The 93,448-nt window shown below is 63.8% G+C and carries 91 protein-coding genes (1 of these 91 only partly in view); 38 read left to right on the forward strand and 53 right to left on the reverse strand.

What is annotated here, in order from left to right:
• Window positions 1–369: the 5' portion of a LysR family transcriptional regulator gene (locus RA24_RS07390; RefSeq protein ID WP_039148721.1), read on the reverse strand. The gene continues 522 nt to the left of window position 1, outside the view; the window shows 369 of its 891 coding nt (coding positions 1–369); it begins with the start codon at window positions 367–369; its stop codon lies beyond the left edge, outside the window.
• A gap of 108 nt (window positions 370–477) precedes the next feature.
• On the opposite strand from RA24_RS07390, the gene RA24_RS07395 reads away from it, so the two are divergent.
• The 3 genes from RA24_RS07395 (at window position 478) to RA24_RS07405 (ending at window position 2,549) form a co-directional block, all read left to right on the forward strand.
• The gene (locus tag RA24_RS07395) at window positions 478–1,236 is read left to right on the forward strand and encodes a class II aldolase and adducin N-terminal domain-containing protein (protein ID WP_019295555.1); all 759 of its coding nucleotides are present in this window, start codon (window positions 478–480) and stop codon (window positions 1,234–1,236) included.
• Window positions 1,237–1,259: 23 nt separating this feature from the next.
• Window positions 1,260–2,264 (forward strand): sterol desaturase family protein, encoded by a 1,005-nt coding sequence (locus tag RA24_RS07400; protein WP_039190754.1) that lies wholly within the window; start codon window positions 1,260–1,262, stop codon window positions 2,262–2,264.
• 96 nt (window positions 2,265–2,360) lie between these two features.
• A complete protein-coding gene (locus tag RA24_RS07405) occupies window positions 2,361–2,549 on the forward strand; it encodes a hypothetical protein (protein ID WP_039148715.1) in 189 nt (62 codons plus the stop codon).
• 6 nt (window positions 2,550–2,555) lie between these two features.
• Here the strand turns inward: RA24_RS07405 and RA24_RS07410 are convergent, their stop codons facing one another.
• Entirely contained in the window at window positions 2,556–3,356 is an 801-nt protein-coding gene (locus RA24_RS07410) for an alpha/beta fold hydrolase (RefSeq protein ID WP_039148712.1), read from the reverse strand.
• A gap of 61 nt (window positions 3,357–3,417) precedes the next feature.
• Here RA24_RS07410 and RA24_RS07415 point away from each other — a divergent pair, with 61 nt between their 5' ends.
• The 4 genes from RA24_RS07415 (at window position 3,418) to RA24_RS07430 (ending at window position 5,568) form a co-directional block, all read left to right on the forward strand.
• Entirely contained in the window at window positions 3,418–3,783 is a 366-nt protein-coding gene (locus tag RA24_RS07415) for a hypothetical protein (protein ID WP_039169684.1), read from the forward strand.
• A 65-nt stretch (window positions 3,784–3,848) separates the two neighbouring features.
• On the forward strand, window positions 3,849–4,445 hold the full coding sequence (locus tag RA24_RS07420; protein ID WP_039190756.1) for a TetR/AcrR family transcriptional regulator: 597 nt from the start codon (window positions 3,849–3,851) through the stop codon (window positions 4,443–4,445).
• A 93-nt stretch (window positions 4,446–4,538) separates the two neighbouring features.
• The gene (locus RA24_RS07425) at window positions 4,539–5,216 is read left to right on the forward strand and encodes a PspA/IM30 family protein (RefSeq protein ID WP_039190854.1); all 678 of its coding nucleotides are present in this window, start codon (window positions 4,539–4,541) and stop codon (window positions 5,214–5,216) included.
• A 64-nt stretch (window positions 5,217–5,280) separates the two neighbouring features.
• Complete coding sequence (locus RA24_RS07430) at window positions 5,281–5,568, forward strand: hypothetical protein (RefSeq protein ID WP_039190759.1); 288 nt, start codon at window positions 5,281–5,283, stop codon at window positions 5,566–5,568.
• 119 nt (window positions 5,569–5,687) lie between these two features.
• Here RA24_RS07430 and glyA read toward each other — a convergent pair whose 3' ends face one another.
• Window positions 5,688–6,983 carry a serine hydroxymethyltransferase gene (glyA, locus tag RA24_RS07435; RefSeq protein WP_039190761.1) on the reverse strand — a complete coding sequence of 432 codons (1,296 nt, stop codon included), beginning with the start codon at window positions 6,981–6,983 and terminating at the stop codon, window positions 5,688–5,690.
• 169 nt (window positions 6,984–7,152) lie between these two features.
• Between glyA and RA24_RS07440 the strand changes: the two genes are divergently transcribed.
• Window positions 7,153–7,914, forward strand: a complete 762-nt coding sequence (locus RA24_RS07440; RefSeq protein WP_019295774.1) for an NAD kinase — start codon at window positions 7,153–7,155, stop codon at window positions 7,912–7,914.
• Between the two features lie 348 nt (window positions 7,915–8,262).
• Here RA24_RS07440 and RA24_RS07445 read toward each other — a convergent pair whose 3' ends face one another.
• The 4 genes from RA24_RS07445 to RA24_RS07460 all read right to left on the reverse strand — a co-directional run bounded on the left by RA24_RS07445 (window position 8,263) and on the right by RA24_RS07460 (window position 14,715).
• A complete protein-coding gene (locus RA24_RS07445) occupies window positions 8,263–9,702 on the reverse strand; it encodes an amidase family protein (protein ID WP_039190762.1) in 1,440 nt (479 codons plus the stop codon).
• 145 nt (window positions 9,703–9,847) lie between these two features.
• The gene (gene prpE, locus RA24_RS07450; protein WP_039170292.1) at window positions 9,848–11,737 is read right to left on the reverse strand and encodes a propionate-CoA ligase PrpE; all 1,890 of its coding nucleotides are present in this window, start codon (window positions 11,735–11,737) and stop codon (window positions 9,848–9,850) included.
• Between the two features lie 263 nt (window positions 11,738–12,000).
• On the reverse strand, window positions 12,001–12,393 hold the full coding sequence (locus RA24_RS07455; protein WP_039190764.1) for a GFA family protein: 393 nt from the start codon (window positions 12,391–12,393) through the stop codon (window positions 12,001–12,003).
• Between the two features lie 48 nt (window positions 12,394–12,441).
• Window positions 12,442–14,715, reverse strand: a complete 2,274-nt coding sequence (locus RA24_RS07460) for an NADP-dependent malic enzyme (protein WP_019295778.1) — start codon at window positions 14,713–14,715, stop codon at window positions 12,442–12,444.
• A 163-nt stretch (window positions 14,716–14,878) separates the two neighbouring features.
• On the opposite strand from RA24_RS07460, the gene RA24_RS07465 reads away from it, so the two are divergent.
• The 6 genes from RA24_RS07465 to RA24_RS07490 all read left to right on the forward strand — a co-directional run bounded on the left by RA24_RS07465 (window position 14,879) and on the right by RA24_RS07490 (window position 21,211).
• Window positions 14,879–15,964, forward strand: a complete 1,086-nt coding sequence (locus RA24_RS07465) for a cupin domain-containing protein (protein WP_039190767.1) — start codon at window positions 14,879–14,881, stop codon at window positions 15,962–15,964.
• A 62-nt stretch (window positions 15,965–16,026) separates the two neighbouring features.
• A complete protein-coding gene (locus tag RA24_RS07470) occupies window positions 16,027–16,461 on the forward strand; it encodes a cytidine deaminase (RefSeq protein ID WP_275041213.1) in 435 nt (144 codons plus the stop codon).
• Window positions 16,461–17,762 (forward strand): thymidine phosphorylase, encoded by a 1,302-nt coding sequence (locus tag RA24_RS07475; RefSeq protein WP_039169710.1) that lies wholly within the window; start codon window positions 16,461–16,463, stop codon window positions 17,760–17,762. The genes RA24_RS07470 and RA24_RS07475 overlap by 1 nt, the downstream gene beginning before the upstream one ends.
• The gene (locus RA24_RS07480) at window positions 17,762–18,973 is read left to right on the forward strand and encodes a phosphopentomutase (RefSeq protein ID WP_039190769.1); all 1,212 of its coding nucleotides are present in this window, start codon (window positions 17,762–17,764) and stop codon (window positions 18,971–18,973) included. Before RA24_RS07475 ends, RA24_RS07480 begins: the two co-directional genes overlap by 1 nt.
• A gap of 76 nt (window positions 18,974–19,049) precedes the next feature.
• Window positions 19,050–19,682, forward strand: a complete 633-nt coding sequence (gene upp, locus RA24_RS07485) for a uracil phosphoribosyltransferase (protein WP_039151983.1) — start codon at window positions 19,050–19,052, stop codon at window positions 19,680–19,682.
• A gap of 164 nt (window positions 19,683–19,846) precedes the next feature.
• On the forward strand, window positions 19,847–21,211 hold the full coding sequence (locus RA24_RS07490) for an SPOR domain-containing protein (RefSeq protein ID WP_039190770.1): 1,365 nt from the start codon (window positions 19,847–19,849) through the stop codon (window positions 21,209–21,211).
• Between the two features lie 82 nt (window positions 21,212–21,293).
• On the opposite strand, the gene RA24_RS07495 is transcribed toward RA24_RS07490, so the two are convergent.
• From RA24_RS07495 to RA24_RS07505, 3 genes are all read right to left on the reverse strand, one after another.
• Window positions 21,294–22,106 (reverse strand): class I SAM-dependent methyltransferase, encoded by an 813-nt coding sequence (locus RA24_RS07495; protein WP_039190772.1) that lies wholly within the window; start codon window positions 22,104–22,106, stop codon window positions 21,294–21,296.
• Between the two features lie 102 nt (window positions 22,107–22,208).
• Window positions 22,209–23,219: a hypothetical protein gene (locus tag RA24_RS07500; protein ID WP_019295786.1), complete on the reverse strand. Its 1,011-nt coding sequence runs from the start codon at window positions 23,217–23,219 to the stop codon at window positions 22,209–22,211.
• A gap of 105 nt (window positions 23,220–23,324) precedes the next feature.
• On the reverse strand, window positions 23,325–24,953 hold the full coding sequence (locus RA24_RS07505; protein ID WP_039190774.1) for an AMP-binding protein: 1,629 nt from the start codon (window positions 24,951–24,953) through the stop codon (window positions 23,325–23,327).
• 76 nt (window positions 24,954–25,029) lie between these two features.
• On the opposite strand from RA24_RS07505, the gene RA24_RS07510 reads away from it, so the two are divergent.
• The 3 genes from RA24_RS07510 (at window position 25,030) to RA24_RS07520 (ending at window position 27,622) form a co-directional block, all read left to right on the forward strand.
• Window positions 25,030–25,953, forward strand: coding sequence for a DMT family transporter (locus RA24_RS07510; protein ID WP_039190776.1), 924 nt, complete (start codon window positions 25,030–25,032; stop codon window positions 25,951–25,953).
• 145 nt (window positions 25,954–26,098) lie between these two features.
• Entirely contained in the window at window positions 26,099–26,764 is a 666-nt protein-coding gene (locus RA24_RS07515; protein WP_039190778.1) for a sulfotransferase family 2 domain-containing protein, read from the forward strand.
• Window positions 26,765–26,947: 183 nt separating this feature from the next.
• On the forward strand, window positions 26,948–27,622 hold the full coding sequence (locus tag RA24_RS07520; protein WP_039151993.1) for a Hint domain-containing protein: 675 nt from the start codon (window positions 26,948–26,950) through the stop codon (window positions 27,620–27,622).
• 85 nt (window positions 27,623–27,707) lie between these two features.
• On the opposite strand, the gene RA24_RS07525 is transcribed toward RA24_RS07520, so the two are convergent.
• The 9 genes from RA24_RS07525 to RA24_RS07565 all read right to left on the reverse strand — a co-directional run bounded on the left by RA24_RS07525 (window position 27,708) and on the right by RA24_RS07565 (window position 36,892).
• Window positions 27,708–29,909, reverse strand: coding sequence for a 3-hydroxyacyl-CoA dehydrogenase NAD-binding domain-containing protein (locus RA24_RS07525; protein WP_039190780.1), 2,202 nt, complete (start codon window positions 29,907–29,909; stop codon window positions 27,708–27,710).
• Window positions 29,906–30,391, reverse strand: a complete 486-nt coding sequence (locus tag RA24_RS07530) for a cupin domain-containing protein (RefSeq protein ID WP_019295792.1) — start codon at window positions 30,389–30,391, stop codon at window positions 29,906–29,908. Before RA24_RS07530 ends, RA24_RS07525 begins: the two co-directional genes overlap by 4 nt.
• A complete protein-coding gene (locus tag RA24_RS07535) occupies window positions 30,391–31,602 on the reverse strand; it encodes an acetyl-CoA C-acetyltransferase (protein WP_039190782.1) in 1,212 nt (403 codons plus the stop codon). Before RA24_RS07535 ends, RA24_RS07530 begins: the two co-directional genes overlap by 1 nt.
• 10 nt (window positions 31,603–31,612) lie before the next feature.
• Window positions 31,613–32,245, reverse strand: coding sequence for a glutathione S-transferase family protein (locus RA24_RS07540; RefSeq protein WP_039190784.1), 633 nt, complete (start codon window positions 32,243–32,245; stop codon window positions 31,613–31,615).
• A gap of 278 nt (window positions 32,246–32,523) precedes the next feature.
• Window positions 32,524–33,672, reverse strand: coding sequence for an acyl-CoA dehydrogenase family protein (locus tag RA24_RS07545; protein ID WP_039152005.1), 1,149 nt, complete (start codon window positions 33,670–33,672; stop codon window positions 32,524–32,526).
• Window positions 33,673–33,695: 23 nt separating this feature from the next.
• On the reverse strand, window positions 33,696–33,908 hold the full coding sequence (locus tag RA24_RS07550; RefSeq protein WP_019295796.1) for a hypothetical protein: 213 nt from the start codon (window positions 33,906–33,908) through the stop codon (window positions 33,696–33,698).
• Between the two features lie 73 nt (window positions 33,909–33,981).
• Window positions 33,982–35,763 (reverse strand): acyl-CoA dehydrogenase C-terminal domain-containing protein, encoded by a 1,782-nt coding sequence (locus tag RA24_RS07555; RefSeq protein ID WP_039190786.1) that lies wholly within the window; start codon window positions 35,761–35,763, stop codon window positions 33,982–33,984.
• Window positions 35,764–35,836: 73 nt separating this feature from the next.
• Entirely contained in the window at window positions 35,837–36,238 is a 402-nt protein-coding gene (locus tag RA24_RS07560) for a MerR family transcriptional regulator (RefSeq protein WP_029204772.1), read from the reverse strand.
• Between the two features lie 285 nt (window positions 36,239–36,523).
• On the reverse strand, window positions 36,524–36,892 hold the full coding sequence (locus RA24_RS07565) for a MerR family transcriptional regulator (protein ID WP_019295799.1): 369 nt from the start codon (window positions 36,890–36,892) through the stop codon (window positions 36,524–36,526).
• A gap of 123 nt (window positions 36,893–37,015) precedes the next feature.
• On the opposite strand from RA24_RS07565, the gene RA24_RS07570 reads away from it, so the two are divergent.
• From RA24_RS07570 to RA24_RS07580, 3 genes are read left to right on the forward strand one after another with little or no spacing between them, the layout of a single operon-like run.
• Window positions 37,016–37,438, forward strand: a complete 423-nt coding sequence (locus tag RA24_RS07570; RefSeq protein ID WP_019295800.1) for a PaaI family thioesterase — start codon at window positions 37,016–37,018, stop codon at window positions 37,436–37,438.
• Window positions 37,435–37,953, forward strand: coding sequence for a PaaI family thioesterase (locus RA24_RS07575; protein WP_019295801.1), 519 nt, complete (start codon window positions 37,435–37,437; stop codon window positions 37,951–37,953). The genes RA24_RS07570 and RA24_RS07575 overlap by 4 nt, the downstream gene beginning before the upstream one ends.
• A gap of 4 nt (window positions 37,954–37,957) precedes the next feature.
• Complete coding sequence (locus tag RA24_RS07580) at window positions 37,958–39,277, forward strand: MATE family efflux transporter (RefSeq protein ID WP_039190788.1); 1,320 nt, start codon at window positions 37,958–37,960, stop codon at window positions 39,275–39,277.
• Between the two features lie 113 nt (window positions 39,278–39,390).
• On the opposite strand, the gene arsC is transcribed toward RA24_RS07580, so the two are convergent.
• The 3 genes from arsC to RA24_RS07595 are packed head-to-tail and all read right to left on the reverse strand — an operon-like array spanning window position 39,391 to window position 41,122.
• Window positions 39,391–39,732 carry an arsenate reductase (glutaredoxin) gene (gene arsC, locus RA24_RS07585; RefSeq protein WP_039152050.1) on the reverse strand — a complete coding sequence of 114 codons (342 nt, stop codon included), beginning with the start codon at window positions 39,730–39,732 and terminating at the stop codon, window positions 39,391–39,393.
• Window positions 39,729–40,787, reverse strand: a complete 1,059-nt coding sequence (locus RA24_RS07590; RefSeq protein WP_039190790.1) for a quinone-dependent dihydroorotate dehydrogenase — start codon at window positions 40,785–40,787, stop codon at window positions 39,729–39,731. Before RA24_RS07590 ends, arsC begins: the two co-directional genes overlap by 4 nt.
• A complete protein-coding gene (locus tag RA24_RS07595) occupies window positions 40,784–41,122 on the reverse strand; it encodes a DUF952 domain-containing protein (protein WP_039169755.1) in 339 nt (112 codons plus the stop codon). Before RA24_RS07595 ends, RA24_RS07590 begins: the two co-directional genes overlap by 4 nt.
• 161 nt (window positions 41,123–41,283) lie before the next feature.
• Here RA24_RS07595 and RA24_RS07600 point away from each other — a divergent pair, with 161 nt between their 5' ends.
• Window positions 41,284–42,864: a bifunctional metallophosphatase/5'-nucleotidase gene (locus tag RA24_RS07600; protein ID WP_039190792.1), complete on the forward strand. Its 1,581-nt coding sequence runs from the start codon at window positions 41,284–41,286 to the stop codon at window positions 42,862–42,864.
• A 162-nt stretch (window positions 42,865–43,026) separates the two neighbouring features.
• Window positions 43,027–43,335 (forward strand): DnaJ family domain-containing protein, encoded by a 309-nt coding sequence (locus RA24_RS07605; RefSeq protein WP_039190794.1) that lies wholly within the window; start codon window positions 43,027–43,029, stop codon window positions 43,333–43,335.
• Between the two features lie 6 nt (window positions 43,336–43,341).
• On the opposite strand, the gene RA24_RS07610 is transcribed toward RA24_RS07605, so the two are convergent.
• Window positions 43,342–45,090, reverse strand: coding sequence for a tetratricopeptide repeat-containing sulfotransferase family protein (locus RA24_RS07610; protein WP_039190795.1), 1,749 nt, complete (start codon window positions 45,088–45,090; stop codon window positions 43,342–43,344).
• A 90-nt stretch (window positions 45,091–45,180) separates the two neighbouring features.
• Here RA24_RS07610 and RA24_RS07615 point away from each other — a divergent pair, with 90 nt between their 5' ends.
• A complete protein-coding gene (locus RA24_RS07615) occupies window positions 45,181–45,870 on the forward strand; it encodes an SOS response-associated peptidase (RefSeq protein WP_036761922.1) in 690 nt (229 codons plus the stop codon).
• A gap of 3 nt (window positions 45,871–45,873) precedes the next feature.
• Here the strand turns inward: RA24_RS07615 and RA24_RS07620 are convergent, their stop codons facing one another.
• A complete protein-coding gene (locus RA24_RS07620; RefSeq protein WP_019295810.1) occupies window positions 45,874–46,365 on the reverse strand; it encodes a MarR family winged helix-turn-helix transcriptional regulator in 492 nt (163 codons plus the stop codon).
• Between the two features lie 161 nt (window positions 46,366–46,526).
• Here RA24_RS07620 and mnmH point away from each other — a divergent pair, with 161 nt between their 5' ends.
• Window positions 46,527–47,579, forward strand: coding sequence for a tRNA 2-selenouridine(34) synthase MnmH (gene mnmH, locus RA24_RS07625; protein ID WP_039190797.1), 1,053 nt, complete (start codon window positions 46,527–46,529; stop codon window positions 47,577–47,579).
• Window positions 47,580–47,774: 195 nt separating this feature from the next.
• Here the strand turns inward: mnmH and selD are convergent, their stop codons facing one another.
• Genes selD through RA24_RS07660 form a run of 7 tightly spaced genes read right to left on the reverse strand, consistent with a single transcriptional unit; the run spans window position 47,775 to window position 55,891 of the window.
• On the reverse strand, window positions 47,775–49,937 hold the full coding sequence (selD, locus tag RA24_RS07630) for a selenide, water dikinase SelD (RefSeq protein WP_039190856.1): 2,163 nt from the start codon (window positions 49,935–49,937) through the stop codon (window positions 47,775–47,777).
• A 31-nt stretch (window positions 49,938–49,968) separates the two neighbouring features.
• Window positions 49,969–50,370 (reverse strand): Na+/H+ antiporter subunit G, encoded by a 402-nt coding sequence (locus tag RA24_RS07635; protein ID WP_039152027.1) that lies wholly within the window; start codon window positions 50,368–50,370, stop codon window positions 49,969–49,971.
• Between the two features lie 11 nt (window positions 50,371–50,381).
• Window positions 50,382–50,651, reverse strand: coding sequence for a K+/H+ antiporter subunit F (locus RA24_RS07640; protein WP_019295814.1), 270 nt, complete (start codon window positions 50,649–50,651; stop codon window positions 50,382–50,384).
• Entirely contained in the window at window positions 50,648–51,145 is a 498-nt protein-coding gene (locus RA24_RS07645) for a Na+/H+ antiporter subunit E (protein WP_019295815.1), read from the reverse strand. Before RA24_RS07645 ends, RA24_RS07640 begins: the two co-directional genes overlap by 4 nt.
• Complete coding sequence (locus RA24_RS07650) at window positions 51,142–52,674, reverse strand: monovalent cation/H+ antiporter subunit D (protein ID WP_039169769.1); 1,533 nt, start codon at window positions 52,672–52,674, stop codon at window positions 51,142–51,144. The genes RA24_RS07645 and RA24_RS07650 overlap by 4 nt, the downstream gene beginning before the upstream one ends.
• Window positions 52,674–53,027, reverse strand: a complete 354-nt coding sequence (locus tag RA24_RS07655; RefSeq protein WP_019295817.1) for a Na+/H+ antiporter subunit C — start codon at window positions 53,025–53,027, stop codon at window positions 52,674–52,676. The genes RA24_RS07650 and RA24_RS07655 overlap by 1 nt, the downstream gene beginning before the upstream one ends.
• 2 nt (window positions 53,028–53,029) lie before the next feature.
• Window positions 53,030–55,891 (reverse strand): monovalent cation/H+ antiporter subunit A, encoded by a 2,862-nt coding sequence (locus RA24_RS07660; protein ID WP_039190799.1) that lies wholly within the window; start codon window positions 55,889–55,891, stop codon window positions 53,030–53,032.
• Between the two features lie 255 nt (window positions 55,892–56,146).
• On the opposite strand from RA24_RS07660, the gene RA24_RS07665 reads away from it, so the two are divergent.
• Entirely contained in the window at window positions 56,147–56,620 is a 474-nt protein-coding gene (locus RA24_RS07665; protein WP_052254138.1) for a rhodanese-like domain-containing protein, read from the forward strand.
• A complete protein-coding gene (locus RA24_RS07670; protein WP_052269556.1) occupies window positions 56,617–57,462 on the forward strand; it encodes an alpha/beta hydrolase family esterase in 846 nt (281 codons plus the stop codon). Before RA24_RS07665 ends, RA24_RS07670 begins: the two co-directional genes overlap by 4 nt.
• A gap of 248 nt (window positions 57,463–57,710) precedes the next feature.
• On the opposite strand, the gene mdoH is transcribed toward RA24_RS07670, so the two are convergent.
• The 10 genes from mdoH to RA24_RS07720 form a co-directional block, all read right to left on the reverse strand.
• Window positions 57,711–59,588: a glucans biosynthesis glucosyltransferase MdoH gene (gene mdoH, locus RA24_RS07675; protein WP_039190860.1), complete on the reverse strand. Its 1,878-nt coding sequence runs from the start codon at window positions 59,586–59,588 to the stop codon at window positions 57,711–57,713.
• Window positions 59,585–61,093: a glucan biosynthesis protein gene (locus RA24_RS07680; protein ID WP_019295822.1), complete on the reverse strand. Its 1,509-nt coding sequence runs from the start codon at window positions 61,091–61,093 to the stop codon at window positions 59,585–59,587. Before RA24_RS07680 ends, mdoH begins: the two co-directional genes overlap by 4 nt.
• Complete coding sequence (locus RA24_RS07685) at window positions 61,090–62,352, reverse strand: OpgC family protein (protein WP_039190801.1); 1,263 nt, start codon at window positions 62,350–62,352, stop codon at window positions 61,090–61,092. Before RA24_RS07685 ends, RA24_RS07680 begins: the two co-directional genes overlap by 4 nt.
• 25 nt (window positions 62,353–62,377) lie before the next feature.
• Window positions 62,378–63,739, reverse strand: a complete 1,362-nt coding sequence (locus tag RA24_RS07690; protein ID WP_039190803.1) for a tetratricopeptide repeat protein — start codon at window positions 63,737–63,739, stop codon at window positions 62,378–62,380.
• Window positions 63,740–64,005: 266 nt separating this feature from the next.
• The gene (locus RA24_RS07695; RefSeq protein WP_039190804.1) at window positions 64,006–65,205 is read right to left on the reverse strand and encodes a CaiB/BaiF CoA transferase family protein; all 1,200 of its coding nucleotides are present in this window, start codon (window positions 65,203–65,205) and stop codon (window positions 64,006–64,008) included.
• Window positions 65,192–66,805, reverse strand: coding sequence for a thiamine pyrophosphate-binding protein (locus RA24_RS07700; protein ID WP_039190806.1), 1,614 nt, complete (start codon window positions 66,803–66,805; stop codon window positions 65,192–65,194). Before RA24_RS07700 ends, RA24_RS07695 begins: the two co-directional genes overlap by 14 nt.
• A 146-nt stretch (window positions 66,806–66,951) precedes the next feature.
• A complete protein-coding gene (locus tag RA24_RS07705; RefSeq protein WP_039190808.1) occupies window positions 66,952–67,422 on the reverse strand; it encodes a DUF302 domain-containing protein in 471 nt (156 codons plus the stop codon).
• Window positions 67,423–67,506: 84 nt separating this feature from the next.
• Window positions 67,507–69,540, reverse strand: coding sequence for a PhoX family protein (locus tag RA24_RS07710; protein ID WP_039190862.1), 2,034 nt, complete (start codon window positions 69,538–69,540; stop codon window positions 67,507–67,509).
• 83 nt (window positions 69,541–69,623) lie between these two features.
• Window positions 69,624–69,962, reverse strand: a complete 339-nt coding sequence (locus RA24_RS07715) for an ArsR/SmtB family transcription factor (protein WP_019295829.1) — start codon at window positions 69,960–69,962, stop codon at window positions 69,624–69,626.
• A gap of 229 nt (window positions 69,963–70,191) precedes the next feature.
• Window positions 70,192–71,199 carry a GlxA family transcriptional regulator gene (locus RA24_RS07720; protein WP_039151854.1) on the reverse strand — a complete coding sequence of 336 codons (1,008 nt, stop codon included), beginning with the start codon at window positions 71,197–71,199 and terminating at the stop codon, window positions 70,192–70,194.
• Between the two features lie 252 nt (window positions 71,200–71,451).
• On the opposite strand from RA24_RS07720, the gene RA24_RS07725 reads away from it, so the two are divergent.
• The 6 genes from RA24_RS07725 (at window position 71,452) to RA24_RS07750 (ending at window position 75,295) form a co-directional block, all read left to right on the forward strand.
• Complete coding sequence (locus RA24_RS07725) at window positions 71,452–72,084, forward strand: ATP-dependent Clp protease proteolytic subunit (protein WP_019295831.1); 633 nt, start codon at window positions 71,452–71,454, stop codon at window positions 72,082–72,084.
• 149 nt (window positions 72,085–72,233) lie between these two features.
• The gene (clpX, locus tag RA24_RS07730; RefSeq protein WP_019295832.1) at window positions 72,234–73,502 is read left to right on the forward strand and encodes an ATP-dependent Clp protease ATP-binding subunit ClpX; all 1,269 of its coding nucleotides are present in this window, start codon (window positions 72,234–72,236) and stop codon (window positions 73,500–73,502) included.
• A 66-nt stretch (window positions 73,503–73,568) separates the two neighbouring features.
• The gene (locus RA24_RS07735; RefSeq protein ID WP_039151852.1) at window positions 73,569–73,934 is read left to right on the forward strand and encodes a RidA family protein; all 366 of its coding nucleotides are present in this window, start codon (window positions 73,569–73,571) and stop codon (window positions 73,932–73,934) included.
• 134 nt (window positions 73,935–74,068) lie between these two features.
• Entirely contained in the window at window positions 74,069–74,455 is a 387-nt protein-coding gene (locus tag RA24_RS07740) for an NADH:ubiquinone oxidoreductase subunit NDUFA12 (protein ID WP_019295834.1), read from the forward strand.
• Window positions 74,456–74,480: 25 nt separating this feature from the next.
• Window positions 74,481–74,936, forward strand: coding sequence for an outer membrane lipid asymmetry maintenance protein MlaD (gene mlaD, locus RA24_RS07745; protein WP_019295835.1), 456 nt, complete (start codon window positions 74,481–74,483; stop codon window positions 74,934–74,936).
• Window positions 74,933–75,295, forward strand: coding sequence for a DUF2155 domain-containing protein (locus RA24_RS07750; protein WP_019295836.1), 363 nt, complete (start codon window positions 74,933–74,935; stop codon window positions 75,293–75,295). The genes mlaD and RA24_RS07750 overlap by 4 nt, the downstream gene beginning before the upstream one ends.
• Here the strand turns inward: RA24_RS07750 and aat are convergent.
• From aat to RA24_RS07770, 4 genes are all read right to left on the reverse strand, one after another.
• On the reverse strand, window positions 75,259–75,891 hold the full coding sequence (aat, locus tag RA24_RS07755; protein ID WP_039190810.1) for a leucyl/phenylalanyl-tRNA--protein transferase: 633 nt from the start codon (window positions 75,889–75,891) through the stop codon (window positions 75,259–75,261). The genes RA24_RS07750 and aat overlap by 37 nt on opposite strands.
• A gap of 75 nt (window positions 75,892–75,966) precedes the next feature.
• Window positions 75,967–77,316, reverse strand: coding sequence for an acetyl-CoA carboxylase biotin carboxylase subunit (accC, locus tag RA24_RS07760; protein ID WP_039151847.1), 1,350 nt, complete (start codon window positions 77,314–77,316; stop codon window positions 75,967–75,969).
• A gap of 9 nt (window positions 77,317–77,325) precedes the next feature.
• Window positions 77,326–77,829: an acetyl-CoA carboxylase biotin carboxyl carrier protein gene (gene accB / locus RA24_RS07765; protein ID WP_039190812.1), complete on the reverse strand. Its 504-nt coding sequence runs from the start codon at window positions 77,827–77,829 to the stop codon at window positions 77,326–77,328.
• A 156-nt stretch (window positions 77,830–77,985) separates the two neighbouring features.
• A complete protein-coding gene (locus tag RA24_RS07770) occupies window positions 77,986–78,522 on the reverse strand; it encodes a PAS and helix-turn-helix domain-containing protein (RefSeq protein ID WP_019295840.1) in 537 nt (178 codons plus the stop codon).
• A 95-nt stretch (window positions 78,523–78,617) separates the two neighbouring features.
• Between RA24_RS07770 and RA24_RS07775 the strand changes: the two genes are divergently transcribed.
• On the forward strand, window positions 78,618–80,114 hold the full coding sequence (locus tag RA24_RS07775; protein WP_039190813.1) for a class I adenylate-forming enzyme family protein: 1,497 nt from the start codon (window positions 78,618–78,620) through the stop codon (window positions 80,112–80,114).
• Window positions 80,115–80,121: 7 nt separating this feature from the next.
• Here RA24_RS07775 and RA24_RS07780 read toward each other — a convergent pair whose 3' ends face one another.
• From RA24_RS07780 to RA24_RS07815, 8 genes are all read right to left on the reverse strand, one after another.
• Window positions 80,122–80,670, reverse strand: a complete 549-nt coding sequence (locus tag RA24_RS07780; RefSeq protein ID WP_039190815.1) for a helix-turn-helix transcriptional regulator — start codon at window positions 80,668–80,670, stop codon at window positions 80,122–80,124.
• Window positions 80,628–81,209, reverse strand: coding sequence for a cytochrome b/b6 domain-containing protein (locus RA24_RS07785; RefSeq protein WP_052269557.1), 582 nt, complete (start codon window positions 81,207–81,209; stop codon window positions 80,628–80,630). Before RA24_RS07785 ends, RA24_RS07780 begins: the two co-directional genes overlap by 43 nt.
• A 61-nt stretch (window positions 81,210–81,270) precedes the next feature.
• Window positions 81,271–81,522 carry a PepSY domain-containing protein gene (locus RA24_RS07790; RefSeq protein WP_039190817.1) on the reverse strand — a complete coding sequence of 84 codons (252 nt, stop codon included), beginning with the start codon at window positions 81,520–81,522 and terminating at the stop codon, window positions 81,271–81,273.
• A gap of 283 nt (window positions 81,523–81,805) precedes the next feature.
• Window positions 81,806–82,561 (reverse strand): ABC transporter ATP-binding protein, encoded by a 756-nt coding sequence (locus RA24_RS07795; protein ID WP_019295845.1) that lies wholly within the window; start codon window positions 82,559–82,561, stop codon window positions 81,806–81,808.
• A gap of 12 nt (window positions 82,562–82,573) precedes the next feature.
• Complete coding sequence (locus tag RA24_RS07800) at window positions 82,574–83,329, reverse strand: ABC transporter ATP-binding protein (RefSeq protein ID WP_019295846.1); 756 nt, start codon at window positions 83,327–83,329, stop codon at window positions 82,574–82,576.
• A gap of 12 nt (window positions 83,330–83,341) precedes the next feature.
• Window positions 83,342–84,547, reverse strand: coding sequence for a branched-chain amino acid ABC transporter permease (locus RA24_RS07805; protein ID WP_039190818.1), 1,206 nt, complete (start codon window positions 84,545–84,547; stop codon window positions 83,342–83,344).
• A gap of 3 nt (window positions 84,548–84,550) precedes the next feature.
• Complete coding sequence (locus RA24_RS07810; RefSeq protein WP_019295848.1) at window positions 84,551–85,573, reverse strand: branched-chain amino acid ABC transporter permease; 1,023 nt, start codon at window positions 85,571–85,573, stop codon at window positions 84,551–84,553.
• A gap of 132 nt (window positions 85,574–85,705) precedes the next feature.
• Entirely contained in the window at window positions 85,706–87,052 is a 1,347-nt protein-coding gene (locus tag RA24_RS07815) for a substrate-binding protein (RefSeq protein WP_019295849.1), read from the reverse strand.
• Between the two features lie 231 nt (window positions 87,053–87,283).
• Here RA24_RS07815 and RA24_RS07820 point away from each other — a divergent pair, with 231 nt between their 5' ends.
• The 5 genes from RA24_RS07820 to RA24_RS07840 form a co-directional block, all read left to right on the forward strand.
• Window positions 87,284–88,582, forward strand: coding sequence for a helix-turn-helix domain-containing protein (locus RA24_RS07820; RefSeq protein ID WP_039169798.1), 1,299 nt, complete (start codon window positions 87,284–87,286; stop codon window positions 88,580–88,582).
• 92 nt (window positions 88,583–88,674) lie between these two features.
• Window positions 88,675–89,055 carry a response regulator transcription factor gene (locus RA24_RS07825; RefSeq protein ID WP_019295851.1) on the forward strand — a complete coding sequence of 127 codons (381 nt, stop codon included), beginning with the start codon at window positions 88,675–88,677 and terminating at the stop codon, window positions 89,053–89,055.
• Between the two features lie 7 nt (window positions 89,056–89,062).
• Window positions 89,063–89,404, forward strand: a complete 342-nt coding sequence (locus RA24_RS07830; RefSeq protein WP_052269558.1) for a hypothetical protein — start codon at window positions 89,063–89,065, stop codon at window positions 89,402–89,404.
• Entirely contained in the window at window positions 89,404–92,082 is a 2,679-nt protein-coding gene (locus RA24_RS07835) for an ATP-binding protein (RefSeq protein WP_019295853.1), read from the forward strand. The genes RA24_RS07830 and RA24_RS07835 overlap by 1 nt, the downstream gene beginning before the upstream one ends.
• A gap of 84 nt (window positions 92,083–92,166) precedes the next feature.
• On the forward strand, window positions 92,167–93,448 hold a 1,282-nt coding region (locus tag RA24_RS07840), incomplete at its 3' end, for a FliM/FliN family flagellar motor C-terminal domain-containing protein (protein ID WP_039190820.1).

Genomic DNA, 93,448 nt, shown 5'->3' on the forward strand with positions numbered 1-93,448 from the left:
GTAAAGCCGCGGCAGCCGCGGCGACAGCCAGAAGACTGAGAACGCCATGTTGCACTGCAAGACCAGATGCCGCCCCTGATCGCCGCCGGTGAAGGCCTGGGTGCCCGCAGCAATGAGGTCAAAGGCTTCGCGCACAATCGGCATGTAATTCGCCCCGGCCTCACTGAGTTCCAGCGCCCGGGTTTTGCGGATGAACAGCTCCCGGCCCAGGAAGTTCTCCAGGCTGCGCACATGCTGGCTGATCGCCGATTGCGTCAGGTTCAGCTCCGCCGCGGCGCGGGTGAACGACAGGTGCCGGGCGCTGGCCTCAAAGGCGCGCAGCCAGGTGAGAGGGGGCAGGGAGGAGGAGGGGGACCCGGATGACGGCATGATGTATGACCTATGCATTAGTTCAATTAATGCATAGCGGCTGAATCAATCGTTTGTCAGCAGGAATTGCGGCTGGCACCACTAGGGAAAGCGGATTTGGAGACCAGAATGAACAAACAAGCGGACCTCAGCCCGAACCTCACCCATTGGCAGGAGCGCGTGGATATGGCCGCGGCCTTCCGCTGGACCGAGCGTCTGGACATGCACGAAGGCGTGGCGAACCACTTCAGCCTGGCAGTCAATGACGATGGCACCCAGTTCCTGATGAACCCCAACCAGGCGCATTTCCGGCGCATTAAAGCCTCGGACCTGCTGCTGCTGGATGCCAATGACCCCAAGACCATGGACCGCCCCGACGCGCCGGACCCGACCGCCTGGGGCCTGCACGGCTCTATCCACCGCCTGTGCCCGCATGCGCGCTGCGTGATGCATGTGCATTCGATCCACGCCACCGTTCTGGCCTGTCTCGCCGACAGCACCCTGCCGCCGATCGACCAGAACACAGCCACCTTCTACAACCGCTATGTGGTGGATGGCGATTTCGGCGGGCTGGCGTTTGAGGACGAGGGCGCCCGCTGCGCTTCGATGCTGACCGACCCGAAGGTCAAGGTGATGATCATGGGCAACCACGGGGTGCTGGTGATCGGCGACAGCGTCGCAGACACCTTCAACCGGCTCTACTATTTCGAACGCGCCGCGGAGACCTATATCCGCGCCCTGCAAACCGGCCAGAAGCTGCGGGTGCTGAGCGACGAGATTGCCGAGAAAACCGCGCAGGAGCTGGAGGATTACCCGGATCAGGCCGAGCGCCATCTGGTGGAGCTGAAGGCGATTCTCGACGACGAAGGCTCCAACTACGCAAGCTGAGCGCCAGCAAGGGAGGCGGCACAATGGACGGAACTTTGCACACCGCGGAACGCGACCGGGAGGCCGAGCGCTGGCACTACCACCCCAAGGGACCGGTGCCGCTCAACCCGCTGTTCAGCTGGCCGCCGCGCCCGGCCGCGGTTCTGCGCTGGTACCGCGGCGCCTGGATGGAGATCACTTCGCTGACGCTCTGCTTCCTGCTGGCGCTGGCGGTCTATGCCTGGATGCTGCCGCCGCTGGCGGAGATGGGTGAATTCCGCCCCGGCTGGATGCTACGGGTCTGGCTCGCCAACCTGCTGCCGCAGGCCGCGGTGGCCGGGGGCCTGCACTGGTGGCTCTACATGCGCAAGGGCCAGGGCATGCAAAAGAAGTTCGACAAGCGCGACCTCTCACGCGGCAACGGCACCTTCACCTTCAAGAACCAGGTTCTGGACAACATCTGGTGGACGCTCGGCAGCGCCATCACCGTGGCCACCGTCTATCAATGGGGCATCTACTGGCTGATGGCCAACGGCTGGGTGCCGGTGGTGACTTTCGCCGAAGCCCCGGTCTGGTGCGTGGTCTGGATGCTGTTCATCCCGATGTGGTCCGGCCTGCATTTCTACTGGGTGCACCGGCTGGAGCACCACCCAAAACTCTACAAACACGTGCACGCGGTGCACCACCGCAACGTCAACATCGGCCCGTGGTCGGGGATTTCAAACCACTGGTATGAAAACCTGCTCTATTTCACCACCTATTTCATTCACCTGATCGTGCCGTCGCACCCGCTGCACCTGGCCTTCCATGCGATGTTCCAGCAGATCAGCCCGGTTCTGTCCCATTCCGGCTTCGAGCGGGTGATCGCCAAGGAAACCGAGGCCGCCAAGGCTGGGGATTTCTTCCACCAGCTGCACCACCGCTATTTCGAGTGCAACTACGGCACCTCTGAGATCCCCTTTGACAAGTGGTTCGGCACCTACCACGACGGCTCCGCCGCAGCGACAGAGCGGACGCGGGCCTTTAAGAAGCAGATGTACACTCGCTAGAATTGAGGGTTTCGGAAACTGATCAGGATCAAGGCGTATATATTCGCGAATCCCTATGCCTGACCGCAGAACAGTCAAAGGCATAGGAGAAAGCCCATGTTGCGCCTTGCATCCATTCTCTATTCGCTGATCGGCAGCAGCCTGGCAGGGGCGGCGGTGATTGTGGTTCTGGCGGCCGGGCTTGTCACAACACAGGCCATCATAGGCGCCGCTGCAGCGGGGGCGGTGCTGGCACTGCCAGTGGCCTGGCTGGTGGCGAAACAGCTTTACGCCCGCGGCGCCTGAGGCGCGTCAGGCGTTCAGGAACACCCGCGCGGCGGCTTCAAATTCCCGCGGCTTCTCTGCGTGCAGCCAATGGCCCGCGCCGGGCAGCTTGGCGAAACGGGCATTGGGGAAACGCGCGCGGATCTCCTCGCGGTGTTCCGGCAGCACGTAATCCGACTCCGACCCGGACAGAAACAGCGCAGGGCCGTCCCAAACAGCGTCCGTCTGGGGAAACGACATGATGTTCGGCATCTGACCGGCCAGCGCGTCCAGGTTCAGCTTCCAGCGCTTGTTCGCCAGATCCAGCGACTGGGTGAAGAAACTCTGCAGCGCAGGCTCCACCCCGGCTTCGGCCAGTTTTGCGGCAGCCTCGGGGCGGCGCTCGATGGTCTCCAGATCCAGCGATTTCATGGCGTGGATATACTGGATCTGCGTGTGGCCATAGGCGACCGGCGCGATGTCGGCGACCACCAGTTTGCGCACCGCCTCGGGGTGGTTCAGCGCCAGCATCATCGCGGCCTTGCCGCCCATTGAATGGCCAATCACATCCATCTGGCCGCCATGGGCCGCGATCACCCCGGCCAGATCCTCCGCCAGCTCCGGATAGGTGTGGCTGTCCGCGCGCGGGCTGTCACCGTGGTTGCGCATGTCCACCGCAACCACCTGCCTCTCATCCGACAGGCGCTTGGCGATGACGCCCCAGTTGCGGGCGGAGCCATAAAGGCCGTGAGCAATCAGGAGCGGGGTGTTTGCAGTGGCAGAGCCATGAATGATCGTGTTCAGCATGAGCACTTGATAGCGGCGCAGGCGGAGGCTTGCCACCCCCATTGAGGCAGCCGCAGCTGCAGGCTAGGGTAGTCCCGCACCGCAGCAAGGGGAGAGTGCCGCAATGGCCGCCAGCCTGGACCAGGATATCGAAGACATCCGCACCCTCCTGAAGGAGCGCGAGCACGCCTCCGGCGACCTGGCCGCTGCGCTGAAGCTCGTCCGCCGCCGCATCCCCCGCCGGATCTACAAACAGGGCATGAAGCTCGCCGCTGCGCTGCCGCTGCTGGAGCACCCGAAGCTGCGGATGACGGTGGACGAAAAGCCGCTGCAGGGCGCCGCCCGCGAGGTGAAGGCGCATCTGCACAAGATCGACCTCGCCGACCGCCGCAAGGGCTTCTGGCTCGGCGTCCTTGGCAGCATGGCGTTTTCCATCCTCTGCGTGCTGATCCTGCTGGTGGTGGTGTTGCGCTGGCGCGGCCTGATCTGATTTCCCGCTTTACCCCGTGTCTGCCGACTGTATTTTGAACGCAGTTCAAGAAAAGGCAGGGTGCCATGGCAGGCAAGGTGGAAGCGCGCAAGGCCGCGCTGCGGCAGAAACTGGTGGAAGCGGCGGAGATCCGCATCGCGCGCGACGGGGCAGGGGCGCTGCGGGCCCGCGACCTGGCGCATGATGCGGGCTGTGCGGTTGGGGCGATCTACAACGCTTTCGACGATCTGACCGCCATCATCATGGCGGTGAACGGGCGCACCTTCCAGCAACTCGGCGCTGCGGTTGAGGCCTCGGTCGCGGGCGCAGAGGCGGAACCGCCGACCCGCCGCCTGATCCTGATGAGCAACGCTTACCTGCATTTCGCGGTGCAAAACACCAACCTGTGGCGGGCGATGTTCGACCTGCGGATGGCCGCGGGAGACGCGGTGCCGGGGTGGTACCTGACCGCGCTGGACAGCCTCTTTGCCAATATCGCCCGCCCGGTGGGGGAACTGTTCCCGGACAAGGACGCAGGCGAGGCGGCTCTGATGGTGCGGGCGCTGTTCTCTGCCGTCCACGGCATCGTGCTCCTGGGGCTGGAGCAGCGCATCTCCGGCGTTCCGCCGGAACGCATTGAGCAGATGATCGCCCAGGTGCTGGAGCAAATCGGCGGCAGATAGTTTTTGAACGCCGTTCATGATTTTTCTTGAACGGCGTTCAGATTGTTGCTACATGATTCTTCGTGAACGATGTTCATGTTTGCGGAGGAAGCGATGTTCAATACTCTGAAGACCCTGATCACCGGCGCCAACGCCCGGGCAGAAGAGCAGCTGCGCGAGACCTACTCGATTGAGCTGATCACCCAGAAGATCCGCGAGGCGGACGCCAACCTGAAGGCGGCCAAGCTGACGCTGGCCAGTCTGATCCAGCGTCAGCGGGCAGAGCAGCGTCAGGTGGAAACCCTGGAGGAGCGCGTCCGCGACCTGATGGCCCGGGCAGGCGAGGCGCTGGAGGCGGGGCGCGAGGATCTCGCGCAAAGCGCCGCCCAGGCGGGGGCGGATATGGAAAACGAGCTGGCGGTGCGCCGCCAGACCCTGGACCGGCTCGACACCCGCATCCTTCAGCTGCGCCAGTCGGTGGAAACTGCCAGCCGCCGCATCACCGACCTCAAGCAAGGCGCGATTGCCGCCCGCGCCACCCGGCGCGAGCAGGACATCCAGCGCCGCCTGCGCCGCCACACCGGCGGCGACAGCCCGGCAGAGGAGGCCGAGGCGCTGATCCGCGACGTGCTGCAGCGCGACGACCCGTTCGAGCAGGGCGAGATCCTGCGCGAGATCGACGGTGAGCTGAACAACACCACCATTGCCGACGATCTGGCGGACGCCGGCTTCGGCCCCCGCAGCCGCAGCACCGCCGCGGATGTGCTGAGCCGTCTGAAACCCAAGGACTGACCCGACCTTTCTTATTCCACGCAGCCCGCCCGTCCGGGCTCACTGAATTTACTGGAGAAACAACATGTATACCGACAACACCGACAACAAGCTGATCATTTTTCTGAACTCCGCTGGCGTCGCCATCGCCTATGCGATGCTGGGGATTTCCCTGTGGCTCTCGACCGACGTGCCGCTGGCGACCAAGGGCTACTGGGGCATGGCTGTGCTCCTGCTGACGCTGAGCCTCATCAACGTTGTTAAATACCGCTTCGACCACCGCTCCAGCGAAGACCGCATCCGCAAGATCGAGGACGCCCGCAATGAAAAGCTGCTGGAAGACGCGCTGATGGACGCCAAGCAGGACATCTGAGTTGGCCTGATGATTGGAACCGCGCCCGCCTGACAAGGCGGGCGTTTTCTTTGCAGCCAAAAGAAAACCGCCGCGGCTTTGGGGCCGCGGCGGTTTCTTTTTGTCTGATAAGCCGGAGCTTACAGGTTCGGATAGAGCGGGAACTTGGCGCAGAGGTCGGCGACCTTGGCGCGGACGGAGGCTTCCACGTCTGCATTGCCCTCTTCACCGTTGGCCGCCAGCCCGTCGATCACCTCGATGATCAGGTCGGCGATCTGGCGGAACTCCGCCTCGCCGAAGCCGCGGGTGGTGCCGGCAGGCGTGCCCAGGCGCAGGCCGGAGGTCACGGTGGGCTTTTCCGGGTCGAACGGGATGCCGTTCTTGTTGGTGGTGATATGGGCCCGCCCCAGCGCCTTGTCGGCGATGTTGCCGGTGACGCCCTTGGGCCGCAGGTCGACCAGCATCACATGGGTGTCGGTGCCGCCGGTGACGATGTCCAGGCCGCCCTTGATCAGCTGGTCCGCCAGCGCCGCCGCGTTGGCGCGCACCTGCTTCTGGTAGGCCTTGAACTCCGGCTTCAGCGCCTCGCCGAAGGCCGCCGCCTTGCCTGCGATCACATGCATCAGCGGGCCGCCCTGGATGCCCGGGAAGATCGCCGAGTTCACCTTCTTGGCGATGGCCTCGTCGTTGGTCACGATCATGCCGCCGCGGGGGCCGCGCAGGGTCTTGTGGGTGGTGGTGGTGGCGACATGCGCGTGCGGGAACGGCGAGGGGTGCTCACCGGCCGCGATCAGGCCTGCGATATGGGCCATGTCGACCATGAAATAGGCGCCCACGCTGTCGGCGATTTCACGGAACTTGGCAAAGTCGATCTGGCGCGGGATGGCGGAGCCGCCGGCGATGATCAGTTTCGGCTGGTGCTCGTTGGCCAGCGCCTGGATCTGGTCGTAGTCGATCAGGTTGTCGCTTTCGCGCACGCCGTAATGCACCGCGTTGAACCACTTGCCCGACTGGTTCGGCGCGGCGCCATGGGTCAGGTGGCCGCCGGAGGCCAGGTCCATGCCGAGGATGGTGTCGCCGGGCTGGATCAGCGCCTGGAACACGCCCTGGTTGGCCTGGGAGCCGGAGTTCGGCTGCACGTTGGCGAACTCGCAGCCGAACAGCGCCTTGGCGCGGTCGATCGCGAGGTTTTCGGCGACGTCGACATACTGGCAGCCGCCATAGTAGCGGCGCCCCGGGTAGCCTTCGGCGTACTTGTTGGTCAGCACCGAGCCTTGCGCTTCCATCACCGCGGCGGAGACGATGTTCTCAGACGCAATCAGCTCGATCTCGTCGCGCTGGCGGCCCAGCTCAGCGGTGATCGCGCCAAACAGTTCAGGATCGCGCTCAGACAGCGCTTGGGTGAAAAAGCCGGTGTCACGGGTCGCTTCAGTCATGGTGGCTCCGTTGGAGTAGGGATCAGATTTGAGCGATTTCCTATAGGAAACATCCTTGCGCCGGAAGCCTGTAAAGCGACATTTCCCTGCGACAGAACGGCAACTATGGTCATCGGCGGAAAGCTGTGATTGTTTCGGAACCAGATGCCTAATACCGGAAACAGATTTCATGAGTTTGAGAATCGCCTTTCTGGCCAGTGACGTTGAGGTGGCACAGGATGCGCTGGCGGAGCTGAGCCGCCGCTACGGCCATGTGCCGCCAGATCAGGCCCAGGTGATCGTGGCGCTCGGCGGCGACGGCTTCATGCTGCGGACCCTTCATACCATGATCGATCACCCGGCGCCGGTCTACGGCATGAACCGCGGCACCGTCGGCTTCCTGATGAATGAGTACCGCGAGGACGGGCTGATCGAGCGGCTTGAGGAAGCGGTGCAGGAGATTATCAACCCGCTGTCGATGACCGCAATGGACCGGCGCGGTGAGGTGCACAAGGCGCTGGCGATCAATGAGGTCTCGCTGCTGCGTGCAGGCCCGCAGGCGGCGCGGCTGAGGATTTCGGTGGATGGCAGGATGCGGATGGAGGAACTGGTCTGCGACGGCGCGCTGGTCTCCACACCCGCCGGCTCCACCGCCTATAACTACTCCGCACATGGTCCGATCCTGCCGATCGGCTCCGATGTGCTGGCGCTGACCGCCATCGCCGCCTTCCGGCCGCGGCGCTGGCGCGGGGCGCTTTTGCCCAGCAATGCGATGGTGCGCTTTGATGTGCTGGAGGCGGACAAGCGTCCGGTAATGGCCGATGCCGACTCGATTTCGGTTGCGGATATCGACTGGGTGGAAATCCGGACCGATACGCAAATCCGCCATAAAATCCTTTTTGACCCCGGCCATGGGCTGGAGGAGCGGCTGATTTCCGAACAGTTTACCTGAGTGTTTAACGCGGGCTTTACGAGGCTGTGAACGTCCCGGTAACCATTCCGTGCGAGGATTTATCCACAGGCTGATGCTGTTGGCACTGCCTGAGGCTGCAGAGCCGATGTGCCTGACCGGCGGTTTTTAGGTGTTCCAGTTTTGTGTTTCCCGCCGGTCTGGTCCGGCACGCCCGTAGCTTTGTTTGCGGGCGGACGATGCAGCGTTGGTAGTGAGTGGTTTGGGTCAGGAAGACTCCCGGGGGCGGCTGGCCCCGCTCCCGGGATGTTCGCAAAGCGTTTCTTTTCTTTGCAGCCCTTAGGAAGCTGTTCCGGTGCGATCAAGCACGGCGCGGGGCGGGCGCTATACTTAGCCCTCTGCTGCCATCTTCTCCCACAGGGGCAGGCACATGCGGCCCGCGCGGGCTTCAATCGCGGCGCAGGCGTCCACCGCCAGGTCCTCGCGCCAGCGGCGGGCAGCGATCTGCACGTTGACAGGCTGTGGACCCTTCGCCAGCTGCGCCAGCCGGGCCGGGACCGAGGCGGCGGGCAGGCCCAGAAAATTCATCGCATAGGAATAAACCGCACAGCCCAGCACCTCATGCACGCCTTCCGCACCTTCGGTGTCTCGGTCCGGTGCAAAAAACGGCTGCGGCAGGAAGGGCGACAGCACCAACGGGTAGTCCTCCATGAACAGCGACCACTCCCGCGCGTAATGGGTCCGCTTGGCCATCATCCGCAGCAGCTCATCGCCGGCGAAGGGCGGGAACTCCTGGAAGTAGACCGCAAAGATGTCGCGCACGGTCCGGGAGCCGGCCGCGTCCACATCATGTTTCATCAGCGCAAAGATCTCACCCATCAGTGCGCGGTAGCCGGTCCGCCCGGCATCGAACACGTTAGGCGGCTCCACTTCTTCGACTTGGTAGCCCGCATCGGTCAAAGCATCGCGGGCGAAATCCAGTGCCGCCTCGACCTCGGGGTGCAGGTCATAGCCATGGGTGTTCTTCGTGAAGGCGACCTTGATGGGCCCCTCCAGCGGCTCGCCGCGCCAGGGCATTGGCACATGGAAGGGGTCTCGGGGATCGGCGGCAATCAGCGCGGGCATCGACAGGTGCAGGTCCTCGGTGCTGCGGGTGATCAGCCCCTGCACCGACATCAGCTGCGCCAGCAGTCCGCGCTCAACCGTCTGGCTGGGGTTCCAGGCGGGCACCCGGCCAAGACCTGGCTTGACCGTCACCGCGCCATTGGCCGCCGCCGGGAAACGCAGGGAGCCGCCGATGTCATTGCCATGGGCCAGCGCGCCGATCCCGGCCATCACCGCGGCCCCCGCGCCGCCGGAGGAGCCGCCGGGTGAGATATGCCGGCCCCAGGGGTTATGGGTGCGGCCAAACAGCGGGTTGTCGGTATCGGCGCGGAAGGAGAATTCCGGCGTGTTGGTGCGCCCGATCACCACCGCGCCGGCCTTGTGCAGGTTCTCCACCACAGGGGCGTCTGCCGGGGCAATCAGGCCCTTCAGTGCGGTTACGCCGTTGGAGGTGGCGTGGCCTTTCTGGTCGATATTGATCTTGATGGTGACCGGCACCCCGTGCAGCGGGCCGGATGCCGCGCCGCTCTCGCGCGCCTTGTCCAGGGCACGGGCGCGCTCCAGCGCCTCGCTGCTGAGATCCACCACCACCGCATTCAAGGACGGGTTCACCGCCTTCATACGGTCGATGGAGGCCTGTACGGCCGCTTCCGCGCTCAGATCCCCGGTGCGAGTGAGCTTCGTCAGTTCTGTGGCGCTCAGTTGCCAGATGTCCGCTTTTGTCATGCTCAGGCCTCCCAAGCCGCAGCCTAGGCGGGCAGGGCGGCGTTGCAAGCAAAACCGGACGGCAAACAGGCTCCGCCTGCGGGCGGAGCCTACAAAAATCCTTGAAGGATCTTTGGCCGTTTCCAGAACTTGGAAACGAGGGAGGTTACTTGGCGTAGCCGATGGTTTGCAGCGCCGTGGTGATCTCGTCCAGAATGGCTGGATCGTCGATGGTGGCCGGCATTTTCCACGGGGTGCCATCGGCGATGTTGACCATGGTGCCGCGCAGGATCTTGCCGGAGCGGGTCTTGGGCAGGCGGTCGACCACAACCGCCAGCTTGAAGGCGGCAACAGGGCCGATCTTCTCGCGCACCAGCTTCACCACCTCGGAGACAACTTCTGCGTTGTCGCGATCGGCACCTGCATTGAGGCAAAGGAAACCCACCGGCATCTGCCCCTTGAGGCTGTCGGCGACGCCAATGACCGCGCATTCCGCGACATCCGGGTGGCCTGCCAGCACTTCCTCCATGCCGCCGGTCGAGAGGCGATGCCCGGCCACGTTGATCACGTCATCAGTGCGCGCCATGATGTAGAGGTAGCCGTCCTCGTCCTTCATGCCGGCATCGCCGGTCTCGTAGTAGCCGGGGAAGGTGTTGAGGTAGCTCTTCTTGAACCGGTCCTCGGCGTTCCACAGGGTCGGCAGGGTGCCCGGCGGCAGCGGCAGTTTCACTGCAATCGCGCCCAGCTCGCCCGCCGCAACCGGGTTGCCGCCTTCGTCCAGAATGTCGACCTCATAGCCCGGCATCGGCACCGCAGGCGAACCGAGTTTGGTCGGCAGCTCCTCGATCCCCAGCGGGTTGGCGGCAATCGACCAGCCGGTTTCGGTCTGCCACCAGTGGTCGACCACCGGCACCTTCAGCTGCTCCTGCGCCCAGGTGATGGTGTCGGGGTCCGCACGCTCACCGGCCAGATAGACCTGGTTCAGGCAGCTCAGGTCGTATTTCTTGACGTATTCGCCCTTGGGGTCCTCCCGCTTCACTGCCCGGAAAGCAGTCGGCGCGGTGAAGAAGCTCTTTACTTTATGCTCGGAAATCACCCGCCAGAAGGTGCCCGCATCCGGGGTGCCCACCGGCTTGCCCTCAAACACGATGGTGGTGTTGCCGTGGATGAGCGGCGCATAGCAGATGTAGCTGTGGCCGACGACCCAGCCCACGTCCGACGCAGCCCAGAACACATCGCCGGGATCGACGTTGTAGATGTTCTTCATGGTCCAATTGAGCGCCACCAGCTGGCCCGCGGTGTGGCGGATCACCCCCTTGGGCTGGCCGGTGGTGCCGGAGGTATAGAGGATATAGGAAGGATGGTTGCCCTCGACCGGCACACATTCGGCAGGCTCCACGCCGTACTGAAAACCGTGCCAGTTCACGTCGCGGCCCGGGATCAGCTCCGCCACTTCCTGCTCGCGCTGAAAGATCACGCAGAAGTCAGGCTTGTGCGCGGCCAGGTCGATAGCGCCGTCCAGCAGCGGCTTGTAATGCACGATCCGGCCCGGCTCGATGCCGCAGGAGGCGGCGATGATCGCCTTGGGCTTGGCGTCGTCGATCCGCACCGCCAGCTCGTTAGAGGCAAAGCCGCCGAACACCACCGAATGCACCGCGCCGATGCGGGCACAGGCCAGCATCGCCTCCAGCGCTTCGGGGATCATCGGCATGTAGATGATGACTCGGTCGCCTTTTTCCACGCCCTTGGCGCGCAGCGCCCCGGCCAGATTGGCGACACGGTTGCGCAATTCGACATAGGAGATTTCACGCTTGGTATGGGTAACCGGGCTGTCATAGATGATCGCGGTCTGCTCGCCGCGGCCCTGTTCCACATGACGGTCGACGGCGTTGTAGCAGGTGTTCACCTTGGCATCGGCAAACCACTCGTAAAGGCCTTCGCCCTTGTCAAACAGCGCCTGCTTTGGGGCCTCGTCCCAGCTGATCGACTGGGCGGCCTCCATCCAGAAACCTTCCGGATCCTGTTTCCAGGCGGCGTAAATATCCTGATATCCCATGGTGTTCATCTCCTCCTGCCAATTGCGTAGGCGACAAAGCGGCGGCCGGGCAAGTTTTGCCGCGTCTTCACGCAAGGTTCGTCAAGGAATTTACAGGTTTTGGCCGGATTTGCGCAGATGATTTACCGGATTTACAAGGCCGGACGGGTTTGCACTCTACCCGCTTTGCAAAGTGGTGTTTGCTGCAGAATATTCGGGAAAAGCCCGAAAGTTTTGCAAACTTGCAAATTCGGGCGCAGCGCACCCGGCCTTGCCACCGGGAATCACCCGCCTGAGGATTTTGCGAAGCGGGGCAGGCTGTCTTTCAGTTCCAGCCAGCTCACATGGTCTGAGTGGAATACGTGAAACCTGGGCGGCATCTGGCTGGGGCTTTCCAGCGTCGCGGTATAGAGGTGTATGTTCACCGGATCGCGCGCGGTGCGATAGGCCATCTGGGTGCCGCAGGTTTCGCAGAACAGCCGCTCGACGCCTTCCGATGAATTGTAGACCTTGGGATCCGAACCGGACCATTCGACCGCCTCATGCGGCAGCCCGAAAAACGCGGTGACGGGTGCCGCGCAGTTGCGGCGGCAGTCGGCGCAGTGGCAGTAGCAGCTCCAGGCCGCCTCGGCCCGGCTATCCCAATGCACTGCGCCGCAGTGGCAATGCCCTCTCATATCCGGCCTCCCTGATTGGGCGGCCGGCGGTAATGCATGGCCGCGCTGTTAACCGTAGTGCGCGACCGGGGTGCCGGCAATGGCGGCCATGTTCAGAAGGCCCCGCGCGGTGATCGAGGGGGAGACGATATGGGCGCGGTTTCCCATGCCCATCAGGATCGGCCCCACTTCCAGCCCGCCGGCCCGCATCTTGAGGATGTTGCGCACGCCGGAAGCGGCGTCGGCATGGGCGAAGATCAGCACGTTGGCCGCGCCGTCCAGCCGCGAATTGGGGAAGATCCGCTCGCGCAGTTCCGGGTCCAGCGCGGTGTCGATGTTCATCTCGCCCTCATAGACGAAATCGCGGCGCTTATCGTCGAGGATTTCGATGGCGGCGCGAAGGCGGCTGCCGGTGTCGCAGGAGATATTGCCGAACTGCGATTGCGAGCACATGGCAATCTTCGGCTCCAGACCGAAACGGCGCACGTGGCGGGCAGCACCAATCACGGTTTCGGCGATCTGTTCCGGCGTCGGCTCCACATGCACATGGGTGTCGGCGATGAACAGAGGGCCGTCTTCCAGGATCATCATCGACAGCGCGCCGTGCGGCGAGTAGGTGCCGCCACCCAGCACCTGCTGCACGTAATTCAAGTGCCAGCGGTATTCCCCGAAAGTGCCGCAGATCAGGCTGTCGGCCTCACCGCGATGCACCATGATGGCGCCGATGGCAGTGGTGTTGGTGCGCATAATTGCCTTGGCCAGATCCGGTGTGACGCCACGGCGCTGCATCACCTTGTGGTAGCTGTTCCAGTAGTCGCGGTAGCGGGGATCGTTTTCCGGGTTCACCAGTTGGAAGTCGCGGCCCGGGCGCACGTCCAGCCCCAGCCGCTCGCAGCGGCGCTCGATCACTTCGGGGCGGCCGATCAGGATCGGGGTCTCGGTGGTTTCTTCCAGAATGGCCTGCGCCGCGCGCAGCACCCGCTCATCCTCGCCTTCGCTGAACACGATGCGGCGGGCGGCGGCGCGTGCGGCCTCAAACACCGGTTTCATCAGTAGCGCCGATTTAAAAACGGTCTGTTTCAGCTTCTGCTTATAGGCCTCGATATCCTCGATCGGGCGTGTGGCCACACCGCTTTCCATCGCAGCCTTGGCCACAGCAGAGGACACCACAGCCACCAGCCGCGGATCAAAGGGTTTCGGGATCAGGTAATCAGCGCCAAAGGTCAGCTGTTCGCCCTTGTAGGCCGCCGCCGCCTCAGCTGACGTGGTGGCGCGGGCCAGTTCGGCAATGCCGTCGACGCAGGCAATCTGCATCTCGTCGTTGATCTCGGTTGCACCCACGTCCAGCGCGCCCCGGAAAATAAAGGGGAAGCACAGCACGTTGTTGACCTGATTGGGAAAATCGCTGCGCCCGGTGGCAATGATCGCATCCGGCGCCACCTTGCGCGCCTGGTCGGGCATGATCTCCGGCGTCGGGTTGGCCAGCGCAAAGATGATCGGGCGCTTGGTCATCTTGGCAACCATTTCCGGCTTCAGCACGTTTGGGCCAGAGAGGCCCAGGAACATGTCGGCACCGTCCATTACCTCGTCCAGCGTCCGCAGGTCCGAGGCCTGGGCGAAGGCCGCTTTCTGCGGGTTCATGTCTTCTTCGCGGCCCTCATAGACCAGCCCGTGAATATCGCAGAGCCAGATGTTCTCGCGTTTGACGCCTAGCTTCAGCAGCATGTTGAGGCAGGCAATCCCTGCCGCGCCGCCGCCGGTGGAGACGATCTTGATGTCTTCAAACGATTTGCCCGCCACATGCAGCGCGTTCTTGGCCGCGGCGCCGACCACAATCGCGGTGCCGTGCTGGTCGTCATGGAAGACCGGGATATTCATCCGCTCGCGGCACAGTTTTTCGACCACAAAGCAGTCCGGCGCCTTGATGTCTTCGAGGTTGATCGCGCCGAACGTCGGCTCCAGCGAGCAGACGATATCCGCCAGCTTCTCCGGATCGCTTTCGTTCACCTCGATGTCGAAACAGTCGATGCCCGCGAAGTTCTTGAACAGGACCGCCTTGCCCTCCATCACCGGTTTGGAGGCCAGCGCACCGATGTTGCCCAGCCCCAGCACTGCCGAACCGTTTGACACAACCGCCACCAGATTGCCGCGCGAGGTATAGCGGGCGGCATTGGCCTCATCCGCTTTGATCTCCACGCAGGCCTCCGCCACGCCGGGTGAGTAGGCGCGGGACAGATCGCGGCCGTTGGCCATCGGCTTGGTCGCGCGGATCTCCAGCTTACCGGGGCGGGGAAACTCGTGATAGTTGAGTGCGGCTTGCCGCGTGCTCTGTGAATCGGACATCTGGCGCTCCTCGGAAAGGGTATTGTTTAGCGTTAAACCATTTTTATTGCCGGAAACATAGCCCAAACTGGCGCAAACGGACGCGGCGGCAGCACGGGCGGCGGGTTCTTGCATAAACCATGCCGCAGGGTCACTGTCCTGCCAACAGATCAGGGAGTGAAAAATGAGCGAAACAATCGCCGAGATCCGCCTGCCGACGGATGAGCTGCGCAACGATATTCCGTTTTTTACCAAGGTGTTGGGTATGAAGATGGACATGATCTATCCGGCGGATGATCCGCGCACCGCGGTGTTTTCCGGCCACGGGCTTCGGCTGCGGGTTGAAAAGGGGGCGCCGGAAAGCCCCAGCACAATCCGTATTCTGACTGAAGATCCTGATGGATTTGCCGAAGGACAGCGCCGCCTGACCGCGCCCAACGGAACGAAAATCGAAATCGAAGAGCGCCACCCGCCAATGGTGATGCCGGAAACGGTGCACAGCTTTGTGGTCCGCCGCCTCAAGGATCAGGCGCCCTGGATCATCGGCCGCGCTGGGATGCATTACCGCGACCTTGTGCCGGACCGGCTGGGCGGGTCGATCATTGCCAGCCACATCCGCATTCCCGACGGCGGTCCGGTGCCGGACATGGTGCATTTCCACCGGGTCGGCTTTCAGCTGATCTTCTGCATCCACGGCTGGGTTGATGTGGTCTATGAGGATCAGGGCGATAAGATGCGGCTGACGGCAGGCGACTGTTTCATCCAGCCGCCGGAAATCCGCCACCGGGTGCTGGAGGCCAGCGACAATGTGCAGGTGATCGAGATCGGCGTCCCTGCGGAGCATGTGACCGAGATCGACCACGAGATGACACTGCCGACGCCGCACTACCGTCCCGAACGGGAATGGCAGGGACAGCGCTTTGTCTACAACAAGGCGGAAGGTGCCGCGTGGGGTCCGTTCCGCCTGCCGGGCTACATCTGCCGCGACACCACGATTGCCGAAAACACCAAGGGCGTTGCAGGTGTGCAGGTGGTGCGCCGGGGCGACGGCGATCCGCAATGGGCGGCGCATGACACCGACATTCACTTCACCTTCGTGATGAACGGAGCTGTCACGCTGGAGGGTGAGGGCCGCGAGCCGTACCAACTGGAGCAGGGCGACGCCTTTGTTGTTCCGCCGGGCATGAAGACCCGCCTCAGCGCGCCGTCGGATGATGTGGAGCTGTTGGAGGTGACGCTGCCCGGGGTGTTCAACACCTCGCTGGCCTGAACCCAGGGCGGCGCAAAGAACTGCATCCGGGGGCTTCCGCTTCCCGGATCAATTCAGCTATCCTGCGGCATCTTGACCAAATGATCAAAAAACGGGGAATCGACATGAGCCTCAAAGCCGCCGCCGCCGCTGTCCGTGAAAACGCCCACGCGCCCTATTCCAACTTCAAGGTCGGCGCCGCTGTCCGCTCCGCCTCCGGCCAGATCTATGTGGGCTGCAACGTCGAAAACGTGGCCTACCCTGAGGGCACCTGTGCCGAGGCCGGTGCGATTGCCGCGATGGTGGCTGCGGGGGAGACCGAACTGGCAGAGGTCTATGTGATCGCCGATTGCCCGACCCCGATCACGCCCTGCGGCGGCTGCCGCCAGAAGATCAAGGAATTTGCCAGCGGTGATGTGAAGGTTATCATGGCCACCACCGACGGCGAGGAGCAGGAGACGACCATCGGCGACCTGCTGCCCGGCGCCTTTGACGCGGACCATATGGAGCGCAGCTGATGGACGCCCGCGCCATCAACGCCTGCCTGCGCCGCGGTGAAACACCCGGCGAGGACGCGCTGCGCTGGTTTGCCGAGGGTCTCGCCAGCGGCGCCGTCTCAGACGCGCAGGCCGGGGCGTTTGCCATGGCGGTCTGCCTGCAGGGCCTGAGTGTCGAAGGCCGTCGCGCCCTGACGCTGGCGATGCGCGACACTGGCGATGTGCTGGCGTGGGATCTGGACGGTCCGGTGCTGGACAAGCATTCCACCGGTGGTGTGGGCGATTGTGTTTCGCTGCTGCTGGCGCCTGCGCTCGCGGCCTGCGGGGCTTATGTGCCGATGATTTCGGGCCGCGGGCTCGGCCACACCGGCGGCACGCTGGACAAGCTTGAGGCGATCCCCGGCGTCTCCACCAGCGTCAGCGAGGATCACCTGCGGAACATGATGCAGGACGTGGGCTGCGCCATCGTTGGCGCCACCGCGCAGATCGCACCCGCGGACAAGCGGCTCTATGCGATCCGCGATGTGACCGCAACGGTGGAAAGCCTCGACCTGATCACCGCCTCGATCCTCTCCAAAAAACTGGCAGCCAGCCCGGACGCGCTGGTGCTGGACGTCAAGATCGGCTCCGGCGCGTTTATGAAAACCGCAGATGATGCCCGCGCGCTGGCGCAGTCGCTGTGCGATACCGCCAATGCGGCGGGCTGCAAGACCTCGGCGCTGATCACCGACATGAACCAGCCGCTGGCGCCGGCGCTCGGCAACGCGCTGGAGGTGGCGGAGGTGATGCGGGTGCTGACCGGCAGCGCATCCGGCCCGCTGGCTGAGATTTCGGCCATTCTGGGCGGCGAACTGCTGGTTCTCGCAGGCCTCGCAGCGGATGCAGATGAAGGTGCAGCTCAGATAACCGAAACCCTCACTGACGGCCGCGCGGCGGAGCGTTTTGCCAAGATGATTGCCGCCATGGGCGGACCCGCGGACTTTGCCGCGAAATGGCAGGATCATCTGCCCGGCGCGGAAGTGGTGCGCGCGATCAAGGCGCCCGCTGCCGGGCATGTCTCCGCCATGAACGGCGAAGCGCTTGGCCTGGCGGTTGTCGCCCTCGGCGGCGGCCGCATGGTGGAGAGCGACCGCATTCACCCCGGTGTCGGCATCTCGGACATTGTCCGCCTGGGCCAGCCCGTCGGAGCAGGGGACAGGCTTGCCCGCATCCACGCCGCCAGCGATGATGCGGCAGAGATGGCAGAGGCAGCGTTCCTTGCTGCCATCGCCATCGGTGATGCGCCGGACAGCCTGCCGCTGATTCACGAAAGGATCTCCTGATGCCCCGTACCTTCCTTGTGGTGATGGATTCCGTTGGCATCGGTGGCGCGCCCGATGCCGGGACCTTCTTCAACGGCGACCTGCCGGACCTCGGCGCCAACACGCTGGCCCATATCGTGCAGGCTTGCGCTGACGGTCAGGCAGAGGATGGCCGCAGCGGCCCGCTCAACGTGCCGAACATGGAACGCCTTGGTCTCGGCGCGGTGATGCGGCTGGCGTCCTCGGTGCCGTTTCCCGGCCTGGACGCAGCGCCGCAAGGCCGCTGGGGCTGCGCCGCCGAACTCAGCCGTGGCAAGGACACACCGTCGGGCCATTGGGAGCTGGCAGGGCTGCCGGTGCCCTGGGACTGGCACTACTTCCCCGATCAGGCGCCGTCGTTCCCCGAAGACCTTTCTGCCTTTGTGGCAGAGCAGGCGGGCACCGATGGTATCCTTGGCAATTGCCACGCCTCTGGCACGGTGATCCTTGATGATCTGGGCGCCGAGCACATGCGGACCGGCAAACCGATCTGCTACACTTCCGCCGACAGCGTGTTCCAGATTGCTGCGCATGAGGAGACCTTTGGCCTCGACCGCCTGCTGGCCCTCTGCGAGGCCGTTGCCCCGCGCCTGCACGCAATGAAAGTGGGGCGGGTCATTGCGCGTCCCTTCCTCGGCTCCGAAGAAGAGGGCTTCACCCGCACCACCAACCGCCGCGACTTTGCGATCACCCCGCCGGCGCCGGTGCTGACCAACTGGGTGCAGGATGCGGGCGGCAAGGTCCATGCTATCGGCAAGATTGGCGACATCTTCACCATGTCCGGTATCGACACCCTGAAAAAAGGCGCGGATGCGCAGCTGATGCAGCACTTGTTCGACGCGGTGGAGACGGCAGAGGACGGCAGCCTGACTTTCGCCAATTTCGTCGAGTTCGACACTCTGTACGGCCACACCCGCGACATCTCCGGCTATGCAAGGGCGCTGGAGTGGTTTGACGCCGAACTGGGCCGCCTGCTGCCGCGCTTGCGCAAGGGCGACATGCTGGTGCTGACCGCCGATCACGGCAATGACCCCAGCTGGCCGGGCACCGACCACACCCGCGAACAGGTGCCGGTGCTGATCGCCGGGCTTGACGCGGGCCCCGTCGGGCAGGTCAAATTCGCCGATGTGGGCGCCTCTATCGCGGCCCATCTGGATGTGCCTGCCCAAGGCCCCGGTAAAAGCTTTCTTTGACCTCGTGGTCAAAACACGCTTGCCTGCCGCGGCCAAGCCCGTAAAAGCGCGGAAAAGCAAACTTTAGGAGTGCCCCATGACCGACCACCTGACCGTTGTTGATCACCCGCTTGTGCAGCACAAGCTGACCCTGATGCGGGACAAGGGCACCTCCACCGCGGGGTTCCGCCGGCTGCTGCGCGAGATCACCCAGCTGCTGGCCTATGAAATCACCCGCGAAATGCCGCTGACCACCACCAACATCGAAACCCCGATGGAGGAAATGGACGCGCCGATCCTGGCCGGCAAGAAACTGGCGCTGGTGTCGATCCTGCGCGCGGGCAACGGCATGCTGGACGGCGTGCTGGAACTGATCCCCTCGGCCCGTGTCGGCTTTGTCGGCCTTTACCGTGACGAGGAAACGCTGGAGCCGGTGCAGTATTACTTCAAGGCGCCTGAGGGCCTGAAGGACCGGCTGGTGATTGCCGTGGATCCGATGCTGGCCACCGGCAACAGCTCCGCCGCCGCCATTGACCTGCTGAAAGAAGCTGGTGCCAACAACATCCGCTTCCTGTGCCTGTTGGCCTCGCCCGAAGGCGTCGAGCGGATGAAAGAGGCGCACCCGGATGTGCCGATCGTCACCGCCTCGCTGGACCGCGAGCTGAACAAGAAGGGCTATATCCTGCCCGGTCTTGGCGATGCGGGCGACCGGATGTTCGGCACCAAGTGATCCGCTGGCGCCAGGGCGGAGCAAATCCGCCTTGGCAGCCACGCGGTGTGAATTAGTTGCAATTCGCGCAAAAATTGCCGGAGTGCGGCCTTATTGTTGCCGCAGAATCTTTACTCACAGGCCAGTTTCGGGCATCCTGCAGCCATATTTTGTGGGGCTCAGGAATGAAAATAACTAGAATTATTGCACTGGCCATCATCGCGGGGGCTGCTGGCGCCGCAGGGATACAGGCACAAACCCTGCGTGAAACCCGTCCGCCCGCTGAGTATCCGCCCGCATCTTACAAGGGCAAGCAGTATGTCGACAGCCGCGGCTGTATCTACATCCGTGCAGGCATCGACGGCAATGTCAGCTGGGTTCCGCGGGTTTCCCGCTCCCGCAAGCAGTTATGCGGCTATGCGCCCACTAAGGTCGCCGGCGCAACCCGGCAGCAGCAGCGGAGCGCAGCGCCTGAGCTGATCACCCTCGAGCCCAGCCAGCAGCCTGCGCAAACCGCCGCGGCTAAGCCGGCCCCGGCTCCGGCCAAACCTGCCGCTGTGCAGCCCAAGCCGGCAGCCTCAAGCACGCCGCCGCAGTCTGTCACCACCGCCAAGCCGCGCCGCACCCCGCAAACGACCAGTGTCCGGCCGGCCGCAGCTGCCACGGCGCCTGCAGCGCCCAAGCCCGCGGCCAAGAAGGTCGTGCGCGTCGCGCCCAAGCCAGCGCCCGCTCCGGTTCCGGCGGCGAAGCCTGCAGGCAATACCTCCTGCGCGGGCCTTTCCGATATCAGCCGCCAATACGCGGGTTCTTCGGGCGTGCGCTGCGGCCCTCAGGATGCTCCGCCAGTGACCTATGGCAGTCAGGAAATCGGGCCGCAGAGTTCAGTGCGGCTCACCCCGAATACCCGCGTGGTGCAGACCCACATCTACCAGGACCGCCGTCTCAGCAACAGTTTCACGGTGCCGGAGGGCTACCGCCCGGTCTGGACCGACGGGCGGCTGAATCCGCAGCGGGCGGAACGCACCGTGCGGCCCGCAGTGGTGACCAGTTTTGCCCAGGCCCCTGCAGGATATGAGACAGTGGCACGCGAAGACGGGCGGATGAACCCAATGCGCGGCGTGCGCACCCCGGAAGGCGATGCGCAGATGGCGCAGATCTGGACCGGCGGCGTGCCCCGCAAGCTGGTTCAGCTGCCGCTGGACCGGCCCGCAGTCAAACTGCCGCGCGGTGCGCGGCTCAGCCCGGCAGAGGCACAGCCCAAAGGCTTGCGCCTGTCGACCCGCTCGGCTCCCGGCGCTGCGGTACCGGATCAGCTTGCACCGGCCAGCCGCTATGTCCGTGCAGCGACCTATGCCGAACCAGCACAGGCCAAGGCAGCCGCCCGCAAACTGGCGTCCGCCGGCCTGACAGTGCGTCTTGGTACCGTCAGCCGCAAGGGGCAGCCTTACAAGGTGGTTCTGGCGGGACCCTACCAGGGTGAAGCACAGGCAGCCGCAGCACTGGCCAAGGTGCAGCGCGCCGGTTTCAGCGGCGCCCGGCTTAGCAAGTAAGACTTCGAACCCTAAATTTCACAGGCCGGGCGTCTGCCCGGCCTTTTCGGCACCAGGACAGATGCGGCCCGGCACTCAATGGCTAGTGCCGGCGGCAGGTAAAGACCACGGCCTCCAGCGGCATCCTCAAAGGCGGCGGTCCGAAACGGCCGCGAAGGGCGTCCAGAATGGCGCTGGCAACCTCGTCCGGGTCGACACCACCCCTGGACCGGATTTCATCAATCATCGGGTTGCCGTAAACCAGCGCCTCGGCGAATTTCTCCGGGTCGTCAATGGTCTTGTCCTGCCGGACCGTTTCATGGCGGATGCCGGACCAGTCGTCATCATTCAGATCGCCTTTCACGGCTTCGGGATCGCCATAGTGGAACGGCACCTTGTAAAATCCCGGCGGATCCGCAGGAAAGAACTCCGCCGCGGCCAAGTCGGCGATTTCCGCAAACGGGTTCTTTGCCATCGGTGCCCAGACATTGAAGACATAGTGCCCACCGGGTTTCAGCACCCGTGCGGCTTCCCGGAAAGCTGCCGCCTTGTCCGGGAAGAACATCACCCCGAACTGGCAGGCAATCAGATCAAAGCTGCCATCCGCAAATGGCAGCGCCATCGCGTCGGCGGGCTGGAAGGTGACACTTGTTGTATCGGACAGTTTTGCCTTTGCCAGCTGCAGCATCGGCTCGTTCAGATCGGTGACCGTCAGCGTGCAGTCCGGCGCCAGCCTGCGCCGCAGCCGCTGCGAGACAATGCCGGTGCCTGCTGCCAGCTCCAGAACGTTTTGCGGCGCCAGGTTGCGGCATCGGGCGGCCAGATCATCTGCATAGTTGTAGAAAATCACCGGCCCCAGGCCGCTGTCATAGTGACTGGGAATATCCCCGGTGAAACTGGCTGAGTTGTCCGGCATGGCTCACGTCCCCCCTGATCGTGCGTTTGCGCAGGTTTGACGATCCTAGCAGATCCGGCGCATTTTCGCGATTGGCAGGGGACAGGGGAGTAGAAAGTGAGGTCAGCCGCAGATGTTCTGCAGCTGCACCCAGTCGCGGTCGTTCAGAACCGGCTCCAGCTCGCGGCCGGCCATGGGATCGGCTTCGATCAGCCCCAGCACCGTCTCGCCGGTGATGTCCAGCGCATAGGCATAGGGGGAGGAGGGCAGGGCAGCGCGGGCAAACTCCGCCAGCAGCACCTCGTCGGGCAGTTGGGGCCGGGGACTGGACAGGGTGGCCTCGGAATAGGCATCCAGCGCGGCGCGGTCCAGCTCGCCGGTGGTCAGCAGCTTGAAGGTGGAGACGAAGCCGCCGGCCTCCAGCAGCTCCTGCATCGGGTCGCTGGCCTCTGCCCGGGCGCGTTCTGCCAGGATGGCTCCGGCGGCAACCGCCGGATCCTCGAAATCCTCGACGAACGAGCGGTTCAAAAGAACGATGCCGCCGGGCAGATGCAGGCTGCCGGGAATGCCGGAGCGCAGAATCGCCAGCTGCCGCACGCCGGTGCGCTGCGCCAGGTTCTTCAGGATCGGTGCCGCCTCCGGGGTGGCGCAGGCCGGGCCGGAGACCCGCTCGATCCGCCCCAAGAGCGCCTGTCCGATGGCCTTGCGTTTGATATCAGGCACGACGCTGACCGCATGGCGGGTCACGGCACCCGGCAGCCACAGAACCAGCAGCGCCAGCACCAGCGCCAGTGTGCCCAGGATACTGACCGCCCGCAGCCGCCCCGGCCGTGCACGCGACCGCCCAATCGCATTCTGCACCCGGGCAATGGCCTCCAGCATCGCGGTTTCGTCTTCCGCTAGCTCCAGCGTTTCGCCGGGGTCGCCGTCGGGGTGGAACAGGGCCGGGAACTCACCGGGATTGGCACGTTCCACTGCGGCCAGCGACCAATGCGCCAGCGGCTGGTCGTTCATGCTGGCAATGGTCAGCGTTGCATCGCCCAGCGAGATGATCACATCCCGCCGCTGGGCCTCAGGATCAGCGCGCCACAGGCCCGCAGCCTCCAGCCGCTCAAATTCCTTCAATGCCGTCATGCAGCTTGCCCGGTCCCCATCCGTCTCGTTGCCGCCAGAATAAGCACATAAAACAGGGGCGGCAATTTGCTTTGCCGCCCCTTAGTGCCGTTTCGCTGTGAAAAATCACAGGGACTTGGCGATTTTTCTCAGCTCGAACTTCTGGATCTTGCCGGTGGAGGTCTTGGGCAACTCCTGGAACACCACTTTCTTGGGCGCCTTAAAGCCTGCGAGCGTCTCGCGAGTGAAGGCGATCAGCGCCGCGGCGTCTTCCTTGGCACCGGCTTTCAGCTCGACAAAGGCGCAGGGCACCTCGCCCCATTTCTCATCCGGCATCGCCGCAACCGCGGCCAGCAGTACATCCGGGTGGGCCATCAGCACCCCCTCCACTTCGACTGAGGAGATGTTCTCGCCGCCGGAAATGATGATGTCCTTGGCCCGGTCAGCGATCTGGATGTAGCCGTCGGGGTGCTGGACGGCGAGGTCGCCGGAGTTGAAGTAACCGTTCTTGAAGGCCTCCGCCGTGGCTTCGGGGTTCTTCAGATACCCTTTCATCACCACATTGCCGCGCAGGGCAATCTCGCCTTGGGCCTGGCCGTCCATCGGCAGCACGTTGTGCTCGCTGTCGCGCACCACCACCGGCTCCAGCATCGGCATCGCGACGCCCTGGCGCGATTTCTTGGCGGCGATGCCCGCCTTGTCCAGCGCGTCCCAATCCTGTGCCTTCCAATAGCATTCGGTGACATGGCCGAAGGTCTCGGTCAGCCCGTAGACATGGGTGATGTTGAAGCCGAGGTTTTCGATCTTCGACAAGGTCGCAGGGGCGGGCGGGGCGCCGGCGGTGAAGACCTCGACCGTATGGTCAAAGGTGCGGCGCTCCTCATCCAGCGCGTTGACGATCATGTTCAGTACGATCGGGGCGCCGCCGAAATGGGTGACGCCTTCGTAGTGGATGGCGTTGTAGATGTTCTGCGCTGTGATATCGCGGCAGCAGACCAGGGTGCCGCCAACCAGCGGCATCATCCAGGTGTGGTTCCAGCCGTTGCAATGGAACAGCGGCACGATGGTCAGATAAACCGGGTGCAGCACCATGCGCCAGGACACCACCGTGCCCATGGTCATCAGATAGGCGCCGCGGTGGTGATAGACCACGCCCTTGGGCCGCCCGGTGGTGCCGGAGGTATAGTTCAGCGCCAGGCTTTCCCACTCATCCTCGGGCATGATCCACTGGAAGTCCGGGTCGCCGCTGGCCAGCAGCACCTCGTATTCCATGTGACGGCCGGTGGCGTGCCAGCTCGCCTGATCGTCGGCCACCTCGATCAGGACCGGGGCGGGGCCTTCCATCTCTTCGACGGCGGCCTCTGCCAGCTCAATGAACTGCGGGTCGACCAGCACGGCCTTGGCCTCGCCGTGGGCGAAGATATAGGCAACCGTGCTCACATCCAGCCGGGTGTTGATGGTGTTGAGCACCGCGCCGCAGGCCGGCACGCCGAAATGCGCCTCTGCCTGGGCGGGGATGTTCGGCAGCAAGGTCGCCACCACATCGCCGGGCTTTACCCCCAGTTTGACAAGGCCGGAGGCCAGACGGGTGCAGCGCTCATGGTATTCCGCATAACTCTTGCGGTGCTTGCCATAGCTGACCGCCAAACGGTCCGGAAACACCTGCGCCGCCCGCTGCAGATGGCTGAGCGGCGACAGCGGCACATAATTCGCGGCGGTCTTCTCCAGACCGGTTTCATCCGCCATCCACCCCATCAGTTTCCTCCCCTGAATCACTTTGGTGTCGCTTAGAGGACAGATATTGCGGAAAGTTGCGGGCAATGGGAAGGGTATGAAACAAACAGCCGCACTCTCCGCCCCGGGCACCAGCCAGACCGCAGCCGCACAGGCCATGCTGGCGGCAATGCTGATTATCGGCATCACCGACAACGCCGTGCCGCTGATGGCGGAGACCATCGGGCTCGGCCAGTTCTACCTGTTGCGCACATTTGTCGCACTGCCGTTCCTGTGGCTGATGGCGCGCGCCGGACTGGGCGGGCTGCGCTGCCGCAACTTCGGCGCTGTACTGCTGCGTGCGGTGCTGGTGGCGGTGTCGATGGTTTTCTACTTCTCCGCCGTGGCGCTGATGCCGATTGCCCAGGCGCTGGCCGGGCTGTTCACCTCGCCGATCCTGATCGTGGTGATTTCCGTCCTGTTCCTGAAGATGCGGATCGGCTGGATCCGTGTCGGCGCGGTGCTCGGCGGTTTTGCGGGTGTCATGATGGTGCTGCAGCCCGATCCTGCCGCCTTCAATTGGCTGATCCTGGTGCCGGTGGCGGGCGGGCTGTTCTATGCGCTCGGTTCGCTGGCCACGGGCCTCTACTGTCAGGGCGAAAGCACGGTGGCGATGCTGTTCGTCTACTTGCTGGTGCAGGGTGTGCTGGGGGCGATGCTGCTGGCGGGGCTGGAGATCTGGCCGCAGGACGTGCCTGCGGGAGCGGACGGTTTTGTCACCCGCGGCTGGGTCTGGCCGCTGTGGGAGATCCCGCACCTGATCCTGCTGCAGGGCTGCGCAGCAGTGGGTGGCGTGTTCCTGATCACCAAGGCCTACCAGCTGGGTGAGGCCTCTTATGTCGCTGTGTTCGAATACTCGGTGATGATCGTCGGGCCGGGGGTTGCCTGGGCCTATTGGGGGCAGGCGCTGAACCTCTGGCAAATGCTGGGGATCGGTCTGATCATCACGGCCGGCACCACCATCGCGCTGCGTTCGAAGTGAAGGGAAGGGGCGCTGCCCCTCTTGGCCCCACCGGGGCCAATTCACCCCGGAGTATTTGCGCAAAGGTGAATGGGTCTGCGAGGCGCTTCACAGCAGGCGTAAATCCATCGTTTCCTTACCCAGATCAATATCCTAGGGTCGGGGCATGATCCTGTCCCATGGCCGCCGGTACGTTTTTATCCATATCCCCAAGACCGGCGGCACCGCATTGGCGCTGGCGCTGGAGGCGCGTGCCATGGCCGATGACATGATGCTAGGGGATACGCCAAAGGCCCTGAAGCGCCGCCGCCGCCTGAAGGACGCTGAGGCACGCGGGCGGCTGTGGAAGCATTCCACCCTGGCCGATATCGAAGGGCTGGTGCCTGAGGACACTTTGAAAGGCCTCTTTGCCTTTACCCTGGTGCGCAATCCCTGGGACCGCGCGGTCAGCTATTACCACTGGTTGCGCGAGCAGAGCTTCGATCATCCGGCCATCGGCCTGGCGAAGGCGCAAGAGTTCCGTGCCTTTGTGCAGCACCCGGAGATCATCGCAGCCTTCTGCAGCAGCCCGGCGTCTTCCTACATGCGCCGCGCGGACGGGGCGGAGCAGTGCCAGCTTTATATCCGGCTGGAGCATTTCCAGAGCGATGCGCAGCTGCTGTTTGATCACCTCGGGTTTTCCCTTGAACTGCCAGTGGTCAATGAAAGCGGCCGCCAGCGCGACTGGCGGGTCTATTATGACGATGCCGCGGCTGGGGCCGTGGCCGAAGCCTGCGCGCAGGATATCGCGCAATTTGAATACTCTTTTAACGATTCTCTCCTATCCAGATAGCGTGTAGCGCGCTGATTGCGCCTGGCCGGAGCCTAATCCGGCAAAGGTTTGGCAGATCGGCGCAGAAACGTGAACAATGTCCGGTTTTCGCCTTAGTTCCGTCCCATAAGCGGCAAGGATCAAAGGAAAAAATTATCGGGCTGGCTGTTGGGGGTTCTCCGCAGCCTCTGGAAAGGAAAGCGGATGCTGGACTGGCTTCTGAAACGCACGAGCACCCCGGCTGGCGGGGTCATGAACAGCGGCTTTCCCCTGGTCGCCGTGGGTCAGGGCGGTTTCCTGGCGGGCACCCATGTGGCCTCTAACCTGGGCTGGCGCCCGGTGGAGGCGCTGACGCCCGGTGACAAGGTGCTGACCTTCGATCACGGCATGCAAACCGTGGTGGAGTTGCAGCGCGAGGTCATGATCCCGGCAGAGGGCGATCTGGAACCTGCCCGCTGTCCGCTGTTTGTGCCGCGCGATGCGCTGATGAACCGGGTGCCGATGTGGCTGATGCCGGATCAAGGCGTGCTGTTGGAAAGCGAACTGGTGGAAGACGCCCAGGGTGATCCCTTTGCCATCGTTCCGGCTTGCGCCCTGGAAGGCTACCGCGGTATCCGCCGGATGCATCCGGGCGCCCAGCTGGAACTGGTGATGCCGCGATTTGCCGAGGATCAGGTGATCTATCTGGAAGCCGGGATGCTGGGCTACTCGGCGGCACCGGCGAACCTGATGTGCGGCCGGGTGTTCTCCGAACAAGGCGCCTACCGCGTGCTGAACCCGGATGAGGCCCGCGGCCTGGTTCTGTCGATGATGGCTGAGGAAGAATACTGGCCCGCAGGCGCCGCTGCCGGCGCTTTGCAGCCTGAGGTCAGAATGTAAGATCAGTTTCGGCATTCAACTTGCTGATAAGGCATAAAAAAGGCCAGCGCATGGGCGCTGGCCTTTCCTCGTTTTATGTTTGCCTTCAGGCCGCCGCAGAAGTTTCCGGCGCAAAGCGGGTGTAGAAGCTCTGGCCCTTCTCCGCCATCTCCCGCAGCAGTTCCGGGCAGGCGAAACGCTCGCCGAACTGCTCCGTCAGGCTGTCGCAACGCTCCGCCGCATAGGGCGTGCCCAGGATGTCCAGCCAGCTGAGCGGGCCGCCGGACCACGGCGCAAAGCCCCAGGCCAGGATGGCGCCGACGTCGCCCTCGCGGATATCCATCAGCACGCCTTCCTCCAGCGCCCGGACCGCTTCCAGCACCTGCGCGAACATCAGCCGTTCCTGCACCTCGATCAGGTCGGGCTGTTCGGATGCCAGCGGGTACTTCTCCTGCAGGCCGGTCCAGTATCCGGCGCGCTTGCCTTTGTCGTCATACTCGAAGAAGCCCGCGTTCGACTTCCGGCCCAGACGGCCCAGTTCTTCCATCCAGAAGATCAGGTCATCCGCCGGGCTTTCCGGGTAGGCATCACCCATCGCCGCCTTGGTGGCACGGGCAATCTTGGCGCCGAGATCAATCGAGGTCTCATCGGTCAACTGCACCGGACCCACCGGGAAGCCCAGCTGGCGCGCAGCGTTGTCGATCAGCACCGGGCTGACGCCCTCGGTGATCATCCGCAGGCCCTCGTTGATATAGGGCAGGATGCAGCGGTTGGCGTAGAAGAAGCGCGCGTCGTTGACCACAATCGGCGTCTTGCGGATCTGGCGCACATAATCCAGCGCCTTGGCCACCGCGCGGTCGCCGGTTTCTTTGCCCTTGATGATCTCCACCAGGAACATCTTCTCGACCGGCGAGAAAAAATGGATGCCGATGAACTGGTCCGGCCGGCTCGATGCTTTGGCCAGCTCGGTGATCGGCAGGGTGGAGGTGTTGGAGGCAAAGATGCAGTCCTCGGGAATGATCGCCTCGACCTTTTGGGTCATCTCGGCCTTGACACCCGGGTCTTCGAACACGGCCTCAATGATCAGGTCGCAGCCCTTCAGCGCGTCCAGATCCGGGGTGGCGGTGATCTGCGCCAGCAGCGCTTCTTTCTTCTCCTCGGTTGCCTTGCCGCGCTTGATGCCCTTGTCCATATAGGCGGCGGAATAGGCCTTGCCCTTGTCGGCGGCGTCCTGGTCACGGTCAATCAGCACCACCTCCATGCCGGCCTGAGCCGACACCAGCGCGATGCCCGCGCCCATCATGCCCGCACCCAGCACGCCGATTTTCTTGACCGACTGGTCCGGCACGTCCTTGGGCCGCACTGCGCCCTTCTCCAGCGCCTGCTTGTTCAGGAACAGGCTGCGGATCATGGCGGAGGACGACGGGTTCATCAGCACATTGGTGAACCAGCGCGCCTCGATCTTCAGTGCGGTGTCGAAATCGACCAGCGCGCCTTCGTAGATGGAGGACAGCAGCGCCTTGGCCGCCGGGAAGGCGCCCTGGGTCTTACCGTGCACCATCGCGGAGGCACCGACAAAGGTCATGAAGCCCGCGGGGTGATATGGGGCGCCGCCCGGCATCTTGTAGCCCTTGGCGTCCCAGGGCTTGACCAGATCGGCGTCCTTGGCGTTCAGCACCCACTCCTTGGCCGCCGCCAGCGCATCGTCGGAAACCGCGTCGATCAGCTGGGCGCCCTTGGCTTTCTTCGGGTCCATCATCTTGCCTTCCAGCAGGACCGGAGCGGCGGCCATTGCGCCCACCATGCGGGAATACCGGGTGGTGCCGCCGCCGCCGGGGAAGATGCCGATCATGATCTCCGGCAGGCCGATCTTGGCCTTCGGGTTGCTGGTCATCACCCGGTGATGGCAGGCCAGCGCAATCTCGGTGCCGATGCCGGCGCAGGTGCCGTTGATGGCACAGGCCACCGGCTTGCCGCCCTTCTTGGTCTTGGGATCCATGCCCGCTAACTCCAGCTTGCGCAGGATGCGGTGGCCGCCCATGGTGAAGTCAAAGAGGCCTTGGGCCGGGTTCTCCCCCGATTCCTCGCGGATGGTCGCCAGAACATTGAGGTCCATGCCGCCGGCAAAGTCTTTCTTGCCGCTGGTGATCACGATGCCCTTGACGGCGTCGTCCTCCAGCGCCCGGTCCACGTATTCCTCCACCAGGCCAAAGGCCTCGCGGGTGAGGACGTTCATGGACTTTCCTTCGGCATCCCAGGTGATGATTGCGACGCCGTCTGCGTCCACGTCGTATTTGAAATCGCTCATGTGTCTTCTCCGGTCTGGTCAGCCGTCAGCGGGCTGCCGTCCTTGCGGGTAAAGGTGAACTCGCCGCTTGCGAATTTCACCATCATGTCCAAATCGCTGTAATAGCCGGTCTCAGTTGCGGTGCGGGTGCCCACCACCAGAAAGGCGGCAGGCTTGTCCGAACGGTTCACCAGATGGTGGCCGTTCTCGTCCCCTGCCGGGAATGCTGCGCAGTCGCCGGGCATCATCTCATGCGCGCCCTGATCGTCGATCAGTGTGCAGGTGCCCTCTGTCACCATCACGAACTCGTCCTGCTCCATATGGTAATGGCGCAGGGAGGAGGCCGCGCCAGGCTCCAGCCGTACGATGTTGACACCGAACTGGCTGAGCCCGCCGGGATCGCCCAGCGGCTGCACGCTGCGGCCCGCACAGGCTTCGGCCAGCTTGCCGGGGTAGCCCGATCCGGTCCGCCAGGGCAGTTGGGATAGGTCCAGCTTCGGCATCAGACGCGCTCGATGATGGTTGCGGCGCCCATGCCCGATGCAATGCACAGGGTGGCGAGGCCGCATTCTTTGTCCTGCCGCTCCAGCTCATCCAGCAGGGTGCCGATGATGATCGCGCCGGTGGCGCCCAGCGGGTGGCCCATGGCGATGGAGCCGCCGTTGACGTTCACCAGCTCCGGGTCGACGTCAAACGCCTGCTGGAAGCGCATTACGACAGAGGCAAAGGCCTCGTTCACCTCGAACAGGTCCAGGTCGCCGATTTTCATGCCGTTGTCGGCCAGGATCTTTTCGGTCACCGGCACCGGGCCGGTCAGCATGATGGTCGGATCGGTGCCGATCTTGGCGGTGGCCTTGATCCGCGCGCGCGGCTTCAGGCCGTGGCGTATCCCGAACTCCTTGTTACCGATCAGCAGCGCCGCAGCGCCATCCACGATGCCAGAGGAGTTGCCCGCGTGGTGAATGTGGTTGATCCGTTCCAGATGCGGGTATTTCAGCATCGCAACCTTATCAAAGCCCGGCATCTGCTCGCCCATCATCTGGAAGGCCGGGTTCAGCGAGCCAAGCGCCTGCATGTCGGTGCCGGGACGCATGTATTCGTCATGGGCGAGGATCGGCAGGCCATTCTGATCCCGCACGGTGATCACCGACTTTTCAAACCGCTTCTCTTCCCAGGCTTTGGCCGCCCGGCGTTGGCTCTCCATTGCCAAAGCGTCCGCCTGATCCCGGGTAAAGCCGTATTCAGTTGCGATAATGTCGGCCGAGATGCCCTGCGGCACGAAATAAGTCTCCATCGCGAGGCTCGGGTCCACCGCAATCGCCGCGCCGTCGGAGCCCATGGCCACCCGGCCCATCATCTCCACGCCGCCCGCGATATAGGCATCGCCTGCACCACCCTTCACCTGGTTCGCCGCCAGGTTCACCGCCTCCATGCCGGAAGCGCAGAAGCGGTTGATCGCCAGGCCCGGGATACGCTCATCCAGGTCCGAGGCCAGTACGGCAGAGCGCGCCAGGCAGCCGCCCTGTTCCATCACCTGGGTCACGTTGCCCCAGATCACATCCTCAACGGCGTGGCCTTCCAGGTTGTTGCGCTCCTTGATCGCGTTCAGCGTCAGGGCGGAGAGGCGGACCGAAGTCACCTCATGCAGGGAGCCGTCCTTGCGTCCCTTGCCGCGCGGGGTGCGCAGCGCGTCATAGATATATGCGTCTGTCATTGTGCTCTCCTCAGGCCCGGTCCGACGGGTTGCCGGGCATCAAATCATAGGGGTGTTTCCAGCCGGGCAGGGCGCTGATGCGGTCCAGCCAGGCGTCGATATGCGGCCATTCGGCCCGGTCAAAGCCGAAGGGTTCCGGGTAGTAGAGGTAGCTGCAGCAGCTGATGTCGGCATTGGTGAGGCTGTCGCCAACAATCCACTCGCGGCCCTCCAGATGGTGTTCCAGCGTGGCATAGGCGGCCTTCAGGCGGCCTTGCATGAAGTTGATCACTTCTTGCGAGCGGTGCTGGTCCGGCAGGAAGTTGATCAGAAACCGGGTCATGCCGGCCTGGCTGGACATCTTGTGATTGTCCCACAGCACCCAGCGCAGCACTTCGTATTTGTCCTCAGGGCGGCCGCCAAACTTGCCGGTCTTGTCGGTGATGTACTGCTGGATCGCGCCCGACTGGCTGAGCGTTACATCCCCGTCTACCAGAACCGGAGCTTCGGCCATGGCAGAGAATTCCCGGAACTCCGGCGTGCGGGCCGCGCCGCCGAAGAAGTCGACAAAGACCGGTTCCCAGTCCAGCCCGGCCAGCTCCAGCGCCAGCGCGGCTTTGTAGGAGTTGCCGCTTTCGCCAAAACAATGCAGTTTCATTGTCATTTGTTGCTCCCTGTTTCGGATGGCGGAGCGGGGGTTTCACACCCCCGCACCCCCGTGGAGTATTTTTGGAAAGATGATGGGGCATTAACCCGCCTCATCGCTCCGTTTGTTACCTTGGGCTTGCGGTACAGGCTGGAGAGCCGATGGCCGTGAAAGGTGAAGACGTCCCTGCCCATTTGGCGAAGGCTTGGGGGCAGGGACACTGCCTTGGCTTCATCTTTCCCCAAATACTCAAAATCCATCACCAGCCTCCCGCGATCCCGCCGCGGCCCCTGCGGCTACAGCGACCGCGCAATCAGCTCCTTCATGATCTCGTTGGTGCCGCCGTAGATCCGCTGCACCCGCGCATCTGCCCACATTTCGCCCACGGCGTATTCCTGCATGTAGCCGTAGCCGCCATGCAGCTGCAGGCATTCGTCCAGCACCTCGCCTTGGGTGTCGGTGATCCAATACTTGGCCATTGCGGCCTTCTCGACGGTCAGCTTGCCCTGCAGATGCTCACTGATGCATTCATCCAAGAAAGCGCGCGCGACCTTGGTCTTGGTCAGGCATTCGGCCAGCTTGAAGCGGGTGTTCTGAAACTGTGTCAGCGGCCCGCCAAAGGCTTCGCGCTCCTTGCAGTAGGCCACCGTGCGTTCCACCGCGCCTTCCATCGCGCCGACCGCGCCGCAGGCGATGATCAGCCGCTCCTGCGGCAGCTGCTGCATCATCTGATAGAACCCCTGGCCCTCGACGCCGCCCAGGATGTTCTCCGGCGGGATTTCCACATCGCTGAAGAACAGTTCCGACGTGTCCGCCGCATGGCAGCCGATCTTGTCGAGGTTGCGGCCGCGGCTGAAGCCCTCGGCGCCATCCGTTTCAACCGCCACCAGCGACACGCCCTTGGCGCCTTGGGACGGGTCGGTTTTGGCCGCCACCAGGATCAGGTTGGCGTGCTGGCCGTTGGTGATGAAAGTCTTTTGCCCCGACAGCCGGTAGGCATTGCCGTCCTTCACTGCCTTGGTTTTGATCGCCTGCACGTCCGACCCGGTGGAGGGCTCTGTCATCGCTAGCGCGCCAACCAGCTCGCCGGTCACCATCTTCGGCAGCCAGCGCGCTTTCTGCTCCTCGGTGCCATAGGCCAGGATGTAGTGGCCGACGATGCCGGAATGGATGCCATGGCCCCAGCTGGCCAGGTTGGCGCGGCTGCCTTCCATCAGGATCACTGCCTCATGGCCGAAATCACCACCGGCGCCGCCGTATTCCTCGGGGATCGAGGGCAGGAGAAGGCCCAGCTCGCCGGCCTGGGTCCAGGTCTCCCGGTCCATCAGGCCCTGCTTGCGCCAGGTCTCGAACTTGGGGGCCCATTCATTGGTGATGAACTGGGCCGTCATCTCCCCAAGCATCTGGTGCTCGTCCGTCATCCATGCGGAATGCGTCTCGGTCATCTCTCTCCCTTTGCTGCGCTTTTCTAGCGCTTTCGCGCCTCCAGCTCGGCGTTGAACAGCCGCAGCCGGTGGCTCAGGTTCTCGTAGTCTGTCACGCTGTCGAAATTCTCGAACAGGAATGACAGCGCTTCGCCTTCATCCAGCCCCGCCTCCTGGGCGAACTTCTTCAGCCTGCGGTAGCCGTCCTCGGTCATCGCGATCGGCAGGCGGCGGGTCAGGCGGAAACGTTTCGGCATCTTGCGGTCCTTTGCGTGTCAAAGCACCGGCCGGGGCAGAACCGGGCGCCCCGCAAGGGGACGCCCGCAGGCATCAGAAGGCGTCCGCGTCCAGCGCCATCACCGTGTCCGCACCGCTTTCGATGCGGGCCAGGTGCAGCTTGGTCGCGGGCAGCCGCCGAGCCATGTAATACCGGCCGGTTGCGAGTTTCGTCTCATAGAACGCCGCGTCATCGGCCCCGGCGTCAAGCGCTTCCTGCGCCGCCTTGCCCATCCGCGCCCACATCAGGCCCAGGCAGACCTGCCCGAACAGATGCATGAAGTCATAAGAGCCTGCCAGCGCGTGGTTGGGGTCCTTCATGCCGTTCTGCATGAAGAACATGCCAGCCGCCTGCAGATCCTTGGAGGCAGCCTGCAGCGGCTTGATGAAATCTTTGGTGAAAGCCTCTGAAATCTCTTTGTTTTCCTGGCAGAAGGTCTTGACCATATCAAAGAAGGCCAGAACGTATTTGCCGCCGTGCTGGCCCAGCTTGCGGCCCACCAGGTCCAGCGCCTGAACGCCGTTGGCGCCCTCGTAGATCATCGCGATGCGGGCGTCGCGGGTGTATTGCGACATGCCCCATTCCTCGATGTAGCCATGGCCGCCATAGACCTGCTGCGCCAGCACGGTCATGTCATAGCCCTGGTCGGTCAGGAAGCCCTTGATCACCGGCGTCATCAGCGAGATCAGACCGTCCGCGTCCTTGTCGCCTGCGCGGTGGGCCTGGTCGATCAGGGTGGCGCCCCACAACAGGAACGCGCGCGCGCCCTCGGCAAAGCTTTTCTGATCCATCAGCGAGCGGCGGATGTCCGGATGCACGATCAGCGGGTCCGCCGGTCCATCCGGGTTCTTAACGCCGGTCACGTCGCGGCCTTGCAGCCGGTCCTTGGCGTATTCCAATGCGTTCTGATAGGCGGCCTCGGCCTGCGCCAGACCCTGCATGCCGACACCCAGGCGGGCTTCGTTCATCATGGTGAACATGGCGCGCATGCCCTTGTGCTCTTCGCCCAGCAGCCAGCCGGTTGCGCCGTCATAGTTCATCACGCAGGTGGAGTTGCCGTGGATGCCCATCTTCTCTTCGATCTTGCCGACCGAGACGCCGTTACGTTCGCCCAGCGAACCGTCTTCGTTCACCAGGAATTTGGGCACGATGAACAGGCTGACACCCTTGATGCCCTCGGGACCGCCGGGGATCTTGGCCAGCACCAGATGCACGATGTTCTCCGCCATGTCGTGATCGCCGGAGGAGATGAAGATCTTCTGCCCGGAAATCTTGAAGCTGCCGTCCCCCTGCGGTTCCGCCTTGGTGCGCATCAGGCCCAGATCGGTGCCGCAATGCGGCTCGGTCAGGTTCATGGTGCCGGTCCACTGGCAGCTGATCATGTTGGGCAGATAGGTTGCTTTCTGCTCTTCCGTGCCATGCGCCAGAATGGCGGAGGCCGCACCATGGGTCAGGCCCTGGTACATGGTAAAGGCCTGGTTCGCGGCTGAGAAAAACTCGCCCACCGCGGTGCCCATGACATAGGGCATGTTCTGGCCGCCGAATTCTTCCGGCATGTCGAGCCCGGTCCAGCCGCCTTCCTTCACCTGCTCAAAGGCTTCCAGGAATCCCTTGGGGGTGTAGACCACGCCGTTTTCCAGGCGGCAGCCCTCCTGGTCGCCCACCGTGTTCAGCGGGTGCAGCACTTCGCTGGCGATCTTGCCTGCCTCTTCCAGCACGGCGCCGGTGAAATCCGGTTCCAGTTCGTTGTATCCGGGGATGTCCTGGCCGGAGACCTTCAGCACGTCGTGCAGGATGAACTGGGCGTCTTTGGCGGGGGCTCGATAGGAAGGCATTGCGGTCCTCTTCAGGGTCTTGGTGATCGTGGTCAATGCCGGGCAGGCCGGCGGGAAAGGGCGGGGCGGCGGCCTATTCGGCCGCCTCCTGCTTGGCCTTCATCGAGGCGATCATCTTCTCGCCCCAGGCCAGCTGGTCCTTCAGGTCCTCGATTGCCTCGGTCAGCTCCTCGCGCTGGCGCTCCATATCGGCGAGCCGGTCACGCGCGACCTCATAGGTCTTGGTGAGCTGGGTCACCTGCTGGTCGCCGACGTGGTACAGCTCCAGCAGCTGGCGGATTTCCTCCAGACTGAACCCGAACCGCTTGCCGCGCAGGATCAGCTTCAGCCGGGCGCGGTCGCGTTTGGTGAACAGCCGCTTCTGGCCGTCGCGGATCGGGAACAGCAGTTCCTTGGCTTCGTAGAACCGGAGCGTGCGGGGCGTCACGTCAAAGGCCTCGCACATCTCGCGGATGGTCATGGTTTCTTCGGTCATCATCGTCACTCTTACGGCTTGGTGCAGGCCCAAGCTGTGCGCAGTTCGGATTTCGATCAAGACTGACTTTACGTTTACGTAAGTTGTACGTTGCGTCACTTTGCGGGGCGTTACTGGTTCGCAAAACGAACATAAAGTGACGTAACGTTACGGGCTGACTGGCTGTCTGCAGGCGGGTTTCGCCAATGCACCTGGCCAGAAATCTGGCGAATCCGGCAGCGGAATCTGCAAAAGAAAAACCCCGCCAAAAGGACGGGGTTCAATTACCGGAAAGATGTGCTGGCCCTATTTAAGCAGCGCCCGGGTGCTTTCGCGCAGCTCGCTCAGCTCTTCGATGGCCTCATTGATCTGCTCACGCTGCTTTTCCAGCTCCACCAGCTGCCGGTCGGCCATTTCCATGAAGGCGTGGTTCTGGGCGTCGTTGCCCTCTTTCTCATAGATCAGCAGCCACTGGCGGATCTCTTCCAGCTGAAAGCCGAACTTGCGCCCGCGCAGGATCAGTTTCATCCGGGCGCGCTCCCGCGCACCGTAGAACCGCGACCGGCCTTCGCGGTCCGGCTGCAGCAATTCGATGTATTCATAGTAGCGCAGCGTCCGCGGCGTGACCTCGAACTCTGCGCACATTTCCTTGAATGACAATCTTTTGTCGGTCATCCGTCGTCTCCCTTGCCGGGAACCTATGCACTTGCAGCGAACAGTGCAACCTCCGCGGCGGCACACTTGCGCTTTTGCCGGGGCAGGGCCAAAGATGAGGGAGAGAATCCAAAGGACACTCCCATGGCCGACAAGACCGACCTCGCGCGCCAGTTCATCGAAGCGATTCCGCACGCCAAGCAATTGGGAATGAAGCTGACAGAGATCGGCGACGGTACCGCCGAGATCCGGATGGCCTATGACGAAAAGCTGATCGGCGATCCCGCCACCGGCGTCATTCACGGCGGCGCGGTCTCAGCCCTGATGGACACATGCTGCGGCGCAGCGGTGATGAGCCACCCGTCCGCCCCGGGCGGCACCGCCACCATCGACTTGCGCATTGATTACATGCGCCCCGCCACACCGGGGCAGGCCATTACCACCCGCGCCACCTGCCACCACATCACCCGCACCGTCGCCTTTGTCCGCGCCGTGGCAATGGACGAGGACACGGACCGCCCCGTCGCCACCGCCTCAGGCGCCTTTACCGTGGAGAAGAAGTTTTGAGCCGCCCCCGTCCCGAACCGATCCAGGTGGTCAAGCAGCGCCGCGATGCAGCCCTGTCGGCGCTGGTCGACTCGGTGCCCTACATCCGCTTCCTGAACGTGACCTTCGAGCGCCGCGGTGATGAGCTGACTGCGGTGCTGAATTTCGATGACAAGCTGATCGGCAACCCCTTCCTGCCGGCGATCCACGGCGGGGTGACGGCGGCCTTCCTGGAAATCACCGCGATGATCACGCTCAACTGGTCGCACCTTTGGCAGCGCATCGAAAGCGGTGATCTGGACCCGGCGGAAATGGCCAAGGGCAACCTGCCGCGGCAGCCCAAGACCATCGACTTCACCGTCGACTACCTGCGTTCCGGCTTGCCGCGCGATGCCTATGCCCGCGCCCGGGTGAACCGTTCCGGCCGCCGCTATGCCTCGGTGCATGTGGAGGCCTGGCAGGATCACAAGGACAAGCTGTTTGCCCAGGCCACCGGCCATTTCCTGATGCCGCAGGACCAGAACGGCGAAGGCTGACCGGATGACCAGCGCGGACACGGAGATCACCCATAAACGGGTGCTCAGCATCGCATTGCCGATTGTGCTGTCGAATGCCACGGTTCCCATTCTGGGCGCCGTCGATACCGGCGTGGTCGGCCAGATGGGCGAGGCTGCACCGATTGGCGCGGTGGGCATCGGTGCGGTCATCCTGGCGACGATCTACTGGATCTTCGGCTTCCTGCGCATGGGCACCACAGGTCTCGCAGCGCAGGCGCGCGGGGCCGGGGACTGGGGGGAAACCGGCGCGCTTCTGATGCGCGGGCTGCTCCTGGCCTTTGCTGCCGGAGCCGTCTTTATCATCGCGCAAGGCGCCGTTTTCTGGGGCGCCTTCGCACTGGCACCCGCCAGTGCCGAGGTCGAAAGCCTGGCCCGTGATTACCTGCAGATCCGCATCTGGGGGGCACCTGCCACCATCGCGCTTTATGCGGTCACGGGCTGGCTGATCGCGGTGGAGCGCACCCGCGGCGTATTCCTGCTGCAGGTCTGGATGAACGGGCTGAATATCGCGCTGGACCTATGGTTCGTGCTGGGCCTCGGCTGGGGTGTGGAGGGCGTCGCCATCGCCACGCTGATTGCAGAATGGACCGGGCTGGCGCTGGGGCTGTATCTCTGCCGCGATGCCTTTGCCGGTGATCAATGGCGCGACTGGGGAAGGGTGTTCGACCCGGCGCGACTGAAACGGATGATGCAGGTGAACGGCGACATCATGGTGCGATCGGTGCTGCTCACTGGGTCCTTCACCACCTTCCTGTTCATCGGCTCCGGCATCGGCGATGTGAACCTCGCCGCCAATCAGATCCTGCTGCAATTTGTCGAGATCACCGCCTTTGCACTGGACGGCTTTGCCTTCTCCGCTGAGGCTTTGGTGGGCGGCGCGGTTGGCGCCAAGGCGCGGGCCCGCGTGCGCCGCGCGTCGGTGATCACCTCGCAATGGGGCGTGGGCGGTGCAGTGCTGTTGGGCATCGCCTTTGCTGTTGGCGGGCCATGGCTCATTGACCTGATGTCAACGTCGCCGGAGGTCCGCGAAGCGGGCCGTGTATTCCTGGTCTGGGCGGCGGTGCTGCCGGTCTTGAGCGTTGCCAGCTATATGTTCGACGGTATCTACATCGGCGCCACCTGGACCCGCGACATGCGGTGGGCGATGCTGCAATCTGTTGCCATCTACGTTGCGGCACTGCTGCTGCTGGTGCCGGCCTTTGGCAATCACGGCCTGTGGGGCGCACTGATTGTGCTGAACATTGCCCGCGGCGTGACGCTGGGCCTGCGCTACCCGCGGCTGGAGGCGCAGGTGGGCGTCTGAGACAGCCGGCATTCTGCGAGAATTCCGGTCTGTTTTCCGGCGCGGAAAACCGGTGCTTCGAACCCCAAAAATCCTCGCCGGATTTTTTGGCCGTTTCCCGCGCCGGGAAACGGTCAGAGCAGGGTTTCGATCGCCTCGGTCGGGCGGCCGATCACCGCCTTGCCGTCCTTGATGGCAATCGGGCGCTCGATCAGGATCGGATGCGCGGCCATTGCCGCCAGCAGTTCCTCCTCGGCGCTGTCCTTGGAAAGGCCCAGTTCCTTGAAGACCTTCTCGCCGGTCCGCATCATCTCCACCGCGGAGACGCCAAGAGCGGTCTGCACCGCCTTCAGTTCCTCAACCGAGGGTGCATCCTCCAAGTACGCGCGTGTTTGCACCTCTGCACCGCGCTCCTCGATCAGCGCAAGGCCCGCGCGGGATTTGGAGCATTTCGGGTAATGCCAATAGGTGATCACAGCCAATCCTTCCGTTTGGTTCCAACCGCTTGCGCGACGTTTTCGAACCCGTCGCGGGCCAGCAATTCATCCAGGCCGCGGGCAATGTCCCCGGCCAGCGACAGCCCGCCATAGACCATTGCTGTGTAGAATTGCACCGCAGCGGCCCCGGCGCAGATCTTGGCATAGGCCTGTTCCGCCGTGCTGATGCCGCCGACGCCGACCAGCGGCACCTTGCCATCCAAAAGCTCCGACAATTGTGCCAGAACCCGGGTGGACTTTTCAAACAGCGGCGCGCCGGACAGACCGCCGGCCTCGCCCTTATGGGCGCTTTGCAGACCGTCGCGCGACAGGGTGGTGTTGGTGGCAATCACCGCGTCGATGCCACTTTCCAGAGCGACGGCGGCAATATCCTCGATACCCGCACGGTCCAGATCCGGCGCGATCTTCAGGAACACCGGCACCCGGCGGCTAAGGCCCTCGCGGGTCTCGATCACACCGGCCAGCAGCGCTGACAGCGCCGCCTTGCCCTGCAGGTCGCGCAGTTTTTCGGTATTGGGCGAGGACACGTTGACGGTGGCAAAATCCAGATGCGCACCGCAATGGGCCAGCACTTTGGCAAAATCCGCGGCGCGGTCCTCGCTGTCCTTGTTGGCGCCGAGGTTCAGGCCAATGACCGCATCGCGCGGGCGCTGCGCCAGCCGGGCGCCGATCGCCGCCATGCCCTCATTGTTGAAACCGAAGCGGTTGATGGCCGCCTTGTCCTCCGTCAGGCGGAACAATCGCGGCTTGGGATTGCCCGGCTGCGGGCGGGGCGTCGCCGCGCCGACCTCGATAAAGCCGAAGCCGGATTTTGACAGCGGTGCCAGTGCCTCGGCGTTCTTGTCATAGCCAGCCGCCAAACCAACCGGGTTCGGCAGGTCAATCCCGGCCAGCGTGGTCTTGAGCCGGGCAGAGGTGACCGGGCCGGGAGCTGGGGCCAGTCCCATCGTCAGTGCCTTCACCGACAGCCCGTGCGCGGCCTCCGGGTCGATCCGGTGCATCGCGGCAAGGGCCAGCTTCTCTGTCAGCTTCATGCCATTTCCTCCGGGAACTGATGGGTGCCCTCCACCAGCGGAAGCTGCTTGGCCCAGACCACATCCGACATGCGGATATTGCGGTAGAGATGCGGGAACTCGGCGCCACCGCGGGACACTTCCCACTTCAGGTCCGCGCCCATCGCATCCGCATCGCAGGCCAGCAGGGTCAGTCCCTCGGCGCCGGCAAAATGCTTGGCTGCGGTTTCCGCGGCCTGGGTGGCGGTGGAGAAATGGACATAGCCGTCCGCAACATCGATCGGCGCGCCCGGCGTCTCGCCCGCGGCCTGCAGTGCGGCCCATTCGTCCGCCCGGAAAATCTTGTAAATCAGCATAGCGGCCTGATGCCCTGCGTTTGCAAAGGAATCAAGGGGGATTGGGGGCAAGCCGCCGGTCAAGCTGACGCAAGGGGAGGCAGCACCACGGCTTTTCCCCTTTGACCGGCGCGGGGTTTGGGCGCAGGATTCCCAAAAACAGAACAACGGGAGCGCTCCTCATGATTGCACGTATTCTCACATCGGTTGCAGCCCTGGCCCTGACTGCCGGAGCGGCAGCGGCGGAGTACAAGCTGACCATCCTGCATACCAATGATTTCCACTCGCGGTTCGAGCCGATCAACAAATACGACAGCACCTGCGACGCCGAAGATCAGGCCGAGGGCAAGTGTTTCGGCGGCACCGCGCGGCTGGTGACGGCCATCGCGGACGCACGGGGACGGGCGGAGAATTCGATCCTGGTGGATGGTGGCGACCAGTTCCAGGGTTCGCTGTTCTACACCTATTACAAGGGCAAGGCCGCGGCGGAGTTCATGACCAAGCTGGGCTATGACGGGATGACCGTCGGCAATCATGAATTCGACGACGGGCCGGAAGTGCTGCGCGGTTTCATGGATGCGGTGGGCTTTCCGGTGCTGATGTCGAATGCGGATGTGTCGGGTGAACCGGCGCTGGCGGATGTTCTGAAGAAATCCACGGTGATTGAGCGGGGCGGCGAGAAGATCGGCCTGATCGGGCTGACGCCGGAGGACACGCATGAGCTGGCAAGTCCCGGCAAGAATGTGCATTTCTCCGATCCCGTGGCGGCGGTGCAGGCAGAGGTGGACAGGCTGACGGCAGAAGGGGTGAACAAGATCGTGGTGCTCAGCCATTCCGGCTATGGTGTGGACCAGCGGGTGGCGGCAGAGACCTCCGGTGTAGATGTAATCGTTGGCGGACACAGCAACACCTACCTGTCCAACACTTCCGAGAAGGCCGCCGGGCCTTATCCGACCGTGGTGAACGGGGTGCAGATCGTGCAGGCTTATGCCTATGGCAAGTTCCTGGGCGAGCTGAACGTGACGTTTGACGATGCGGGCAATGTTGTCAGCGCCAGCGGCGAGCCGCTGATCATGGATGCCGCAGTCAGCGAGGATGCGGCGACCCTCGACCGGATCGCGGAACTGGCGCAGCCGCTGGATGAGATCCGAAACAAGGTGGTGGCAGAGGCGGCAGAACCCGTTGAAGGCAGCCGGGATGTCTGCCGGGTGCAAGAGTGCCAGATGGGCAATCTGGTGGCCGATGCGATGCTGGACCGGGTGAAGGATCAGGGCGTGACAATTGCCATTGCGAATTCAGGCGGTATCCGGGCCAGTCTGGATGCGGGGGAGGTCACTATGGGTGAGGTGCTGACCATCTTGCCGTTCCAGAATACGCTGTCTACTTTCCAGATCGACGGCGCGACTTTGGTCGCGGCGCTGGAGAACGGCGTCAGCCAGGTGGAGGACGTCAAGGGCCGCTTCCCGCAGGTGGCCGGGCTGAAATTCAGCTGGGACAGCTCCGCCGCGCCGAACGCGGGGCGCGTTTCCGAGGTGATGGTAGCTGAGGGTGAAGGGTTCGTGCCCATTGATCCGGCCAAGACCTATATGGTGGTCACCAATGACTATGTCCGTAATGGCGGCGACGGCTATGCGATGTTCGAAGGAGACGACAAGAACGCCTATGACTTTGGCCCCGACCTGGCGGATGTGCTGGCGGAATACATGGCCGCCCAAGGCCCCTATACGCCCTATACCGACGGGCGGATTTCACAGGTGAAATAGGCCGCGGCATATAGGTCCGGACCGGACCCAATGTTTCGCGCGCGAAACATTCGGGCAGGAGGGCTGCCGCATTATCTTTAGGCACCCTTAACCTTCGCCACCCGTTTGTTAACGGGGTGGCGGGGGCTTTCCCGCAGCCGGCGCGCATGGCAGAATAAAGCCATGGACCACCCGCTGATCGACCTCATCAATGCCCGGATCGAAGCCGCCGAGAAGGACGGCGCCTTTGACAACTTGCAAGGCGCCGGCAAGCCGCTGCCGAAATGCGACGACCCGGAGAATGAGCTGGTCAACCGGCTGGTGCGCGAGAGCGGCGGGGTGCCGGAATTCGTCAGCCTGTCGCGAGAGCTGCAGCGGCTGCGGGCGGAGCTGCGCGAGGCCGGCGACCGCAGCCGCCGGCAGGAGATCCTGAAAGAGATGTCGATGATGGACGCGCGGATCGAAATCGCGCGCAAGGCTTACACGAAGTAACTTCTGTTAACCCTTGATTTCCGGCCAGATTTCCGGGTTCAGCCCGTCGATGAAGGGCGCCAGGACATCGGCGTATTTTTCCCATTTGCCGATTGAGCGCGTGTGCGCTGTCTGGCGGACCTGGGTGTTCGACAGTGTCAGCACCTGGCCCTCGTGGCGTTCCGGGTGGGCCATATCCTCAACCCAGTTCAGCCCGCAAAAGTCCGCCAACTTGCGGCTTTCGCCCTCGATATCGGCAACGAAGTCTTCGTAGCGCAGGTCATAGATCCGCCCCGGCATCACCTGCCGCCAGTGCTGCATCAGCCGGCCATAGAGGTTGAACCGGTGCGCCATCGCCTTGAGGTCGTAAGCATAAGTGAGCGAGCTGCCGGAGAAATAGCCGCGCCAGATCGACAGCGCCACATCGCGCGGATCGCGGCAAAGATGAACAAACCGTGCATCCGGGTAGGCGGTGGCAAGGTGGCCCAGCAGGCGGTAGTTGTCGGGCATCTTGTCGACATAGGCTGCGGTGCCCTCAGGCATTCCGGGCAGGCGGCTGATGTCCTCCGACACGAAAGTGCGGGCGGCCTCAGGCGTGAACTCCTGATCCTTTTCGATAAAGGGGTGCAGCAGGAACGCCGGCACGCCGCGTTCGCCCAAGGGAAACACCTCGGGGTGCAGGCCGATCACGGTTTCGGTCAGGGTTGTGCCGGAGCGGGGCATCCCCACCACATAGATCGGGCGCGGGCCTTCCGGCGCGGTTTCTGCCGGGGCGATCTGACCTGGGAAAGCCGCCATGATGCGGCTGAACTGACGCTCGCTCTCTTCGTAGCCGTAGGGGGTCTGCGCCGCCATACAGGCGTTGGCCTCGTCATTGTGGGCGGCAAAAGCCTCCTTGTCGCCCGCCTGATCGGCGATCCGGGCGAGGGCAAAGCTGACGTTGGCACGGTCAAGCGAGCGGGGCGCGGCGGCTTTCAGCGCCTTTTGCGCGACGGGCAGCAGCTCCGCGTTCTGCTCTCGGCTGCTGATGCGGGCCAGCATTTCGAGCACCTGGGTGTCCTTGGGATCCAGCTCCATCAGCGCCAGGCACTGCTCGCGCGCTGCAGCGCTTTCGCCGTTGGAGATCAGCTGGCTGGCGAGGCGGCGGCGGGCCTCGGCGTTCTGGGGCGCCACGGCGACGGCTTTTTGTGCGGCTTCGGTGGCCTCGTCCTGGCGCATCAGGCGGGCCAGCAGCAGGCTGGCGTTCTGCAGCGCGTCGGCGTCATTGGGGTTCACCTTGAGCGCGGCCTGATAATCCGCCAGCGTGGCCTTTTCATCGCCCAGCGTGTTCCAGGCAGTGGCGCGCAGCCGCAGCATCCGCGGCTGGCGCGAGTCGCGGGCCAGCGCCGCGGTGGCGGCCTCAATCGCGGCCTCTGCGTCGTTCATCACCAGATGCGCCTGTGCTTGAAGATAGAGCGCGGCCTGATCGCCGGGCTGGTCCTTCAGTACCCGCTCGAGCAGTTTCATCGCCGGTTCGCCCTGCTGCATGAACAGAAGCGTCTGCGCTAGGTTCTTGCGGGCGTCGTGAAAGCCGGGGGCCAGCGCCAGCGCCTTCTTGAAATAGGGGACAGCATCACGGTGCTTGCCCAGGCCGGACAGGGAGATGCCCGCGATATTGGGGAAATCCGGGTGGCTCTTGTGCCGCTTCATGCCGCCCTTGGACTGTTTCAGCGCCTGTTTGAACTTACCCTGGTTGAGAAAGCCCAAGGCGGACTGGAGATCGTTCTGAAGAGTCATGAGGCCTATCTATCATCCTGTCAGGGCGGCTGAAAATCCTGTGCCGCGGAAGGTTTTGCAAACGCGCCGCGGGCCGGGTTAGAAATCAGCATGTGCGGACGATTTGCCATAACCTTGCCCACGGATGCAATGGCGCAGCTGTTTGCGGCGCAGCCGGCAAATGATTTGCCCAAGGTGCCCAATTACAACGTCTGCCCGACCAACCCGGTGCATGTGGTGCAGGCGGGTGATGCCGGGCGGCAGCTGGTGTCCATGCGCTGGGGGTTTCTGCCGCATTGGTACAAGACAGAGACCGCCGGGCCGCTGCTGATCAACGCGCGGGCGGAGACGATTGCGGAAAAGCCGGCCTTTGCCAAGGCCGCCCGCGAACGGCGCTGCCTGATCCCGGCCAGCGGGTTCTATGAATGGACCAAGTCGGAGGAGGGCGCCCGGCTGCCCTGGTACATCCGCCGCAACGACGGCGCGCCGATTGCCTTTGCTGCCGTTTGGCAGAGCTGGGGGGCTGACGATCCGGTCAAGACCTGCGCGATTGTCACCACGGCCGCTAACGAAGGGCTTTCACCTATCCACCACCGGATGCCGCTGATCCTGGAGGCCGGCGACTGGGGCAAATGGCTGGGGGAGGAGGGCCATGGCGCCGCCCGGCTGATGCAGCCGGGAGCGGAGGGCGTGCTGGACTTCCACCGGGTTGATCCGGCGGTGAACTCCAACCGGGCTGAGGGGCCGGAGCTGATCGAACCCTTCGGGGAGGAGGATATCCCGCGCGGGCAGCTGATCTGAGCGCTACTCGGCAGCGTGGCGGGCGGGCAGGTCGCGCTGCGGCGCGCGGCTGAGGTCATTGCCTGCAAGGGTCGCCTTTTGCAGCAGCGCCACGAAGGTGTCCTGTTCCGCCTCGGTGAGGCCGGTCAGGATGCCGGGCTGCGAGGCCCGCACGATGGGCAGGATGTGCTCCAGAAGCGCGGTTCCGTCTCGGGTCAGGCTGACCTCGCGGGCGCGGCGGTCGGCCCGGGAAACGCGGCGTTCCACCAGTCCCTTGTCCGCCAGCCGGTCCACCACCTTGCCCAGGGTGGCGCGGTCATAGGCGATAAGCCCGGCAACCGAAGCCTGGTCGATGCCGGGATGGCGGTGGATGGCGGCCATTGCGGCAAACTGCACTGGTGTGAGGTCAATGCCTTCACCCGCCATGCGGTCCATGAACTGGGCCACGGAAATCTGGTGCAGCCGCCGGATCAGGTGGCCGGGCAGGGTGTGGATGTCCAACGGGTCAGTGGTCATGGCCTTTTGGTCCTTGGCAGTCTGTCACCGGGCTGTTTGCGCCGGGGTGTCTGTTCGCGAGACTTGCCATAGCGCCCTGTGCGCAATGCGCGCAAGACTTATCGCCGCGGCAGCAGCAATTGCGGCTTTTCCTTGCGCATGGGGCGCGGTAGGCATGGGCCATGGCGCTGAAATTCACCTCATTGCAAGAGTTCTATGCCCACGGGTTCGACACCGTGATCGACGTGCGCAGCCCGGCGGAATTTGCCGAGGATCACGTGCCGGGCGCAATCAGCCTGCCGGTGCTGAACAATGAGGAACGGGCTGAGGTCGGCACGATTTACGTGCAGGACAGCCCCTTCAAGGCGCGCAAGCTGGGCGCGGCGCTGGTGTTCCGCAATGCCGCCAATCACATCGAGCAAAGCCTGAGCCACCACGAGGGCGGCTGGAAGCCGCTGGTCTACTGCTGGCGCGGCGGCCAGCGGTCGGGGTCCTTTACCTGGATGCTGCAGCAGATCGGCTGGCGCGCCGAGGTGGTGGAGGGCGGCTATCAGAGCTACCGGCGGCTGGTGAATGCGGCGCTCTATCAATCCGCACTGCCGCACCGGCTGGTGGCGCTGGACGGCTATACCGGGTCTGCCAAGACCGAGGTTCTGAAGCGCGCCGGAGATCTGGGGGTGCAGGTGCTGGACCTGGAGGGGCTGGCCAATCACCGGGGTTCCTTGCTGGGGGATATGCCAACGCCGCAGCCCTCCCAGAAGGGGTTTGAGTCCGCTTTGGCGGGTGCGCTGATGAGGCTGGACCCGGCCCGCCCGGTGCTGGTGGAGGCGGAATCGAGCAAGATTGGCCAGCGGATCATCCCGCCTGCGGTCTGGGACGCGATGAAGCAGGCGCCGAGGATTGAGCTGCAAGTGCCGGTGGCCGCACGCTGCCGCTACTTGGTGCAGGCTTACGATGACATCCTGTCAGATGCGGAGCGGCTGCGCGAGAAGCTGGGCCCGCTGCGCGCCCACCGCTCCGGCGCTGTTGTCGACGGCTGGTTTGCCAGCATCGAGGCGGGTGACAAGTCTGGCCTGACCGAAGCGCTGATGGTGGAGCATTACGACCCCGCCTACCGCAAGTCCCGCACGGCCATTGGCGCAGAGGTCGCTGCTACGGTCGGGGCCGAAGCGCTGGATGAGGCGGGACTGGATGCGGCTGCAGCGCAGGTGGCAGCGGTTATGTCCGGTCTCTGACCGGAGCTCTCCCGCCCGTCGCCGGGACATCTGCGATGCCCCGCGCCCGTTTGGCGCTGCGCCGCGGCGCAACGGGACTGGGTATTTTCGACCAGAAAGAAGCAGCAGATGTTGGGCTTCTTTCTGGTCTGAAATACCCCGGGGTGAATTGGCCCCCTAGGGCCAAGAGGGGCTGGCCCCTTGTCAGTATCAGCGCTAGGCGCTGAGGGTGATGGCCCCGGTGTCTTCTGTGACCTTGCCGATGAGGGATGCCGGATAGCCGGCGGTTTGCAACTGCTCCAGCAGATTTCCGGCCTGATCCGGGGCAACCGCGGCCAGCAGGCCGCCTGCGGTTTGCGGATCAAACAGCAGGTCCTGCCAGCCGGTGGTCTTCAGCTTCGGCAGGGCGGCCTGATTGGCGGGGAACAGCGAGGAGCGGATGCCGCGGTCTGCCAATTCGGCGGCGCCTTGCATCAGGGGGATCCGGCCGGTGTAGAGATCTGCCCCGGTGCGGGAGGCCTCGCAGATGCCCAGGAGATGGCCGAGGAGGCCAAAGCCCGTGACGTCGGTCATCGCGTGGGCGTTCTGCAGAATGCGGGCGGCGGCGCCCTGCGGCTGGCTCATCTGGTCAAGCGCGGCCGCCACCCATTCTCCCTTGGCTTCGCCGGCCATCTCCGCGGCCATCAGCACGCCGGAGCCGAGGGGTTTGGTCAGGATCAGAGCATCGCCGGGTTTGGCGCCTGCAAGGGTGATTGCCGGGCGTTGGCAGAGGCCGGTGACAGTAAAGCCGATGGTCAGTTCATCCCCCAGCGAGGTATGGCCGCCGATGATGGCGGCCCCGGCTGCCAGCATGACTTCAGAGGCGGTGCCCATGATCTCCTGCAGGGTGCGGGCCTGCAAGGCGGGGGACATGCGCGGCAGGATCAGGTTGGCGGTGGCGGCCTGAGGCTCTGCCCCCATCGCCCAGATATCGCCAAGCGCATGCACGGCGGTGATGCGGGTCATCAGCACCGGGTCATTGGTGAAGCTGCGCAGGTGGTCGGTGCTGATCACCTGTTGGACGCCGCCGGTGGTCAGCAGGGCGGCGTCGTCGCCGGGCAGCGGCGTTATGTCGTTGCGGTTCGTGCCGCCAAGCCCTGAAAGCGTTCCGAGCAGCGCGTTGCGCCCGACCTTGGCGCCGCAGCCGCCGCACATGGGCTTGTCTCCAAGTGCCTGCTCCATATCGAGGGTGTGTTCGGCAGGCAGCGGCGAGGCCTCCATGGTGGGCAGATCGCGGAACTTTTCCATGAAGGCCTGGTCGATGCGATCCTTCCAGGTCCACATCAGCGGGCCGGACAGGGTGGTGCCGAAGCGTTCGCCGAGCGCTTCCCTGGAGCCCATGGAGATCAGTTTCAGGTAGTCCTTCTGCGGCTTGTATTTGCGCAGCGGGTCGCCGGTCATCAGGGCGCGCAGGTTGTGGTAGAGCACCGGGGCCTGGCGCACGGCGTAGACGCCTGCCTTGGGGCGCGGGGCGAACTCCATATGGGCGCAGTCGCCGGCGGCAAAGACCTGCGGATCAGAGCTTTGCAGGGTTTCACTGGCGCGGATGAAGCCGTCGTTCAGGTCTAATCCGCTGTCCGCGAGCCAGCCATAGGGACGGGCGCCGGCGGCGCCGGTGGTGAAATCCGAGAGGATTTCGCGCCCGTCCTGCAGCGTGATGTAGCCGTCTTCGATTCGTTCTATGTCGGCGTTCTCCTCCAGCCGCACGCCGTGTTCCACCAGGGCGCGCCGCAGGGTCTGGCGGGCCTTTTCGCCAATGGCGCGCAAGGCGCTGCTGCTGTCGATCAGCGTCGCCTGGGCGAGGCGCCCGCGGGTGCGGAGGGCATGGGCCATGGCCAGCACCAGCTCCACCCCGGCAACGCCGCCGCCGATCACCGCGACATGGGCGGGACCGTCATCCTCGCGGAAGGCAGCCCAGCGGGCGGCGAAGCGGCCCAGTGGCTTGGCCGGGATGCCGTGCTCGGCAAAGCCCGGCAGGTCCGGCATGGCGGAGGTGATGCCGATGTCGACGGACGCCACGTCATAGGCAATCGGCGGGCGGCCGGGCACGTGCACCAGTTGGGCGGCGGTGTCAATATTCTCTGCCGCGCCCAGCACCACGCGCGCGCCGGCAGAACGGGCGAGGCGCACGAGGTCAATGTCCAGCTCATCCCGCTGATAATGGCCTGCCACAAAGCCGGGCAGCATGCCCGAATAGGGCGCGGTGGGGCCGGGATTGATCACCGTCAGCCGGGCGCCGGGCAGGGGCTTCATCCCCCATTTGCGCAAGACCAGCGCGTGGGTGTGGCCGCCGCCCACCAGAACCAGGTCACGGGTCAGCGGCAGGCGGGAGGTGTCGATCACGGGTCAGGCCTTCCTGAGTGCTGTGCGTTCAGTCTTCGGCGGGCGGCGTCTGTTCCGCGCTGCGGCGTTCCTCATCCTCGGGCGTGTCATGGGTGGCCCAGTGATCGTCGCCGCCCGCCTCCGGCATGGTATCGCGGGTTTCCTGCCGGTGGATGTGCACCTTGGCAATGAAATTTGCCGTGATCGGTGCGGTCAGGAACAGGAACAGCGTGATCATCAGTTCATGGTAGGAGAAGTATTTCTCAAACGCAGCTGCGTGCAGCATGGAGGCCAGCAGCACCCCGCCGACACCAAGGGTCGTGGCCTTGGTCGGCGCGTGCAGGCGCGACATCTGGTCGTTCAGCTTGATCAGCCCAAAGGAGCCGACAATGCCGAAGATGCCGGCGGTTACCAGGAAGGCGGCGACGAGGAATTCAAACAGGGTTTCCATCTTTCTGCCCCTTACTCGATGATGTTGCCGCGCAGGATGAAGCGCGCGTAGGCCACGGTGGAGACAAAGCCGAGCATCGCGATGATCATTGCGGCCTCAAAGAAGATCTCAGTTCCCAGCGCCATGCCGTAAAGCACCATCAGGGCGATGGCGTTGATGAACATGGTGTCGAGCGCCAGGATGCGGTCGGCCACATCGGGGGCGGTGACGACCTTCCAGAGGTTCATCAGCATGGCGAGCGCGAAACAGGCGAAGGCGAAGGTGGCAGCGCTTTCGATCATTCGAAAATCTCCATCAGCCGGCGCTCGTAGCGCTGTTTGATTTCATCCCGCACCGCGTCGGGGTTGGGGGCATCGAGGCAGTGGACCAGCAGGGCGTGGCCCTCATCCGAGACGTCCGCCGAAAGGGTGCCGGGCGTCATGGTGATGGTGCCGGCAAGGGCGGTGATTGCCTCCGGCGTTTTCAGGTCCAGCGGGATGGTGATCCAGTTGGGGCGCCGGTCGGCGTTGGGTTTGAACAGCACAATGCGGGCGACGATGATGTTGGCCTGCACGATGTCCAGCAGCACAACCAGGATGTATTCCGCGATCTTGAACGGGCGGCGAAGGTTGGGCCGGTTGGGCCAGAAGGGTTGGGTCACGAAGGGGATCACCACCCCCAGCAGGAAGCCGAAGACCAATGAGTTCAGCGACCAGCGGTTCACCATCAAAAGCCAGGTGAGGGTCAGCAGGAGCGTGAGCAAGGGGTGCGGAAAAAGCCGCCAGACCAGTTTCATTCAGCCGTCCTCCCAAGCACGGTGTCGATATAGGCCGAGGGCGCGTAGAGCTGCGCCGCCGTTGCCTCGGCATAGCGGGTGGCGGGGCCTGCAAAAACGGTGAGCGCCACCAGCCCGGCCAGGAGGCCGAAGCAGGCCACGAAGGCCAGTGCAGGCGGCGGTGCGGTTTCAGCAGCGGTGTAGCCGGGTTCCTCTGCAGCGCGTTGAGGCAGGCCGTGGCCCTTCCAGAACAGGAGCGAACCTGCGCGGGCCATGCCGATGATGGTGATGAGCGAGCCGAGCAGGATCACACCCCAGATCCAGGGGGCGAGATCGGCGCCGCGGGTGGCATCAAGGACCAGCAGCTTGCCCAGGAAGCCCGAAAGCGGCGGCATCCCCGCCAGCGCGATGGCCGCGGCAAAGAACAGCGCTGAGATCAGCCCGGTCTGCGGCATCGGCAACTGGGGCAGGATCCACTGGCCCTGGCGTTCCATCACCAGGTCAGCGACCAGGAACAGCAGCGCCGCAGCCAGTGTCGAGTGTACTAGGTAGTAGAGCGCAGCTGCGGCGGCGGTCTGGGTGAACAAAGAGATTGCGATCAAGAGCGTGCCCATGGAGGCGATGGCGCCGAAGGCGGCGAGGCGGCCCAGCTTCTTGGAGCCGAGGACGCCGATGGCGCCGGCGCCAAGAGTCAGCATGGCGGCGGGCAGCAGCCAGCTTTCGGTCAGGCCTGCGGTGGCCTCAACCTCGGGGCCAAAGACCAGCGTGTAGATGCGCAGGATCGAATAGGCGCCGACCTTGGTCATGATTGCAAACAGTGCCGCCACCGGCATCGGCGCGTTGGCATAGGCCGAGGGCAGCCAGAAGTGCAGCGGCAGGAGCGATGCCTTGATCGCGAAGACCAAGAGGAGCATCACCGCGCCCACGCGCAGAAGGGCGGTGTCCTCTGCCGGAATCTGGGCGACCTTCACCGCCAGGTCGGCCATGTTGAGGGTGCCGGTCACGGAGTAGAGCGTGCCGAGTGCAAACAGGAACAGGGTGGAGCCGAGGAGGTTGAACACCACATACTGCACCCCGGCCTGGAACCGGCGGGTGCCGCCGGAATGGATCATCAGCCCATAGGAGGCGATCAGCAGCACCTCGAAGAAAACGAACAGGTTGAAGGCGTCGCCGGTCAGGAAGGCGCCCATGATGCCCATCAGCTGGAACTGGAACAGCGCATGGAAGTTGGCGCCGCGGGTGTCCCAGTTGGAGCCGATGGCGTAAAGCAGCACCGGTAGAGCCAAGAGCGACGTCAGCACGATCATCATCGCCGACAGCCGGTCCAGCACCAGCACGATCCCAAAGGGTGCGGGCCAGTCGCCGAGCTCGTAGACCTTTACCGTGCCATCGGCGGACTGCGCGGCCAGCGCCAGTGTGATGCCTGCCAGCAGCACCGCACTGGCCAGCGAGAAGATCCGCTGCAGGTCCAGATGGTGGCGCAGCACCATGATGATGAAGGGCGCAACGAGGGCGGGCAGAACCACCGGCGCGATCAGAAGATGCTCCATTATGCGTCCTCCTCTGCGCCGTCTGCCTCAACCGGCATGGCGGTGCCGTCATCGCGGGACGAGAGATAGGCCCCCAGCGCGATCATCACCACAACAGCAGTCATGCCGAAGGAGATCACGATGGCGGTGAGCACCAGCGCCTGCGGCAGCGGATCGGTATAGGCGACCTCCTCATATTTGTTGAGGATCGGCGGCGCCCCGGTGACCAGCCTGCCGGTGGCAAACAGGAACACGTTGACCGCATAGGTCAGCAGCGACAGGCCCAGGATCACCGGGAAGCTGCGGCGGCGCAGGATCAGGTAGACACCTGCCGCCGTCAGAATGCCCACGGCCGAGGCAACGAGAAGTTCCATGCTTATCCCTCCGTCCCGGTCTTGGCCGCTGCGTCGCGTGCCGGGTTGATGTCCATTGCGTGTTCGGAGCTAATGCCCGGCTGCCAGGCAAAACGCGACAGGCTTTCGAGTGCCAGCAGCACCGCACCGACGACGGCCAGGAAGACGCCGAGGTCAAAGAGGGCGGCAGTGGCCCATTCGAACTCCTCCAGCGGCGGCCAGTGCAGGTAGCCGAAATCGCTGGTGAGGAACGGCTTGCCGTTGAACCAGGCGCCCATGCCGGTGGCGGCGGCAATCAGCACGCCGGAGCCGATGATGGCGTGGTAGGGATAGCGCTGCCGCTCGGTCGCCCAGGCAAAGCCGGAGGCCATGTACTGCATGATGATGGCGATGGCGGCGACCAGGCCGGCGATAAAGCCACCGCCCGGCAGGTTGTGGCCGCGGAAGAAGATATAGGCGGCGACCATCAGTGCCAGCGGCATCATCACGCGGGTTGCCACCACCATCATCAGCGGATGGGCGTCGCCCGCTTGCGGCAGGTCGGGCTTGCGGTTCAGCAGATAGGCCCGGACCTTGGAGCCGAGCACGGCCTCGGTCAGGGCAAAGATCACCATGGCGGCGATGCCCAGCACGATGATCTCGCCAAAGGTGTCATAGCCGCGGAAGTCGACCAGGATCACGTTTACCACATTGGTGCCGCCGCCGCCCTTGTAGGAATTGGCGAGATGGAAGTCCGAGATGGTCGGGAAGGCGAAGTCGCGCATCAGGAGCGCATAGATCAGCCCGCCCGCCCCCAGGCCCGACACCGCTGCAATCGCGCCGTCGCGGAGGCGGGTGAGGGCCGGGGTCTCGACCGGGGTTTCCTTGGGCATGAAATTCAAGGCGAGTAGCAGCAGGATGATGGTCACCACCTCAACCGAGATCTGGGTCAGCGCCAGGTCGGGGGCAGAGAGGTAGTTGAAGGACATCGAGACCACGAGGCCAACCACGCCGATCAGCACCAGAGACAGCAGGCGGTTGCGGTGCTTGGCGACGATGAACAGGGTTGCCACCACCAGGGCAAACCAGCCAACCACCGGCAGGGCGCCCGGCTCCTGCAGCTGGCGGGTTTCAACGCCCAGGGTTCCGCCGCGGTAGGCGAAATAGCTGATGGCCACGGTAAAGGTGACCATGATCGCCGCGTAACGGGTGAGGACACCGTTGTGCAGCCCTTCGGTCACCAACTGGCTGAGCCGGGTGAAGGCGCCGATCAGGGCCTCGAAGATGGTTTTTGCTTCGGGCCGGGGCAGGGCGTTCCAGGCCCGCTGAAGGGGCTTGTGCAGCGCCAGCAGGGTCAGGCCGCCGATGGTGGCTGCGATGGACATGTAAAGCGCCGGGGTCAGACCGTGCCAGAGCTTGAGTGAATAATAGGGCAGCTCGCCGCCGCCGATCACTGCGCCTGCAGCTGTGGCGACCATCGGGCCTGCGAGTTTGGCCGAGGCAAGGCCGATCAGCACCACCAGTACGACCAAGAAGGCCGGGCCGATCCACATGCCTGTGTTCGGGTCATGCGGGTGGCCGGGGTAGTCGTCACGCTTTTGCCCGAGGAAAACGTGCACGATGAAGCGGAAGGAATAGGCGGCGGAGAAGAGTGCCGCCAGAGTGGCCAGGGCGGGCACGATCAGGTGCGAGCCGTTCCAGATGGTGTGGGCGGTTTCCTCCAGCATCATCTCCTTGGAGAGGAAGCCGTTGAGTGGCGGGATACCGGCCATGGACAGGGCTGCCACCGTGCCGATGGTGAAAGTGATTGGCATCAGGTGGCGCAAGCCGCCCAGGCGCTTGATGTCGCGGGTTCCAGCCTCGTGGTCGACGATGCCCGCGGTCATGAACAGCGCCGCCTTGAAGGTGGCATGGTTGATGATGTGGAACACCGCGGCAACCGCGGCGATCTTGGTGCCAAAGCCCAGCAGCATGGTGATGAGGCCGAGGTGGCTGACGGTGGAGAACGCCAGGAGCGCCTTGAGGTCGTCCTTGAAGAGGGCAATCACCGCGCCGACCAGCATGGTGACAAGGCCGGTGGTGGCAACGATGTAGAACCACTCCGGCGTGCCGGCCAGAACCGGCCAGAGGCGCGCCATCAGAAAGAGGCCGGCCTTCACCATTGTGGCGGAGTGCAGATAGGCCGAGACAGGCGTTGGCGCGGCCATCGCGTGCGGCAGCCAGAAATGGAACGGGAACTGCGCCGATTTGGTGAAGGCACCCAGCAGGATCAGGATCAGTGCGGGCAGGTAGAGATCCGAGGATTGGATCGCTTCCTTGTTCTGCAGGATCACGCTGAGGTCATAGGAACCAGCGATATGGCCCAGCATCAGCATGCCGGCAATCATCGCCAGCCCGCCGGAGCCGGTCACCGTCAGCGCCATGCGCGCGCCCTGGCGGCCCTCGGGCAGGTGTTTCCAGTAGCCGATCAGCAGGAAGGAGCTGAGCGAGGTGAGCTCCCAGAACACCAGCAGCAGCAGGATGTTGTCCGAGAGAACGATGCCGACCATCGCGCCCTGGAACAGCAGAAGGTAGCTGTAGAACTGGCCCATGGGGTCTTCGCGCGACAGGTAGTAGCGGGCGTAAAGGATGATCAGGAGGCCGATGCCCAGGATCATCGCCGCAAACAGGAAGCCAAGGCCATCAAGGAAGAAATGCGCGTTGAGGCCAAGGGCGGGCAGCCAGTCCACCGCGGCAAAGACCGTCTCGCCGCGGAATACTGCTGGGATGTGCAGCATCAACCCGATGAAGGCGAGCAGCGTGGTCAGCCCGGCGGCAGAGGCAGCCGCATTGCGTCCGGCGCGGATCAATAGCGCGGGAAAGACGGCTCCGATAAAGGGCAGGGCCGCAATCAGGAAAAGGGACACGTGCAAGTCTCCTGTCGGGTTGGCGCGTCGTTTTTAGGCCAGTGCTAAGCAATTTTGTTGCTCAGAACCACCCCCGCCGCCCGGATTGCGGCGGTAATGCCGCAGCCAAAGGCAGAGTGAATACGCTCGTTACGGGCATAATTGGGCAGCAGGCGCGCAATAACAAGAACTTGACCGATGGAATCGGCCTGTTTCTGGTGATTGAGGGCCTGTGGCCTGCTAGACCATAGGGGCAAAAGCGGCAGCGGAGGAACGATGGCTGGGGCAGACGCAATAAACCCGACGCTTACGCGGCGGCTGGTGCTGCTGGGCGGCGCTGCTGCCGCAGCGGGGGCCGGCATCTGGTGGCAGCGCCGCCAGCCACCGGACCACGATCATCCGCGGCTGACCGTGGCGGAGGCCTATGCGCAGGCGCAGGCCGGCGAGATTACCCTGGTAGACATCCGCACGCCGCAGGAATGGCGGGCGTCGGGTGTCCCAGTGGGCAGTCATCAGATCGACATGCGGCGGGAAGACTTCATCAAGGCCCTGCAGGCTGTGGCGGGGCCTGACCGCTCTGTGCCTGTGGCGCTGATCTGCGCCCGCGGTGTGCGCTCTGCACGGGTGACGCTGATGCTGTCGGAGGCGGGTTATACCCATGTGATTGACGTGCCGGAAGGGATGCTGGGGTCTGCAGCCGGGCCGGGCTGGATCGCCGGCAACCTGCCGGTGGCGCGGTGGCAGGGATGATGCAGGGGTTGAGAAAGGCGGCGGCTGCCGCGGCTCTGGCTGCGGTCTGCGGCAGTGCGGCCATGGCGGAGTGCGGCGCAGAGGCAGGTGCCTGCAGCATTGAAGAGGGACAGTATCAAATTGTCCTGCCGGATCCTGCGGGGGCAGAGGGCGCAGTGCCGGTGGTGATGTTCCTGCACGGCTATGGCGGCAGCGGCAGCAGCGTGCTGCGCAACCGGACGCTGGTGGCGGGGCTGAAGCAGCGCGGCTATGCGGTGATTGCGCCCGAGGGGCTGCGCCGGGATGGCAGCGGACCGCAATCCTGGGGGTTCGGCCCGTTTACCGGGGGGCGTGACGAGGGCGCGTTTTTTGCTGCGGTGCTGGCGGATGCGGCAGAGCGGTTCGGGACCTCCCGGTCGCAGACGGTGCTGGCCGGGTTCTCGGCCGGTGCCTTCATGGTGCATTACCTGGCCTGCCGCGACCCTGCCGCCTTTGCGGCTTATGCGCCGGTGTCCGGCGCCTTCTGGCGGCCGCAGCCGGAACGCTGCAATGGCCCCGTGCGGCTGTTGCAGGTGCATGGCTGGCGCGACGAGGTGGTGCCGCTGGAGGGCCGAATTCTGGGTGGCGGGCGGTTTGAGCAGGGCGATGTCTTTGCCGCGCTAGAGGTTTGGCGGGAGGCCAACGCTTGCACCTCTCATGCGCCGGACAGGGCGTGGAGCGCAGATGGCCTGATGCGCCGCCGCTGGGACTGCGGGCCGGGTGCGGATATTGAGCTGGTGCTGTTTGATGGTGGCCATACGCTGCCCAAGAGCTGGGCGGAGCTGATGGCGGAGTGGTTCGAGGACCAGCCGGCGGTGCGCTGACGCCGCCGGAACGTCTAGCGCCGCCGGAGCGTCTGGAAAAGGGCGGCGGGCACCCGCCCCTTCGGCCTGAAAATCAAAGATTTGCAGGCCAAAGCGTTGGGCCGGGCAGCGCGCCCGTGCGGGCGCGCTGCGGTAGCGTTTGCCGCGGGCCTCGCCGCGCGTCTGCGCGGCGCTGGGCCCAAGGCCGCCAAGGGTGTGCCGACCAGCCGGGGCATCCTGCGGGCGCGGGAGTTCCTTGTTTGCGGCGGTTACTCTGCCGGGGTGCCGCGGGCGGTGGTACCGTCCAGCAGCGCCTTCAGGTCAGCGCGGGCGGCACGGGCGGCGCGGGTGATCTGGGGTTCGGTGAATTCCTCCCGCGTGGCCATCCAGTGGCGGATGCGGTTCACGGTCTTGACGCCGGAGAGCGCAGACAGCGGCACCGCCAGCACCAGCGACAGCGCGATGGGCGCCAGCCACAGCGACACTGTTCCGGTCAGGATGCCGGCCCAGAGCGCAACACCGCTGACGGTTTCCAGCGCGTGGCAGGTCACAAGGGTACGCAGGGAGTAGCTGCCGCCGTCACGCGCCTGCGGTGCCCAGCCGCGCTGCAGGCCAAGGGCGGTGCGGAACACCGCGATCATCTGCTGCACCATCAGGATCGGCGCATAGAGGATGGCCAGCACCACCTCGGACACGAAAGACAGTGCGAAATGCACCGGGCCGCCGTATTCGGAAAACCGGTTGCCTGTGAGCGGCAGCGCTGCTGCGGCCAGCATCTTGGGCGCCAGAAGCATGGCGTAGATCAGGATGATCACCAGCACATGCTTGGGCTCGGACATGTCGGGCCAGCTGGGGCGGAAGGGGTTGGCTTCGCTGAAGTAGCTGATGACGGACGCCTCTTCGCTGCGGCCGATCACGGCCCAAAGGACCAGCAGTGCAAACCAGACCGGCGCCATCAGGTAGCCGATCGCGCCTGCAAACAGGTGGAAGCGGGAGATTGCGCGGAAGCCTTTGGCGTGCAGCAGGTTGAGGTGCTGCAGGTTGCCCTGGCACCAGCGGCGGTCGCGCAGGATGTGGTCGATCAGGGTGGCCGGTGTTTCCTCGTAGGAGCCGCGGATGCGGGGCAGGAAGCGCACCGACCAGCCGGCCCGGCGCAACAGGCCTGCCTCGACGAAATCATGGCTCATGATCAGCTTCTCGCCGCCGCCAAAGCGGGAACGCAGCAGCGGCAAGCCGGCACAGGCGGCAAAGGCGCGGGTGCGGATGATGGCGTTGTGGCCCCAGTAGTTGCCCTCGTGGCCGGCCCAGCGGGCGAGGCCCTCGGCCAGTGCCAGGCCGTAGACACCGTTGGCGAATTGCTGCATGCGGCCAAAGACCGATTGCGCGCCAATCAGCTGCGGGTAGCTCTGGATCAGGCCTGCGCTTGGGTCGCGGGCCAGCGCATCGGCCAGCCGGGCGATGGCGCGGCCGGTCATCAGGCTGTCGGCGTCCAGCACCAGCATTGCCTCATACCCAGCGCCCCAGCGGCGCACCCAGTCGGAGATATTGCCGACCTTGCGGCCTTCGTTGTCGTCGCGGCGGCGGTAGTAGAGCTCAGTGCCCTCGGGCAGCATGGTGCGCAGCGCCTCGACGCTGGCGCGCTCCTGCGCGGCAATGGCGTCGTCGCGGGTATCCGACAGGATGAACATCGCGTATTCATGCAGGCCGCCGCGGCCGTGAAGCTCCTGCAGCATGGTCTGAGCGTTGCCCAGCACGTACCAGGGCACCTCGTTGTAGACCGGCATCAAGAGCGCCACCTTCATCGGGCGGGCAGCACCGCGGGCGGCGGTGCGCTCGCGGCGCGACAGCCCGTAAAGGCCGAGCAGTACAGTGGAGACGGTGAAGGCGATCCAGAAGAAGTTGAAGGCGATCAGCGCCAGCAGGATCATCTCCAGCACTGAGAAGCCGCCATCGGTGAACCAGCCGGCCATGACCCAGGTCAGAACACCGGTTGCGGCCATCGCGGGCGAAAACGCCAGCAGGCGCCACAGCGCCACCTGGCGCGGCGCAGCACCGCCGGGGGCTTCCGCATCGCGAAAATCCTTGCTGAAATCTTGCTCCGGCATCGCCAGAGGCTGTTCCGGAGGCATCAGATCACACATGGTCATGCGGTCCACCTGTAAAGCCAGACCTCAGAGGCGGGGCTGCCGTCTTTCCTGAGCTGGGCGCGAAGTTCGACGTGGTCCCGGTCGCCCGGATCAAAGTAGAAAGCGAGCCGCAGGCCGCCGGTTTCCGGATTGCGCTGCAGCACGCCTTCGCTGGTCGCCACATGGGGAGAGTGGATGTGGACGTCAAGGGTGTCCGGTTCGCCTTCGAGCAAGGGGTGCGCGGCGAAGTCGATGGTCATGATCCGGCCCGGACCGCCAAAGATGCGGGCGCCTTCGGCGGTGTCGGTCACCCGCGGCATCGGCAGCACCGGCTCGCCGCCCCAGGTGAGGCGGTAATTGAGGCTGACCTCGGACCCGGCGGCATAGGGTTCGCGCGGGCGCCAGTAGGCGACGATGTTGTCGTAGATTTCCTTGTCCGCCGGGATTTCCACCAGCGTGACAGCGCCTTTGCCCCAGTCTTCCTTGGGTTCCACCCACAGGCAGGGGCGGTTGTGATAGAAGGCCTCGAGGTCGTTGAAATCCGACAACTTGCGCGACCGCTGCATCAGACCGAAGCCGCGCGGGTTGTCGTCCACGAAGGAGGACACTTGCAGGCGTTTCGGGTTGGCCAGTGGCCGCCACAGGGTTTCGCCATTGCCGTTCAGTACCAGCAGCCCGTCGCTGTCGTGCACCGCCGGGCGGAAATCGTCGAACCGGTGGCGGTTGGTGGCATCGAACAGGAACATCGAGGTGAGCGGCGCAAGGCCTGCATGGCTCAGCTCCTCGCGGGCAAACAGGGTTGCCTCCACATCCATCACGGCGCTGCTGCCCGGGGTGACGGTGAAACGGTAGGCGCCGGTCACCGACGGCGAGTCCATCAGCGCATGCACCACCATATGGCGCTGGCCGGGGGCGGGGGCCTCGAGCCAGAATTCGATGAACTCGGGGAATTCCTCGCCTTCGGGGTCAGCGGTTTTCAGAGCCAGGCCGCGGGCAGACAGGCCGTAGGCATTGCCGATGCCGATGGCGCGGAAATAGCTGGCGCCCTGGAAGACGCAGAACTCTGTCTTCTTGGTGGGGTCGTCCAGATCGGTGCGCAGGCGCAGGCCTGAATAGCCCAGGTCGCCCTCGGTGGTGAGGTCCGGCGCCTTTTCGTTTTTGTCGAACAGCGAGAGGTCAAAGGGCACGCGGCTGGACAGCCCGTCCGTCACCGTATTGATCTGGATGGCGCGCGGGAAATAGAGGCCGGGAAGGAAGAAATCAACGTTGTAGCTGCGGTCAGTGCTGGACCACAGCGCGTCCTTGGTGCGGAACCAGCGGGCCTTGTAGTCGTCATAGGACTGCTCCAGCCAGTCTTGCGGCACCATCGGGCGCTCGGCATAATCCTTCGCGGCCAGGGCGCGGGCCTTGGCGATCACGACATCGCGGGTGAACGGCACGGCTTCGCTGGCCATGCCGGGCAATGCGGCAAGGGCGGTGCTGCCAAGTGCGGCAGCCATGAATGTGCGGCGGGTCAAAGTGCTCATCGCTTGGCTCTCCAAGGTTGCGACTTGAACCAGGCTGCGGAGTAAGCGCAGACAATGATTAGGAAAAAGCCAACCAGGTTGGCGAATGCCGTGGTCATAACCGCGCGGTCGGTCTGGTCAAGCGCAAAGCCGATGAACCGCGCCAGAGCCATGGAGAAAACAAACACCGCAAGCGATTGCTGGCCGACCTTGGTGATCAGTTTCAGCAAAACTGCCCAGGTGCGGGCCGCCAGAGACTGGCCGGAGGCGATGAGCCGCTTGCCGCCAGTGCCGGCCGCTACCCAGCCCAGATAGGCCAGCGACAGGAAGTGGGCATAACGCAGCAGGCCGAAGTCTGTTTTCTCGCGCCATTCGGCGGTGATTTCCCAGGTCGGGCGGATCAGGCTGGCCAGGTCCTTGTTCGCAGCTTCCACCCACAGGAACACCTTCCAGGAGCCGAAGGGCGCCGACAGGACCAGGAATGCGGCGGCCAGAATCACCAGCGCCTTGGAGACCGGCGGCGCAGGCAGCCAGCCTTTCATGAAGGCAAAACCGGTGAAGAACAGCAGCTGCCAGCCGAGCGGGTTGAAGAACCATTCGCGGTCTGACCAGGGTTCCGCCATGAAGGAGATACCGTCCGGGCCGAGGCCGATCATGTAGGGGTTGGCGGTGAGCCAGATCAGGATGCTGGCGGTGGCCACAGTCCACAGACCTGCCTTCTCCAGCCCCATCATCAGCGGCATCAGCAGAAGAACCACCAGGTACATCGGCAGGATGTCAAAGTAGTTCGGAACATAGGTGAGGGTGAACAGCCCGGTCAGCTGCTGCACCGTGTTGGTGAAGAACCAGTGCAGGTTCAATGAGCCGATATAGCTCTTGTCGAAGCCGCCGTATAGGTCGAGCAGCGCCATCGAGGCGGCGAGGAAGAAGAACAGGCCGATATGGGCCCAGTAAACCTGCCAGCAGCGGAACACCACGCGGGCGGTGCCGAGCCACCAGCCTTGCTTGGCATAGGAGCTGCCGAAGGCAATGGCCGAGGCCATGCCGGAGCAGAAGACGAAGATCTCTGTTGCGTCGGAAAAGCCGAACCGGGCCGGGATCCAGCTGGCCCAGCGGTTGCCCGGGATATGCGCCACCAGGATGATGAACATCGCTATACCGCGGTAGAAGTCGAGCCGCGGGTCGCGCACACGGGGTTGGGCCGCCTGCAGCGGGGGCTCTGCACGGTTGGCAGCATTGGGGTCTTTCTGAGGCCCGGGGAAGGGCGCAACGCTGGACATCGGTCGTTTCTGGTCCTTGAAGGTCTTATTCGGCGGGAACGCTTGCAGCGTCGGGTGAGTTCCGGCCCTGGGCGATCAGAGCGCGGCGGGCCAGGGCGTAATTGTCCTCTGTGCCGCCGCGCTTGACGCAGCGGTCATCCAGTATTGCTTCGACTTCGTCAAGCTGTCCTGCACGCAGGCCGGCGTCTATGGTTATCCGTTCGAAAACATCGCGTTGCGCGTGGCTGCCGCCGGCCAGCTGCATGGTTGTGCGGGCTGTGGATAAATTTGCGAAAGCGGCCTTGTAATTACCGTCTCCGAAGGCCTCAAGCCCGTCGGCGGCGGCGCATCCCGGGGCAGCCATCCGTTCCTTCGCCTCGCTGCCGCCCGCGTCAGCATCGGCGTGAATCCGCTGAACCAGCCGGTGCGCCTCCTCCTTTCGGTGGCCGGTGAGGGCCAGGAGGTAGTGCAAATCGGCAAAAATCAGGCTTCCATCCTCGGTCCGGTTGGCACAGAGATTCGCCAGTTCCTCCCAGCGGGGGCCCACATTGACGCCTTCCAGTTCCAGCCGCATCAAGAGCGAGGTGGCGTTGGAGATGTCGCGGTAGTCGTCGGTTTTGTCTTTGCGGACCTCACTGTCATAGAGGGCGATGGCTTCGTCCATCTGGCCCAGGTCCAGATGCATCAGCGCCTTGTGCCACCAGACGTGATAGCGGAAGTTGTTGCAATGGGCCCAGGCGTCCTCGCGCCCCTCAAGCCATTCCAGCCCCGATTTCGCGTTGCCGGTCATGTCGTGAACGTGGGCGACCGCGTGCAAGCCCCAGGCATCGTCCGGTGCCATCCACAGCGCCTGGCGCCCTGCGTTGGCGGCGCGTTCGTACTCGCCGGTTTCCTCCAGCGAGAAGGAGTGGCAGCCCAAGAGGTAGCCGCGGCCTGCGTGGTCGGGATCGTAGGAGGGCAGCACCCTTTCAATCGAGGCGCGCATGCCAGCGGAGTCGCCCATGATAAAGCGGATGCCGTGGCTGAGTTTCATCGCCAGCGTGTCCTGCGGGAAGATGTCCAGCACCTCCTCCATCCGCTGGATGGCCTGGCTGGGATGGCCCGACAGCCAGTTCTCCAACGCGTCGACATACTTGCGTTCGCGGGGCAGGGCGCCTTCATAAAACGCCTTGGCGTCGCGCAGCGCCTCGCGGGCGGTCGGCAGTAGCTCGGACCGGCCAAGCATTAGCAGCGACAGCCCCTTGATCGCATGGGCCAGGGCAAACTCCGGTACCGCTTTCAGCACCGCGCCCAAGTGGTCGGCGGTGACGGCGGCGTGGGCCAGAACCCCCAGCTGCACGGCGTTCCAATCCTGCAGCGCGGCTGCGTCAGTCAGGCTGCTGTCTTGGCCGAAAATGTCATGCGTCATGGGATTCCAATCTCTTTTTTGAACTCTGCGCGGTTTCCGTGTGTTCCAGTAATGTAGAGTAGAACATCGGATTGACCCGGGCGAACCCCGCTCTCGGTTTGGTGATGGGCTGTGTGCCTGCAAATGTGAATTTCGCCGGATGTGTAGGATTTCCCCTGAAAATTCTGCAAGGGGCCGTGGCAATTGATTGCAAAAACACCGCCGGTTTGGCGGTGTTTTGCCGGAAACTGTAACACTTGGCGGAATGCTGCCGCGGATTTGGGCGGTCAGGGCGTTCCGAAGGGGGAACCCGAGCCCAGAATCTCTTCTGTGCCTTCGCCGCATCGGGGCGGCGCGTGCCGGTATGTGACTGGCGTGCGCGAGAAATTCAGCGGGTTGCCCAGCAGCCTAACCGGGCCTGCCGCGGTGTCCATGCCGATCGCCATGTCGCGGGCTTCGACTTGATCGGTGGCGAACAGGGTTTCAAGGTTTTGCACCGGGCCGGCTGGCACCTTGCGGGCCTCCATTGCGTCCAGCACCGCATCTGTGGTGAAGCGCTGCACAGAGGGGATCAGGATGGCATTCAGCGCATCGCGGTTCTGCAGCCGGGCGGGGTTGGTGGCAAAGCGGGGATCTTCTGCCAGGCCCTCGAGCCTTAGGAACTCCATGAAACGGCGGAACTGGCTGTCGTTGCCCACCGCCAGGATCACGTGGCCGTCCGAAGTCTCATAGACGCCATAAGGCATGATGCTGGGGTGTTCGTTGCCGCGGCGCTTGGGGTTCTGGCCTGTGTTCAGATAGGCGACGCCCTCGTTGATCAGCCAGGCGATCTGGGCATCCACCAGGGCCAGGTCGATCTGCTGGCCTTCGCCGGTTTTCTCGCGGTGGTGCAGTGCGGAAAGGATGCCGATGCAGGCGTACATGCCGCACATCACATCGGCGATGCCGACGCCTGCCTTCATCGGCTGGCCGTCCGGCTCTCCAGTCAACGACATGATGCCGCCGAACCCTTGGGCCATGATGTCATAGCCGGGCTTGTGGCTGTTGGGGCCGGTTTGGCCGTAGCCCGAAATGGAGCAGTAGATCAGCCCCGGCAGATCGTCCTTGAGGCTGGCATAGTCCAGCCCGTATTTCGCCAGCCCGCCGGGTTTGAAATTCTCGATCAGGATGTCGGCTTCTGCTGCCAGGCTGCGGATCATTTGCTGGCCGTCTTCCGTTGCAATATCAATGGCGACCGAGCGTTTATTGCGGTTGGCCGCCATGAAGTAGGCGGAAAGGTCGGATTGCTGCCCGTCCGCATCTGTAACATAGGGCGGCCCCCATTGCCGGGTGTCGTCGCCGCCGGTCTTGGGGTTTTCCACCTTGATCACCGTGGCGCCGAGGTCGCCCAGGAGCTGGGTGCAGGTCGGGCCTGCCAGGATGCGGGAGAGGTCGAGAACCTTGACGCCTTTGAGGGCGCCGTGGGGCAGCAGGTCAGATGCGGCCATCGTAGCCTCCGCGGTCGATCACAGCCGAGATGACGGTGAATTTGTCTGATTTCATTGCGTCCATCAGCGCGGCGCGCAGTTCGCTTCGGTTGGTGACCGTCACACCGTTGCCGCCGAACGCCCGGCCCATGGCGGCAAAATCGTGCTCGGCGAAATCGACACCGCCGTTGGCAAGCTGGCGCTGGCGCTGTTTCAGCTCAATCAAGGCAAGGCTGGCGTCCGCAAAAACCACGAAGATGGGAGCCACGCCAAGTTCGGCAGCTGTGGCGAGCTCGCCTGCGACCATCAGAAAGCCCGCGTCACCGGAGAAACTGACCACCGGGCGGTCCGGCTGCGCCAGCTTGCGCCCGATGGCCATTGGCACGGCGCAGCCCATGGTGCAGAGGCCGGAAGACTGGATCAGACTGCGCGGCTCGGAACATTCCCACATCTGGCTGAGCAAAATACGGTGGGCGCCGCTGTCGGCGGTGGCGAGGGTTTCCGGCGGCAGGGTCGCGCGGCATTCGGCGATGACACCGGCCGGGCCCCAGTTGTCATCCTGCGGGAAGGCTTCCGCCAGCGCGGATTTGACCGCTGCCGGGCGGCCATTGGTCCAGGTTTCGCGCGGGGCGGTGCCTTCGGAGAGGGCTTCCAGCGTTGGAATGATGGCGGTCAGAAAGTTCAAGCCGGCCTGATGCATGTAGTGGGTGTTGGCCTCTGGCGCGATGTCGATGACGTTCTGGGTGTCAAGATTCCAGACATTGCGCCAGCCGGGGCGCATCTCAATCGGGTCATAGCCGATGGAGAGCACCAGATCGGCCTCGCGCACCAGCGGCAGCAGGTGTTTGTCCGCCAGCGGTGACAGGCCCGCACCGCCCAGGCAGAGGGGGTGGTTCTCAGGCAGGATACCCTTGGCCTTGTAGGTTGTGACGAAAGGGATCTGGTGTCTCTCAAGAAAACTGCGAAGGGCAGTGCCTGCGTTTTCCTGCAGCGCATCAAGACCAATGACCGCCACCGGACGTTCAGCTGCAGCCAGCCAGGACCGCGCCTGCGCCAGTGCCTCTCCGCTTGGCGCGCTGGCACTTGCAGGCGCGCGGCGGACGCCGCGGTCCTTTGCCGGCGCATCTGCCACCGAGATCGGCACGTCAATATGCACCGGCCCGTTTCGGGGTTCAGTTGCGATGGCGACCGCCTTGTCTGCGATCAGGTCCGCAGCTTCGGCGTCCAGCCTGAAGGTCGCCTTGGTGATAGGGGTGAACACTGCGCGGTGGTCAAGAACTTGATGGGTATAGCTTTGTTCCTCCGCTGCATCGACGCAGCCGGTCAGCACCAGCATCGGCACCCGGTCCTGATGGGCGTTGGCGACCACATTGATGCCGTTCAGCGCACCGGGGCCGAGGGTGGCGATCAGGATGACCGGCGCGCCGTCCGCATGATGCACACCTTCGCCCATGAAGCCGGCGCAGTTCTCATGCTTGGCCAGGTGAAAGGCGATACCCGCGCGTGTAAGCGCATCGACCAGGGTCAGCACCTCGCCGCCGGGCATCCCGAAGGCATGGCGGCAGCCTGCCTCATAGAGCCGCCGGGCCAGAACATCGGCTGCGCGTGAGGGTTCTGTCATCTTGTTCGTCCAATCCGTTGATTTGCCGCCAGAATGCCGAGCCTGTGCCCGCGCGCAAGCCCTCTCACGCCAGTGTGAGAAATGCTGCGGCGGTTTTTGGCGCAAACGGGGGGATTTGGGTATTTGTGACCAGAAAGAGGCTGCAGCTACTTTTGGGCCTGTTCAGCGATTAACGCGAAGCGGCGGTCGAGTTGGCCGGCCAGAGCTGCAAGGCCTGCGCCGCCCTCATCCGCGTATGGGGCAAAGACATGAGTGGGCAGTTTGTAAGACAGCGTGGCGGTGCCGTCAGCCTCCTCTGTCACATACATTCGCACGGGGGCCTCGATCATCGCTGCGGTCGACAGGGCGAGGATATTCACTGCGAAATCATTGTTGAAGAGGCCAATCACCCGATTGCCGGGGATGGTGATGCCGCGGGCGGCGGCAGCGCCGGTGGGGCCTGCCTGGGTGACGACGCCCAGGCCTTGGGTTTTGGCTGCGGCTTTGACATCTGCAATCAGCTGCTCGAAGGGTTTGGAGGTCTCATGCACCGCCCAGCCGTCACGCGGGGAGATGCTGCCAGCGGCGGCTGTTGAAGCTGTCAGGATCAAGGCGGCGGTCAGACGGATGAAAGACATGGGGCTTCTCCAAGGCGTGCTTGAAACATCTAGGGCATAACCGGGGAGCTGCGGCTCACAATTTAGTGGGGCTGAGGCGCCCGGTCAGGTTGCGATCTTGCCGCCACCCTGTTTGGTGATCACGACTACCGAGGGGCGCGGCGGCATCGCCGGGTCGAAATCCGGCCAGCGGGTGGCCGGATCCTCGAAGGTGGATTCGCGTTCGAACCCTTTCAGGCTGGTGGTGCCGTCGGTGCCGGGGTGCTGCACTGCCAGGAACAGGGTTTCATTGTCCGGGGTGAAGTAGGGGCCGCAAAGCTCTGCCCCCACGGGACATCGGAAAAACAGTTTGGAGTGGCCGCGCAGACCCCCTTCGGTCTCCACGCCATATAGCCCGTCGGATTTGCCTGTCTTGTCCCACTTGCGGCCCTGGTCGGTGGCGACCCAGAGGCGTCCCTCGGCGTCGATGGCGCAATTGTCCGGTGAGCCGAACCAGCCGTTTTCTGTGGTTTCCAGGTTCCATTGCGCTCCTACGGCGGCAATTGCGGGGTTTCCGCATTGCACCAGGATGGACCAGCTGCCGCGGGTGGCAGCGTGGTCGCCGCCGTCCTCCTTGAGTTCGATGATATGGCCGAAATCAGACTCAGGCCGCGGATTGGCGGCGTTGGTCTGGCCCGGCTCACGCTTGGAGTTGTTGGTCAGCATCACGAAAGCAGTGCCGTCGCCGCGCGGCGAGACATCTTCGGGGCGGTCCATCGGGGTTGCGCCCAGAACATCCGCGGCCAGGCGGGCGTCAATCAGCACGTCTGCCTGGCTGGCAAAGCCGTTGTCCGCCGTGAGCGGCCCGTGGCCTTGCACCAGCGGCAGCCAGTGCAGGGTGCCGTCCGGATCAAACCGGGCTGCATAGAGCATTCCTTCGGAAAGCAGACGGGAATTGGCGGCGCGGTCCTGCGAAACCGATCCGCGGGAGACGTATTTATAAAGGTATTCGAACCGGGCATCGTCGCCCATGTAGACCACCAGGCGGCCGTCGGCGGACAGGGTGGTTTCCGCGCCCTCATGCGCAAAGCGGCCAAGCGCTGTGTGCTTTACCGGCGTGGAATGCGGATCCAGCGGATCAACCTCAACAACCCAGCCGAAGCGGTTCACTTCGTTGGGTTCTTTATCGATGTTAAAACGGTCGTGGAATTTGCCCCAAGCGTACCACAGGGCAGGCACGTTGTAGCGGGCCATCTGTGCGGCCTCTGGCTGGCCCGTGAGATCGGGCTCGCCCTCGGCGTCCAGTTGATTGGTCCAGAAATAGCCGTGAAAGTTCTCCTCAGCCATCAGCCAGGTGCCCCAGGGAGTCATGCCGCCGGCGCAGTTGTTCAGGGTGCCAATGACCTCGCGCCCGGTAGGATCAGCGCCGGTCTGCATCCGCGGGTGGCCCGCGGCGGGACCATCAATGGCCATCACCGTGTTCAGCGGGGAAATGCGGCGGTTCATCCTGCCGTCGCGGACAACGGCCCATTTTCCCTCCGGGTTGCGGGCAATTTCCACCACTGAGCCGCCGTGGGCGGCCATTTCGATTTCCGCCAGTTCCCGTGTCATGCCAGCAAACTCTGCCTTGTCCTGGCGGCCAAGGCCGGGGAACATCACCTCTTCATTTGTGTACTCATGGTTCACGCACAAAAGCCCGCGGGTGCCTTCTGCGTTGAGGGGCAGGAACCCAACATAGTCGTTGTTGTAGCCGAACTGCTGAAGCTGTGCTGCGGCGCTCTGATTCATCACGTCGAAATCCGGCGCGTCCGCGGTGATGGGGTCCCCCCAGCGCAGCAGGATGTCCGCGTCATAGCCCGGTGCGACATGGTGGGTTTCGTCGTTGCCCCATGCCAGTTCGTCAAAGGCGTAACGGCTTTGAGCACTTGAGACAGCCGCGGCGGCCCGGTGCGGCTGAGTGAGAGCCGTCGCGCCAAAAAGGGCAGCAGAGGCAGAAGTGCCAAGCATTCCCTGAAGCACCGCGCGGCGGCCATGGCGGGCGGTGATTACATCTCCGATGGTGCGGTGACGGATCGGGTTGGCGGGGCAATCATCAGCGGCTTCAAAAGCTTCCGCCTTGTTGCCGGTCTGCGGGTCATTGATGATCTGCCTGCGGTTCATTGCTGCGCTCCGGTTGGCGTGCCGCATGGGGAGCGGCTTGCGCGGTTTTGCCGGAACGCAGAGTATTCTGCAGCCCGATGGCGTCAATCGCCGTCGTTGCAGAAAATATCGTAGACCACTTCCAGAACGCGGCGGGGCTTATCATCCGCGAGGCTGTAGTAGATCGCTTTGCCGTCGCGGCGCGGGACAACCAGGCCCTCAAGGCGCAGCCGGGAAAGCTGCTGGGAGACGGCAGCCTGTCGGGCCGACAGAAGTTGTTCCAGTTCCGTTACGGATTTTTCGCCGGAGACCAGATGGCACAGGATCATCAGCCGCCCCTGATGGCTGATGGCCTTGAGAAAGTTGGAAGCCTTGGCCGCGTTTGCAACCATTTGCTCCTTTTCTTCCGGATCCATATCAGCTGAAAACTCGGGCAGTGGCATCTTGTGTCTCCTGGTGGCACCGGGGCGCCTTACTCCTTTTTGAAATCCGTGCTGGCGAATACTTGGCGTAATTTCTGCGTACTAACAACATAATATGTAGGAGCTGTTACCAGAGTTGAACGGCGCGGCCAAAAGAAAAGCTGCCAATTTTGGTTTTTGTAAAGGTAGCGCCTTTCCGCCCGCTCTAGGCGCAGGACCAAAGATAGGGCGGGTGTTCAAGCCGCCTTTCTCAGCTCCAGCCCTTGCGGAAGAAGTGCGGCGAAGCGCCAAATTTTCGCTTGAACTGGCGTGAGAAGTGGGTGGCCGAATTGAAGCCCGAGGCCAGCGCGATCTCGGTGACAGACATTGAGGTTTCGTTCATCAGCGCAAAGGCGTGGCTGAGGCGCATGTCAAAATAGACATGCATCGGGCTTTGGTTCAGATAGCGCGAGAACAGCCGCTCCAGCTGGCGGCGGGAGATGTCGAGCCGGTCGCACAACTCGCCGATCGACAACGGTTCCTCGATCGATTCCTGCATAAGCTGCAGAGCGTTCAGCAGGCGCTGGTTGCGGCTGCCGATGGCCACCGCATAGTTCGACTTCTGCGGCGCCGCCTGGCCGCCGGAGCGCACATGCAGGCACATATCGGCGACGATGATCGCCAGTTGCTTGCCGTGGCGCTCCTCGATCAGGTGCAGCATCATGTCGGTGGCGGCATTGCCGCCGCCGCAGGTCATCAAGGGCCCCGAGATTTCGAAGATGTTTGGGGAGGGCTCCAGGCTGGGATAGCTTTCCAGGAAGCCCGGCTGGTTTTCCCAGTGCAGGGTGAACTTGTGGTTCTTGATCAGACCGGCCTGAGCCAGCGCAAAGGCACCGGTGCAAATACCGCCAATGGAGCGGCCAAAGCGGCTTTCGCGGCGCAGCCAGTTCAAGGTGACTTCGCTGGCGGCCGCGTGCGGTTCAACGCCTGCGCAGACAAAACCCATCGAATCCGAGGGCAGCGGCTGCAACTGGGTGTCCGGGGTTACCACCATGCCGTTGGAGCAGCGCACCGGCTGGCCGTCCTCCGTCATGATGTACCAGCGGTAGAGCCGGGTGCCGGTCACCTGGTTGGCAATGCGCAGGGGTTCGATAGCAGCGGCCACCGGCAGCATCGTCGCCTTGGGCAGCAGCAGGAAATAGAAATCCTGCGGCTCGCCCTCAAATGGAATGGCGAGATTGGCGGCGGCGCCTTTCTGAACGAAGCTGTCATCGGACATGGCGGGACCCCAGCGCAGCACCCGGTGAAAGACACCGGGCGGAATTCGGACTTGATTTTGCTTCCTAAGGCGCTGGTGCCGCGCGCAGCCCGAGAATAGCGACAGCGTTCCAGCGGATTGCGACACCACATGCAGGTTTGCGTCATTGGGAAAATGCCTGCCGCCTCTTGCAGGTCAAAAGGGGCGATACTAAGACTCGGGTAACACACTGTCGGGTATGGTGCCGGACATAAACAACGCAGGCAGGTTGCAATGATTGATCCCAGAGAAACATACATGAACACCCTGGTCCCGATGGTGGTTGAGCAGACCAGCCGGGGAGAACGGGCCTATGACATCTTTTCCCGCCTGCTGAAGGAGCGGATCATCTTCCTGAACGGTCCGGTGCATGACGGGATGAGCTCGCTGATCGTGGCCCAGCTGCTGCACCTTGAGGCAGAAAACCCGTCCAAGGAAATCTCCATGTATATCAACAGCCCCGGCGGCGTTGTGACCTCCGGCCTGTCGATCTATGACACCATGCAGTACATCAAGCCCAAGGTCTCGACCCTGGTGATCGGTCAGGCGGCCTCGATGGGTTCGCTGCTGCTGACCGCCGGCGAGCCGGGCATGCGCTTTAGCCTGCCGAATTCCCGCGTGATGGTGCACCAGCCCTCAGGCGGCTTCCAGGGTCAGGCGACCGACATCATGATTCACGCCGAGGAAACCCTGAAGCTGAAAAAGCGCCTGAACGAGATTTACGTCAAGCACACCAGTCAGGATTACGACACCATCGTCAATGCGCTGGAGCGCGACAACTTCATGTCTCCGGAAGAGGCCAAGGAATTCGGTCTGATCGACGAGATCGTCGAGAACCGCGCCAAGGGCGACGACGAGCAGGCCTGACGCCTGCGCTTGTGAACAGCCGTGTGCCCCGCGTTTCAGATGGGGCGCACTTTCACATTGTGGCGGCCTAAGCACTGGCTTAAGCTGGCCAAAAGATGAATTGCCCCGCAGCGCGGGCGCAGCGGACCGGGCGGACTGAAAGGTAGACCATGGCGACGAATTCAGGCGGCGACAGCAAGAACACCCTCTATTGCAGCTTCTGCGGCAAGAGCCAGCATGAAGTGCGCAAGCTGATCGCTGGCCCCACCGTATTCATTTGCGATGAATGCGTTGAACTGTGCATGGATATCATCCGTGAAGAGACCAAGGCCTCCGGCCTGAAGGCGACCGACGGCGTGCCGACGCCCAAGGATATTTGCCAGGTGCTGGATGATTACGTGATCGGCCAGGCCACCGCCAAGCGCGTGCTGTCGGTTGCGGTGCACAACCACTACAAGCGTCTGAACCACGCCCAGAAGGCGGGTTCTGACATCGAACTGGCGAAATCCAACATCCTGCTGATCGGTCCCACCGGCTGCGGCAAGACGCTGCTGGCGCAGACGCTGGCGCGGATCCTGGATGTGCCCTTCACTATGGCGGATGCCACCACGCTTACCGAGGCCGGTTACGTGGGGGAGGATGTCGAGAACATCATCCTGAAGCTCTTGCAGGCGTCGGAATACAACGTTGAGCGCGCGCAGCGTGGCATCGTCTACATCGACGAGGTCGACAAGATTACCCGCAAGTCGGAAAACCCCTCGATCACCCGCGACGTGTCGGGCGAGGGCGTGCAGCAGGCGCTGCTGAAGCTGATGGAAGGCACCGTCGCCTCTGTGCCGCCGCAAGGCGGGCGCAAGCATCCGCAGCAGGAATTCCTGCAGGTGGACACCACCAACATCCTGTTCATCTGCGGCGGCGCCTTTGCCGGCCTCGACAAGATCATCGCGCAGCGCGGCAAGGGCTCGGCGATGGGCTTTGGGGCTGATGTGCGCGACAATGACGAGCGCGGCGTTGGCGAGATCTTCAAGGATCTGGAGCCGGAAGACCTGCTGAAATTCGGCCTGATCCCGGAATTCGTCGGCCGTCTGCCGGTGCTGGCAACACTCGAAGATCTGGACGAGGATGCGCTGGTCACCATTCTGACCCTGCCGAAGAACGCCCTGGTCAAGCAGTACCAGCGCCTGTTCGAGCTGGAAGACACAGAGCTGGACTTCACCGATGAGGCGCTGAGCGCGATTGCCAAGAAGGCAATCGAACGCAAGACCGGCGCCCGCGGCCTGCGCTCGATCATGGAGGATATCCTGTTGGATACCATGTTCGACCTGCCGGGCATGGACAGCGTCACCAAGGTGGTTGTGAACGAGGAGGCCGTGACCTCTGACGCGCAACCGCTGATGATCCACGCGGATGCGGAGAAAGAGCCGGCGTCAGCGGGCTGACTGGCGAAAGTTTCTGATAGAGCGGCGCGGTCATTTCCGCGCCGCTTTCATGTTGAGGAGAGAAACATGATCAAGCGGATTTCTTCGGGCGGCGAGTTCGAGGCCAAGATCGGCTATTGCCGCGCTGTGGTCGCCGGCGGTTTCGTGCATGTTGCTGGAACCGTAGGGCAGGGCGACGACGTGGTGGCCCAGTGCCGCTCGGCGCTGGACACCATAGGTGCGGCACTGGAGAAGGCAGGCGCCAGCTTTGCCGACGCAGTGCGGGTGAACTATTACCTGCCGGATGCAGCGGAGTTCGAACCCTGCTGGCCCATTCTGGCGGAAACCTTTGGCGCCAACCCGCCGGCGGCCACCATGGTGGAATGCAATCTGATTGACTCCAAATTCCGGATCGAGATCGAATTGACCGCGCTGGCACCCGCTGAGGGCTGACCCTGCCAGCGGCACAGAGGCCGCTGAGGCAAATCTGCCAAATCCCGCCAAGTCACAGGCTGCCCGTGGCGCAAGCCACTGGACCTTGGCGGGAAATTGGGCCATATCGAAGTCGGAAAAATCCGGAGGCACCCATGGGAATCCTGAACACACTTCTGCGCGCTGTGACCTGGTGGAACGGCTCCACCCTGAACACCCGGATCTTCACCGCCCGCAAGGGCATCAAGGTGGGTGAAGATGACCAGGGCAACGTGTTCTACCGCAACGCGGATGACAGCAAGCGCTGGGTGATGTTCAACGGCGAAGTGGAAGCCTCCCGCATCAGCCCCGACTGGCACGGCTGGCTGCACCGCACCTTTGACGAGGTGCCGAGCGAAAAGCCGCTGAAGCACAAGGCCTGGGAAAAGCCGCATCAGGAAAACCTGACCGGCACCATCATGGCCTATGCGCCGGCCGGGTCGATCCGCGCGGGCGGCGAGCCGAAAGAGCGCCGCGATTACGAGGCCTGGGTGCCCGAGTAAACACATCTGCCAAAAGGCTGATTTCATGTCCCATAATCCTACTGAAGTTTTTGCCGGCGGCATCGTGCTGGCGGCGGCCATCGGCTTTGCCGTTTATGCAGGGCAGGCGGCTGGCCTGTCGCGCGCCGGCTCCACTTACGATTTGAATGCGTCTTTCCGCTCTTTGGAAGGCGTCAGCGTCGGCACCGACGTGCGGCTGGCCGGGGTCAAGATCGGCACCGTGACCGGTGTGGGCCTGAACCCGGAAACCTTCCGCGCCGATACCGTTTTTTCGGTTAAAGATGGTATCGAGATCCCCGACGACAGCGCCGTGGTGATTTCCTCCGAAGGCCTGCTGGGCGGCAATTTCGTTGAGATCATGCCGGGCGGATCGCCCTTTGCCTTTGAGGCGGGTGACGAGATTGAAGATACCCAAGGCGCGGTCAGCCTGATTTCGCTGCTGGTGAAATTCGTGGCTGGCGGCGGTGAGGAAGAGTCGTGAAGCGGCTGACCGCAGCGCTTACGGCGGTGGTGCTGGCTATGCCCGCCTGGGGGCAGGAGCAGGCCGCACAAGGCACCGCTGCGGTGCTGCGCGCGCTTGACAAGGTGAACGGGCATTCCGTCGATGCTGAGGTCGCCATTGGCGCCAGCGCAGAGATGTTCGGCCTTCTGGTGACTGTGCGGGATTGCCGCTATCCGGCGGAAAACCCGACGGGCGATGCCTTTGCCTATTTGTCGGTTCAGGACCCCAAAAACGGGGCAGAGCATTTTCAGGGCTGGATGATTGCCTCCAGCCCGGCGCTGAACGCGCTGGACCACAACCGTTACGACGTCTGGGTCATCCGCTGCAAAAGCAGCTGAGGATCCGGAACTGCCGGCCGCATGAAATCCGCATCCTTGTCCAAAGCCTCGCGCAGGAGCGCGCGGTAGCGCGCGCGGGTGACTTCGACGCCGCCAAGGGAGGCCAGATGCGGGGTCAGGAACTGGGTGTCGCATAGGGTGAAACCAGCCTGCACCAGCCGGTCGGTCAGATAGGCAAGTGCCACCTTTGACGCATCCCGGCGGCGGGAGAACATGCTTTCACCGAAGAACGCGCCACCCAGAGACACGCCGTATGTGCCGCCTGCCAGTTCGCCCTGGTGCCAGACCTCGAGCGAGTGGGCGTTGCCCATCAGATGCAGTTCCAGGTAGCGGTCGCGGATTTCACTGTTGATCCAAGTTTCTGCCCGGTCGGCGCAACCGTCCACGACACCTGCAAAGTCGCAGTTCACGGTGATCTCGAAGCCGCCGTTGCGGATGCGCTTGGCCAGAGAGCGGGAGATGCGGAATCCGTCCAGCGGCAGGATCCCGCGCCGCTTGGGGTCGACCCAGAACACTTCGGGGTCATCGCGGTGTTCGGCCATCGGGAAAACACCGGCGGAATAGGCGTGCAGCAGGAGATCGGCAGTCAGGCTCATGGTGCCGCCAGTATAAAGGGCAATGGCAGGGAAATGTAAAACGGGGCGCATCCGGATGGTGCGCCCCGCAGGTTTTTAACCCGGTGTGTTCTCTTCCAGCCAGCGTTCCAGCCAGTGAATGCCGTAATCGCCGGTGTGGATGTCCTGCTCCTGCAGCAGCGCGTGGAACAGCGGCACGGTGGTGTCGATACCGTCGATGATCAGCTCGCCCAGGGCCCGGTTCAGGCGCGCCAGCGCCTCGGTTCGGTCGCGGCCGTGCACGATCAGCTTACCAATCAGCGAGTCATAGTAAGGCGGGATCGAATAGCCGTCATAAAGCGCCGAATCCATCCGCACACCCAGGCCGCCGGGGGCGTGGTACTGGGTGATCTTGCCCGGGCAGGGCGAGAAGTTCGGCAGTTTCTCGGCGTTGATCCGCACTTCGATGGCGTGGCCGTTGATCTCCAGGTCTTCCTGGGTGAAGGACATCGGCAGGCCTTCGGCCACCCGGATCTGCTCGCGCACCAGGTCGACGCCGAAGATGGCCTCGGTCACCGGGTGTTCCACCTGCAAGCGGGTGTTCATCTCGATGAAGTAGAACTCGCCGTCCTCATAGAGGAACTCGACGGTGCCGGCACCGGAATAGCCCATCTTGCCGATGGCGTCGGCGCAGATCTTGCCGATGCGGGCACGCTCTTCCGGGGTGATGCAGGGGCCGGGGGCCTCCTCGAACACCTTCTGGTGGCGGCGCTGCAGCGAGCAGTCGCGTTCCGCCAGATGGATGCCGGTGCCTTTGCCGTCGCCAAAGACCTGAACCTCGATATGACGCGGCTTCTGGAGGTATTTCTCCATGTAAACTTCGTCATTGCCAAAAGCGGCCTTGGCCTCGGAGCGGGCGGTGGAGAAGGCCGAAACCAGCTCTTTCTCGTCCTTGGCGACCTTCATGCCGCGGCCGCCGCCGCCGGCGGTGGCCTTGATGATCACCGGGTAGCCCATGTCCGCGGCGGCCTTCTTGGCTGCGCCAATATCAGGCACGCCGCCGTCGGAGCCGGGCACCACCGGGATGCCGAGGTTCTTGGCGGTTTCCTTGGCGGTGATCTTGTCGCCCATGATGCGGATATGCGCCGCCGACGGGCCGATGAAGGTCAGGCCGTGATCTTCGATGATCTGCACGAAGTTGGCGTTTTCCGACAGGAAGCCGTAGCCCGGGTGGATCGCCTGGGCGCCGGTGATCTCGCAAGCGGAGATGATGGCCGGGATCGACAGGTAGCTTTGGGTGCCGGAGGGCGGCCCGATGCAGACCGATTCATCGGCCATGCGGACGTGCATCGCGTCGGCATCTGCGGTGGAGTGCACCGCGACGGACTTGATGCCCATCTCCCGGCAGGCGCGGATCACGCGCAGGGCGATCTCGCCGCGGTTGGCAATCAGGATCTTGTCAAACATGGCAGACCCTTATTCGATGATGACCAGGGGAGACCCGAATTCAACGGCGGCGCCGTCTTCGACCAGGATGCGCTTCACGGTGCCGGATTTCGGGGCCGGGATGTGGTTCATGGTCTTCATCGCTTCGACGATCAGCAGGGTGTCGCCTTCGCTGACCTGCTGGCCAACCGAAATGAAGGACGGCGAGCCGGGTTCCGGCTGCAGGTAGACGGTGCCGACCATCGGCGATGTCACGGCGCCGGGATGGCTGGCCGGATCGTCGTTTGCGGCTGCAGGAGCGGCAGCGGCGGCAGGCGCGGCTGCGGCAGCAACCGGTGCGGGGGCAGCTGCGGCAGGAACCTGTACCTGCACCGGTGCAGCTGCCATTGCAGTCTGGCGCGACACACGCACGTTCAGACTGTCGTCGTCGCCATAGTCGCGTTTGACCTGCAGCTCGGTCAGGTCGTTTTCGCGCAGCAGCTCCGCCAGCGCCTTGATGAATGCCACGTCAGCTTCGTGAGATTTGTTGGTCATATTGTCCTCAGCCAATTCCGACAGGCCCGCCGGAGGGGCGGGCAGGAAATTAGGGCGCTTATAGGGCAAGGATTACCGCAAGGAAAGCACTCCTGAACTGGGCTGTAACATGAGGGCTATGGCGCGGATTCGCAATTGCCGGCAGGAAATTCCTGGTCAAAGAGGCATCCCGGTCAGTTTGGCCACCAGCTCCGGCAGCTTGCGGGCGCCGAATTTCTGCAACAGATGCGCCCGGTGGCTTTCCACCGTGCGGTAGGACAGGTCCAGCTGCTTGCCGATCTCCTTGGCTGACAGCCCCTTGCAGGTAAGGATCGCCACCTCGCGTTCCCGCGGGGTGAGGGAAACGACAGGGCGGTCGTCGGAAATATCGGCAAAGGACCAGATGCCGGTCTGAAACGGCGCCTCCGGCGTCACTGACCGGCCCCGCACCCGGCACCAGAACAAGCCGCCCGACCGGCGGCGCATGATGCGCTCGTCGCTGTAGCTGCCGCTTTGCGCCTCGGGCTGCTGCAGAAGGGCGCCGATGCGGTTGAAGTCTTCCTGGCTGGGATAAAGCTCAGCAACCAGCATTCCGGTGTAGTCGCCGGGCGCGCCGCCGAAGGTCGCCGCGAATTGCAGGTTGCACCGGGTGATGACGCGGCGTTCCAGAACCGCAAGGCCTACAGGGGCATGTTCAAAGGCAAGATCGCTCATATGGTATTCTTACGCAGGTATTTTTGCGGAATTGAAGGGCTTTGCTTGTGCGTGCCAGTTTCCGGCCGCAACGGCAAGCCGGGGAGGCGATTGGGATGAACATTGCAGTGTGGCTGGCGAGGATGGCCGCGGCAGAGGGGGCGCGGCCGGCGCTGTATCTGGGGCAGCAATTGGTTGCAGATTACGCCGGGTTCCATACGCGCGCGGCCTCACTTGCGGGCTGGCTGCGGGCGCAGGACATCGCGCCCGGTGACCGGGTTGGCATTTTCATGAAGAACTGCCCGGACTACCTGATCGCGCTTTATGGCATCTGGTATGCCGGCGCGGCGGCGGTACCTATCAATGCCAAGCTGCATGGCAAGGAGGCGGAGTTCATCCTGCAGAACTCCGGCGCCCGGCTGGTGTTCACCTCGCCGGGCCTGACGGAGGCTGTCGAAGGCACCGAGGCCGAGGTGCGCTGCGTGGATATCACCGGCGCGGACTATGCCGCCGCGTTGCAGGCGGTTCCCGTGGCGGAACCCGCGCAGCGCTTGCCGGAAGACCTGGCTTGGCTGTTTTATACCTCCGGCACCACCGGTCGGCCCAAGGGGGTGATGATCACGCACCGGATGCTGATGAACATGGCGATTGCCTATTTCGCGGATGTCGATCAGGTGAGCGCGGAGGATTACGCGCTGTACGCAGCGCCGATGAGCCACGGCGCAGGGATCTATGCGATCCAGCATGTGCTGGCCGGCGCGCGGCATGTCTGCCCGGTTTCCGGCGGCTTTGACGAGGCGGAGATTTTCGATCTGGCTGCGCATTTTGGCCGCGTGCACATGTTTGCCGCGCCCACAATGGTCACGCGGATGACGGCTGAAGCGAAACGCCTGGGCCGAAAGGGCGAGGGCCTGCGCACGGTCGTCTATGCCGGCGGCCCGATGTATGTCGCCGACATCATGGAGGCGGTGGAGCATTTCGGCCCGGTCTTTGTGCAGGTCTACGGGCAGGGCGAATGCCCGATGGCGATCACCGCGCTGCCGCGCCACGACGTGGAGGACCGCGCGCATCCGCGCTGGAAGGAGCGGCTGGCCAGCGTCGGCCGGGCGCAGAGCGTGGTTGAGGTGCGGATCGGCACGCCGGAGGGTGATTTCCTGCCAGCGGGGCACCACGGCGAGATCATGGTGCGCGGCGATACGGTGATGCCCGGGTACTGGGAGAACCCGGAAGCGACAGGGAAAACCCTGATCAACGGCTGGCTGATGACCGGCGACATGGGCGTGCTGGACGAGGACGGCTACCTGACCCTGCAGGACCGCTCCAAGGACATGATCATCACCGGCGGCTCCAACGTCTATCCGCGCGAGGTGGAGGAGGTGCTGCTGATGCACCCGCAGGTGCGCGAGGTCTCCGTGGTGGGCCGTGCCCATGCGGACTGGGGCGAGGAAGTGGTGGCCTTTGTCGTGGGCGATGCGCCGGATGCGGAGCTGGATGAACTGTGCAACAGCCAGATCGCGCGGTTCAAACGCCCCAAGGCCTATATCCGCATCGAAGCGCTGCCCAAGAACAACTATGGCAAGGTGCTGAAGACAGAGCTGCGGAAGATGGTCTGAACGCGGATCAGGCCGGGCGGGAAGCCGCGCCTTCGCCCGTGTCCGGCTGCCGCTGCCCCATCATGGTGTCAATCAGCAGGCTCATCAGCTCGGCCCGGTTTCCGGTGCCGGATTTGCGGTAGATGGCATTCAGCTGCGCCTTGACGGTGCCTTCGGCACTGCCGCGCATGGCGGCGATTTCGGCGGTGCTGAGGCCTTTGACCAGAAAGGTCGCGACGTCCAGCTCGGCGGGCGTCAGGCCCCAAGTGGAAAACTCGGCGTCGATCACGTCCTGCACCGCAGCCTGGGCGGCGTTCAGAGTTTCCTCCAGATGCGCCTTGCGGCGCAGCAGCCACAGCAGGATGCGGGTTTCGATCACGATTGCCGCTGCCAGCGCCAGCGCCGCCAGCCCCTCGATATAGGCGTGCGGGCCTTCGCCATGCTCGGCTTCTCCCGCTTCCAGACCGCCGAGATCGGCAATCATGTCGCCAAGAAACACTGCCGCGCAGAGGGCCTGCACGGCAATGACGGCAATCAGGATCCAGGGTCTGGCCGGGTCTTGCCGCTGTGGGCGCATTGTCGGGTCTCCGCTGAGGTGCCGGGCATCTCCTTGTAGCCAGTGACCATTGCGCGCGCCAGATTGACTTTGGTGCGGCGGCTTTCGAACAGCACCGCTGCCACATGCAGAACGACCGAGAATTCTGCCCAGGCGGCCAGCGCCTCATGCAGCTCTTCCGGCCATTCGATGCCCCAGAACATATCCGTGGTCATCAGCCAGCCGGTCAGGGCGATGCCGCTGACGGTCAGCAGCAGATTGTAGATCATCAGCGCGCCGAGCGGCGTATGCCCCAGGTGCCGCCGGACCCGGCCCGTTGCGATGTCGCTCAGCTGCCCGGCTGCGGCGCCTGGATCAGGCGGAAAGCTGGAAAACCGCGCATAGCGGCTGCCGGTCATTCCCCAGAGCACCCGGACGGCGACCAGCGCGGCAACACCATAGCCGATGTAGAGATGAAGATCGCCCTCTGGATCGGTGATCAGCGCGTTGGCGGCAAATCCCGCCGCGAGCGACCAGTGAAACAGCCGGACCACAGGGTCCCAGACGTATGTGCGGCGCATGCCGGCCCTCCTGCAATGGCCGGGCACGGTATTGCGCCCGGCAGATTGTGATTTGTGCCGGTCAATCGTCTTCTTCGATCTTCACCACCTCGATCTTGTCGTTGAGGTAGAATTCGTACCTTTTGCCGTCCTTCAAGGCATAGGCTTCGTAAAGACCGTCTTCGGTTTCGATCTTGCGCACTTCATAGCCCTGGCCGGTCAGCAGATCGCGGATCTTGGCCTGGGTTTCGGCACTGGGGGTGCCGTCAGAGGCAAGCGCCGCTGCGGCTGGCAGCGCGAGGGCGAGGGTGGCGAGTTTCAGGGTTTGGCGCATCGGGTGTCCTTTCTGTGTCCTGCCGGGTGCCGCACCGGAATGGCGCGGGCCGTGGCAGAGATTTCGGGGACAGAACGGCGGAAAAGAATAGGCGCCAGGGTGGAAAGGACGCAGAAGCAGCGGGCGTATAACCAGGGTTTATTGCAGTGAAAACTGATCTTTACAGACGGCGGCTGCAGCTGTTGCCCAAAAAAGGAGGCCAGCCCTGAACAGAGCCGGCCTCAGTGACCCTGTGCCGGCACGCGGGCGGCCGGCACGGCGGAGATGATGACTTGGATGCGGTTCAGATCGCCAGGTATTCGGCGCGCAGCTCTTCGTTTTCCAGAACCTCGGCGGCGGTGCCGTCAAAGACGATGCCGCCGGTATCGAGGATCACCGCACGGTCCGCCAGTTCCAGGGCGCGGACCGCATTCTGCTCGACAATGATGGTTGTCATGCCCTGTTCCTTGATGTGGATGAGGGTCTTTTCAATCTCGTCCACGATTACCGGGGCGAGGCCTTCGTAGGGTTCGTCCAAGAGAAGCACCTTGATGTCGCGGGCCAGCGCCCGGGCAATCGCCAGCATCTGCTGCTCGCCGCCCGACAGCGTCACGCCTTCCTGCTTGCGGCGTTCGCCAAGGCGCGGGAACAGGTCGTAGAGACGCTCCAGCGACCAGCCGATGGGCGGCGCGATCTGCGCCAGTTGCAGGTTTTCCTCCACTGTCAGGCCAGGGATGATACGACGGTCTTCGGGCACCAAGCCCAAGCCCGCAGCGGCGGCCTCGTGCGAGGCCATGTTGTGCAGCGGCTTGTGGTCCAGCCAGATTTCGCCGCGGGTCACCATGGGGGAGCCGGTGCGGGCGATGGACCGCAGGGTCGAGGTCTTGCCCGCGCCATTCCGGCCCAGCAGCGCCAGGATCTCGCCCTCATGGACGTTGAAGCTGATGCCTTGCACGATGTAGCTCTCGCCGTAATAGGCGTGCACATCCCAGACCGACAGGAAAGCCGGAGCGGTGGTGGCTACATTGGCGTTCTTGGAGAAATCGGGTTTGACGTTCATCTTGGTTCCTCCTTACGCCGACTCGCCCAGGTACGCTTCGCGCACCTTCGGGTTGCCGCGGATGTTCTGGGGATCGTCCTCCACCAGCGGGGTGCCCTGGGCCAGCACGGTGATCCGGTTGGCGAGGCTGAACACCACATGCATGTCGTGCTCGATGATGGCGATGGTGATGTCGCGCTCTTCGCTGATCTGTTTCAGCAGGTCGATTGTGTTGTTGGTGTCGGCCCGCGCCATGCCGGCCGTCGGCTCATCCAGCAGCAAAAGGCGTGGCTCTTGGCTGAGGCACATGCCGATCTCCAGCCGTCGCTTGTCGCCGCGGGACATGGCGGCGGCGTGCATGTGCCGCTTGTCCGCCATGTTCATTTCTTCCAGCATGTGCTCAGCCTTTTGCAGGATGTCCTTCTGTTTCAGCACCGCGGAGAGGGCGTTCAGCTCAAACGCGCCGTCCCGCTTTGCAAAGCAGGGGATCATCATGTTCTCCAGCACCGTCAGATCGCCGAAGATTTCCGGCGTCTGGAACACACGGCTGATGCCCATCTGGTTGATCTCGTAAGGCGCGCGGCCCAGCACCGACTGGCCGTCGAACATGACGGAACCGGTGTCGGGGATCAGTTTGCCCACCAGGCAATTCAGCAGCGTGGACTTGCCGGCGCCGTTCGGCCCGATTATTGCGTGGACCGAGTTTTCCTGAACGCTGAGGTTCACGTTCGAGAGCGCCTGCAGGCCGCCGAACCGTTTCCCCACGTCTTTGACTTCAAGGATACCCATTGTTTCGTCTCCTCATTCCGCGGGGTTGGTTTCGCCGGCAGCCTTGCTGCCGTCTTTGGCCTTGCGGCGGCTGAGCCAGCCCTTGATCCGCTGGCCGCCCTCAACCAGGCCGCCGGGCAGGAAGATCACCACCAGCATGAACAGGATGCCGAGGGTCAGATGCCAGCCCTTGCCGATGAAGGGGTGGATGATGAACACCACCGCGTCCTCCATCCCGTCCGGCAGGAAGCTGAACCAGGTGTGCAGCACGTTGTCGTTGATCTTGGAGAAAATGTTCTCGAAGTACTTGATGAAGCCCGCGCCCAGCACCGGGCCGATCAGCGTGCCGGCGCCGCCGAGGATGGTCATCAGCACCACCTCGCCGGAGGCGGTCCACTGCATCCGCTCCGCGCCTGCCAGCGGATCCATCGAGGCCATCAGCCCGCCTGCAAGACCTGCATACATGCCGGAGATCACAAAGGCGGCCAGGGTGTAGGGACGGGTGTTGAGGCCGGTGTAGTTCATCCGCTGCTGGTTCGACTTCACCGCCCGCAGCATCATGCCGAAGGGTGAGCGGAAGATGCGGATCGACAGGTAGAAGGCTGCCAGCATGATCAGCGCGCAGAGGTAGTAGCCCGCGTTGAACTGGAACGCCCAGGGGCCGACCGCCATCTCGAAGGTGGAGCGCATTTCAAGGCCGAACAGGTTGGTCACCGGGATCGAGCCGTCCGCGGTGGCAGAAACGCCCAGGATGCGGGGGTCTTCCAGCGTCAGCTGCAGGCCGGTTTCGCCGTTGGTGATCGGGGTCAGCACTGAATAGGCGAGGTTGAAGGACATCTGCGCAAAGGCCAGCGTCAGGATCGAGAAGTAGATGCCTGAGCGTCTCAAGCTGACAAAGCCGATCAGCAGCGCAAACAGGCCCGCGACAATCACCGACAGCACGATCGCCGGGATCACGTTCATGCCGATCAGCTTGAACATCCAGACGGCGGAGTAGGAGCCGACACCCAGGAAGGCCGCGTGGCCGAAGGACAGGTAGCCGGTGAGGCCGAAGAGGATGTTGAAGCCGATGGCGAAAATCCCGAAGATCACGAAACGCTGCATCAGGTCCGGATAGCCCGCGTTGAACTGCGCCAGGGCGCTGTCCGTTGGGAACGGGTTCAGGATGAAGGGCGCAAGCAGCGCGAGGCAGGCGACGATGATCAGCTTTGATGTGTCTTTTTTGTCGAGTCCGAACATGTCTTATTCCTCCATCACGCCTTTGCGGCCCATCAGGCCCCGCGGCCGGGTCAGCAGAATAATGATTGCGACCACATAGATGATGATCTGGTCGATGCCGGGCAGCAGCGATTTGACCTCGTTCATCGAGGCAAAGCTTTCGAGCACGCCCAGCAGGAAACCCGCCAGCACCGCGCCGGGCAGGGAGCCCATGCCGCCGACTACCACCACCACGAAGCTGAGGACCAGGAAGTCCATGCCCATGTGGTAGTTGGGGGAATTGATTGGCGTGTACATGACGCCCGCGAGGCCGGCGACAGCGGCGGCGATGCCGAACATGATGGTGAAGCGGCGGTCAATATTGATGCCCAAGAGGCCCACGGTTTCGCGGTCTGCCATGCCGGCCCGCACCACCATGCCGAAGGTGGTGAACTGCAGGAAGCTGAAGATGCCGCCGATGATCAGCACCGCAAAGAAGAAGTAGACCACGCGCCAGACCGGATAGACGATGTCCATGCCGATGGCGGCTCCCAGGTTCACAACGCCGTTCAGGGCATCCGGGGCCGGGGTCTGGATCGGGTTGGCGCCGTAGAAGTACTTCACCACTTCCTGCAGCACGATGGCGAGGCCAAAGGTCACCAGGATCTGATCGGCGTGGGGGCGCTTGTAGAAATGCTTGATCAGCCCGCGCTCCATCACATAGCCGACGCCGATCATGATCGGGATCGCAAAGAGGATCGCCAAAGGTACCGCCCAGTCGATGATGCTGCCGCCGATGTCGGGGCCGAACCAGGCCTCCACATAGGGGGTTTTCACTTTGAGCGGGTTGCCCAGAAAGTCCGTCTGGGTTTCGTCTACGAGTTCGAAGCTGAGGTTCAGGATGCGCTGCAGGGTGACGGCACAGAAGGCGCCGATCATGAACAGCGCCCCGTGGGCAAAGTTCACCACGCCCAGCGTGCCGAAGATGAGTGTCAAACCCAGCGCGATCAGCGCATAGGCCGAGCCTTTGTCGAGCCCGTTCAGGATTTGCAGGAGAATGGCGTCCATGGGTCCCACCGTGCGTCAGGTTGGGGAAGGCCCGTCCGGCGGGGGAGCGGACGGGCCGGTTGGGGCTGCCGGAGCCCGGGGTGCGGCCTCCAGCCCGGAAAGCATAGGTACTTCCGGTGCCCTGTGGCTGGCTTATGCGCCCGGGTTGCAGGCGCCCAGGTTGCCGCCGGCGAACATCGGGTGGTCGGGTGCGTATTCCACCTGCGCGCGCGGGGTGACCTCGACCACTTCCAGAAGGTCGAACTCAGAGGTCGGGTTCTCCTTGCCGCGTACCACCAGAACATCCTTGAAGCACTGATGGTCTTCAGCGCGGTAGAGGGTCGGGCCGTTGCCCATGCCGTCGAACTCAAAGCCTTCCAGGGCTTCGGCAACTGCGCAGGGGTTGAAGCTGCCGGCGCGCTCCACTGCATCCGCATAAAGCAGGGTCTGCACATAACAGGTGTGGGCGGCCTGGCTCGGCGGGAAGCCGTATTTGGTGCCGAAGGATTTCACAAAGGCCTTGGAGCCTTCATCTTGCAGCGTCCAGTGCCAGTTGGTGGAGCCGTGGATGCCCTTAACGTTCTCGCCGGCACCCTTGGCCATCAAACGGGAGTAAAGCGGCACCACGATTTCAAAGTTCTTGCCGTTCACCACCTTGTCGCGCAGGCCGAATTGCACCGCATTGGTCAGCGAGTTCACCATGTTGCCGCCGTAGTGGTTCAGCACCAGCACGTCGGCGCCGGAGTTCAGCACCGGGGCGATGTAGGAGGAGAAGTCAGTTGCAGCCAGCGGGGTGCGGACCTTGTTCACGGTCTGCCATCCCAGCGCCTCGGTGGCGGCTGCAATTGATTCCTCCTGGGTCCAGCCCCAGGTGTAGTCTGCGGTCAGGTGATAGGCGGTGCGGTCGGTGCCATAGAGGTTCTTCAGCACCGGTGCCAGTGCCGCGCCGGACATGTAGCCGTTGAAGAAATGGCGGAAACCGTTGGCTTTCTTGTCCTTGCCGGTGGTGTCGTTGGAGTGGGTCAGGCCAGCCATGAAGATCACGCCTGCCTCCTGGCAGAGGCCCTGAACGGCAATCGCCACACCGGAAGAGGAGCCGCCGGTGATCATCACCGCGCCGTCCTTCTCGATCATCGACTTGGCAGAGGCGCGGGCAGCGTCGGACTTGGTCTGGGTGTCGCCGGTGACATACTCGACCTTCTTGCCCAGGATGCCGTTGCCCTGCAGCGCCTTGGAGCTGAAGGTGTTCATCATGCCGCCGTCGCCGCCGCCGTTCAGGTGCTCAACCGCAAGCTCATAAGCGCGCAGCTCGTCAGCGCCTTCGTCGGCATACGGGCCGGTCTGGGGCACGTTGAAGCCAAGAGTAACAGTTCCGCCGGTCGGCTCGTTGGTGAATGCCGCGGCGGAAGAGGCGGTAAAGATCGTTGGCAGCGCCACGCCGGCGCCTGCAATTGCGCCGGTCTTAAGGACTCTGCGGCGCGATGCGTCAAATTTAGACATGTATTCCTCCCTGATATGATTGGTGCCTTGCAGCTCCTCACTTCTGCGCGGTACCAGCACTTTGCGTGCAAAATCAGTATGAGAGGCACATGTAAACTCAGGCAATAAAACCCTTTTACTGCTTGAAAATTCTGTAAAGAACTGAACAATAAGTTTCGGCCATCTGTAAACAAAGTTATTTTGCGTTGCAGAAAGCCGTTGAAATGGAAGTGTTTTGGGAGGCCCGCCATCATGGCACGCGATACCCTGACCGGCAGCCGGATCCGCGAGCGCAGGCTGATCCTGGGCATGCGCCAGGCCGAACTGGCGCGGGAGGCGGGGATCTCGGCCTCATACCTCAACCTGATTGAGCACAACCGGCGCAGAATCGGCGGCAAGCTGCTGGTCGGGATTGCAGGTGTGCTGGGAGTCGAGCCCTCGATGCTGAGCGAGGGGGCGGAAGCGGCGCTGATCTCCACCCTGCGGGAGGCGGCGGCAGACAGCGGGGTGCCGGTAGCAGAACTGGACCGGGTCGATGAATTTGCGGGCCGCTTTCCGGGCTGGGCAGAGGTTCTGGCGGCGGGCCACCGCCGCATCGCCACGCTGGAGCGCACGGTGGAAACCCTGTCTGACCGGCTGACACATGACCCCAACCTGGCAGCCTCGGTGCATGAGGTGCTGTCGACCGCTGCTGCGATCCGCTCCACTGCTTCGATCCTTGCGGAAACCGGTGAGCTGGAACCGGAATGGCGGGACCGGTTCCATAAAAACCTCAACCAGGACTCGCTGCGCCTGTCCGAAAGCAGCCGGGCGCTGGTCAGCTTTCTCGATGAGGACGGCAGCGGCGCGGACCGGCGCGGCATGCCGCAGGAGGAGGCCGAGGCGTTTTTTCAGAACAGCGGTTTTCATTTCCCAGCCCTTGAAGACGGCTCTGCCACGCCCGAGGATTTGGTGCGGGACGAGCCGGACCTGACCGGCGAGGCGGCCCGCAGCCTCGCCCAGGCAGCGCTAGCGCAATACCAGTCCGACGCGCGTGCAATGCCGCTGCAAGCTCTGGAACAAGAGATTTCCGCAAGCGGCATAAACCCGGTTGCTTTGGCGGGCCGGTTCAATTGCGGGCTGCCTGTGGTGTTGCGCCGCCTCGCGGCGCTGCCGGAGGAGGTGCTTAGCCAGGAGGCCGGGCTGGTGATCTGCGATGCCTCCGGCACGCTGTTGTTCCGCAAGCCGGTGACCGGCTTTGCGATGCCGCGCTTCGGTGCTTCATGCCCGCTTTGGCCGCTTTATACTGCTTTGGTGAACCCCAATGTGCCGGTCCGGCGCAATGTGGTGCAGCACGGGCGCAATGCCGCGGCGTTTGATTGCATGGCCACGGCCTGGATGCAGAAACAGCCGGACTTTGGTGAGGACCCCCTGTACCGCGCGGTGATGCTGATCCTGCCCGGGGCCAAGGACGCCGAGGATCCGCAGCCGGTGGGAGCCAGCTGCCGGATCTGTCCGCGCCAGGCCTGCCCGGCGCGGCGCGAACCGTCGATCCTGAAGGAAGAGTTTTGACACTCATGCGGGCAGGGGGCTAACCTGCGGAAAAATAACCGCGTGTCCGGGCCGAGCAGGCCGCAGGACCGCGCCGGGAGGAAATTCTGCTGATGGGCAGGCATGTTGTTCTGATTGAAGACGAACCGAACATCACCGAGGCGATCCGGTTTCTGCTGATGCGCGACGGCTGGAGCGTGGATGCGCACACCGATGGTGCAACCGCGGTCGAGGTGATCCGGGATGCGGGTCCGGACCTGGTGATACTGGATCTGATGCTGCCGGGCAAAAGCGGGCTGGAAATCGTGCGCGAACTGCGCGCGTTAGAGGGCATGCAGGCCTTGCCGGTCCTGATGCTGACCGCCCGCGGCCAGATGCGCGACCGCGAAATGGCAGAAAAGGCAGGCGTCACCCGCTTTATGACCAAACCGTTCTCCAACGCCGAGGTTCTTACTGCGGTCCGCGACCTGCATGCCCAGGCCGGGCAGGGATAAGGGCGCCATGACGCTGGGAAGCGGCGAAGAACAGGCGGGGACCCGGACAGAGCGCCAGACCTACCGCCGCCGCCGGCTAATGGACATCTCCCGGCTGCTGCCGCTGATCGGCGCCCTGTTGCTGGCGCTGCCGCTGCTGTGGCCCGAGGCTTCGGCCCATCCAGCGGCACGCGGAGGGGTCAGCATGTCGTCGGCCATTATCTATATCTTTGCGGTCTGGATCGGGCTGATCGCCGCCTGTTTTGTATTCAGCCTGGCGGTGCAGCGGTGGGCCGACCACTGGACCGGCGGCGGACCGGACGGGACAAGCTCCCCAGAGCAGCCCGCTGGCAGAGAGGCAGGCAGCTAATGGCCTCCCTCAACGTTCTTGCCTTCGTTTGTTTGGCCTACGTGGCCTTTCTGTTCTTCATCGCTTTCTGGGCTGACCGCATGGCAACGCGGGGCAAGAGCGCGGCCTGGATGCGTTCGCCGCTGATCTACACGCTGTCGCTGTCAATCTACTGCACTGCCTGGACTTTTTACGGCGCAGTTGGCTATGCGGCGCGGTCCGGGCTGGAGTTCGTGACCATCTACCTGGGCCCGTCCCTGGTGATGATCTGCTGGTGGTGGGGGTTGCGCAAGCTGGTGCGGATCGGGCGCAGCCAGCGGATCACCTCAATCGCTGACCTCCTGTCCTCGCGCTATGGCAAGTCGAACCTGCTGGCCGCCGGGGTGACCATACTGGCGGTGATTGGCGTCACCCCGTATATTTCACTGCAATTGCAATCTGTTACCTTGTCCTTTGCAATCTTTGCCGAGGCCGATCCGCTGCGGGGGTATAACGAAACCTCCATCGTGTTCTGGGTTGCCGCGGGGCTTGCGGTGTTTGCGATCCTGTTCGGCACCCGCAACCTCAATGCCAATGAGCGCCACCACGGTGTGGTAACCGCGGTTGCGCTGGAGGCGATTGTCAAACTGGCCGCGCTGCTGGCGGTGGGGGTCTTTGTTGTCTGGGGCATTGCCGGCGGCATCGGCGAAACGCTGGCGCGCATCGACGCCTCCCAGATCGGGCAGTGGAATGTCGATGGCAGCCGCTGGGCGACGATCACTTTTCTGGCCGCTGCAGCTTTTATCTGCCTGCCTCGGATGTTCCAGGTGATGGTGGTGGAGAATGAGGATGAGCGCCACCTGCGCATCGCGTCCTGGGCCTTTCCGCTGTACCTGCTGCTGATCTCGATGTTCGTGGTGCCGATTGCCGTTGTCGGGCTGGACCTTTTGCCTGCAGGGTCGAACCCCGACATGTTTGTCCTTACGGTACCGTTGCAGCAAGGCCAGCAGGGGCTGGCGATGCTGTCCTTCCTGGGCGGGTTTTCCTCGGCCACGTCTATGGTGATCGTGGCGGCAATGGCGCTGTCGACGATGGTGTCGAACCACATCGTGATGCCGGTCTGGCTGCGGCTGCAAAACCGGCAGGCGTCCGTATCGGGCGATGTGCGCGATGTGGTGCTGCTGTCGCGGCGGGTGTCGATCGCGGCGATCATGGCGCTGGGGTATTTCTATTACCACCTCTCCGGGGGCGCCGCGGCGCTGGCGGCCATTGGCCTCATTTCCTTTGCCGGTGTGGCGCAGTTGCTGCCCGCGCTGGTGGGCGGCCTGTTCTGGCGCGGCGCCACCCGCAGCGGTGCGCTGGCGGGGCTGACGGTGGGGTTTGCAATCTGGCTGTATACCATGCTGCTGCCGGCCTTGGGCGGCGGGCTGCTGCCGGAGCACATTTTGCGATACGGCTTGTTCGGTCTCAGTTGGCTGCGTCCCGAGGCGCTGTTCGGGATCGAGGGCCTTGATCCGACGGTCCACGCTGTGATGTGGTCGATGAGCCTCAATGCAATAGTGTTCTGCCTGGTCTCGCTGATGAGCTTCCCCAGCCCGCTGGAGCGGCTGCAGGGGGCGCAGTTCGTCAATGTATTCGACCATTCCGCGGGCCCGCGCGGCTGGACCGGTTCGGTGGCGCAATGCGAGGATCTGATGATCATGTCGCAGCGGATCCTGGGGGCGACGGAAGCGCAGGCATTTTTCCAGCGCGAGCGGATGCGCCAAGGCGGCCGCGGCCCGCTGCCGGAACCGACGCCTGCCTTTCTGGAACGGCTGGAACGGGAACTCAGTGCCTCCATCGGGGCGGCTGCGGCGCATGCGATGATCGGCCAGATTGCCGGCGGCTCATCGGTTTCGGTTGCCGATCTGCTGGCGGTGGCGGATGAGACAGCACAGATGCTGGAATATTCCAGCCGTCTAGAGGCGCAATCGGCGGAATTGTCGGCAACAGCGCGTAAGCTTAGGGAAACAAACGAGAAGCTTACTCAGATTTCAGAACAGAAGGATGCCTTCCTGAGCCAGGTAAGCCATGAGTTGCGCACGCCTATGACCTCAATCCGGGCGTTTTCCGAGATCCTGCGGGATGCCGGGCAGCTCGATGCGCAGGAGCAGCGCCGCTATGCGGGAATCATTCATGATGAAACACTGCGTCTGACGCGGCTCTTGAATGACCTGCTCGATCTTAGTGTGCTCGAAAGCGGGCAGGTCAGCCTAAACATTACCGTCGGCACCCTGTCCGAAGTGCTGGATCATGCTGTTGCTGCCGCTCTGGCAGGGTCGGATCAGCCGCTGCGGGTCCGCCGCCGCCCGGAGGCGGAAGGGTTTCGCCTGACCTCCGATCTAGACAGGCTGGCGCAGGTGTTCATCAATCTGATTGCCAATGCCCAGAAATATTGCGACGCGGAGCAGCCGGAGCTGTCTGTCTCCGCCTCGATGTCCGGCGGGCGGCTTCATGTTGATTTCTTTGACAATGGAAGTGGTGTGCCAGCGGACGCCCAGCAGATGATTTTCGAGAAATTTGCGCGGGTCAGCCCGGAACGGGCAGGCGGTGCCGGCCTGGGCTTGGCGATCTGCCGCGAGGTCATGCAGCGGCTGGGCGGCGATGTCTCCTATCTGCCTGGACACGGCGGCGGCGCTTTCCGGGTTTCTCTGCCCGCTGCAGGTGAAAAGGCTGCATAACCAGCGCCGGAATACAGAAGTTGTTAACCCCCTTTCGGTTAAAACCGGGGAAACGGGACGCGCAAGGGGCAGGTTAAACAGCCTATGTCTGAGACAGAAGCAGCAGAGGCAGGCAGCGGCAGGCAAAGTGTGCTTGCACGTAAGCTGGCGGCGACCAAGGAAGGCGCCGGGGGGCTCACCAGTTCCCTGACCCTGAAGGCGTTGCGCCGTTCGGTTGCGCGCGCGGCTGCGGATCTCTGCAATCTGCCGATGGCGGTGCTGGCCGCGCGCCAGTCCAACCGGATGTCCGAGGACCTGGCCGATCAGCTATCCGACAAGGATTTGCTGGTGGTGCTGGACTGCCCGCAGGGGCGGCTGGGGGCTGCCAGCATGGATGCGGCTACTGTTACGGCGCTGATCCAGCAGCAGACCATCGGGGCGGTGATCGGCAAGGCACCGTCTGAACGTCACTACACACCGACCGACGCGGCAATGACGGCCGATTTCCTGGAGCGCAGCTTTGCCAAAGTTGTGGCTATGCTGGACGGTCAGACGGACCAGTCCCTGTTTTCCGGCTACCGCTTCGGTGCCCAGGTCGAAAACGTTCGCAGCCTGGTACTGGGGATGGAGGCCGATGACTACCGGGTAATCGAACTGAACCTGGATCTCGCCTGCGGTGCCATGCAGGGCGTGATGAAGCTGATCCTGCCAGAACCAACTGCGGAAGAACTGCAAGACGGCCAGGGCAGCGCCAATGGCCCGTCGCTTGGCGCCAGCCTTGATTCGATCCGTGCGGAGCTGACAGCGGTGCTGTGCAAGATGCGCGTGCCGGTGCAGCAGTTTGCCAGCCTCAAGATTGGCGACAGCATCCCGTTGGATTCGGCCTTTCTCTATGAAACGGATTTGCTGACCATTGGCGGCAAACCGGTTGCACAGGGGCGTCTTGGCCAGATGAACGGCTCGCGGGCTGTGCGTCTGAACCCGCCCAGAAACAGCCAGCCGCGTAACGGCGGCGCTGAAGCGGCCGCATTTTCCGAAGGCGGCGGCATGGAAACGATGCCGGAACCGGCGCCAGCACTGGAAATGGATATGGGGATTGCTGCCCAAGGGCTGCAGGATCCGATGGATGACATGGGCCTGCCCGCGCTTGATGCTGGGCCGGGGCTGGAGGGTTCAGCGCTGGACGCAGGCGCTGGTGATGGTCTGGACGCAGGTTTCGGCGGCGGGCTTGGCGGTGATCTGGGCAGCGGCCTCGATGGTGGGGCCGATCCGATGGGCATGCCCATGCTCGAAGGTGAAGGCGCGATGAGCATGGACGGGCTTGACGGCGGCTTGACCGATTTGCCTGATCTTCCCGAACTGCCAGATTTCCCCGCCGGTGATCTTG

This window comes from Leisingera sp. ANG-M6, from assembly GCF_000813905.1.
GTDB lineage: Bacteria > Pseudomonadota > Alphaproteobacteria > Rhodobacterales > Rhodobacteraceae > Leisingera.

Excerpts from the sequence above, each read along its gene's own strand:
- RA24_RS07395 (WP_019295555.1), top strand. The coding sequence starts at position 478 with ATGAACAAACAAGCGGACCTCAGCCCGAACCTCACCCATTGGCAGGAG.
- RA24_RS07400 (WP_039190754.1), top strand. The coding sequence starts at position 1,260 with ATGGACGGAACTTTGCACACCGCGGAACGCGACCGGGAGGCCGAGCGC.
- RA24_RS07405 (WP_039148715.1), top strand. The coding sequence starts at position 2,361 with ATGTTGCGCCTTGCATCCATTCTCTATTCGCTGATCGGCAGCAGCCTG.
- RA24_RS07410 (WP_039148712.1), bottom strand. The coding sequence starts at position 3,356 with ATGGGGGTGGCAAGCCTCCGCCTGCGCCGCTATCAAGTGCTCATGCTG.
- RA24_RS07415 (WP_039169684.1), top strand. The coding sequence starts at position 3,418 with ATGGCCGCCAGCCTGGACCAGGATATCGAAGACATCCGCACCCTCCTG.
- RA24_RS07420 (WP_039190756.1), top strand. The coding sequence starts at position 3,849 with ATGGCAGGCAAGGTGGAAGCGCGCAAGGCCGCGCTGCGGCAGAAACTG.
- RA24_RS07425 (WP_039190854.1), top strand. The coding sequence starts at position 4,539 with ATGTTCAATACTCTGAAGACCCTGATCACCGGCGCCAACGCCCGGGCA.
- RA24_RS07430 (WP_039190759.1), top strand. The coding sequence starts at position 5,281 with ATGTATACCGACAACACCGACAACAAGCTGATCATTTTTCTGAACTCC.
- glyA (WP_039190761.1), bottom strand. The coding sequence starts at position 6,983 with ATGACTGAAGCGACCCGTGACACCGGCTTTTTCACCCAAGCGCTGTCT.
- RA24_RS07440 (WP_019295774.1), top strand. The coding sequence starts at position 7,153 with ATGAGTTTGAGAATCGCCTTTCTGGCCAGTGACGTTGAGGTGGCACAG.
- RA24_RS07445 (WP_039190762.1), bottom strand. The coding sequence starts at position 9,702 with ATGACAAAAGCGGACATCTGGCAACTGAGCGCCACAGAACTGACGAAG.
- prpE (WP_039170292.1), bottom strand. The coding sequence starts at position 11,737 with ATGGGATATCAGGATATTTACGCCGCCTGGAAACAGGATCCGGAAGGT.
- RA24_RS07455 (WP_039190764.1), bottom strand. The coding sequence starts at position 12,393 with ATGAGAGGGCATTGCCACTGCGGCGCAGTGCATTGGGATAGCCGGGCC.
- RA24_RS07460 (WP_019295778.1), bottom strand. The coding sequence starts at position 14,715 with ATGTCCGATTCACAGAGCACGCGGCAAGCCGCACTCAACTATCACGAG.
- RA24_RS07465 (WP_039190767.1), top strand. The coding sequence starts at position 14,879 with ATGAGCGAAACAATCGCCGAGATCCGCCTGCCGACGGATGAGCTGCGC.
- RA24_RS07475 (WP_039169710.1), top strand. The coding sequence starts at position 16,461 with ATGGACGCCCGCGCCATCAACGCCTGCCTGCGCCGCGGTGAAACACCC.
- RA24_RS07480 (WP_039190769.1), top strand. The coding sequence starts at position 17,762 with ATGCCCCGTACCTTCCTTGTGGTGATGGATTCCGTTGGCATCGGTGGC.
- upp (WP_039151983.1), top strand. The coding sequence starts at position 19,050 with ATGACCGACCACCTGACCGTTGTTGATCACCCGCTTGTGCAGCACAAG.
- RA24_RS07490 (WP_039190770.1), top strand. The coding sequence starts at position 19,847 with ATGAAAATAACTAGAATTATTGCACTGGCCATCATCGCGGGGGCTGCT.
- RA24_RS07495 (WP_039190772.1), bottom strand. The coding sequence starts at position 22,106 with ATGCCGGACAACTCAGCCAGTTTCACCGGGGATATTCCCAGTCACTAT.
- RA24_RS07500 (WP_019295786.1), bottom strand. The coding sequence starts at position 23,219 with ATGACGGCATTGAAGGAATTTGAGCGGCTGGAGGCTGCGGGCCTGTGG.
- RA24_RS07505 (WP_039190774.1), bottom strand. The coding sequence starts at position 24,953 with ATGGGGTGGATGGCGGATGAAACCGGTCTGGAGAAGACCGCCGCGAAT.
- RA24_RS07510 (WP_039190776.1), top strand. The coding sequence starts at position 25,030 with ATGAAACAAACAGCCGCACTCTCCGCCCCGGGCACCAGCCAGACCGCA.
- RA24_RS07515 (WP_039190778.1), top strand. The coding sequence starts at position 26,099 with ATGATCCTGTCCCATGGCCGCCGGTACGTTTTTATCCATATCCCCAAG.
- RA24_RS07520 (WP_039151993.1), top strand. The coding sequence starts at position 26,948 with ATGCTGGACTGGCTTCTGAAACGCACGAGCACCCCGGCTGGCGGGGTC.
- RA24_RS07525 (WP_039190780.1), bottom strand. The coding sequence starts at position 29,909 with ATGAGCGATTTCAAATACGACGTGGACGCAGACGGCGTCGCAATCATC.
- RA24_RS07530 (WP_019295792.1), bottom strand. The coding sequence starts at position 30,391 with ATGCCGAAGCTGGACCTATCCCAACTGCCCTGGCGGACCGGATCGGGC.
- RA24_RS07535 (WP_039190782.1), bottom strand. The coding sequence starts at position 31,602 with ATGACAGACGCATATATCTATGACGCGCTGCGCACCCCGCGCGGCAAG.
- RA24_RS07540 (WP_039190784.1), bottom strand. The coding sequence starts at position 32,245 with ATGACAATGAAACTGCATTGTTTTGGCGAAAGCGGCAACTCCTACAAA.
- RA24_RS07545 (WP_039152005.1), bottom strand. The coding sequence starts at position 33,672 with ATGACCGAGACGCATTCCGCATGGATGACGGACGAGCACCAGATGCTT.
- RA24_RS07550 (WP_019295796.1), bottom strand. The coding sequence starts at position 33,908 with ATGCCGAAACGTTTCCGCCTGACCCGCCGCCTGCCGATCGCGATGACC.
- RA24_RS07555 (WP_039190786.1), bottom strand. The coding sequence starts at position 35,763 with ATGCCTTCCTATCGAGCCCCCGCCAAAGACGCCCAGTTCATCCTGCAC.
- RA24_RS07560 (WP_029204772.1), bottom strand. The coding sequence starts at position 36,238 with ATGACCGAAGAAACCATGACCATCCGCGAGATGTGCGAGGCCTTTGAC.
- RA24_RS07565 (WP_019295799.1), bottom strand. The coding sequence starts at position 36,892 with ATGACCGACAAAAGATTGTCATTCAAGGAAATGTGCGCAGAGTTCGAG.
- RA24_RS07570 (WP_019295800.1), top strand. The coding sequence starts at position 37,016 with ATGGCCGACAAGACCGACCTCGCGCGCCAGTTCATCGAAGCGATTCCG.
- RA24_RS07580 (WP_039190788.1), top strand. The coding sequence starts at position 37,958 with ATGACCAGCGCGGACACGGAGATCACCCATAAACGGGTGCTCAGCATC.
- RA24_RS07590 (WP_039190790.1), bottom strand. The coding sequence starts at position 40,787 with ATGAAGCTGACAGAGAAGCTGGCCCTTGCCGCGATGCACCGGATCGAC.
- RA24_RS07595 (WP_039169755.1), bottom strand. The coding sequence starts at position 41,122 with ATGCTGATTTACAAGATTTTCCGGGCGGACGAATGGGCCGCACTGCAG.
- RA24_RS07600 (WP_039190792.1), top strand. The coding sequence starts at position 41,284 with ATGATTGCACGTATTCTCACATCGGTTGCAGCCCTGGCCCTGACTGCC.
- RA24_RS07605 (WP_039190794.1), top strand. The coding sequence starts at position 43,027 with ATGGACCACCCGCTGATCGACCTCATCAATGCCCGGATCGAAGCCGCC.
- RA24_RS07610 (WP_039190795.1), bottom strand. The coding sequence starts at position 45,090 with ATGACTCTTCAGAACGATCTCCAGTCCGCCTTGGGCTTTCTCAACCAG.
- RA24_RS07615 (WP_036761922.1), top strand. The coding sequence starts at position 45,181 with ATGTGCGGACGATTTGCCATAACCTTGCCCACGGATGCAATGGCGCAG.
- RA24_RS07620 (WP_019295810.1), bottom strand. The coding sequence starts at position 46,365 with ATGACCACTGACCCGTTGGACATCCACACCCTGCCCGGCCACCTGATC.
- mnmH (WP_039190797.1), top strand. The coding sequence starts at position 46,527 with ATGGCGCTGAAATTCACCTCATTGCAAGAGTTCTATGCCCACGGGTTC.
- RA24_RS07635 (WP_039152027.1), bottom strand. The coding sequence starts at position 50,370 with ATGGAAACCCTGTTTGAATTCCTCGTCGCCGCCTTCCTGGTAACCGCC.
- RA24_RS07640 (WP_019295814.1), bottom strand. The coding sequence starts at position 50,651 with ATGATCGAAAGCGCTGCCACCTTCGCCTTCGCCTGTTTCGCGCTCGCC.
- RA24_RS07645 (WP_019295815.1), bottom strand. The coding sequence starts at position 51,145 with ATGAAACTGGTCTGGCGGCTTTTTCCGCACCCCTTGCTCACGCTCCTG.
- RA24_RS07650 (WP_039169769.1), bottom strand. The coding sequence starts at position 52,674 with ATGGAGCATCTTCTGATCGCGCCGGTGGTTCTGCCCGCCCTCGTTGCG.
- RA24_RS07655 (WP_019295817.1), bottom strand. The coding sequence starts at position 53,027 with ATGGAACTTCTCGTTGCCTCGGCCGTGGGCATTCTGACGGCGGCAGGT.
- RA24_RS07665 (WP_052254138.1), top strand. The coding sequence starts at position 56,147 with ATGGCTGGGGCAGACGCAATAAACCCGACGCTTACGCGGCGGCTGGTG.
- RA24_RS07670 (WP_052269556.1), top strand. The coding sequence starts at position 56,617 with ATGATGCAGGGGTTGAGAAAGGCGGCGGCTGCCGCGGCTCTGGCTGCG.
- mdoH (WP_039190860.1), bottom strand. The coding sequence starts at position 59,588 with ATGACCATGTGTGATCTGATGCCTCCGGAACAGCCTCTGGCGATGCCG.
- RA24_RS07680 (WP_019295822.1), bottom strand. The coding sequence starts at position 61,093 with ATGAGCACTTTGACCCGCCGCACATTCATGGCTGCCGCACTTGGCAGC.
- RA24_RS07685 (WP_039190801.1), bottom strand. The coding sequence starts at position 62,352 with ATGTCCAGCGTTGCGCCCTTCCCCGGGCCTCAGAAAGACCCCAATGCT.
- RA24_RS07690 (WP_039190803.1), bottom strand. The coding sequence starts at position 63,739 with ATGACGCATGACATTTTCGGCCAAGACAGCAGCCTGACTGACGCAGCC.
- RA24_RS07695 (WP_039190804.1), bottom strand. The coding sequence starts at position 65,205 with ATGGCCGCATCTGACCTGCTGCCCCACGGCGCCCTCAAAGGCGTCAAG.
- RA24_RS07700 (WP_039190806.1), bottom strand. The coding sequence starts at position 66,805 with ATGACAGAACCCTCACGCGCAGCCGATGTTCTGGCCCGGCGGCTCTAT.
- RA24_RS07705 (WP_039190808.1), bottom strand. The coding sequence starts at position 67,422 with ATGTCTTTCATCCGTCTGACCGCCGCCTTGATCCTGACAGCTTCAACA.
- RA24_RS07710 (WP_039190862.1), bottom strand. The coding sequence starts at position 69,540 with ATGAACCGCAGGCAGATCATCAATGACCCGCAGACCGGCAACAAGGCG.
- RA24_RS07715 (WP_019295829.1), bottom strand. The coding sequence starts at position 69,962 with ATGCCACTGCCCGAGTTTTCAGCTGATATGGATCCGGAAGAAAAGGAG.
- RA24_RS07720 (WP_039151854.1), bottom strand. The coding sequence starts at position 71,199 with ATGTCCGATGACAGCTTCGTTCAGAAAGGCGCCGCCGCCAATCTCGCC.
- RA24_RS07725 (WP_019295831.1), top strand. The coding sequence starts at position 71,452 with ATGATTGATCCCAGAGAAACATACATGAACACCCTGGTCCCGATGGTG.
- clpX (WP_019295832.1), top strand. The coding sequence starts at position 72,234 with ATGGCGACGAATTCAGGCGGCGACAGCAAGAACACCCTCTATTGCAGC.
- RA24_RS07735 (WP_039151852.1), top strand. The coding sequence starts at position 73,569 with ATGATCAAGCGGATTTCTTCGGGCGGCGAGTTCGAGGCCAAGATCGGC.
- RA24_RS07740 (WP_019295834.1), top strand. The coding sequence starts at position 74,069 with ATGGGAATCCTGAACACACTTCTGCGCGCTGTGACCTGGTGGAACGGC.
- mlaD (WP_019295835.1), top strand. The coding sequence starts at position 74,481 with ATGTCCCATAATCCTACTGAAGTTTTTGCCGGCGGCATCGTGCTGGCG.
- aat (WP_039190810.1), bottom strand. The coding sequence starts at position 75,891 with ATGAGCCTGACTGCCGATCTCCTGCTGCACGCCTATTCCGCCGGTGTT.
- accC (WP_039151847.1), bottom strand. The coding sequence starts at position 77,316 with ATGTTTGACAAGATCCTGATTGCCAACCGCGGCGAGATCGCCCTGCGC.
- accB (WP_039190812.1), bottom strand. The coding sequence starts at position 77,829 with ATGACCAACAAATCTCACGAAGCTGACGTGGCATTCATCAAGGCGCTG.
- RA24_RS07770 (WP_019295840.1), bottom strand. The coding sequence starts at position 78,522 with ATGAGCGATCTTGCCTTTGAACATGCCCCTGTAGGCCTTGCGGTTCTG.
- RA24_RS07775 (WP_039190813.1), top strand. The coding sequence starts at position 78,618 with ATGAACATTGCAGTGTGGCTGGCGAGGATGGCCGCGGCAGAGGGGGCG.
- RA24_RS07780 (WP_039190815.1), bottom strand. The coding sequence starts at position 80,670 with ATGCGCCCACAGCGGCAAGACCCGGCCAGACCCTGGATCCTGATTGCC.
- RA24_RS07785 (WP_052269557.1), bottom strand. The coding sequence starts at position 81,209 with ATGCGCCGCACATACGTCTGGGACCCTGTGGTCCGGCTGTTTCACTGG.
- RA24_RS07790 (WP_039190817.1), bottom strand. The coding sequence starts at position 81,522 with ATGCGCCAAACCCTGAAACTCGCCACCCTCGCCCTCGCGCTGCCAGCC.
- RA24_RS07795 (WP_019295845.1), bottom strand. The coding sequence starts at position 82,561 with ATGAACGTCAAACCCGATTTCTCCAAGAACGCCAATGTAGCCACCACC.
- RA24_RS07800 (WP_019295846.1), bottom strand. The coding sequence starts at position 83,329 with ATGGGTATCCTTGAAGTCAAAGACGTGGGGAAACGGTTCGGCGGCCTG.
- RA24_RS07805 (WP_039190818.1), bottom strand. The coding sequence starts at position 84,547 with ATGTTCGGACTCGACAAAAAAGACACATCAAAGCTGATCATCGTCGCC.
- RA24_RS07810 (WP_019295848.1), bottom strand. The coding sequence starts at position 85,573 with ATGGACGCCATTCTCCTGCAAATCCTGAACGGGCTCGACAAAGGCTCG.
- RA24_RS07815 (WP_019295849.1), bottom strand. The coding sequence starts at position 87,052 with ATGTCTAAATTTGACGCATCGCGCCGCAGAGTCCTTAAGACCGGCGCA.
- RA24_RS07820 (WP_039169798.1), top strand. The coding sequence starts at position 87,284 with ATGGCACGCGATACCCTGACCGGCAGCCGGATCCGCGAGCGCAGGCTG.
- RA24_RS07825 (WP_019295851.1), top strand. The coding sequence starts at position 88,675 with ATGGGCAGGCATGTTGTTCTGATTGAAGACGAACCGAACATCACCGAG.
- RA24_RS07830 (WP_052269558.1), top strand. The coding sequence starts at position 89,063 with ATGACGCTGGGAAGCGGCGAAGAACAGGCGGGGACCCGGACAGAGCGC.
- RA24_RS07835 (WP_019295853.1), top strand. The coding sequence starts at position 89,404 with ATGGCCTCCCTCAACGTTCTTGCCTTCGTTTGTTTGGCCTACGTGGCC.